Origin of the sequence: Methylovulum miyakonense HT12 (assembly GCF_000384075.1) — a bacterium.
GTDB classification, from domain to species: domain Bacteria; phylum Pseudomonadota; class Gammaproteobacteria; order Methylococcales; family Methylomonadaceae; genus Methylovulum; species Methylovulum miyakonense.
This window is the reverse complement of sequence record NZ_KB913025.1, coordinates 2,827,044-2,942,386: the sequence shown is the minus strand read 5'-3', so window position 1 is coordinate 2,942,386 and position 115,343 is coordinate 2,827,044. Positions and strand designations below refer to the sequence as shown.

Sequence of the window (115,343 nt, the reverse complement as noted above, 5' to 3'; positions counted from 1 at the left end):
GCTGTATTATGTTCCTCAGTAAATTGCTTAAGCAACACCCGGAATACCGGACAGTCATAGCCGATTGCATCACTTTCTTGCGCAAGGAACAGGAACCCGATGGTTCATGGTTCGGACGTTGGGGAACCAATTACATTTATGGCACCTGGTCTGTACTGGCCGGTTTTGAAAGCGCCGGTGTGCCCCTTGATGACCCCAGCATCGGTAGGGCTGTTGTGTGGTTAAAATCAAAACAACACCCTGACGGCAGTTGGGGTGAGGACAACGATAGCTATCACGCCCCCCAAACTTGTAATAACAGCGCTAAAGGCACGGCCTTCCACACCGCCCTGGCTTTACTGGCGTTGCTGTCGGCAGGTGAAATTAGCAGTGCGGAGGTTGAGGCCGGGGTGCAATATCTGCTAAAAAAACAACAGGGCAATGGCTTTTGGGATGACGGCATTTTTAACGCCCCCGGTTTCCCTAAAGTTTTCTATCTGAAATATCACGGATATGATAAATTTTTCCCGCTTTGGGCCTTAGGACGCTACCGTAACGAATCCTTCCGTGACGTGTGAATAAGCCAGCATGTTTGTGTCCTGGCTTGCCTTGGCGCCACACAAACCATAGCCGCACGGCTGCTTCACAGCCCATTGCCTCACCTACCACCTAAAACTTTAAAGAGAGATGAAATGCCCCATATCCAAATATATGACCCCGCCCTATGTTGCAGCACTGGCGTTTGCGGCGTAGAAGTTGACCAGGAATTGGTCGGTTTTTCCGCTGACGCCGACTGGGCCAAACAAAACGGCGCATACCTCGAACGTTTCAATTTAGCCCAGCAACCGATGGCTTTTGCCGAAAATCCAGTCGTAAAAGCATTTTTGGAACGCTCTGGCGCGGAAGCGTTGCCGTTAGTCCTGGTTGACGGTGAAGTGGCGTTGGCCGGACGTTATCCAAGCCGTACTGAACTGACACGTTGGAGCGGCATAGCCTCAGCCGAAGAAAAACCACAGTCCGGCTGTTGCGGAGGCAATAACAGTTGCCGTTAAGGGGCGGCCTATCTAAGGAACCGCTGTTTTAATGTTCCGTTCGTGCTGGGCTTGCCAAAGCATCAATGGGAAATTCATAAAATCCCTTTAAAATCATCCTCATGACCCAACTGAAATTTCTCAGCCAAGCACCGCGTTTTCTGTTTTTTACCGGCAAAGGCGGCGTAGGCAAAACCTCGATTGCCTGTGCCACGGCGGTACATTTGGCGGAAGCCGGACAACAGGTGCTGCTGGTCAGCACTGATCCGGCTTCCAATGTCGGCCAAGTGTTTGGCATCAGTATTGGCAACCAAATCACCGCCATTCCACGCATAGCAGGCCTCGCCGCATTGGAGATTGACCCCCAAGCGGCGGCCCAAGCCTATCGCGACCGTATCGTCGGCCCGGTGCGCGGCGTATTGCCTGACGCTGTGGTGAAAGGCATAGAAGAACAACTGTCGGGGGCTTGCACCACCGAAATAGCCGCATTTGACGAGTTCACCGCGCTGCTCATAGACTCGGCAATGACTGCCGGCTACGGCCATATCGTTTTCGATACGGCACCAACCGGCCACACCATCCGCTTATTGCAATTGCCCGGTGCTTGGAGCGGATTTTTAGAAGAAGGCAAAGGCGATGCCTCCTGTCTTGGCCCGCTTGCCGGACTGGAAAAGCAGCGCGGCCAATATAAAGCGGCGGTGGCTGCCCTGGCGGATCCTAAGCGCAGCCGTTTAATTTTAGTCGCCCGTGCCCAGCTATCGACATTACGCGAAGTGGCCCGTACGCATGAAGAATTGGACGCGATTGGCTTGTCCCGGCAATATCTTGTAATCAATGGCATTTTGCCGCAAGCCGAAGCCGCACAAGATCCACTGGCCACGGCTATTTGCCAACGCGAACAACTGGCACTGGCGACTATGCCGGCCGTGCTCGAAGCACTGCCATGCGATCTCATTGAGCTTAAGCCATTTAATGTGCTTGGTTTGGAAGCCTTGCGGCAATTGCTGACGACAACAACAGCCACCCCCCACACTGAGGCCATCACGCCCGCCATCCAAACACCTAACCTATCAACATTGGTCGATGACATTGCCATAAACGGCCATGGCTTGGTGATGCTGATGGGCAAAGGCGGTGTCGGCAAAACTACCCTTGCAGCCGCCGTGGCGGTTGATTTGGCACAACGCGGCCTTCCGGTGCTGCTCACCACTTCCGATCCGGCCGCGCATTTGGGCGAAACACTGGTCGGCGTACTGGATAATCTAACGGTTAGCCGGATTGACCCGCACACCGAAACCGAGCGTTACCGGCAGCATGTGCTAGAAACCAAAGGCGCGAAATTGGATACCCAAGGCCGTGCGCTATTGGAAGAAGACCTGCGCTCACCCTGCACCGAAGAAATCGCCGTGTTTCAGGCTTTCTCTCGAATTATCCGTGAAGCGGGTAAGAAATTTGTGGTCATGGACACCGCGCCAACGGGGCACACCCTGCTACTGCTGGATGCCACGGGGGCTTATCACCGCGAAGTGGCCCGGCAGATGGCTAGCGGAATCCATTACTTGACACCCATGATGCAATTGCAAGATTCCAAACAAACGAAAGTGTTGCTGGTGACTTTGGCGGAAACCACGCCAGTGCTGGAAGCGGCAAACCTGCAAGCGGATTTGCGCCGTGCGGGGATTGAACCGTGGGCTTGGGTGATCAATAACAGCGTCGCTGCAGCAACCGTACATTCCCCTCTGTTGCGCCAACGTGCCGCAAATGAATTACGCGAGATTAATGCCGTTGCGCACCAACATGCCAAACGTTATGCGGTTGTGCCGTTGTTGCAGGATGAACCCGTGGGTGTCGGCAAACTGTTGGAAATGACGCGTCCACCGTTAAGAAAACCCTGAACAAGCACGATAGTTTTAACCGGCTTGGCTGCCCCACCCCATACAATGTGCTGCGTTTTGAACTTAACAACCACCTTCTAAAATAGGCGGGTTAGCGCGGGACACAGGGGACTAAAGCCCACCCGATTTGTGGCCCGCGCAGTCGAATTATTGCATTAAGCCTTTGATACTAAAGTTAACCGGCTAAAAAGCCGGTTTAAATATGGAAATAAATTTATTTCGCTGGTTCTGCGGGTGGGGTGACGATCACCGTGGTGCTGTCACCAGACTTTCCTGTATTACCCGTATTGCCTTGGCTACCAGTATCGCCCTGAGCGCCTTGGGCACCGTCGTTGCCGGTTGCGCCCTTTGCCCCGGCAGGGCCTGCGGGGCCGGCAGGGGCATTGACTACGGTGGGTTGGTCACAAGCGGCAAGGCCTAATGCTGCAAGCAGCGTTGTTATCATTATCAATCGGTTCATGGGAAATCCTATGGAAGTGGAAGGAGCGGTTTAGCAAACAAACCGGATCGGCTAGCAATCCCGTTTGAGCCTAGCCAGCTTAAACCTCCGCCACACTAACTTCAGTTCGTTAGCGTACTTAGAAGAAATTTTTCCCACATCAATATCACTCCAACCCACTATCCATCAATATCCCCCTGTGCAGCGCACTTATGTTCGCAAACGCACCGTCTAATCCCAAATAAAAGCGTTTAATAGCCACCAATGGTCCCCAAACCAATTCTTTTCTAACAAACCCTTATGGATTTCGATTTAGGAAGTGGTAAGCACTGCAATCGTGGACATCTCATTGCAACGCTCATATTCAACGTTCAACTCAATGGATAAAAAGTCATGAAAAAATTTAACTACCTTAGGACAAACCCAATGCTGCGTGGCATCGGCATTAGCGCAATGGCCGCCTTGTTTATCGCCGCTTGCGCAAGCGTCCCGCCGCCCGTAGAACAAATGGCCGTTTCCAAAGCCGCGGTCGGCAGCGCCACTAGCGCGGGCAGCAACGAATTTGCGCCGTTACCGCTTAAGTCGGCGATGGACAAAATGGATGCCGCCGAGCGGGCGATGTCCGAAAAAGAATATGTACTGGCCCGGCAACTGGCGGAACAAGCCCAGGTTGACGCCCAGCTCGCCGCCGCAACGTCGAGGTCCGCCAAGGCACAAAAGGCCGCCAGCGCGTTACAGGAAGACAATGTCATACTTCGTCAAGAAATTGACCGTAGCACCAAATAATATTAATTGGAGTTTATCATGCAAAAAAATCACTTTTTCCCTATGACCTTGATTGCTGTCGCGATCTTGTCAGGCTGTAGTTCCGTACCACAAAACTCTGCCCTCATAGAAGCCCACAGCCGATACAGCAATGCGCAAAGCAGCCCGGAAGTCACCAACCTGGCCGCCCTGGAATTGCAGGATGCGGGCGTTTCCCTACAAAAAGCCGACGCCGCCTTGAGCAAAGATGACAATGTTGAAACAGTCAACCAACTGGCTTATATCGCGACCCAACAAGTCGGTATCGCCCAGGAAGTTGCCAAACGCAAAACCGCCGAATTGGCGGTCACCAATGCCGAGGCCAAACGCAACGAAGTCCGCCTTGATGCGAGGACGGCTGAAACGGTGCGCGACCATGCCTTGATCGCTGAACAGCAACGCCAGCTTGATGAATTGAACGCCAAGAAAACTGACCGTGGCATGGTCATCACCTTAAGTGATGTCTTGTTCAATGTTGACAAAGCCCAGTTGAAATCCAGTGGTGTCCGCACCGTCCAAAAACTGGCCAATTTTCTGTCGCAATACCCGGAGTACAAAGTGTCGGTCGAAGGCCACACCGACAGCACGGGCAGTGACGAGCATAACCAAGGCCTGTCCGAGCGGCGCGCCGGTTCCGTACAATCGGCGTTAATCAACGATGGCATCGGCAGTGACCGCATCGCCGCAGAGGGTTATGGCGAGGGTTCCCCTATCGCCAGCAATGATGATGCCGGCAGCCGCCAATTGAACCGCCGTGTGGAAATTATCCTTTCCGATGCCAACGGTAAAATCGCCCCACGTTAAGCTCGCCTTGATGACGTAAGGAAGCGTTGTCTGAATCACCCGTTCGTGCTGGGCTTACCAAAGCACAGAACGGGATCGGGCTTAAAGCCCAACGCCGTTAAGTTAAGACATAAACCATGAAATCAATCTGTTACACTTATGTAGGTTGGGTTAGCGATAGCGTAACCCAACAGCGTAGCGGTGTGCCGTTCTGATAAGGTCGGGTTACGCTATCGCTACCGAAAGTAGGCGCATTAGGCGACCCGACCTACGAAGAAAAGATCACACAACATAAAAAATAACTATTTGATTTTTAAATTGATTTTCTTAACTTAACGGCATTGGCTTAAAGCCCCGTCACTACCATTTCAAAATACCCATCCGCTACGGCAAACGTTGCGCAACGGGTAAAAACCGCGTTCCGGCTTCCACCTATTATTTTTACATGGCCGACCACACCAATGAACAGACCCGAGGAAAGTGACGATCACCAACAAGACAACCCTGCCCTAAGCAACGTCATCGAACGCAACATCCGCACCATTATCCTAATCCGTCAAAAAGCCGCGCGTGAGCGTAGCCTCCAAAACCGCATCGCCGATGCGATCACCTCTTTTTCAGGCCGCATGGTCTTTGTCTATGCCCATGTCATCTGGTTTGGCGTCTGGATTTTTCTAAACGACGGTTACTTTGGTATCCGGCCTTTTGACCCGTTCCCCTACGGGCTCCTGACCATGGTCGTTTCACTGGAAGCAATTTTCCTCTCGACCTTTGTGCTCATCAGCCAGAACCGCCAGAGCGAAGAAGCCGAACGGCGTGCCGACCTTGATTTGCATATCGGTTTGCTGGCCGAACATGAATTGACGCGGGTATTGCAAATGCTCGAAGCCATCCAAGACAAATTGGGCATTGAAGACGATGAGGACAGTGAACTCGCCGACCTCGAAATGGAAACCAAACCTGAAGATGTGTTGGCTGAAATTGAGCGTCTGCATCAGCGGGCATTGGGTAAAAAGCGATCGGATTTGTAAGCCGATAAGCCGGGTGGTGGAGCCTGAATTCGGAATCATCAGGCAATTAGGCCCGCCACACAAACCTTATCCCAAACCCGGCTTACCAATGTGTGCTGCCGTACCGACCCCGTTTACTTTTGTCTGTATTGTTTATGATGAGTATTGGCACATTCCATACTCGGATCATGGCAATATGGCCGTGGTCGCACATTAGGAGATTCTCATGAACAAAGACCAAATAAAAGGCCACGCTGAAGAAGCTAAAGGCAAAATTAAGGAAGTCACTGGCAAGATCTTGGGTGACGATGGCATGGAAGTGGATGGCAATATCCAAAAAAATGTCGGCAAAGCCCAGGCTAAAGTTGGCGACATCAAGGGAAACCTTAAAAAAGCTTGCTGTTAGAAAAGCCCCGCTGGCTAGGCGAGTTATTTCAAACTAGCCTAGCCCCAACCGCCACGGAATACCCGCACACCTAAACACAGGCGATTAATAGAGTGCCGGCCGATTTGGGCTAGGCAACAAAATAGCTTTAGGTAGATGTTATGGTAACTGTGGTTAACTTCCCCGTCATTTGGCGGGCTCTTACGGAGTAGCAAACATGCTCGAAACTCTAGCGTTAGTGCTCATCATCCTTTGGGTGTTGGGTTTGGTGTCCGCTTACACACTGGGCGGTTTTATTCACATCCTCTTGGTCATTGCAATCATTGTGATCCTTGTGCGGGTCATCCAAGGCCGCCGGGTTTAGTAGCCCTCCACAACACCGCAAATAGTATTGCTTGGGGCGGCCAAGCAGGGCTTAGTATGGCCATGTGTTAGGGGATGGGTGGTAAGGTCTCTGGCCACTTGGGGATAGGTATCAAACTGGCTACCGATATTGGGCCTGGATCTGCTATTATCGGTTGCCTAGTTGTTATGGACACCCCGGCAACCTTTACCAGATTTGTTCTGTTTTATGTGCCGCATCATCAATTCTGAACGCCACCAATACTATGAAACACCCTGAATTCCCCCTAAGCGACGGGCTGATTTACCTTAACCATGCCGCCGTCGCCCCTTGGCCGAAACGGGCCAGCACAGCGGTGATCCAGTTTGCCGAACAAAACACCTATTACGGTTCGCGTTTTTATCCCGATTGGCTGGACAAAGAAGCGTATTTGCGCAGCCAATTGCAGGCTTTGTTAAATGCGCCCTCCTCCGATGACGTTGCCCTGGTCAAAAACACGTCGGAAGCGTTGTCTTTTGTCGCCTATGGTTTGCCGTGGCGACCCGGCGACAATATTGTTTCCAGCAATGAGGAATTCCCCTCCAACCGCTTGCCTTGGCAATCCTTAGCCAATCAGGGTGTGGAATTCCGTCAGGCTAATTTGCACAGTACCAATACGCCTGAGGACGCCTTGTTCGCACTGGTGGACAGCAACACGCGCTTATTGACTATCAGTTCCATACAATTCGCTTCGGGGCTGCGGATGGATTTGGAGCGGATCGGTGAATTTTGCAAACGGCGCGGCATTTTATTTTGCATTGACGCCATCCAGAGCCTGGGCGCGGTGCAGTTTGATGTGCAGGCTTGCCAAGCGGATTTTGTCATGGCGGACGGGCATAAATGGATGTTCGGCCCGGAAGGGCTGGGGGTTTTTTACACCGCACCCGACGCCAGGGACAAGCTCAAGCTGACCCAATACGGCTGGCACATGATGAAAGACACCCATAATTACGAAAACCAGCCCTGGGAAATCCACCCCACCGCCCGACGCTTTGAATGCGGCAGCCCCAATATGCTGGGCATCCATGCGTTTTCCGCCAGCCTGTCCTTGTTGCTGGAAATGGGCATGGCTACGGTCGAATCGCTGGTCATCGAAAGGTCGGACTATCTAAAAGACGCCATCGCTAACAAGGGGCAACTGGTCTTATTGTCGGGGCGGCAAAATCGGCTGAAATCCGGCATTGTCACCTTCAAACACCAATCCGCCGCCAACGACTTGTTATATCAACATTTACAGGGCAACGGGGTGGTTTGCGCGTTGCGTGGCGGCGGCATACGCTTTTCACCGCATTTTTATAACACTTTTGAGGAAATTGACCGGGCGTTTGAATGTATTTCCGGGTTAGACAAATAGGCGTCTTTCTAAATTGGAATAATGGGGCTGTAACGTTTGCCAAGTAATTCAACAAAAACCCCATGGCATAAAAAATTATTAATACAATGATTTTTATAAATTTTCTTACACCGTGGCAACAAGTAGCTTGTTTTTTGTCGTTGTACTAAATTGGCTGCTATTGGCCTTTCATATCTTGGGTTGTAACCAAATTTATGGAGGCAACGTTTGGCTTTTGTCGGGCGGTGCTTCCCTTCCGTTTTTGGGCTTCGGCATTTTTACTTTTCAGGTTGTGTCGGCGGCAAGCCGTCGGTTTGGTGGCGTACTCGGTTATGTGTTTTTAAGTTGCCTCAGTTCTGCCACGTTGGTAAATTCCAGCTACGCAAGTTTGGTGTTAGCCAAACCTTGCGGTAAACCGAGTAGTTTTTGTGGGTAGCTGTAATGCCGGGCCTTTCTTAGCGCCGTGCTGTGGATATTGCGTAGCGGGGCACAATGGCGGCTGTTGCCAAGCGCACACGGCAAGTGGAACGCCGTGTTCAAGCGGTTTTCGCGCTGGTGCCAGTTCGGCGTATGGGAGGCGCTCCACGATGGCTGCATCCATCTGCCTGACCTGCAAGCCGTTTTCATCGACTCCACCATCAACCCTGCCCACGCCTGCACGGCGGGGGCGACTGGCAGCAACGCGGAGGCCGGGACTCTGGGACGCTCCCGGGGCGGTTCCGACACCAAAGTCCACGCCATCACCGACGGGCTGCGCCTCCCGTTGGGCTTCATCCTGACGGGCGGCCAGAAAAGCGACGCCGGCCAGGCCCAGGCCCTGCTGGAATTCGCCCCGGAAGAAGCCGAAGCCCTGGGCGGCGGCAAGGGCTACGATCGTAACGCGCTGATCACCACCCTCAAAACCCGTGGCATGGCGGCGGTCATCCCGCCCAAAGCCAACCGCACCGAACCCCGCGAATGCGACTGGGGCGTTTATAAGGAACGTCATGCCATCGAGTGTTTCTTTTGCAAAATCAAGCACTACCGCCGCTCCTTCTCCCGTTTCGAAAAGCTCACACGCAACTATATGGGGTGCCTTTGTTTCGTCTCCGCCCTGATTTGGTTGCGCTAAGTTATGTCAACAGAGCCTAAATCTCTGGCGGTTTGTGCAATGGGTTTATCACTTTCATTGGCCAACTTGACGGCTGACTCTCTAAATTCGGCGGTATAGGTTTTGGCTTTTTCTTGGTTCATATTAAATTCACACTCTTTTCAGGACATTTCAAAGTGTGTCCGGTTTAGTGTAGCCACATCAGGCGCTTGGTGGAGACCGTCATCGGGCAATTGACGGAACGGCCCCCATATCGAAAAGGCCAAGACCCGCGACACTTGGCATTTGGCCAACCGCTTTATCCGTAAAGTGTTTACCCATACGATGGGGTGCTTTTTGGGAAAATTACTGGGCAACCCAACTTTGCTTTTTGAGGCTTTAGTTGAGATTTAAAAGTTAAGCATCGCATATCATCATCTAAATTTTTACGGAATTTTTACCCTGTTTGGAATTAGACTGTGCATTGCTGTTAAGGTAAAGCCGTTGGAATTAGCAGGCTTTGAAAACTCTATATAAAGGTGGTCTTATGGGTAGTGTATATCTTGTATTGACGGTGATTTTTTTTGCCGTCACCGTCGCGCTGGTTTATGCCTGTGAAAAGTTAAGGGGGCAATCATGAGCTGGCTGTATCTGTTAAGTGGTGTGCTGGCGCTGGTGATTTTCGTTTACCTGATCGCCGCGCTGTTTTATCCGGAGAAATTCTGATGACAAATAACAGCTTTTTTCAAATTGCCTTATATGTAATCACCCTGCTGGTTCTGGCGAAACCGCTAGGCTGGTATATGGCCAGGGTTTATGAAGACGAACCGGTATGGCTGAACCGTTGGCTGACCCCGTTTGAAGCGTTGATTTACCGTTTAAGCGGGGTGAATACAAAACAAGAGATGCGCTGGACGGATTACGCCATCGCCATGCTGGTTTTTAATTTATTGGGATTCTTCGCGGTATTTGGCTTGCAAAGCCTGCAAGCCTCCCTGCCCTTTAATCCGCAGAACCTGCCCAACGTCAGCCCTGACTCGGCTTTCAACACCGCCGCCAGTTTCGCCACCAACACCAATTGGCAAGGTTATGGCGGTGAAGTGACCATGAGTTACCTGACCCAGATGCTGGGGTTGACCGTTCAGAATTTCGTTTCCGCCGCGACGGGCATGGCGGTGCTGGTCGCATTGATCCGGGGCTTTATCCGCCGCAAAGCTGACATTATCGGTAATTTCTGGGTGGATATGACCCGCAGCACCTTGTATATCCTGATGCCGCTGTCCTTGGTGTTGGCCTTGGTGCTGGTCGGACAGGGAGTCGTGCAGACCTTCAAGCCTTATCAAACCGTACCAATGATGGAAACCGTCAGTTACGGGCAGCCTAAACTGGGTGCGGACGGCGTGGCCTTGCAAGATGCCAAGGGCAATCCCGTGATGGAAACGGTCGAAACCAAAGGGCAAACCATAGCGGTGGGGCCTGCCGCGTCACAAGTCGCTATCAAGCAACTGGGTACCAACGGCGGTGGTTTTTTTAACGTCAACTCGGCACATCCCCTAGAAAACCCTACCCCGTTGAGCAACTTCTTGGAAATGCTCTCGATACTGCTGATACCCGCCGCGCTGTGCTACACCTTTGGTGTGATGGTCGGCGACACGCGGCAAGGTTGGGCGATATTGGCGGCGATGACGCTAGTTTTGGTCGCGCTGATTTTTGTTGCGGTACCGGCGGAGCAAGGCGGCAACCCGGCGTTGGCGGCGTTGAATAATGTTGACCAGTCGGCAAACGCCACCCAATCCGGCGGCAATATGGAAGGCAAGGAGACCCGCTTCGGGATCACCAACTCTGCAATATGGTCGGTGGCGACCACAGCCGCGTCCAACGGTTCGGTCAATGCGATGCACGATTCCTTCACCCCTATCGGTGGCATGGTGCCGATGTGGCTGATGCAATTGGGAGAAGTGATATTCGGCGGCGTGGGTTCGGGGCTGTACGGCATGATCATGTTCGCCATCGTCGCGGTGTTTGTGTCAGGTCTGATGATAGGCCGCACACCGGAATATTTGGGCAAAAAAATCGAGGCCTATGAGATGAAAATGGCGGCTATCGTCATTTTGATCCCGCCGCTGGTGGTTTTGGGCGGCACCGCCATCGCCGTCATGGTGGATGTCGGCAAATCCTCGGTCTTTAACCCGGGTGCGCATGGTTTCAGCGAAGTGCTGTATGCGTTCTCGTCAGCGGGCAACAACAACGGCAGCGCGTTTGGCGGGCTATCGGCGAACACGCCGTTCTATAACGCCATGTTGGGTCTGGCCATGTTGTTGTCACGTTATTGGCTGGCGGTGCCGGTGTTGGCTATCGCGGGTTCTTTGGCGGCGAAGAAAATCGTCCCCGTAGGGCCAGGAACCTTACCGACACATACACCGCTATTTGTCGTGTTATTGATCGGCACGGTACTGATGGTCGGTGCATTGACCTTTGTACCTGCCTTGGCTTTGGGGCCGGTGGTCGAGCATTTGCAAATGCTCGGCGTTGCATCGGCTAAATAATGGTATTTATTCAGTCCCTCTCTTTGAAAAAGAGGGGTTAGGGAAGATTTTTTAAATAAATCCCCCTCAATCCCCTTTATGCCCTCTGGGTGCTTTTTCAAAGGGGGATGTGAACAATTACAAATAATGTAGGTTGGGTTAGCGTGAGCATAACCCAACATTTGCCGCTTCGATGTGTTGGGTTACGCTCACGCTAACCCAACCTACTATAATAGTTGTGAGAGATACCTCATGAGCAATCAATCAATTTCAACCTCTTTATTTGATCAGCAAATCCTTAGCGCAGCCTTAGCCGATTCCTTCCGTAAACTTGCCCCGCAGCAGCAATGGAAAAATCCGGTGATGTTTGTCGTTTATATCGGCAGTATGCTGACCACCTTGCTTTGGCTGCTGGCCCTTGACGGAAAAGGTGAAGAACCTGCCAATTTTATTTTGGCGATTACCTTATGGCTATGGGGCACAGTTTTGTTCGCCAACTTTGCCGAAGCGGTCGCCGAAGGGCGCAGCAAAGCGCAGGCCGCATTTTTGCGTAGCGCCAAACGCGATATTGCCGCGAAAAAACTCGATGAGCCACGTTATGGGGCCAATTATTCCAAAATCGCCGGTTCCAGTTTACGGCGTGGCGACGTGGTTTTAATCGAGGCTGGCGATTTTGTCCCGGGTGACGGCGAAGTCATCGAAGGGGTTGCGTCTGTGGACGAAAGTGCTATCACAGGCGAAAGCGCCCCGGTAATCCGCGAATCGGGCGGTGATTTCAGCTCGGTGACGGGAGGCACACGGGTGTTGTCAGATTGGTTGGTCGTGCGTATCACCGCCAACCCTGGCGAAGCTTTTCTGGACCGGATGATCGCCATGGTGGAAAGCGCCAAACGGCAAAAAACGCCTAACGAAATCGCCTTGACTATTTTGTTGGTCGCGTTGACGCTGGTGTTCCTGATGGCGACCGTGACCTTGCTGCCATTTTCCCTATATGCCGTGGCTACGTCAGGCGCAGGGCAACCGATCACCATCACCGTGCTGGTGGCCCTGTTGGTCTGCCTGATCCCGACCACTATCGGCGGTTTGTTGTCAGCGATCGGAGTGGCCGGAATCGGCCGCATGATGCAAAAAAATGTCATTGCGACATCCGGCCGGGCAGTGGAAGCGGCAGGTGACATTGACGTGTTGATGCTTGACAAAACCGGCACGATCACTTTGGGAAACCGCCAAGCCTCCGGATTTATAGCCGTCAGGGGCGTCGCCGAAAGGGAGCTTGCCGATGCCGCGCAACTGGCTTCACTCGCTGACGAAACACCCGAAGGGCGCAGTGTGGTGATTTTGGCAAAGCAAAAATACGGTTTCAGGGAACGTGACGTGCAATCTTTAGGCGCCACTTTCGTCCATTTCAGTGCGCAAACGCGGATGAGCGGGGTCAATATTGAAGGCAGGCAAATCCGCAAGGGTGCAGCCGACGCCATTCGTGGTTATGTTGAAGAACTGGGAGGGAAATTCCCGCCGGAACTTCAGAAAATGGTCGATGACGTGGCGCGGCGCGGCAGCACCCCGCTGGTGGTGGCTGAAGGCACCCGTGTTTTTGGTGTGATAGAGCTTAAGGATATTGTCAAAGGCGGCATCAAAGAACGCTTTGCCGAATTGCGCCAGATGGGCATCAAGACGATTATGATCACTGGCGACAACCGCCTGACCGCCGCCGCGATTGCCGCCGAAGCAGGCGTTGATGATTTTCTGGCCGAAGCGACGCCGGAAGCGAAATTGAGGTTAATCCGGCAATATCAAGCGGAGGGGCGTTTGGTCGCAATGACGGGTGATGGCACTAACGATGCCCCCGCCCTGGCGCAAGCCGATGTCGCGGTGGCGATGAACAGCGGTACGCAAGCCGCCAAGGAAGCGGGCAATATGGTGGATTTGGATTCCAACCCCACCAAGTTGATTGAGATCGTCGAGACGGGCAAGCAAATGCTGATGACACGAGGCGCCTTGACCACGTTCAGCATCGCCAATGATGTCGCCAAGTACTTTGCGATCATCCCAGCCGCGTTCGCCACCACGTATCCGGTGCTGAATGTCTTGAACGTGATGCACCTGGCGACACCCGCGAGCGCCATCTTATCCGCCGTGATTTTCAACGCGCTGATCATTATTGCGTTGATCCCGCTGGCGTTAAAAGGCATCAAATATAAGCCTGTCGGTGCCGCCACGCTACTGCAAAACAATTTGCTGGTTTACGGCGTAGGCGGATTGATAGTCCCATTTATCGGCATTAAGGCGATTGACTTGGTTCTGGTCACGCTGGGCCTTGTTTAAAACAGTTAAAGTAGGGTGGGCAAGCTGTTTTTGCCCACCTTTTGTCTGATAACCGGTGGGCAAAAAAGCGTCGCCTAAAGCGCCTACTGTTGGTGCCCACCCTACTTTTAGAGATTGAAAATGATTAAACATCTACAACCAGCAGTTATTTTGTTTGTGATTTTCACCGTGTTGACAGGTGTGGTTTATCCCGCCATCGTGACGGGTTTGGCGCAACTGTTGTTTCCCCATCAGGCCAATGGCAGCCTGATGACGGATAGCAACGGCAAAATCATAGGCTCCAACTTGATAGGACAACCGTTTAGCGATCCCGGCCATTTTTGGGGTCGGCCTTCCGCCACCGGCCCATTCCCCTATAATGCCGGGGCTTCCAGCGGCTCAAACTTGGGGCCGACCAATCCGGCTCTGGCGGATGCCGTAAAAGCCCGTATTGAAGCGCTGAAAGCCGCCGATCCTAATCATAAGGCTCCGGTTCCGGTTGACTTGGTTATGGCATCGGGTAGCGGGCTAGACCCTCACATCAGCCCGGCGGCGGCGGAATATCAAATCAACCGTGTGGCGAAAGCCCGCCATATTGCACCGGAAAAACTCCGTGCCCTGGTTGAGGCCAACACCGAAGCCCGCCAATGGGGGATGTTCGGGGAACCCCGGGTCAACGTCCTGGCCTTAAACCTGGCATTGGATGCCAACCATTAAGCCGGAGTGGCCGTTATGGAATTGAGAGTTGGCTTGTTGTTACTGGCGGCCTTCTTACCGGCCGCCCATGCTGATGCCAATATGACCGGGCTTTATACCTTGCCCGCCAGCAAGGTTTACATCGAGCCTTGCCAGCGGGAGGCGCTACTCTTACATCCTGGCATCATTGAGAAACAACGGGTATTACATCGGCACGGGGATTTTTGGGTGCGTTATGAAATACTGGCCAGGGATGGCTCGGAATCAGTCGTGCAGTGCGATTTGGCAAACGGGAGGATCATCCGTGAGCAGAAGCTAATCGACGGCAGCTTCTGATAGGTTTTCTACAGGCTAGCCCGGATAGGTCGGGTAGGATAGCCTGCTTTGTGGTTTGGGATTACGCCAACGTTTAATCTTAAGCATTTTCTGATGGGTTTTAATAAAAGGACAATAACTATGCGCTTATTAGCGGAATGTCATACTGCACTTCTTTGGGGGAATAGCCTTAAGGCCGACCTCTTCAAATCCAAAAAGTTGGGTTATTTGGTCTTGCTTGCGGTCATGGTCACCCTGGCGGCCGGACTGATGCTTTTTTTGGTCGATCCGAATATCCAATCGCCTATGGACGGGATATGGTCTGCCTGGGTGACGATGACCCATGTGGGTTTTGGTGATGTGGTTCCAGTCTCCTTTTTGGGGCGTTTGTTGGCGGCGGGGCTGATCTTGTTTGGCCTTGTGTTTTTTTCGCTGTTTACCGCCCTAGTTTCGGTAGTCCTGATTGGCAGAAATATGGACGCTTTAGGCTTAGGCGTGCGCCGGATCGAACAAGAGACGGGGGATATCCAAACTGGAGAAGAGCGGATTCTCGCAGAGCTGGCCCGGTTGCATGAGCGGATGGCGTTGTTGGAGCAGCAGCTGTCATCGGGCGCAGATCAAAGCCAATTCAAATAAGCCGGCACTATTTGACCCCAATGGAGAGCAAGCATGGAAAACTTAGCCCGGATTTATCGGCTAAAGCAAGACCCGCCTTCGGCACTTTCCTTCATATAAATGGAAAGTAGCCATGAACGATGAACGCCCTGATCCAGACGAATTGCTCGCCCGTGTCGAGCGCGACCAAGCGCGTGCCTGCCGGGGACGGCTGAAGGTTTTTTTTGGTGCGGCGGCGGGTGTCGGCAAGACCTACGCCATGTTGCTGGCGGCCAAGGAGAAACGGACGGAACATATTGATATTGTCGTCGGCTTGGTGGAAACCCATGGGCGCAAGGACACCGCGTCCTTGTTGGAAGGCTTGGAAGTGTTGCCGCCCAAAATAATTGACTACCGGGGCACGGCCTTGCATGAGTTCGACCTGGATGCCGCGCTTAAGCGTAAGCCCTCCATCATCGTGGTCGATGAACTGGCGCATACCAATGCCCATGGTTGCCGGCACCCCAAACGCTGGCAAGACATTGAAGAACTGCTTGAAGCCGGCATTGACGTGTATACCGCCCTCAATGTCCAGCATCTGGAAAGCCTTAACGATGATATAGGCCAGATTTCCGGCATACGGGTTTGGGAAACCGTGCCGGACACGGTGTTTGAAGAGGCCGACGAAGTCGAATTGGTGGATTTGCCCCCTGACGAACTGCTTAGCAGATTGAAAGACGGCAAAGTGTATTTGCCGCAACAGGCCCAGGAGGCGGCCAAACATTTTTTCCGTAAGGGCAATTTGATCGCCCTGCGCGAACTGGCGTTGCGGCAAACCGCCAGCCGTGTCGACGCACAGATGTTGGATTACCGTGAAGACCATCGCATCCGCGAAGTTTGGCAAGTCAGCGAGCGTATCCTGGTTTGCATCGGCCCTAATGCCCTGGCGGAGCGGCTAGTCCGTGCCGGCAAACGCTTTGCGACCAGCTTGCGTGCCGAATGGATAGTGGTCTATGTCGAAACGCCTGAGTTGCAACGTTTAGCCGCGGAACAACGTGACGGGGTGTTGCGCATCCTACGCCTTGCCGAACAATTGGGCGCCGAAACCGTGACTTTGAGTGCGCCAGAGATGAGCTCGGCCATCATCAAGTTTTCCAATGAACGCAATGTGACCAAGATCGTCATGGGCAAGCCGACCCGTAGGGGGTTAAGGCGGGTGCTGCTAGGTTCGGTGGTGGATGTGCTGATTAGTGATGCGCACAACATCAACCTGTATCTGTTGGGTAGCCCACGGCCTGGGCAAGGCGATAACGGCAACAAGCCAGAGCACTCCCTGTACCGGAAAAGCCCCTTGCCAGGGCTTGGGAAACGCCCGGCCCAAACAAAAGGCACCAAAGGCTATATCTGGGCCGTGGTCGTCACGGTCGCCAGCACCGCCTTGGCCTATATGATGTTCGGGCGCTTTGAACTGGCCAACCTGGTCATGGTGTTTTTGCTGGGCGTGGTGTATATCGCCACCCGCTTTGGCCGTGGCCCGTCCATTTTTGCTTCCTTTCTGGGCGTGGCGATTTTTGATTTGTTGTTCGTCCCGCCTTATTTCAGCTTCACGGTGGGCGACAGCCAATATCTGGTGACCTTGTTAGCGATGTTGACCGTGGCGATGCTGATCAGCAGCCTGATGGCGAACGTGCGCTCCCAAGCCAAGGTGGCGGGGCATAGGGAACGGCGGGCGACGGTGCTGTATGCGATGAGCAAAGACCTGACCGCGAGCCAGAGCGAGGATGAAATCGTGCGCACGGCGGTGCATCATCTCTACGCCGAATTCGGCAGCCGCAACGTCATCCTTTTTCCTGATGGCAATGGGCGGGTTGTGTATCCGACCGGCCATGCCATACCTGAATCCCTACACGCCGCCGACCTGAGCGTCGCGCAGTGGGTGATGGACCATAACGAAATCGCCGGCCAAGGCACCCATACTTTGCCCGGTGCCGAAGCCATTTATTTTCCCTTGAGCAATAAAGAAACCATGTTGGGGGTTTTGGTGTTGCTCCCGGTCAATCTGCGCCGGGTGTTCCTGCCCGAACAACAGAAATTGTTGGAAACTTTTCTGGGGCAGATCGCCCAAGCCATCATCCGGGTGCGCCTGACCGAGCAAGCCCGTAAAACCCAAGTGGAAATGGAAGCCGAACGCCTGCGCAATTCCCTGCTCAGCTCGATTTCCCATGACTTGCGCACCCCCTTGGCGACCATCGTCGGTTCCGCCAGCACTTTGGTCGAGGATGACAACGCCCTCAAGGCGGAAGATAAGCTGGAACTGAACCGTGCCATTTACGACGAGGCGCAACGCATGTCCAGCCTGGTCAATAATATCCTGGACATGGCGCGGTTGGATGCCGGGGCCGTGGAGCCGAACAAGCAATGGTATCCGCTGGACGAGATTATCGGTGTCGTGTTGACACGCTTACAAAAACGGCTCATGGGCCGTCAGGTAAGCGTCACCTTGCCGCCCGGCATCCCGATGGTGTTTGTCGATGCGGTGATGATCGAACAAGTGCTGGTCAACCTGCTGGAAAATGCCTTGCGTTACACGCCGGAGGGCAGCCCTTTGGAAATCATGGCGGTCGCTTCCGATGGCGCGGTGGCAATATCGGTGGCTGACCAAGGCCACGGGCTCCCTCCAGGCTACGAAAATAAGGTATTTGAAAAATTTTATCGGGTGCGTAACGAGGCGGCGCAAAGCGGGGTTGGATTAGGGCTGGCTATCTGCAAGGCCATTGTTGAGGTGCATGGCGGCAGTATCCAGGCACAAAACCGGCCTACCGGAGGCGCGGTGTTTTCGTTCAGCCTACCGCAGGATTATTCGCCGCCCGTGATGGGACGGGAAGAGCCGGGTTACTTGGTTGAATAGCCATGACCAATACGGATCCCGTCGTTGTTGTGATAGAAGATGACCCTGCGATACGCCTCTTCTTGCGTACCGGCCTTAGCGCCCATCGCTTCAAGGTGTTTGAAGCGGAACGGGGACAGCAGGGCATTATCGAGGCGGGCGTGCGCAAACCGGACCTCATCATCCTTGATTTGGGCCTGCCGGATATGGACGGGGTTGAGGTCATCAAAAGCATCCGCGCATGGTCGGCGATGCCGATCATCATTTTATCCGCACGCAGCGCCGAGCAACATAAAATCGACGCGCTGGATGCGGGTGCCGACGATTACCTGACCAAGCCTTTTGGTTTGGGTGAATTGCTGGCGAGGATACGGGTCGCCCTACGCCATTCTGCTAGCGGCCCGGCACAGGATGAGGGGGGAATGTTTGTCACCGGGGCATTGAAAGTCGATTTGCTGAAGCGCCAAGTTTTTGTCGGCGATAATGAAGTCCATCTCACGCCCATCCAGTACCGCTTATTATCATTGCTGATTAAAAATGCCGGTAAAGTTTTGACCCATCAATATATCCTCAAGGAAGTCTGGGGGCCGTCTTATAAAGACAATTCGCATTATTTGCGGATTTACATGAGCCAGCTCAGGCAGAAACTAGAATCCGACCCGACCCAACCCCAGTATTTACTGACCGAATCAGGTGTGGGTTACCGGCTTAAAGCCTAACGCCGGCTGTTTTTTAAAACCTGGCCTCAATTCCGTCGTCCGAACTATTTTTACAAAATTTTTATGCATTTACCGTAAGGCTTTACACAAATTTTACGTGTAATTGAATAAGATAGCCTTGTCTTAACTACCAGGTGAAAAACATTTTATGACGACCCAAACCTATTTTGGTCTTGAAAATAATGAAAACGCATGGCTGCTCGTGCAACGTAGCGATGGGAAAACCGTATTTTTACGGCAGTTCAAAAATACGCTGGAAGGTATCAATGAGCTTGCGAAGTTTATAAAAAGCCGTTGTGGGAAACCGAAAATTTATGTTAAATCGACGGGGTATGCTGCGCTCGGACTTTTGAAAACGCTCTGCGGAATTCCCGATGTTGAAGTGATGTTTGTTTCACCGGCGGGTTTTCAACAATACCAAACCTGCTTGCCGAAAAATAAGGCCAGCCGTGCTGAAGCGGCTTTTTGTGAAGCAGAAGTCCTGGCCGATTATGCGGAACGTATGATTTAACCGGCAGCCAAGTAGGGTGGGCAATTTTTTCTGCCCACCTTTTCCAAGCATAAGAGCGGTGGGCAGAAAAGCGTTGCCTTGAGCGGGATGTGGTTTTGTAACCCCGTTCCCGCTAGGATCAGCGTCCGCCGCGTTGGCGAAACAACAATAACGAAACTAACCCGATGGCGGGCAGGCCCAGCAAAGCGGTATAAACAAAAAACGCCGGATAGCCATAGTGGTCAACGATGACCCCGGAAAACCCCGCCAGCAATTGCGCGGGCAGGATCATCAACGAGGTGAACAGGGCATATTGGGTGGCGGTGTAAGCGGTGCTGGTCATGCTGGACAGGTAGGCGATGAACACCGAACCCGCCAAGCCGCCGCTTAAATTGTCGGCACTGATGACAGCCGCCAACAACATCAGATCCGGCTGGTTGACCGCCAGCACGGCGAACAGGATGTTGGTTGAGGCGATCATGACCGAACCCAGCAGCAAGGGGCGCATGATGCCGTAGTTTGCCGTCAGCAAGCCGCCTAATGCCGCGCCTGCAATGGTCATAAAAAAACCGAAGATTTTGCTGACATCAGCGATTTCGGTTTTTTTGAACCCCAGATCCAAATAGAACGGGTTCGCCATCACACCCATTGTGATATCGCTCATTTTATAGAGTGCGATCAACAACAAAATCAACAGGCCGGTCTTACCGTTGCGCTGAAAAAACTCAATAAACGGGCTGAATACAGCCTCGGAGACAGTGCTTAGACCCCGTTGCCAAAGGTTTTGGCCTGGGGTTGGCGGCTTGAAAATGGGCGTGACTGGCGGATGCTCCGGCTCACTGATGGCCAACGTGGTGACAAAGCCAACCAACATCGTACAGGCCATGACGATATAAGCGACGGGCCAGCTAAAAAAATCGGCAAGGTAAAACGCCCCCGCCCCGGCAAGCAATAAGGCGATGCGGTAGCCCAACACATAGGTTGCCGCCATCGCCCCTTGGTAATCAGTGACTGCGGATTCGATGCGGTAAGCGTCAATGGCAATGTCTTGGCTGGCTGAACACAGGGCGACCCAAACAGCGAGCAAGGCGCACAGCTCCAGGTGTTGGTGGATGTCGGTGCGCGACATGGCGAACAAGCCGGCGGCGATACCCAATTGCGCCAACAGCATCCAACTACGGCGTTTGCCGAAGGTGCGGGTGAGCCAAGGGAGCGGCAGCCGGTCGACGACCGGAGCCAAGAAAACTTTAAAGGAATAAGTGACACCGACCCAGCTAAAAAAGCCGATAGTGGTGTTGGTGATTCCCTCGTCACGCAACCAGGCGGACAGCGTGGAAAACACCAGCAAATAAGGCAAACCTGCGGAAAACCCAAGAAAAGCCATGCGCACGACACAGGGCTGCGCATAAATTGAAAAGGCCTTATGCCAGTTTTTGATTGCCGTCATAAGGCCTTCCTCTGAAAAATGCACCGCACAAACAGCGCGGTGCGGGTTAAGCGATCAACCATTAATCAGATAATGGGTGAAAATGCTGGCTGCATAACCTGCGGCAATCGCAGGGGTCCATTTCAAATGGCTGAAGAAGGTGTATTTATGGTCGGACTGGCCCATCAGCGCCACACCCGCAGCAGAACCGACTGACAGCAACGAACCACCGACACCAGCGGTCAAAGTGACCAATAACCATTGGTACAAGTCCATATCCACGCCCATGTTCAATACCGCAAACATGACAGGGATGTTATCAACAATCGCCGAAATCAAACCGACCATGATGTTGGCGGTCGTTGGCCCCAAACCTTGGTACATGGCGCCTGACAACAATTCCAGATAACCAATGTAGCCCAAACCACCCACCGCAAACACGACACCAAAGAAGAACAACAGGGTGTCCCATTCGGCATTTTTGACTTTGTTGAAAATATCAAAACCATGTTCGCCTTCTGGGGCATGGTTCTTTTTCAAGTAAAAACCGTACAACATCAGGGCGGACAAACCAACCATCATGCCCATGAAAGGCGGCAAATGCAGGGCTTGTTTGAAACTGACCGCCGTGGCGATGGTGAACAGGAACATCACGCAGATTTGGATCGCACCGGGTTTCAGCACCACGATGGCTTCATTGGTTTCTTTGGGCTGCTCGTTGGGTACGGCAAAATACATCACCGCCGCAGGGACAGCGTAGTTGACAACGGATGGGATGAACAATTTGAAGAAATCAAAAAATTCTGCGTATTCCGCTTGCCAGACCATTAAAGTGGTGATGTCACCGAACGGACAAAATGCTCCGCCCGCGTTGGCGGCAATCACCAAGTTGACGAAACCGATGCTGACGAATTTTGGGTTATCCGAACCCACCGCCAATACCACAGCACCCACTAACAACGCGGCGGTCAAGTTGTCTGCAACGGAAGACAGGAAAAAGGTGATAACACCAGTAATCAGGAACAATTGACGGTAGCCAAATTGTTTTCTCACCAACCATGAACGCAAGGCTTCAAAAACATTACGCTCGGCCATGCTGTTGATGTAAGTCATGGCCACCAACAAAAACAGCATCAGCTCGGCATATTCTTTCAAGTCATGCTCAAACGCCGCATGCATTTCTTCAGCCGGAACACCTTTTTGCTGCGCCAATATCGCCGCGTGGGCCCAAATGATGCCAGCCGCCAAAATGACCGGTTTGGATTTACGCATATGCGTAAACTCTTCCGTCATCACAAAGCCGTAGGCAATAATAAAAATCAATACCGTATAAATACCGCGTTGGGTACCGGTCATGTCGAGGTTAGCAAACCCCTCCGTTTCCGCCCACGCCAACTGCGGCACTAGCATAGCCACTAGCATTACCATTAAAAAACGCAACACAATACCCCCTCTCTTTTAGTAGTTTAAATGGAACAAATACACAAAATTTAACAGTTAATGGTATCACCATCCAATAAATTTTGTCATTTTATGACGCAGAGTATATGATGACAGACCATGATTTTTCGCCTGAAAGGTACTTCAAACACGCACCATGTATCAATATAACGAAATAGACCAAACCCTTGTCAATGAACGGGTCGCCCAGTTTAGACGGCAAACCGAAAAGTTTTTAAAAGGCGAACTCACCGATGACCAGTTCCGCGCTTTACGCTTAAGAAACGGGCTTTATGTCCAAACCCACGCGCCGATGTTGCGCGTCGCCATCCCTTATGGCCTGCTCAGTTCCGCCCAAGTGCGCAAACTGGCGCATATCGCCCGCACTTACGACAAAAATTATTGCCACTTCACTACCCGCCAAAACGTCCAGTACAACTGGCCTAAATTGGAACAAGTGCCAGATATTTTAGCCGAACTCGCCACCGTCCAGATGCACGCCATCCAAACCAGCGGCAACTGTATGCGTAACACCACATCCGACCATCTGGCCGGTGTCTGTGTCGATGAACTTGAAGACCCACGGCCCTACTGCGAAATTATCCGCCAATGGACAACCTTGCACCCCGAATTCGATTATCTGCCGCGCAAATTTAAGATAGCCGTCAGCGGCGCGGCGCATGACCGTGCCGCCACCCAATTCCATGATATTGGCGTGCATCTGGTCAAAAATGATATGGGTGACATTGGCTTTAGGATACTCGTTGGTGGCGGTTTAGGGCGCACGCCTATTATTGGCTCGGTCATCCGTCCGTTTATTGAAAAAAAACATCTGCTCTCCTATCTCGAAGCCATCCTGCGCATTTACAACCTATTTGGCCGCCGGGACAACAAATACAAAGCGCGGATCAAAATCCTCGTCAAAGAAACTGGCTTGGAAAAATTCACCGAAATGGTTGAAGCGGAATGGCAACAGATCAAAGACGGCATGGAACTGAGCGATGAACGTATTGAAGCCATCAAAGGCCATTTCACCTTGCCGGATTATGCAGCCGATGCCGCTGACGACGCCAACTTCGGGCAACATTTACAAGACAACCCCGCTTTCGCGACATGGTATAAACAAAATACCGCCGCCCATAAAATGCCTGGCTACCGTGCCGTATTCCTGTCCTTAAAAGCCCCTGACGCGCCCCCCGGAGACACCACCGACACACAACTGGACACCGTCGCCGATTTGGCAGACCAATTCAGTTTTGGTGAAGTGCGGGTCACCCACCGCCAAAACCTGGTTTTCGCCGATGTCAAACAAGCCGGCTTGTTTGCTTTATGGCAGCAATTGGTGGCGCTCAACTTGGCGACACCCAATATCGGCACGGCCACCGATATGATTTGCTGCCCTGGCTTGGATTTCTGTTCCTTGGCCAATGCCAGCTCCATCGGCATCGCCAAAGAAATCAACGAAGCGCTGGATGATATGGACTATTTGCACGACATTGGCGATGTCAAAATCAATATGTCCGGTTGCATGAACGGCTGTGCGCACCAAAGCGTCGGCCACATTGGCATTTTGGGGGTCGATAAAAAAGGCACTGAATGGTACCAACTCACCTTGGGCGGTTCATCCGAAAATGAAGCCGCGATTGGCGAGCGTTTAGGGCCGGCGGTCGCCAAAAACGAAGTCACCCAAGCCGTGGCTACAATATTGGCTGTCTACGTCAAGCAACGCCTAGAAGATGAAAGCTTTCTGGACATGGTAAAACGGGTAGGAATCACCCCCTTCAAGGAACAAGTGTATGCAACTCATTAAAGACAAGAAAATTATTGACGACAATTGGCAATCGCTGGCGGATGACGCCGAACTGGCAGCCGGTGACATCAGCGTGTCCTTAAGCCGTTGGCAACAAGACAAACCAAGGTTACTAGCCCACAACGGCAAGCTCGGCATCCGCATCACCCCTGCCGATGCCGTCGCCGACTTTGCCGACGACCTGGACAAAATCGCTTTAGTGGAATTGGATTTCCCTGACTTTGCCGATGGGCGCTTGTTTTCCCACGCGTGGCTACTGCGCAGCCGTTACGGCTACCAAGGCGAAATACGCGCCACCGGCCACTACATGCCTGACCAAGTGTTTTACTTATCGCGTGTCGGGGTGAATGCTTTTAAACCCGCTAAAGATGAACAGTTGCCTGTTGAACTGGGTTATCTGAATGATTTTACGGTCAATTATCAAGTATCCGTCAATTAACCGGAAATCTTTCAACCGGTAAACTAAAAACCCGCAAGCCATCCCGCTTAGCGGGTTTTTTTGAACCTTTCCGATGCTTTGGCTAACGCACAACGCCAGTTAGCCATCAAAAATCCAAGGATTTGCTGTACCGGATTGCCCATTTTTCAAACGACATAAACCTTCAGGCAAAATCGGCAGCCTGAAGGCATGGCCCGCCTAAGGCGATGGCGTCCGTTATTGCTGGCATTGCGATTATTGGTGATCAACGTTGCATAATACCTAAGGGTTACGTATTATCGCAGGATAAAATACAGCGTTTTTAAGTGGGCCATAACTATTGGGACAACCCTGAATGGGGTTATCGCCAACAACCATTAGTAAAATGGATGCCGGCTGGCTTGAAATTTAGGTAATCATGAAGAGACAAGAAACTTTGGCATTCCAGTGTGGGCTGGTATCTCCAGCCTAATTAAATCTGAATCAATACCGTCTAAAATTGGCCATGATGCAAGCGATCCCCCCAAATTTGCTTACATTACGACCGATTTATGCAGCGGCCAGAATAATGATTTTTCCAATAACCATGAAACTAACCGCAACCCTGGAAATGACCGGCAGATTTTACGGGCCAATACCATAAATCCTGCCTTTTGCATGCGCATCGCCAGCTTCGGTAACCGACCTGCCCCTAATTTTTAATCTAACGCCATTAACATAATGTGTCATTACTTTCACCACTGTCACCATAACCTTTTTGCCTCCTTAATTTTTACTTTCCTGCTTTTCGGTTGTTCCCAGCCTACGGTGCAAAAAATTGGTGGTGAGGCGCAGGGCACAACCTACCATGTCAGTTTTTGGTCCCCACAAGCGACAGATGCACAAGCGATCAAACAATCAGTCGATGATGAATTTAACCGAATCGACCAATTGTTGTCGAATTACCGCCCCGATTCTGCAATTGAACAGCTTAATTCGACTGTTAGCAGTGAACCACAGGTAGTTAATGAAGAAATCATTGCTTTGATTGAGCAAGCCCGGGCCGTCAGCATCGCCAGTTCCGGGTGTTATGACTTGACAATCAAGCCTTTATTTGATTTATGGGGCTTTAAGGCCAATAAATTTTCATTGCCGAATCCGGACACTTTACAAGCAACGTTAAAAGAAGTGGGGTTTGACAAAATCGAAGTGCTTGACAATAACCATTTGCGCAAGCGCAACCCGGAGCTGAAAATTGATTTGTCGTCCATTGCGCAAGGTTACAGTGTGGCACGTATCTCCGCTTTGCTGGAGCGGTTAGGGATTGACAATTACTTGGTCGAAATTGGCGGCGAATTGCAGACGCGTGGACATAAACCTGACGGTGAGGCTTGGCGTATCGCCTTGGAAAAACCCTTGCCCGATGAACGCACCATGCAGAAAATCATCACGATCCAACAAAACGAGCCGATTGCAATCATGACATCCGGGACTTACCGCCACTATTTCGATGTTAACGGGAAACGCTATAGCCATATCTTGGACGCCAGAACCGGTGCCCCGATAGAACACAATACCGTCTCAGTGACGGTGCTGCATCCCGACCCCACGCAAGCTGACGCATGGTCGACGGCCCTGCTATGCTTGGGCCGGGTGGCAGGCATCAAGGCCGCCAATGAGGCGGGCATAGCGGCATTGTTTATCGAACATCAAGACAAAGCCTTCAATGAATATAGCAGCGCCAATTTGGAAGCCTTACACACAGTGGTGATCAAATAACCAATTCTAGTTACCGGCCACTACAAACCTATACCCACTCATATTGGCATCACTTTTGTCATTAAAAAGCCATGTCTAAATTGTTACGATATAACCATTTAATTTTTAGCCATATCACTTATGTCGAGACTAAATATTCTTGTTGTTGAAGATGAAGATGCCATCCGGGGCATGTTGCTGATGGTGCTTGAACAGGCCGGATTTAAATCTATCGCAGCCGTTGATGCGGAAGACGCACAAAAGGTTTTAGATGACCTTTCACCTGATTTAATCCTCTTGGACTGGATGTTGCCTGGTATTAGCGGAGTGGAATGGGCTAGGCGCTTAAAAAAGGAACCTGTCTACCGGGATCTGCCTATTATTTTGCTAACCGCCCGTGGTGAAGAGGAAGATAAGGTCAGGGGGCTAGAAATAGGCGCGGACGATTACATTACCAAACCATTTTCTCCCAAAGAATTAGTCGCCCGGATCCGTGCGGTATTACGGCGTAGCGGCAAAATACAAGGGCTAGCCCAAATCGCCCTTGGCGATTTAGTTCTTGATACCGAGCAGCATAGGCTAAGTATTGGCGACAAACAATTGGAAGTGAGCCCCACTGAATTCCGTTTGATGCAATTTTTTATGACCCACCCGGATAAAGTGTATAGCCGGACCCAATTGCTCGACCAAGTGTGGGGACGTAGCGTTTATATTGAAGAGCGGACGATAGATGTGCATATCCGCCGCTTAAGGAAAATTCTAGGGGAACATGGGCGTGAAGACCTCGTACAAACGGTACGCGGCTTCGGATATCGGTTTTCACTAATGGAGTAAGCTTTGTGGGTGTTTGGCATAAAGAATTCATTTCCGCCTCACTGCTGCTGATAGCGGCCTTCATAATCGGTACAATAACAGGCCTGATTTTCCCTGCCCTATTTATGGCAACCCTATTTTTGTTGGCCTGCCAATTCCTACAAATCCGTCGCTTTGAACTTTGGATAAGCGCTGGTGGCAAAGGGCTGTACCCTAAAACAACAGGGATTTGGGAAGAAATTTATTACCATATTTATCGTATCAAAAAGAGCGACAAACGGCGTAAGAAGAAATTACGGAAAATGATCGAGCAGTTCCGTCAATCGACCGAAGCCTTACCTGACGCGGCGGTGGTCTTGCGGGGCAATGACGAGATCGAATGGGCAAACAAGGCGGCACGGCAAGTTTTAGGCCTGCAACAAGCTGATAAAGGCCAGCGTATCGTAAATCTAGTCCGCTTCCCTGACTTTATCCGTTATCTCAAATCAGGCAATTATAGCGAACCTGTGATCCTGCCATCCCCTCTAAATAACCGTGTCACCCTTGAAGTTCGGGTCATTTCCTATGGTTCAGGATTACGCTTACTGTTAGCGCAAGATGTCACCCAGTTGAAAAAAATGCAAACTATGCGCAAGGATTTTGTGGCTAATGTTTCGCATGAATTGAGGACACCACTAACCGTACTTAAAGGTTATCTGGAAACATTGCAAGATATGGACGACGATACTTCACCGTTACTTACCAATTCTTTTAAAGAAATGCTGGGGCAAACTGAGCGCATGCAGCATCTCGTTGATGATTTGCTATTATTGACACGCCTTGAAACCCAACAGAAAAAAACGCAATGTATTGATGTACCTGCTTTATTAAGCCAGATTTGTAAAGAAGGTGATACGATGGAAAACGCTTCGAGACGTATTGAGCTAACCTTGGAAACGGCGGCATTTCTCTACGGTGAAGAACAGGACTTGCGTAGCGCATTTACTAACCTGTTAGGCAATGCGCTAAAATATTCGCCTGATGATTCCGTCGTAAAAGTACGTTGGTATCAGGGGAAAGATGAAACCATTTTAGAGGTGGAGGATTTTGGCGAAGGCATATCGGCCTCAGATATTCCCCGAGTTACAGAACGGTTTTATCGGGTTGAAAACAAACGCCGGAATAAAGTCCCAGGAACAGGTTTAGGCTTAGCTATTGTTAAACATGTGCTGATGCGGCATGAGGCCACGTTGAAGATAACCAGTGAACTTGGCAAAGGCAGTTGCTTTAGTTGCCATTTCCCTAACAAACGGACTTGCCGCACTTAAACGAGTGCTTGGTTACAAAAATAACCATCACTATTTTCAGACATCACATTGATTAGATTGCTTTTATGTATGACAAGGATTTATGCAATTAGACGCTAGCATAAAAGTCCGGGGCTATACAGATAAGGCATCCATTAAATCGATCATAAATTCCGTCTCTTCTTCCCCTACCTTGACCCAGCCAGAAAATCCAAGGCTTTTTAATACCTCCCTCCCTTTGTCAGTCATATCCATTCCGACCAATAAATCCTGTATTTCCTGCTTTCTAGGAGATAGCTTGGGGCCAATCATCAAACAGTGGTGGATCACGCTAATCTCACTTCTAACAAGAACCTTTAGCCTACTTTTTACCATATTGGATAAATTGTCATAAGCTTCGGCAAGAAAAATACCCACATCAGAATTACCTTGAAGCAACTGTTTTGCAACCAAAATATAGGAATCACAGCCTATTTTTACCGAATTCTGCGCATTCAAGTCCGCAGGTTCCAACATAATCATACCCATCAGCAGAACATCCGGGTCATCAGTAGAGGCGATCTTTGTCCCTGGGCCAAAGTCTGCAACATCAAGTATCTGGCTATCGGCATTGACAACGATAATTGCCTCATCAGAAACACCAAACGGCTTAACTAATGGGGAAAAACCTTTGTTACGGACTAACATGGCCGCATCAAAAGGATTGGCATAAATCAAATCCACCGCGTCATTTTCAATTGCAACCCTTTGCGTTTGAAAATTATTGTACATTTCCAAGTGAATGCCTTGGCCAGTCTGTTTTTGTAGCCAAGTATTGAATATATACCACCCAGAAATATGATCGGGGGAAAAATCCGGGCTGACTGTAAATTGAAAAGTCATATTTATTGGTTATTTCAAGGAAGCATAAAGCTTTGTACATTCTTCGACTTTGGTGCGTGATGGCTTACGCCGCACCGAGGTATAACTGACAATTTTACCTTGTCTGATATTAGGGATAACGGTCGCTTTAACCCAATAATAGGCTCCGTCCTTGCGTAAATTTTTAACAATTCCTTGCCAATGCTCGCCTCTATTAACAGTATCCCACAAATCTTTAAAAGCTACGGATGGCATGTCGGGATGCCTCAAAATCGAATGTGGTGAACCAATCAATTCATCCTCGCTATAACCGGACATCTCCACAAAAGCCTTATTGACGTGCGTGATAAAGCCATTTTTGTCAGTTGTTGACACAATAAGTTTGCCATCAGGATAAGGGATTTCTATCTCGGTGTAGAAAACCAATCTACGTAATCCGCCATAGAGGTCAAGTACAGCTTCCTTATAGTCACCGACAATATCTTCCGGTTTAAAATCTAACATTTTCAAAAATCTTACAGGAAGTCAGCAATACTGGCGGCCGCACGTTTGACATCAAGAAATATCAAACCTAATTTAGCATTAGGTTTCGCCAAAACGGTCAATACAGATTCTGAGCCTGCATAGGTCATTAATACATAACCATTGGCACCTTTTATCAAAACTTGTTCCAATGTCCCTCTGGCCAATTCTTGGGCAGTTCTGTCCCCCAAAGAAAGCATAGCGGCACTCATAGCCCCTACCCTATCCTCATCCATTGAAGCTGGTAAAACAGAGGCTATCATCAAACCATCGGTGGATATGATTCCCGATGCTTCAATATCAGCCGATGTACCGTTAAGTTCTGTCAATACAGAAGTCAACATATTTGCACGCATATTCAATTTCCTCTTTTTCTTTTCAAAAATGTAATGTTAACGTTCAAATTAACTCTCCTTTGTTGCATAACGTATGCTTAATGCCCAAACCAAAGAAACAAATTCGGCTTGATTAAAATGAGGTATCCCATAAATAGCAATGACAAATCGGTTATTAGAGATAAACAGTGGCCAAAAACCCACCTCACTGTTTCCAAAAACATCAACTATAGACCACGCCTGGCTCATTAAGCCCATATTATTGACCAATAACCCGGCGCGCCTATCATGGACAGTCGCAATTTCTGCGCTTAATGCCGATAATTCTTCAGCCACCTCATGGGGGAACCCATGGGTTGCGAGATAAAAGCCTTGTCTTTCTGCAAGCAAAATCTTACCGTTTTCAGAAATTTTACTTAATAATCCGGGCAAAATATCTTCCAATGCTCCAGATGGATATTCCAATGGTTCATTTAACCCTTGGACCCAACGTAGTTTTTGACAATGGTGCAAAAGCTCCAAGCATTTTTCTTCATCATTTTGATTCATCAAATGCTGCAAATTTTCAATACTAAGGGCATGAGTTTTAGGCTGTAAAAGCAATTTCCTTAAAAACTGCCGAGGCTTATCAGTTTCCAACGATGAGACAGCATAATACGCACCAGCTGGGGTGGGATATAAATAGAGCCCCTCGGTTAAAGAATAGTCACTAATCATAACTATCCCTCTAACCCAGGATCTAATGTATATAATAAAGCTTGAATTAACAAAGAGACATCACTTTTTACCCTAGCATCCACAGCAAAAACAGGGGGTTTTAATCCTAAAGCGTTTAGTTGGATATGGTAATCATCGATAGTTGGTTTCGCGCTTAAATCCATTTGAGTAACACCGATTGCCACAGTTGTTTCTGAAATAAACTTGTCAAAGGTGTCGAGGAAGAATTTCATGTCGAGAAAGGGGTCAGCCCGGGTATTGTCTAATAACAGGACTAAACCAATGCCGCCTGTAACAAGTATATCCCACATAAAATCAAAACGCTCTTGCCCAGGCGTACCGTAAAGGTGGAGCTTCTCGCCACCCGGCAAATTCATAATACCATAATCCATGGCAACAGTTGTCGATGCTTTCCGTGTTTTAGCCATATCGCTCGCCGATGCATCAGTTTTTATCGGTGGCACATCACTGATTGAATTAATAGCTGTAGTTTTGCCGGCACCTACTGGCCCGGTAAAAATAATTTTATACTGACTCATATTGATATATAGATTCCGCTATGCTTTCTTGCCAAGCAGTGTACTGAGAATCCGACTCAGCAAACCTTGGTTTTTGTTAGGTTTGATTTCAGGTGACTGTACTAATTCGTCAACTTCTCTTCTCACTTGGCCTGCTATACCTAAAGAACAAGCCGCACTAATGAACACAAACACATACTGTGGCTTAATGTTAAGAACTTCTGCAATATTTGGTAAAGTTCTAGGCCCTTGAATCAATAAGGCCGCAATACGTAACGCATGGGGCGTAACCAATAAACGGGTAAAATTTGGCCAACTTTTCAGATAAACGGGTTTTTTAATATCAATGGTAGCTGGATAGCGGCCCTTTGATGCCCAACAAGCCACTTTCCACAGGAAAGCATCCATACTATGAAACCTTTCCAACGACATGTCCTCCTTTGCTGAAATTTCTTGGCTTAGCGGAGTGACTGACATCTTTGAACCTAATGTATTTTTAATGGCCAATCCAGAAAACGCCCTTACTTGGCTCTCATCGACATCAAGCCACACCTCATTATTTCCAGGAAAAATAACCAAAGGATTCCAGCCTGAATTTAGCTGCCTGTTTTGACCCTTTTCTCGGCTGACTTTAAAAGCTGATTCAACGTAGCCTTGAAAATAATCATTAGGGTTATAGTGGGCTTTGGCAAATTGCTTAGGGTCGTTTACATCAATACCCGTAACATTACCAATAAAAGCGCCAAAACCTTTTTCGTTTAGCTGCATCGCAGCTTGGTGTTTGGAGGTTTTTCTCTGTTCGTCAGAATCTATGACATATTTTTTAAGGACAGGCTGCTCATCTTCAACAAGCTCCTCAGCGTTATTTGCTGGAGCTTGATATGGATCATTGCCTTCAAGCAAGCCAACTGAACCCATTGCCGGTGACTTTGTACCTTGTTCAAGCAAGGCTCGCCCTTTAGCAAGGGCAGAAAGCATATCATCGGTTTTTACAGGTTTTTTGACACAGAGAACATTTTCAAATGGATGCTCATCATTAAGGGATAAAATAATTACGGGTCTAGCTGATCCTTTTTCGGCATTCTCACGCAATAACTTCTGTCCATCAACCGAATCCGCATCAATAATATCAAGCTCTGCGTTATTGTTACCGACTACAAATGCGACGCCTTTACAAGGCCCCTGCAAATACATTGCCATCATTTTATAACTGCGTTCATTCATCCCATGTAACGCAACTTTTAATGGATTTTTGTTTTTATCCATTGCTATTTCGACCTTTAAATAAATGATTCAATTGATTCCATTCATCAATTATTTCGGAACCCGATTGTTTTAATTCATCAAACATTTTATAAAATCCATCTGGGTCACGAGTAGATTGATAGAGTGCTAACAGCTCATGATGCAATTCAAATCTTGTAGGTTGTTTTAATATTGCTTTCTCAAGCACACGCTTGGCTTCTTCCAATTGGCTATATTCGATGTGGTCCCGGGCTATTTCTAAAGGATCATAATCAAGCACGTCCGGTTTATCCATATAGTTGATCATAATATTTTTGCTTAAAATCCCTTTAGTAAAAATCGAATACTGATTACCGGCAATTAAATTCGCATTGGCATGTTCGTCTTTTAAAAAATCTTTGATAGCCTTAAATTGTTCAGCATTCAAACGGGATTTTGCACCCACCAAGACCCGCCAGCTGATAGCCTGCCCCCTTCTGTTTAATATTACCAAAAAATCAACAATAGCAGCAAAAAGCTGTTCATTTAAATCTTTATGGAAACAAAAATATATCCGTTGCAAATGGGAAATCAACATTTTAGGTTTTCTGGCAATACGGAAAACCAATTTTTCCAAAAAATCAGCATAATTTAACAACTCTGGCGACCAGAGCATATTCGCTTCTTCCAAACAGAAAAAATTAACCCCTTGCAAGGGCTTATTTTTATTCTCGTCCTTACAAAAAATGAAGTCAGTATTAACGGTCATATTTAATTGCATCATCGAATATGGTTAGAGAATAGTTCTAAATTATCATTTTACAAGCTTGTTGACCAATAAAATCGCTTGTTAAATTGGCGCATTTAAGCCATTAGCAAAATAATCAAAGGCCATCCGGCAATTAATTATAAAATATGCGCTCTTAACAAGCTTTTGATAACGGAACAATTTATGAATGAAAACACCATAAACCTTATAGAACAATACTATGCCGCATTTAACAACAACGACATGGAAACTTTTCTAAATTTGCTCACCGACGACGTAATCCATGACATCAATCAAGGGAAGCGCGAAATTGGCAAGGAAGCGTTCGCCCAATTTATGGCTTGCATGAACCACAACTACAAAGAGCAATTGGTCGATATGGTCATCATGTCCACAACTGACGGCAGCCGCGCAGCCGCTGAATTTATTGTGCTTGGCGAATACCTGCAAACAGACGAAGGATTGCCTATAGCACAAGGGCAAAAATACCGCTTACCAGCTGGTGCCTTTTTTGAAATCCGCGATAACAAAGTCGCCAGGATAACCAATTATTATAACCTGCAAGACTGGATCGCCCAGGTTAATGCTTAATTAAGAGCAGCTGCCGTCAAAATGACTGACGGTAGCGCCATAAGCTCATCGCCCAACAATTTCGCTTTCGCCCCTACTAACCGCAAAAGGCAAAGCCAGGACAACCAAACAAAGCAGCCATTGCACTAACTGGATATTGCCCATAGTAAAACTAAGCGAAGTGGCTAGCCTTTTGCCAAATTCGGGATAAGCAAGAATAAGGTCGCGGCTTTGAAAAAAAGCAAGCGCCTCGCCAATGACCAACATAAACCCCGTGCCAATTAACGCGCAGGCCAACCATTTATGGCGTCCAGGATACTTCTTGAAATTCGTAGGCAGCCATTCAAAGGCCATGGCTTCGCTTAGGCTTTTATGTGCTAAAAAATAGCGTACCAGTATCAAGCCCAAAATCCCAATAACTGGGACACTTGCAGTCAGTATGGGGAAGCTAATATAACGGCCATTAACAGCCAGGCTAAAGGTTTTGAATATCGCAAACCCATAAAACAATAAATATAGCTGATATAAGTATCCTGCATATTTCTGGTTAATCTCCAGTTTTGCCGAGCAAGCATAGCCATTTTGGACAATCAAGCCGGCCAGAATGGCATTTAGCCCGACGACCAATAAAGTGAACATGCGCTGCCAAAGTGTATAGCTGGTGTACCACAGAAGTTCGGCTTGATTAACCCATAGCAAGGCAAGTATTTGCAAAAATACCAATAAACCCGCCATTGGCAAGAAAGGCAAGGCCTGCAAAGGTTTCCGGAACACCGCAACCACAAAAACAAAAATAGCTGCGGCAATCGCCCAGGCTTTGTACCACAGGGGATTTTCGTACACCTTACCCGTTAACGGAAACACTTCTTGCCTATCGACTGAAAATAGCCCCCAATTGGCACCAACCACCCCTTCCAGTTCGCTTTTCCACGATTGATTAATCGCCTCAACGATGTTGTAATCAAATCCGTTCGCATTGGCCACGGCAATTAATCCACGAATAAATTTCGCTTCATTAACCACGCTAGGCACAGCCAGTCCACGTTGACGGCCTTCGCTAGGCCAACCTGACTCGCCGATCAGAATAGGCTTATTAGGCGCGATTGCTTGGGCTTCTTGTTGGACGTGCTTATAAATGCGTTCTATATGCGCCGGAGCCGCATCGACAGGAATGGGTTCATCTTCCCAATAAGGCAAGATATGGATGGTTATGAAATCCACCTCATTAATGAGTTCCGGGTATTTCATATACATTGACCATACATCGGCGTACGAAACGGGCTGTTTGACCGCTTGCTTGACCGCCCTAATATATTGGATCAGTTCTTCCGGTTCCAGATCTCCCCGCAGCAACACTTCGTTACCAACGATCACCCGCTTGACGACATCCGGATTAGCATTAGCGGAACGGATCAGCTCATCGATTTCCAGTTTATTGCCTTTTTTTATACCGCCCAACCACGCGCCTTGTATCATGGTTAAGCCATATTTACGCGCCAATTGGGGAATTTCGGGCATTGTGCCTTCGCCACTGGCATAAGTGCGTATGGAGTGCGTTTTTTCACTCATAAGGCGCAAATCTGTATCAAGTTGCGCAACCGTAGGAAAAATTTCATCCATAGGCCCTTGCCCTTCCCAAAAAGGCGCAAAAGAAAGGCTATTCAGCTTACCTTGAGGCACATCTGGCCCAACATCTTGAGGCTGGTTAATTGACCAGCCCAATAAAATGGTCAGCAGGGCGATAAATATAACTGTCGGGGCTATTTTCATATAAAACGATAAAACGATAAAACGAGGTCGAAAGGGCGATGCGGAATATATTTCATGGCCTTGTAAACCAAAAAAACCGTCGCGTCCCCCTCTAAAGAAATACGCGACGGTTTAATCAATTTACCGTGTGAGGCAGCTAGCCTGATGGTTCAGCCCATTTAGACCCAATCCTAAATGACTAAAGGAAAAATGTCTTTCCAATAAATAGCCTATTACCATCATAGCCGTGCCAAATCCGATTAATTTTTGCTTTTGTCAACGATTTGGTTGGCTTTAATCCACGGCATCATGCTACGCAATTGTGCACCAACCACTTCAATCGGATGCTCGGCATTCAGACGGCGTTTGGCGGTCATTTCCGGATAATTGGTTGCGCCTTCCATGATGAATTGTTTGGCGTATTCACCATTTCTGATGTTTTTCAGCGCTTCACGCATCGCCCAACGGCTTTCTTCATTGATGACTTTAGGGCCGGTCACATATTCGCCGTATTCGGCGTTGTTGGAGATCGAGTAATTCATGTTGGCAATGCCACCTTCATACATCAGATCGACAATCAATTTCAGTTCATGCAAGCACTCGAAATACGCCATTTCTGGGGCGTAACCGGCTTCCACCAAGGTTTCGAAACCGGCTTTAATCAATTCAACCGCACCGCCACACAGTACCGCTTGTTCACCGAACAAATCCGTTTCTGCCTCATCACGGAAAGTCGTTTCAATAATGCCCGAACGTCCACCGCCAATGGCTGAAGCGTAAGACAAACAAATGGCTTTGGCAGTACCGGAAGCATCTTGTTGCACCGCAATCAAATCGGGCACGCCGCCGCCACGGACAAATTCTGAGCGTACAGTGTGCCCAGGGGCTTTAGGTGCGATCATGATGACATCCAAATCGGCGCGTGGCACGACTTGGTTGTAGAGGATTGAAAAACCATGTGCAAAAGCCAAGGCCGCACCTTGTTTAATGTTAGGCAGAATTTCGTTTTTGTATAATTGCGCTTGGAATTCATCAGGTGTCAAGATCATGACAATATCAGCAGCAGCCACTGCTTCCGCAACATCCATGACCACCAAACCACACGCTTGCGCTTTAGCCACGGAGGGTGAACCCGCACGCAAACCTACAATCACTTCAACACCTGATTCTTTCAGGTTGAGTGCGTGGGCATGCCCTTGTGAACCGTAACCGATGATGGCCACTTTTTTGGCTTTGATGATAGATAAGTCGGCATCTTTGTCGTAATAAACTTGCATGTTTTTTCCTGTCTTTATGGTTTTCAGTTTATAAAAAATTTATTCTAGTTAAAGGCTCAAACCTTTCTCGCCCCTGGAAATACCCGTTGGGCCCGAACGGACAACTTCAAGGATGGTTTCTTGGGCTATTGCCGCAACAAAAGCATCCAACTTTTCAGAAGGCCCGGTCACTTCAATCACATAAGTGCTTGCCGTCACATCAAGGACCTTACCCCGGAAAATTTCCGCAAGGCTGCGTATCTCATTACGGGTATGGTCAGTGGTTTTGACCTTGACCATCATCAGCTCGCGCTCGATATGGGTATTTTCTGCAAAATCAATTAGTTTGACGACATCAATTAGCTTGTTAAGCTGCTTGATGATTTGTTCAACCACCTGTTCGCTCCCGCTCGTGACCAAAGTCATCCTCGATAAACTAGGGTCTTCGGTGATCGCCACATTCAAGGACTCAATATTGTAACCGCGGGCCGAAAAGAGGCCGGCAACCCGTGATAATGCACCGGATTCGTTTTCAATCAAAATCGAAATAATATGCCTCATTATGCTAACTCCCTGTCAGTTGAAGTCCCTGTAGCAACCCTTAATTTCATGTCATGATGGCCTTTGCCCGCTTCAATCATCGGATAAACGTTTTCAGTCCGGTCGGTGATAATGTCCAGGAACACGGTACGGTCTTTCAAGGCAAAGGCTTCTTCCAATGCGGCACGTACATCTTCCGGCCTCTCAACGCGCATCCCGACATGCCCGTACGCTTCCGCCAGCTTGACAAATTCCGGGATGGTGTCCATATAGGAATGGGAATAACGGCTTTCATAAGAAAACTCTTGCCATTGCCTGACCATACCCATGTAACGGTTGTTTAAATTAATGATTTTAATGGGGGTTTTATATTGCAGGGCGGTGGACAATTCCTGTATGCACATTTGTATGCTGGCCTCGCCTGTGACACAGGCCACATCCGCATCAGGGAACGCCAACTTGACACCGATGGCGGCGGGCAAACCAAAGCCCATCGTCCCCAAACCACCTGAGTTGATCCAGCGGCGCGGCTTGTCAAATTTGTAATATTGCGCCGCCCACATTTGATGTTGGCCCACATCTGAAGTCACATAAGCATCGCCTTTAGTGACGGCATATAACTGTTCAATAACAAATTGCGGTTTGATCAACGGGCTTTCACGGTCAAACTCCAAACACTCAACCGCCCGCCATTGGCCAATCTGCTGCCACCATGCTTCTAAGGCCTTTTTCTGGGGCTTGGCCTTATGGTCTTTGATCAGCGTGATCATTTGCTCAAGGACATTTTTGACTTCGCCGACAATGGCCACATCCACCTTGACTGTCTTAGAGATTGACGCAGGGTCAATATCTATATGGATGATTTTGGCATACGGGCAGAACATGTCCAACTTGCCGGTGACGCGGTCATCAAAACGCGCGCCAACGGCAATGATCAAATCACTCTCGTGCATCGCCATGTTGGCTTCATACGTGCCATGCATCCCTAACATGCCGATAAATTGCTTGTCAGTCGCCGGATACGCACCCAAGCCCATCAAGGTGTTGGTTATTGGATAGCCGAGCAATTGGCTGAATTCGGTCAATTCTTTGCTGGCCTCACCTAACACCACGCCACCGCCCGAATAAATCACGGGCTTGTGGGCGGCCATCAACAAATCCACCGCTTTTTTGACCTGTTCCTTATCGCCATTGACCGCCGGATTATAAGAACGGATGGTGACTTTTTTAGGGTATTTATAAGGTACTTTGATATTAGGGTCAGTAATGTCTTTAGGGATATCCACAACTACCGGGCCTGGGCGGCCTGTAGTGGCGACATAAAATGCTTTTTTAACCGTTTCCGCCAACTTGGTGACATCCTTGACCAAAAAATTATGTTTTACGCACGGGCGGGTAATCCCCACCATATCCACTTCCTGGAACGCATCACTGCCAATCACAGGTGATGGCACTTGTCCGGAAATGATGACCATAGGAATGGAATCCATGTATGCCGTGGCTATCCCGGTCACCGCATTGGTTGCCCCTGGCCCTGACGTGACCAAAACCACACCCGGTTTACCGGTGGCACGCGCATAACCATCGGCCGCATGGGTCGCGCCTTGTTCATGACGGACAAGGATATGTTTGACGGCATCTTGTTGGAAAATGGCATCATATAGATGCAACACCGCCCCACCCGGATAACCAAAAATATATTCAACGCCTTCGTCTTTAAGGCTTTGAACCAGAATTTGTGCACCACTTAGCTCCACGCTCACCTCAATAAACATGTTTTGTCGATTTCAATCGAGTTATATTTATTTTAAAAATCAATCCAACGACGTGGATTTCTTTCAAAAAAACAGTTTAATCATCTATTATTTAATGCTGTCATTTTCCTACAACATAATCTTAGGTATTCTACTAGGTTCTTAGTAAAATTGTAATTATCATCTAATGCAGTGTGAACATCCCCAAAATTCACCAAAAACTAGAGATTTCAAAGTAACTTAAGAGGTTCCCGTAGCTACCATGACCCATAAATTCACTTTACAAGCACTTGTTGTCATTTTATTGACTGCTTGTTCCAGCGCCCCCGTCCAACAGGCTAGCCAAACACCGCAAACTATCAAAATCAAGCCTATCCCTGAACCACGCGCGCAAGCCATTGAAGATTACAATAATTTCAATACCCCTAGGGGAAATTTCGATGGCTATTCAGCCCCATCTTTAACAGGCACTTACGCCAGTTATTATTCCGTACAAAACTTTATCCGGCACATGGTCAGTAAACATGGCTTTTCGGAAAACTATCTAAATGGCTTGTTTTCCCAAGCCCGCCGTCTCGACTCGGTGATACGCCTTGAAACCCCTCCCCCTTCCACCGGGCCGACAAAACCACATTTAGGGAGTTGGACCCGTTACCGCAACAAATTCCTGACCGAAGCGCATATCAGCAACGGGGTGGAATTTTGGCGTGACCATGCGGATGCTGTTGATAGGGCTAGCGCAAAATTTGGTGTCGACCCTGAATATATTGTCGCCATCATCGGCGTGGAGACTTATTTTGGCAAAAATATTGGTAAAACCTGTATTTTTGATGCTTTGACAACCTTAGCTTTTGATACCCATAGGCGGGAGAAATTTTTTACCACAGAACTGGAAAATTTCTTGCTGATGACCCGTGAAGAAGGTTATGAACCCCGCCAACCCGTCGGCTCATGGGCAGGTGCAATGGGTTTGGGACAGTTTATGCCCAGCAGTTTCCGGAAACTGGCGGTTGACTTTGATAACAATGGCCGCCGTGATATTTGGCATCCCGAAGACGCCATTGGCAGTGTCGCGCATTATTTTTCCCGCAGTGGCTGGAAATATAACCAAACGGTGACCAATCAGACCAGCCCGTCTAACGACCCTGCGGTAATCGAACTCAGCACTTATGAAGGCAGCCAATATTGGCGGGTTTACGGTAATTTCAAAGTCATTAAACGCTATAACAACAGCAACAAATACGCCATGGCCGTGCATCAATTGGCACAGGCCATCAAGCAACGTTACTTTTGATGCCCTACCTCGAAACCAAATCCTCTGGGGCCAAACCCAGGGAAAGTATTTTATCGAGCGCGTACTTATTCAAAGCATCAATAATTTCATGGTTTGCATTGGTATCATTCTTTAATTCCTGCAATTGCTGGAAATAGCCTTTCAGCGTTAGTCCATTGCCTTCATCTCCCAGCAAACGGCTGAGACAAAAAACTTTCCATTTTTGCGACTCTTCCAGGCTTAATGTTTCTGGATAATTTCGCGCCCGATACCGGAACAACATCTCAGGCAAACGCGTATCGTTAAACTTAAATGAGGTGGTTGCCAAAATTTCCGGTGACAAGCGTGTAATTTTAGCCATTTGCCGTTTATCTGCATCGGAAAAGAACCCGCCGCTATAAATTGCCAAATCAGGGTCTGGCATTTCCCCAGCATAACTTTTATCAGCAAACACCTCCGCTAATGTTACAGGCAATTCCGGCACCGCTTTAATCGCGGCAATATTTGCATAACATACGTCCAAATCAAGCTGCAGGCGTTCGGCATCCTCTGGCCTTATCACCGAAATGGGGGCCAATACCGGACATTTGTTGATATGCACTGTTTTTAACGGTATCCGGCTAATCCCTTCCGGCAAATCATCATTGGCGGTAAAAATCCGTTGGCGTATCGCGTCCGCCGACAAGGCCAGCATGGGGGCAGGATCAATTGACAAATCATAGACGATGATGCCGTTAGCATTACTGGGGTGCGGGCAAATAGGCAGGACAATGGCGAGACAGTGCCTAATGGCCGGATATTTACCGGACACATGCACGACAGGACAGAAACTGCCCAATTTGAGCAATTTCAATGCTTCATTCTTGACTCTATGCCCCCAAAGAAATTGATACAAGCGGGGTTGTTTGCCCCTAATCAGTTTGGCAATGGCAATCGTTGCATAAACGTCGGCAAGTGCATCATGGGCGTTATCATGGGCGATGCCATTCGCCACGGTCAATTGGTCTAGCCGGAAACTCGGTTTGCCTTGCCCATCAATAGGCCATTCGATCCCTTCAGGACGTAAGGCCCTAACCGCCCTTACCACATCAATCATATCCCAACGGGAATTACCATTTTGCCATTCCCGTGCATAAGCATCATAAAAATTGCGGTACAGGCAGTTCCGGGTCACCTCATCATCAAAACGGATGCTGTTATAACCTAAGGAACAGGTATTTGGCTGTGCCAATTGGGCATGGATCAAACGGACAAATTCAGCTTCACAAACTCCTTTTTGTTCGGCTATTTGGGGGGTGATACCAGTAATCAAACAAGCATCAGGATGGGGAAGGCTATCCGCCACAGGCCGGCAATAAACAACAAATGGCTTACCGATAATATTTAATTCAGCATCGGTACGTAAACCTGCGAATTGGGCGGCCCGGTCACGCTGCGGGTCGATACCGAAAGTTTCATAATCATGCCAATAAAGGCTAACCAAACTCAAGCACGTCCTTCTGCTTCCAGTTTTTTGCGTTTGTCGCATTTCTCGACGCAGACACAATTGCTGTTGACCCCGCCACAGGATCCTTTAATGGCTTTTCTGCCAAATATCACGCCGATTGCCATCAAGCCGACCACAACCAACATAAAAAAAAATGTGACTAAAAAATAAGTCATTGTCTTATCCTCAAAAAATTTAAATGTTCTGGCTGCGTCCTTCAACGACCACGATTTAAGGTTTTAATTTCCCTTAACCTGCCATTCTCAAAACGGAGATACTGCCGTAAACGTCTACGGCCAAAATCATACACCCATTCTTCAACCAACACATCGACTTCAATGTATTGCTGCTGCCCATAACCTATTGAGGTGCCTGGAGAATGTAGCCCATTTCTGGCGTTTGCATAATTGCTCGCCCCCCTCCTTTCAATATGGCTATCAATTGATTCTGGCTCGCCGCACTTATCAAGCACATCATTTTTATTGTCGCCAAGGTCGACCAATTCATGCCCGCAACGCAAGGCTAGAATGGGGGGCGAAAACAATAAACAGGCCAGTAAAGGGAGTAATTTGGTGATGCTCATAGATAATCCTGATCCAATAATTACGGGTAGACGCCGAAGCCTTACTGAATTTAATCTATGACAATGAACAGGTACTGAATCCGTCATAAAGAAAAATCCCCTTCTGAAAATTGATTCCAGAAGAGGATATTTTGGCTTAGCCGCCGAAGTCGTCCAACATGATGTTTTCAGGTTCCACACCTAAATCCAACAGCATTTTGATAACCGAGCTGTTCATGATCGGAGGGCCGCACATGTAAAACTCACAATCTTCCGGAGCCGGATGGTTTTTCAGGTGGTTTTCATACACGACGTTATGGATAAATCCCGTGTAACCATCCCAGTTGTCTTCAGGCAATGGGTCGGATAATGCGACATGCCATGTAAAGTTTTCATTTTCCCGCGCCAACATATCGAAATCTTCCACATAGAACATTTCACGCTTGCTACGTGCGCCATACCAGAAGGTGATCTTTCGTTTCGACCCCAACCTACGTAATTGGTCGAAAATATGCGAGCGCATAGGCGCCATACCTGCACCACCACCGATAAACACCATTTCAGTATCAGTTTCTTTGGCAAAGAATTCACCATAAGGGCCTGAAACGATACATTTGTCGCCTGGTTTCAAACTAAAAATGTACGAAGACATGATACCTGGCGGTACATTTTCTGGTGCGCGTGGTGGCGGGGTCGCGATACGGACGTTCAGCATGATTTCTTTTTCCACAGGATAAGAAGCCATAGAATAAGCACGCAAGGCAGGTTCTTTAACTGTAGAGACGTAACGCCATAAATTGAATTTGTCCCAATCGTCGCGGAAACGCTCTTCTATGTCAAAGTTGCTGTATTTGACCACATGCGGCGGGCATTCTATTTGAATATAACCACCCGCTCGATAGTTAATCGCTTCGCCTTCTGGCAAATCCAAAACCAATTCTTTAATGAATGTCGCAACGTTATGGTTGGATTTGACGGTACATTCCCATTTTTTCACACCAAACACATCGTCTTCAACTTCAATGGACATGTTGTTCCTAACCGTCACTTGGCAAGACAGGCGTTCGCCTTCTGCCGCTTCACGTTTAGTGATATGGGACGTTTCGGTCGGCAAAATATCGCCGCCACCAGAATGGACTTTAACCCGGCATTGCGCACAAGTGCCGCCGCCGCCACAAGCTGACGAAACAAACAGGCCATTGTCAGCCAATGCCCCTAATAACTTAGACCCTACAGGCACATAGATTTTCTTTTCATCATTGATCAGAATTTCCACATCGCCTGCGGCAACCAATTTGCTTTTGGCACCGATAATGAGAAATACCAATGCAATCACGAAACCCGTGAAAATAATAATGCCTAAAATAATTTCCAACATTACGACACCTTCCTATAGTTGGATTCCAGAGAAAGCCATGAAGCCAAGCGACATCAGACCCGCAGTAATAAAGGTGATACCCAAGCCTTGCAAACCTGCTGGAATATCACTGTATTTGAGTTTTTCGCGAACGCCCGCCATGACGGTAATGGCTAACGCCCAACCTAGGCCACTTCCAATTCCGTAAGTGACACTTTCGCCGAAGTTGTAATCACGCTCAATCATGAACAAACTACCCCCTAAGATGGCGCAGTTCACAGTGATCAAAGGTAAAAAGATACCCAAGGCGGAGTACAAAGCCGGAAAGAACTTATCTAAAATCATTTCCAGAATTTGCACCAAGGCCGCAATCATGCCAATGCAGCTTAATAAAGCCAAAAAGCTCAAGTCCACGCCCTTAATGCCTATCCAAGACAAAGCATCCTCTTTCAGCAGGGTGTGGTAAACCAAATTATTGGCAGGGACTGTAATGGCTTGGACCACCATAACAGCGACCCCTAAACCCATCGCCGTGGAGATTTTTTTCGACACCGCAATAAATGTGCACATGCCCAAAAAGAAGGACAGTGCCAAATTTTCAATAAATACGGCTTTTACAAATAGACTGATATAGGCTTCCATTAGTGATGCCCTCCTTCACCGTGGGCAATCGCCATAATTTTATATTCCACCTTTTCAGATTGTTCCGGTTTCCATTGACGGACAGCCCAGATGATCAACCCGATGATGAAAAATGCGCTAGGTGGCAATAACATCAGGCCGTTAGGGTCATACCAGCCACCATCTTTGGTCAATTGAAAAACTTCATTGCCCAACAATTTACCGGAACCAAAGAGTTCACGGAAAAAAGAGACGATGACCAAAATAAGGCTGTAGCCTAAACCGTTACCGATACCATCCATGAAACTCTCCAAGGGAGGGTTTTTCATGGCATAGCCTTCGGCACGGCCCATGACGATACAGTTGGTGATAATCAAACCAACGAATACCGACAATTGCTTGCTGACATCATAAGCAAAGGCTTTCAAAATTTGATCAACCACAATTACCAATGACGCAATAATCGTCATTTGCACGATAATGCGGATGCTACTAGGGATATGGTTCCTAATCGCGCTGATCGCCGCACTGGAAAATGCTGTCACCAGCGTTAACGCCAACGCCATAATCAATGAAGTTGACATTTGCGAAGTGACCGCTAACGCCGAACATATCCCCAAAACCTGTAGGGTGATCGGGTTATTGTTGACTAACGGCTCAACCAATACTTTTTTTGTTTCATCATTCAGTACTGCACTCATGAGACACCTCTTTTAACCGTTGTTCTAACTTTACTCAAATAAGGTGCAAAACCTTCTTTGCTCATCCAATATCTGATCAGATTTGAAACACCCGTACTGGTCAAAGTTGCACCGGCAAGGCCATCAACCTGATATTGTGAACCGGGCTTGCTGTTGTCAACCACACCCTTGATCAGGGTCAATGCAGGCTCACCCACATCGGCTTCAGTTATCAAGCCTTTTTCAAGAGAAGGCTGGTCGGTTTCGGCATAGACTTTTTTGCCTTTCCACAACGCACGCCAGTTAGGGTTGACCACTTCGCCACCCAGCCCCGGAGTTTCCGCTTGGTCATAAAAGTTGATGCTTTGTACAGTCTGGCCGTCGGGATCTAAAGATAGGAAACCGTACAGGGTAGACCACAAGCCATAACCATTAATAGGCAAAATAATAGATTTGATGCCGCCCTTTTCTTTGACTAAAAACACTTTTGCATATTTGGCCTTAATCCGGATATGGGCTATATCTTTATCTTTTGGAATCGCCACGCTTTGCGCAGGATCTTTAGCCGCCTTACGTTGGTCATATTCGGCAGCATTGATGCTATCGATGTATTCACCACTTTCCAAATCAACAATTTTGGGCTCAATCTTCTCGGCAAAGGCCGCATCAATATCACTACCTGGTTCAAGCAGGCCTGCCACATCAAGAATGTTCTTCTTCATGTCCAGTTCTTTATTATTGATTTGCAAAGGTTTCAAGGCGACCGCGGCAAAGGCGACAAAAACCGCACAGACCAAACATAATGACAAGGCAATGGCGATAGTTTTTTCCAAACTGTCATTGCCTAAGGCCAATATCTTATCGCGGTAAACTTTAAATTTTTCGTAATTCTGGTTCAATGTTTCGTTATTAAGCATGGCGTTTCATCCTTCTTCTGATATTGGCCTGGATGACGAAGTAATCAATCGTAGGCGCGAACATGTTAGAGAACAGAATTGCCAGCATAATACCTTCTGGAAACGCAGGGTTCACTACTCTGATTAATACGGTCATACCGCCGACCAGGGCACCAAATATCCAGCGCCCCGTGTTGGTCATCGCGGCACTAACTGGGTCTGTCGCCATATACACCATACCGAAGGCAAAACCACCGACGGTCAAATGCCAGTACCAAGGGAAAGCAAACATCGGGTTGGTGTCGCTGCCAATGACATTAAACAACAATGAAGTTGCCACCATGCCCAAGAATACGCCCGCCATAATGCGGTAAGAAGCGACACGGGTATATAAAAGGAATGCCGCTCCGATCAGGATTGCAATGGTGGAGGTTTCACCCAAACAACCCGGTTCGAAACCGAACAAGGTTTGCACCCAACTATAATGGGCATTGTAAACCGCTTCCAAACCGCCGTTAGCAGCCAACCCTAATGGGGTAGCGGCAGTATAACCGTCGACAGCCACCCAGACGGAGTCGCCGGAAATGGAAGCCGGATAGGCAAAATACAAAAAGGCCCGGCCGGTCAATGCAGGATTCAGGAAGTTTTTGCCTGTACCGCCAAACACTTCCTTACCGATAACGATACCGAAAGAAATGCCCAAAGCAACTTGCCATAATGGCATGTCTGGCGGCATGATCAGCGTGTACAACATTGAAGACACCAAAAAGCCTTCGTTGACTTCATGCCCGCGCACGGTGGCGAACAACACTTCCCAAACGCCGCCAACCGCTAAGGTGACGAAATAAATCGGGAAGAAATACAAAGCCCCGTGTACGATGCAAGACAGGGGGTTGGCAGGATTGTAGCCAAACACCATCATCGGCAAACTGCGCCAATTGTCTATTTTCTCCAAACCCATCGCTTCCATTGCCACATTGGCCTGATAACCCGTGTTATAGATGGCCATCAAGACACAGAACAATGTTGCTATCACCACAAAAGTCATTGTCCGCTTCAGGTCATTACCATCCCGGACATGCGTAGTGCCGCGTGTTACAGAAGCGGGGGTGTAGATGAAAGTATCCACCATCTCATAAAGACCGTAGTACTTTGCTAATTTACCGCCTTTTGTAAAATGCGGCTCTATGCTATCTAAAAAATCTCTAGCCGACATTATCCTTCCTTCTCAATTTTAGTTAAGTTCGCTCTCAGCACAGGGGCAAAATCATGTTTGCCTGGGTCTACGAAGGTGAATAACGCAACATCTTCTTCGATGAGCTCCAAACAACCCAGTAATTGAGCCTGATCTGAATCACCCACAAGCAACGATTTCAATAATGGTGTAGGCAAAATATCCAAAGGCATGACCGCTTCATAAACACCAACCGGAACGACCGCACGGTTGCTGCCATTCTTATCTGTCGTCAATGGAAATTTACGGTTATCTTTACGGTCAACGCTGGAAGTGTAAACGTTAAGGGCGGAATACTTGTCCTTGCCTGGAACGATCCAGCCAAATAACTCACGGGCACGCCCTTCTTGCAACGCCGAAATTTGGTTGCTGTAAAAGCCCAAATAAGCCGCCCAATCGCTAGCTTGATGCCCATACAGCACAGAACCAGAAACAACCCGGCTTTCTACCGACTCATCCAATTCGGACGCAACCAAATCATCTGTATTGGCCCCCACGCGGGTACGTACCAAACGTGGATTTTTAACGGTAGGGCCCGCCAATGACACAACCCGCTCGACATTCAATTTACCTGTAGTGAATAAGGCACCAATTGCCATAACGGCCTGGTAATCCAAATGCCAGACAAATTTATCAATATTGACGGGATCAATTAAATGGATGTGCGTGCTAGGTAATCCAGCAGGATGCGAGCCCGAAAAATCAGCCATGGTGATTGAGGCATTACCTGTAGGCACATCACTGCCCGTAGCCTTACAAACGTAAGTTTTGCCATCGGTCAATTTGGAAATGACCGTCAGGCCATTTACAAAATCAGCAGGGCGTTCTTTAATGATAACGGCAGGGTCAGCGCCCAACGGACTGGTGTCGATTGCCGTAACAAAAATGGAACTGGGCTTGCTGTCAACCGCAGGCGTTTTTCCATAGGGACGCGTCCGGAACGCCACCCATAAACCAGAAAGGATGAGATTTTCTTTAATTTGCCCGACACTTAAAGCATTTAATTCCGCTTCATGGTATTTTGCAAAAGTTTCCTCTTCCTTACCTTTCAATTCGATAATGACGGATTGCAAAACCCGTTTTTCACCACGATTGATCGCTTTAACAATACCCGCGCCTGGAGCGGTAAAATTGACCCCAGGATTTTTTTTGTCACTAAAAAGTATTTGGCCTAGTTTAACCTTATCCCCTTCACTAACCATCATTGTAGGTTTCATGCCTACAAAATCCATACCCAAAACAGCGACTGATTTGACAGGGTTACCCTGCTCAATCACTTGTTTTGGCTCCCCCGTAATCGGTATATCCAAACCTTTTTTAATAGTAAATTGCATAGTTGAAGCCTACTCTCCCAACAAGTTGCGGCGAAACCATCCCCTCATTTTAAAAACCGATAAAACAAGAAGCGCATTAAGATGTGTAACACTTTTCATTACATCACAAAAATCTTGCTTTCTCAACTCTACAAAGGCAACTTCCAGCGTCGAGGGGGGGATGTGAGCAACGTATTTACTATAAAAAAGAGTTATTAATTCAACACACTACAGGAGAAACATCAAAAAAATAGAAAATAGGGAACTTAACCTGGAGGCCAAGTCATTTGGCGGCCACCCAATAAATGCAGATGCAGATGGTAGACCTCCTGCCCGCCTTTTTTATTACAATTGATATTGACGCGATAACCATCTTCAGCCAGCCCTTCTTGCCTGGCTATGGTAGTGGCGGCCAACATTAACTGCCCTGCCATTTCATGGCCACCCAAGTCATTTAAGGTCGCCACATGCCGCTTAGGGATAACCAAAACATGCACGGGGGCTTGCGGGTTTATATCCCTAAACGCCAGGACATTTTCATCCTCAAACACAACCTCAGGCTTGATAACACCCGCAACCATCTTGCAAAAAAGACAATCTGACATAATAGATACCTTTCGTATTTAAAAAACTTTACGGTCATTAAACGCATGGGACAAAGTCCCGCTATCAATAAATTCCAGCTCACCGCCCATCGGTACGCCATGCGCAATCCGGCTGGCTTTTACTTGATGTTTACGGGCCAGTTCACCTATAAAAAACGCCGTGGCCTCGCCTTCAACCGTCGAATTGGTGGCCAAGATAAGCTCCCTGATGCCCCCCGCTGACAACTGCCGCCGCAGCAAATCCAAGCCCAACTCATCCGGGCCTATGCCATCCAACGGCGACAACCGCCCGTGCAGGACAAAATACAGGCCTTTAAAGACGCCGGTTTGTTCGACCACCCAAACATCCGCAGGATTTTCGACGATACAAACCAACCCCGTATCACGTCCGGCATCGGCACAAACATTGCACAGATCATCTTCAGTAAACGTACGGCACTGGCGGCAATAATTGATATTATCTATGGCAAGCAACAACAGCTCAGCCAATCGCCTGGCACCCTGACGGTCACGTTGGAGAACATAAAACACCATACGTTGCGCCGTTTTCGCACCCACACCCGGCAAACAACAAAAGCTTTGGATTAATTGCCCTAACAGGCCTTTTTTGGACATCTTAAAAAGGCATTTGAAAACCGGGCGGTAAGGGCATGCCCGCAGTCAATGCCGACATTTTATCCTTTTTCATCTTGGCGACCTTGTTGACCGCGTCGTTAATGGCGGCGGCCACCAAATCTTCGAGCATATCCTTGTCTTCGCCAACCAATGACTCATCAATCGTCACTTTTAAGGCTTCGCGCTTGCCGCTCATGATGATGGAGACCAAGCCACCGCCTGATTCGCCTTGCACTTGCATTGAAGCAATTTCTTCCTGCGCTTTTTTAAAATCTTCCTGCATTTTTTGCGCTTGCTGCATCAAATTTCCTAACGGGTTTTTCATTTTCTCTCCTAAATATCTCTAAACAGGCTCAATGGAGCCGGATAAAACCCTGGCGTCAAAGTGTTCTTTTAAAGCCTGGACATTTTCGTCTGAATTAATGGCATCAACCGCCGCCTGCTGCCGGTCTTCGCGTTCCTTGTGCAATTGTTTGGCGGGAGTGTCTACGGTGATCTTCTCGGCGTTGATAATTAGCTTAACGGGCTTGCCACAATAAACATGCAACGCTTTTTGCAGCTTTTCTTCCGCCACCGCACCACGCAACTGCAAATGCCCAGGATCCAGCCTCAAGGTACAGGCTTTATCGTCTAGGCTTTCCAGGACACAATTGTTGGCAAGCTCACGGGTCATGCCCCCCAACCTCATGGTGGCAATCATATCCATCCACTGGCTTGCAGGCCGCCCCAGTGGCGCTTCCTTTATTGAAGGTTCAATCCCAATGGCCTTACCCAGCGGTAGGCTAGCTGGCGGGTAATGTTTTTGCGCCATAGGTGTGGCCACACCTGGAATTGGGGCGGGGGCAGATATGGCTACCGGCTGGACAGCCGGGCCACTTATTGTTGCCGGGTTGAACGCCAACATCCGTAAGATGACCATCTCAAAGCCGCTGCGCTGGTCGGGCGCCAGATCCAAATCACGCTGACCTAGCAGGCCAATTTGATAATACAGCTGCACATCTTCGGGCTTAAGCGCAGCCGCCAATTCGGCGACCCTATCCCCGTCAAAATCTTGCCCGACCGATCCGGGCAAATATTGGGCTAAGGCAACCCGATGCAGAATTTGTAGGATTTGCGCCAACACATCACTGAAATCGCTAGTCAAATCCGCCATTTCATTGATTGTGGCAAAGATAGCGGCGGCATTTTGGTTAGCCAAGGCCAATAAAATTTCGGCAACTGGCTGCCGGGCAATCGTGCCCAACATGGCATGCACATCATCCAGCGTGACGCTGCCTGCACCAAAAACGATGGCCTGATCCAGCAAGCTTAAACCATCCCGCATACTGCCATCGGCGGCACGGGCAAGCAATTTTAAGGCGGCAACCTCAAAAGCGATGTTTTCCTGCTCCAAAATGACACGCATTTGCGCAAGGATTTGCTCAGGCAACAAGCGTTTTAGATTGAATTGCAGGCAACGGGACAGGACGGTGACGGGGATTTTTTGCGGGTCGGTGGTCGCCAATAGGAATTTGACATGGGGCGGCGGCTCTTCCAAGGTCTTTAACAAGGCGTTGAAACTGTGCCCGGACAACATGTGCACCTCGTCAATCAGATAGACTTTGTAGCGGCCTTGATTGGGTGCGTATTGGGCATTGTCGAGCAAATCACGGGTGTCTTCGACTTTGGTGCGGGAGGCGGCATCGACTTCAATCAGATCCAAAAAACGGCCTTCGTCAACTGCCCGGCAAATAGGGCAAACACCGCAAGGATTAAAGTCTTGGAGATTTTCGCAATTGATGGCTTTAGCCAGAATCCGTGCTAGCGTGGTTTTTCCGACACCGCGGGTTCCGGTAAACAAATAGGCATGATGCAAACGATTATGGGCAAGGGCGTTGGTTAACGACTTGACCACATGTTCTTGTCCGACAACTTCTGTGAAATTAGAGGGACGCCACTTTCGGGCGAGAACCTGGTAATTCATTGCAGGCTCGATTGATAGTGCTTGATGGGGCGGCGATCGTACCAGCCACATCCCGGCACACGAATCTGCTGTTACCGTTGCTCCCTTCCGGACCTGGCGGGGTTCACAGCGTATCGTTGCGGGAGGACCGGCACGATCACCATAATGATTAGCTTTAGCAGCTAAAGGCCGCCTATTATGTACGGATAGTGGCGACAACACAAGCGATATTGATATATTTCTTCTTAACCAGCCAATTTGCGGTGGCACGATTAATCGCATCCACTGCTTGGCACCGATGTAACTGGTGTATCATATCCAGACAAAAATGCCGTAAGGCATCACCTTTATTTATGAAACACAGCACCCGGCCTTATACACCCACTGTCAAATGATGACTAAAAAACACCTTGCCTTATCGGCCCTATTGGTCGCCGTATTGGCCACCACGGCAGTACAATTCTTCCCTAAAACCATCCAACCGGCCGGGATCACCCCGCCCTCCACCGTTTACAATCGTTCGGAAGAAACCAGCAGCGTCGAAAAACCCTGTTCCAACGAACATCCGGAATGGCGCGAAGCCCAAATGATTGAAGGCGTGGACATCGCCCCCGCCCCCGCTTGCGAACCTGACAACCCTTACGAAGTGGCAACTTCGGTCAAAGGTACCAATAATGTCTCCATGATGACTTTGATGCAGACCGATTTGGCACAAGATGCCCTAGTTATGGGTGAGGATGTCGATAACGATGGTGACCCCGATGAAATCCACATCAAACTGGAAGTCGTGGAACTCAACGGCTCCAGCCCTGATGGCGAATTCCTCATCAACACCTACCCGATTGCGCCCGGCATCCAACCTGGCTTATGGGTGTATGCGCCTAAATCACGCGGTATGGCCTTGAAAAATTTCAATTCCGTAGTCGCCATCCCCATGCTACGCGCGCCCTCCCCCACTATCCGCGTCGAGCAAGGTGACAAAGTTTTTATTACTCTGGAAAACACCCACTATCTGCCGCACACCATCCATTTGCACGGGGTTGACCACGCCTTCCACAATTCCAAAGGCGAAGATAATGATGGCACAGAAGAACACGCCGTGTTCCCGGGCAAAAGCCACACTTACGAAATCCAACCCCGCCATGCAGGGACGATGCTCTATCACTGCCACGTCCAAACCGCCCAACACTTTATGATGGGTTTACATGGCATGTTTGTCGTTGAAGAAAACCATCCGAATAACTGGGTGCAAACTTTCAACGTCGGCGCAGGCCAAGTCCGCCATCCTTCTGTCGGTGTGAAAAATACCTACAGCCAAGAATATGATCTGATCTACCAATCCATCGACAAAAAACTGTCGCAAATCATCCAGAACGCCAACGATCCACGTTTGGTCGCGCAACGCATGAGCCGCGATTACAACATGACCGAATCGTTTGAAAATTATTTCTTGCTTAACGGGCATTCTTTCCCTTATACATTGCGCGACGGCATAATTGCCGTCAATGACAATGAAAACATCAAACTACGCATCGCCAATGTGCAACGCTCGCCCGTCGCCATCCATTTTCACGGCCATAAAGCCACTATCACCGCTTATGATGGCGTCGACCAAGCGGAAGTGGCCCGCATCACCCGTGACGTGTTCGACATTGCCCCCGCGCAACGGATAGATTTGCAGCTGTCCACACAAAACAACGGCGTCAATAGCTACGGCCCCGGTTTATGGATGTTCCATGACCATGTCGCGACTGGCACGACTAGCGACGGCATGGAACCGGGCGGCAATATGGCAATTTTGGCCTATAAACCGATGCTGGACGAAAACGGAATGCCGACCATGCACGATGACTTGTTGAACGAAGTGTTCAGCAAAGATTATTACGCCAAAAAGCAGGCCTTATGGGCGCAAGGCGATTTTAAGCACTTGCTGGGTGACGCGGGCCTGATTGTCCCGCCGTATTGGCAAATTATTTTATTTGGGCTGGCGGCTGGTTTATTGATCGGCTTGGCCTTAGTTTTTACCCTGAAACGTAAGCAGGCTTAAGGACATGCAGAAGAATACAAGACCAAACTACACCATGAAATTAATCCTGATTTTTAGCTTGTTGTTAGCCACCCATTTGGCAAACGCCGAAGGCCATCACCACACGGGCATGGTGATGGATGAAAAAGGCATGATTATGAACGACAACCCCGACAAATTGCCGCGTGACTGCACCAAGCTCTCGGAAACCGTCGACATCACCATCCATGCCGGACAACAATACGCCACCAAATTCAACGGCAAAATGTTCGCTTTTGACAAGCAAGAGTGGAATGTCAAACCTTGCGCCAAAATCAACATCACCTTCATCAACGACGACCAAATCCGCCACCAATTGATGATCCACGGCTTGCCAGGGTATTTGTATCCTGACGGCATGTTCCATCTGGAATTGAACGGTGCGGGAAAATTGCAAGCCTCGCTGATACTGCCCAGCCAGAAAAAAACCTATCTGGTGCATTGCGAGCTGCCGCAGCACATGGAAAAAGGCATGAAAGCGCAACTGAAAGTCGATGGCGGCGACGGCGATTTGCCCAGCATCCCAGGCATCAGCGCGGCGGTGAATGCCGATGATTATCCGGTCGATTGGACACACACCAATCTCGCGCTCCTTTTGCTGTGCGTGTTGGCGGGTTCTGCCCTGCCTTTGTTGATCTTAAAACTGACAGGGGCGCGCCACTAACGAAAGCGAAACGAAGCCGCCGAACCTTGATAAAAAAACGAACCCCAAAACCGCCAATGGGCGGCACATCCCACTTGACTGGCCTGTCAGTACCGGCAACACGGCCAAGGCCAAACAACCACCGGCCAAAAACGATTGATTTTGCCCGTTTTAGGGCCAGCACCAAACCCGCGAGGCTGGGCGTCACCCATACCCAAACGGAGGCAACAGGCCCACCGCGTCGGCACGGAACGAGAAGCAACTTGGCCTAAAAATCCCAACAACCGCAGAGAGAGGGGCTTAAGGTTAAAACGTAAGCCCGAAGCAAACCCAAAAACTGCCCGCAACCACCGAACTTGACGAAGGCAAACCGGAACCTGAAACCATTACTAACGTGCGCTTCATTCCTCGCATCCTATCGGCCTTAAGGCCGGGCCATGCGGTGCCTGCCGAAACCATAGGCCGCGATCCCCACCGCCCACAGGGCGATGCTGCTAGGTTCCGGCACACTGGCCGGCCCGCCGGGGATATCTATGGCACTGACTAGCATCTGGTAAGGGCCGCCGCTATTGGGGTACACGCCGAGCTTATTGGAATAACGCTCGTCGGCCACGCCCGTCCCGCTAATGTCGGTCGACCACGACCAGTTCGCCGAGGAACCGCCGGAAGCGACGACTTTGATCCAATAGCGGGTGTCGGCCGCCAAATCGATGACCCCAAAACCTGACAGATCGATCAGCTTCAGTGTGCTGCCCAACAGGCTGTCGCTGATTGTCCCCAAGTTGGCCAAGAACGAACCCGATTTGAAGGAACTATCGCTGAAGAGTGAAACCGTCAGGCTCCCCGTCGAGCCAAGGTTATCACGGGACAGCGCCAGCTTCACATCGCTCAGTCGTTCTGCCTTGGGACTAAAGAAGGAGTCTGCGATGGGGCCTACGCCATGGACAGGATTGATAGAATCGACACCGGAGGATTTGGCCAAGGTAGAGTTGTCGTACAGGTGGGTGTCAGTCCTGGTGGTGACCTGCATCTGGTAAGGGCCGCCGCTGTTGGGATACTCGCCCAGTTTATTGGCATAACGCTCGCCCACCACGCCCGTCGTTCCGCTGAGGTTTGAGGACCACGACCAGCTTGCCGAGGAATTGGCGGAACCTGTGACCTGAATCCAGTAACGACTGCCGATGGTCAGGTTGACCGGAGCGAAATTAGAGAAATCATACGTACTGAGCGTGCTGCCCAAGGTGCTGTCATTGAACGTCCCCAAGGTGGCCACGGTCGAGCCGGGCGTGAAGGCGTTATCGCTGAGAAGCGAAACCGTAAAGCTTCCCGTCGAGCCGAGGTTGGCACGGGACATATCCAACTTAATATCGGTCAGCCAATCCCCGGCACTGTCGGTAAAGGAATCGGCCGCGGGGCCTATGCCGATATTGGAGTTAATGGAGTCCACGCCATTGGAGCGGGAAAGATCGAGATTATCGTAGGCGATTGCCGTCGCCGCTTGTGCCATTGTCGATGCGATGCAAGCAAAACCGAGCACGAAGGTGCCGATAGCCACGCGGATGGTGCTGGTAGCTGGAGATTGGTTGATGGACATAGCGGCTCCAGAAATTATTAAGGTTGCAAAAACAAAAAGCCGGGTAGGGTGGGCGCGGATCTATCGCGCCCACCGATTGCTCCGGGTTCCGGTGGGCAAGCAAAAATACGCTTGCCCACTCCACCCTACCCTGCTTATCTTGTGGAGCCTAAGGTTATGGGGCACACGGCCATCTTGTTCGCTAATCAAAAACCAACACCCACAAAAAATCCCGTCAACCCATCGTTTACGATGAGTTTGACGGGCTTTTTGTTTGAATCTGGTTTGGAATTCCGGCTTAACGCCAGAAATACGGCGGATTTATTTGCCGTATTTTTTGCGGAATTTATCAACGCGGCCAGCGGTGTCAACCACACGCTGTTTGCCTGTGTAAAAAGGATGGCAAGATGAGCACACCTCAATTTGCAGGTCTTTCGCAATGACCGAGCCAGTGACAAATGTATTACCGCAACCGCAAGTTACCGTAATTTGTTTATAGTTAGGATGAATATCTGGTTTCATATCGCTTCACATTACCCACAAACGGGCTAGTCCTGAAAAAACCACCTATAATACGGTTTAACGCTAAAAACCACAAGCTACAAATGACCTTATGCGCATAATCACCTTAAATACCAACGGCATCCGTTCGGCGGAACGCAAGGGCTTTTTCACTTGGATGCAACAACAAAACGCCGATGTGGTGTGTATCCAGGAAACGAAAGCGCAACGGCACCAATTGCCCACCGATATTTTTCATCCTGAGGACTACCATTGTTTTTACCACGATGCCGAAAAAAAAGGTTACAGCGGCGTGGCCTTGTTCTGTAAGCACCCACCGGATGAAGTCAACCACGGCATAGGCTGGCCTGATTTTGATTCGGAAGGACGTTTTATTGAAGCGCGTTTCGGAAATTTGAGCGTGATTTCCTTATATTTACCCTCCGGCTCATCGGGAGAAGAGCGGCAAGCCGTTAAATTCGATGTCATGGCGCGACTAAAACCTTATTTGGACACTCTCGCCGCGAGCGGGCGCGACACCATCATCTGCGGCGACTGGAATATCGCCCATAAAGAAATCGACTTGAAAAACTGGCGTGGCAACCTGAAAAACTCCGGCTTCTTACCAGAAGAACGTGCCTGGTTCGACGCGTTGGTGACAGGCGGACACTGGTACGACGCTTTCCGGCAGGTCAATCAAGAAGCGGACCAGTACACCTGGTGGTCAAACCGAGGCCAGGCCTGGGCTAAAAATGTCGGTTGGCGCATTGATTATCAAATCATCAGCGCGTCTTTGAAGGAGAAAACCCAATCTGTCAGTATTTATAAAGACGAACGCTTTTCCGACCATGCGCCGCTGATTATGGACTATGATTATCCCCTGTGAGCGCATCTCGCCCATTTTTTAATGCCACAACATCCAGCCATTAAACTTGCCCGTTAACTTTTCTGTATAATCAACCGCTTTTAACCGTTGTCATCCCAATGCAGAGACCTTTCAAGATCATCGGCATCATCGGCAAGCCCAGCGACCCGCGCATTACCGCGACATTGGACTTGCTTTATGGCTATCTGAAAGCCGCACACTACACGGTGATTATTGAGCAAGACAGCGCCGGATTTATCAAAGGCCCTGCCGTGGAGGCGTGCCCGATTGGGACGATTGGGCAACATTGCGATTTGGTGATTGCCGTTGGCGGTGACGGCACTTTTTTATCGGCGGTACGGGCGGTTGTCGCTTATGACATCCCCATCATCGGAATTAACCTCGGAAGGTTGGGCTTTTTGGTGGACATCTCGCCAAACGAGTTGCCGGAAAAGCTGCACCACATCCTGCAAGGCCATTACACTGAAGAAAAGCGTTACCTGTTACGGACCAAGATTATCCGGGAAGGACAAATTATCCATGAGGAAACGGCGGTCAATGAAGTGGTCATCCATCGCTGGATCACACCCAGCATGATTGAGATCATCACTAAAATTGACGGGGTGTTTTTAAACTCCCAGCGTTCCGATGGCCTGATCATCTCCACGCCCACGGGCTCAACCGCCTATTCGCTGTCGGCGGGCGGGCCGATTTTATCACCCTCCCTGAACGCGCTAGTGCTAGTCCCGCTCAACCCGCATACCTTATCGAACCGCCCTATCGTTATCGCCGACAGTTCAGAAATCGAAATCAGTTTCTGCCAAACCAAACAAATCAATGCCTTGGTCACTTGCGACCACATCGAAATCCCAAAAGTGCTGATCAGTGACAAGATTTTAATAAAACAGGAACCTAAACCGATTAGAATCTTACACCCGGAAGGCCATGACTTCTTCTATATCCTCAGGAACAAATTAAACTGGAGCAGTGGCTACCACACATCCCCGCCATGTTAGTGAACCTTACGATTATCGACCTTGCGGTCGTGAAAATGCTCGACCTGGATCTGGACAAAGGCATGTCGGTATTGACCGGCGAAACCGGAGCCGGCAAATCCATTTTATTGACCGCCTTGGGATTGGCTTTGGGCGATAGGGCCGATTCCGGTTATGTGCGCCCCGATTGCAAACGCGCGGAAATTAATCTGGAGTTTGACTTAAGCGACGCGCCGCTGGCGCAACAATGGTTGCAGGACAATGACCTTGATGACGGGCAGCAATGCCTGGTCCGGCGGGTCATCAGCAGCGACGGGCGTTCGAAAGCCTATATCAACAACCGTCCGGCGACCTTGCAATCCTTGCAGGAACTCAGCGAAAAGCTGGTTGAAATCCACGGCCAACACGCCCATCTGACCTTGCTCAATAATGACGAGCAACGCCGCTTGCTGGATGTTTACGCAAAAAACCAGCCCTTGCTGGACGAGCTGAACGGCTGTTTCCGGCACTGGCAACACACCCATAAGGAACTGAACGCCTTACAAAAAGCGGCTTCAGAGCAGACCGAACGTGAAGCCTTACTGCGGTATCAAATTGACGAATTGCAACAGTTGGAGCTGGCGAATTTCAATTACGCCGCCCTCACCGAAGAACACGACAAACTGGCGAACTTAGGCGAAATTCTGGCGTCGGGCCAGAGTTTGGTCGATACCCTGTATGAAAATGACCAAGCCTCCGTGCTCACCCTGTTGGGGCATAGTTTGTCAGAACTGGCGCACATCGCCCGTTACGCGCCGGAACTCAATGAAATCTCAGCGATGTTAACGGAAGCGAAAATCCAAACCGAAGAAGCCGCATTGCAATTGCGGCGGTTTTTGGAAGCGCAAGAAGCCGACCCACTCCGCCTTAACGCCGTGGAAAACCAGCTCGGCATCATCCATCAACTCAGCCGCAAGCACCATGTCGCACCAGAAGAATTGCCTGTGCAGCTAGCCAAATTGGAACATGAACTCGACAATTTGACGCATAGCAGCGAACGCATCGAAGCATTAAAATTGCAGACCGGGCAATTGTCAGGGCAATACCATCAGCTCGCCAAGCAATTGTCCGGGCGGAGGCAGGAGCGTGGCGCCGAACTGCAACAGCGGATTTCCGACGTCATCAAAGAATTGGGGATGCCTAACGGCGAATTTGTGGTCGCTGTCAACCCGCAAGCAGGTGACCTGCCTAAGCTAAACGGCACGGACAAAATTGAGTTTCTGGTCGCCGCCAATCCCGGCTTGCCACCGAAACCGCTGGCGAAAGTCGCTTCCGGCGGCGAATTGTCGCGCATCAGCCTTGCCATCCAGGTCACCACCGCCAATGACAAAACCACACCGACGATGATTTTTGACGAGGTCGATTCCGGCATCGGCGGCGGCATCGCGGAAATAGTCGGGCAAAAACTGCGCCGCTTGAGCCATAACCGCCAAGTCTTATGCGTCACGCATTTGCCACAAGTCGCCGCGCAAGCGCACCACCATCTTTTTGTCTCGAAAAACAACCAAACCGACATCACCTCCTCAAGCGTCCGTTCACTGGACGATGGGGAACGCGTCACTGAAATAGCCAGAATGTTGGGCGGCGTCAATATCACCGCCAACACGCTGGCGCATGCCCAAGAAATGTTGGCGACAGGTCTGTCCCAAGCCGCACCCGACGGATGACGGGCCATCCGCAGAGCGCGGCGAGCAAACCAACGCCCCGTTACCGGGGGCTTGTTTTAAAACAAACAGGCGCCCGATCCCCAGAAAACCGGGGGAATTTTAAACCAACCCAGGAGTATCAATGACACGCTTTCCAGCCGAATGGGAAACACAATCCGCCGTCTTAATTGCTTGGCCCCACCAAACGGGCGATTTTAGCAACCGCTTGGCCACAGTCGAGCAATCTTATGCCTTTATCGCCAACACCATCAGCCAATACCAAATGCTGGTCATTGTCTGCAAGGATACCGTCCACGAACAGCATATCCAAGGCCTGCTAGGTGGCACCGGCAACATCCGTTTCATCCACGCCCAAACCAACGACATTTGGGTGCGTGACACGGCGTTTTTGACTGTGGAACAGGACGGGCTCCCTACCCTGCTTAACTTCACGTTTAATGGTTGGGGCGAAAAATATCCGCACGATTTCGACAATGCGCTGAACCACACCCTGTTAAACCATGCGTTATTCCAAGCCACGCCACACCAAGACATAGCCTTTATCCTGGAAGGCGGCAGCGTCGAAAGCGACGGGCGCGGCACGGTCATGACCACCAAGCAATGCCTATTAAACCCTAACCGCAACCGTGGCTTAAGCCAACAAGACATCGAAAGCCAACTGCGCCAACATTTCGGTGCGGAACGGGTGTTATGGATAGACCAACCTAATTTGTCAGGCGATGACACCGACGCGCATATTGACACGTTGGCAAGGTTTTGCACGGCCGACACCATCGCCTACACCAGCTGCGACAATGAAAATGACCCGCATTACGCCAGCCTGAAAAACATGGAAGCGCAATTGCAAGCCTTGCGCACAACATCGGATGCGCCTTACCAGCTCATCCCATTGCCCATGCCGCAACCGGTTTTTGATGAAGAAGGCCAGCAATTGCCCGCCAATTATGCAAATTTCTTGATCATCAATAGTGCGGTCATGGTTCCGGTTTACGACGACCCCAATGACGCTGTCGCCCTGCAACGGCTGGCCGGATGCTTCCCAAACCACACCCTCATCGCCACGCCTTGCCGGCCCTTGGTGCACCAATATGGCAGCCTGCATTGCATGACCATGCAATTTCCGGAACGGGCACTGCACGGGGTTTAACCCAAACGCTTCAGTTTTCCAACGTTCGCCCAGGCTTTTCTAATTTATCAAAATAAGTCCCGAAAAATTGGGCGGACGCCATTCTCGACCACATTCATTGTATGTTGCCAAAGAATTCACTATGATTGCCCCTCTGTAAACTCCCCTCTTTTAATAACAACAGCCTTACAACAAACCATCAGGAGATAAAATGAAACTAATAACTGCAATCATTAAACCATTCAAAATGGACGATGTGCGCGAAGCTTTGTCTGAAATTGGTGTGGCTGGGGTGACAGCAACCGAGGTCAAAGGCTTCGGGCGGCAAAAAGGCCATACCGAATTGTATCGGGGGGCGGAATATGTCGTCGATTTTCTGCCCAAGGTCAAATTGGAGATTGCCGTGGCGGACAATGTGCTGGAAAAGGCCATTGACGCGATTGTCAAAGCCGCCAATACCGGCAAAATCGGCGATGGTAAAATTTTTGTGACCAGCCTGGAACAGGTCATCCGCATCAGGACTGGCGAAACTGGCGAGGATGCCATCTAATATCACACAAGGATGTCTAATGTTCCCAAATAATAATTATAAAAGCCTGCTCACAGGCTTGTGCTTACTGCCCGGGCTGGCCTGTGCCGATGGCATCAACCAGGCCAATACCGCTTGGGTGCTAACGTCCACGGCGTTAGTTTTGTTCATGACGATCCCAGGCCTGTCACTGTTTTACGCAGGCCTGGTGCGCAGTAAAAATGTCTTGTCAGTTTTAATGCAATGCTTTGCCATCACATGCTTAGTGTCCATTTTGTGGCTGGCGGGCGTCTACAGTTTTATTTTCAGTGATGGCGGCAGCTTCCAAAAGGTTATCGGTGGCGCGTCCAAGATATTTGTCTCCGGCATGGACACCTCCTCGCTCACTGGCGACATCCCCGAAACGGTTTATTTTATGTTCCAAATGACCTTCGCCATCATCACGCCCGCGTTGATTGTCGGCGCGTTTGCCGAACGGATGAAATTCTCGGCGATGTTATGGTTTAGCGCTTTATGGCTGGTTGTGGTTTATCTGCCGGTGTGCCACTGGATATGGGGTGGTGGCTGGCTGGCGGACCTGGGGGCGATGGATTTTGCGGGCGGCATCGTCATTCACGTCAACGCCGGCATCGCCGCCTTGGTTTCCGCTTTGGTGTTGGGTAACCGTAAAGGTTTTCCAACCACCGCCATGCCGCCGCACAATATGACCATGGTGGTCACAGGCGCGGGTATGCTATGGGTCGGTTGGTATGGTTTTAACGCTGGCAGTGCGCTGACGGCGGATGGCCATGCAGGCATGACAATGCTGGTCACGCATATCGGTGCGTCCGCGGGGGCATTGACCTGGATGGCCATCGAATGGAAACGGTTTGGTAAACCTAGCGTATTGGGCATCGTCACGGGCATGGTCGCAGGATTGGGCACAATCACCCCGGCATCGGGCTTTATCGGCCCTTTTGGTGCCTTGGTCATTGGGGTCACTGCCGGTTTTGTCTGTTTTTATGCGACCCAATATGTCAAGCGCTCCTTAAAAATAGACGATTCATTGGACGTGTTCCCTGTCCACGGGATTGGCGGAATCACCGGATCACTATTAACAGGCGTATTTGCCGCCAGTAATTTCGGTGGCTTAGGCCTTAAAGATGGCGTGTCCATTTTGCAGCAAGTGGGCGTACAAGCGCTGGCTATAGTCGTCACCATTATCTGGAGCGCATTGTTCAGCTACCTGATTTTGAAAATGCTCGATGCCTGGCTAGGGCTGCGCGTCAGTGCCGATGAAGAAGTGCAAGGATTGGACACCGTCCTTCACGAAGAAACAGGATACCTTGATTTATAACCGGCTTCCTGGACGCATTTATCTAAAAGGCGGCGCTTTAAACCGTTGAGTGCCGCCTTTTTTGTTTATAATCAAGCAGAATAAATGCTGAAAAAACTTTCCTCCTATGGATAGCCGACATTCCGCCCTTTTCATCCTAAAAACCCTGGCAATTATTGCCAGCATCATTACGCTGACGGCAGTTATCGCTGTCTACAGCCTACCTCCGCTATTAACCCAGCAATTGCCCCGCCTTATTGAACAAAAAACCGGCAGGCAGTCTTCCATATCCGCCATCAACATCCGTTTATCGCCGTTCTCTATCGGCTTACATGATTTTGTCATCCGTGAGAAAAATGGGCGGCCATTTATTGCTTTTGAGGAATTGTCAGTCCAACTTGACCTAAAGCGGTCTTTCCAGCAAAACGCCTTAACCATCAACGAAATATCGCTAAAAAAACCGGAGATTTACCTGGCCCGGCAAAAAGAGGGTGTGTTCAATTTCCAAGATTTATCACAACCGGACAGTGAACCTAAAAAGGATACTGGCACGGTGTTCCCAGTGGATATTGACAAGCTTTCCGTAACCGAAGGCAAGTTGGTATGGGAAGATGCCCAATCCACGCCCCCCTGGATAGAAACCGTGACCCCCATGCAGTTTGTCGCGGAAGGGATCAGCACCCGGATCAGCAAACCTGCAAACCTCAGTTTGACCTTCTCCCTGCAATCGGGCGGCCATGCCGTCTGGCATAGCCAACTGGGTTTAAGCCCCTTTAGCAGCCAAGGCCGCCTCGAATTTGACCACCTTAACTTGGCCAAGATTATCGACCGGTTCGCACCTAAAAGCGGCCTTAGTATCAACGGGGATAATGCACTGGCGGTAGACTATGATGCCAAATATGCGGAAGACAAACTGACATTAGGCGTCTCTAAAGCCACCCTTGATTTGCGCGATATTAGCTACACGCAACCAGGGAAATATATCAAGGCGGCTGACTTTAAACATGAAACCGCATTGGCTTTTGTTTATTCCGGACAGGGTTGGCAACTGGACGCCAAAACCGCCAAAACCCAAAGCAACGATCTCCAGGCTGAAGACAAGCTACTCGGCAAGCTTGCCCAACTTAATGCCGATGCCAGTTATCAACTGAGCGGTAGTAACGGCCACTTAAATTTAACTATTAATGATGGCTCTTTAAGCATTAAAGGCTTGGGCATAAGTGACCAAACGAAAAGCCTTGCTTCCTTCCCTATGACAGAAGTGCGGGGATTCCAAGCCAACCTGGACAAACACACCTTTAAGGCCAATGCCCTGGCCATCAAGGATGCGGACATCAATGCTTGGTTAAATGCAGACAGGACCATAAATTACCAGGCCTTGATAGCGGCGGATAACGCGCCGTCACCCACAACAGCCTCGCCTTCGCCTAAGGTGGGCTGGCAGATTGATATTGGCAACATAGCTTTAGACAATTGCGCCATCAACTTTGAAGACCGGACCCTGCCCAAACCCACCACATTGGCGCTACACCCAATCCATTTAAAATTGGACGGATACAGCAATAGCCCCGCCACCCGGTTACCCTTCGAATTAAGCGCAGGGGTGAACAAAAACGGCCTGGTCGCCTTAAAAGGTGAGGTTTTATTGGCCCCCTTCAGCACTAAGATCGCCACCACCGTCAAAAATATCGATCTGGAAAAATTCCAACCCTATTATGACCAATTCATCCGTTTGGACATTATCGACGGCATGTTGAATGCCGACGGTAATTTATTTCTTAAACAATCCGCCGCCAACCCCGTCGATATCCAATTCAATGGCAACGGCAGCATTGACGATTTGCTGATCCGTGACCAACGCGTGCATAAAGACCTCCTAAAATGGGGGAAGTTATCACTGAACAACATGGTGGTCGATGTGCCAAGCCAACGTTACACCGCAGGTGAATTGGTCATCAACAAACCTTATGCAAGGGTCACCATAAGAAAAGATAAGACGGTCAATTTCTCGGACCTATTGGCCACCCAAGAGAATCCTGACAAAACCGTTACCATACAGAAAAAAACCGATGGCAACCGCCCTTATTTCAAACTGGGCAAAGTCCAAATTATTGATGGCTCATCGGACTTTACCGACCTCTCCTTATTCCTGCCTTTTTCCGCGCACATCAAGGGTCTCGATGGCGGGGCAAGCGGCGTCTCTTCAGACAAAAACAGCCAAATCCAAGTCGCTTTAAAAGGGAATGCCTATGATCTGGCTCCAGTGGACATAAATGGCCAAATCAGCCCCTATCTCGGCGAATATGATACAAAAATCAACTTCAACGGCTTGCCGATGCCCCTGGTATCGTCTTATATGGTGCAATTCGCTGGCTATAAAGTCGAAAAGGGCAAAATGACATTAAACCTTCACTACCAAATCGCTGATAAAAAGCTGACGGCCTCCAATCATTTCTTAATAGACCAGTTCGAGCTCGGTGAGCGGATTGATCATCCTGGCACCGTTTCCTTACCCATTAAATTCGCGGTCGCCTTGCTTAAAGATGACCGTGGGAAAATAAAAATCGATGTGCCCGTTTCCGGCAATCTTGACAGCCCCCAATTTAATATCAGGGCCGTCATCACAGATGCCTTGACCAATACCTTTAGCAAAATCATCAGCTCACCTTTCAGCGCCTTGGCGTCACTTACACGCCACGAGGAAAGCAATTTGAGCACAATCCATTTTAAAGCCGGCAACGCGACATTGGACAAGGTTGAACAGGCCAAACTCAATGAAATCGCCATAGCCTTACGCGCCCGCCCGCAATTGATGCTGGACATAAAAGGCTCGGCTATTGAAGGGCAGGACTGGCCGGCTATCAGCGATGACGCCCTCTACGACCAACTTAAAATTCGCCGCGCCGACGAGATAAACAAGGAAAATTCCCGGAAAATACGGCCTGAATATGTCGAGATTTCCAACGACGATTACCACCGCCTAACCGCAGATATGTTCATAGAAAAATTCCCCTTGCTGGCTGAAAAGTCACTGCTGGGCATCCCCCAATTGAAAAACCCCAAAGCGGGACAACAATTTTATGAGGTCGCCAAACAAAAGCTACAGGGCATCATCAATCCAGAACAGGAACGTTTAAAGGAACTGGCAAATGACCGGGCCCGGGCTATCGCCAAACACCTCGTACAGCAAGCGGGCATCGCCCAAGAACGTATTTATATATTAGATTCGGTAGTCGACACTAATAAAGACACAAAAGAAATCGCCAGCCTATTGTCTTTGAAAGTAAATTAGTGATAAATATCACACTCAGATGACTTAAGTGCCCGCCACGTCTGTTTAATTGTGGTTTTTCCGCTAGAATTAGCGTCAAGGCGCGGCCCTATGCAATTCAGCCGGCCAAATTTATCAATCCCCAAGTTTTTATTTGATATGCTATTTTTTTCAAGACCACGCCATGTAAAATAGGGTTCTGTCTGATCTCCGAATTAACTGTTTGTCACCAGTTTTTCTTAATCTCCAAAACCAATTGCATAATTTTTATGCATCTCAAAAAAAGACTACTATACTTTTCCGAGCTAACTCGTTTTATGGTTGCGTTAAATATTAATACAGATGAAAGTTATCATCTATGGATCACATCATGGTCACGTTTTTTAAGGATATGTTATGAGATGGTTTAATCATAAACAGAACACTGTTCTGAGTATTGATATAAGTACCGCGGCGGTAAAATTGCTGGAATTAAGCCGTTTAGGTGTCCGTTACCGGGTAGAAAGCTATGCGGTCGCGGCTCTGCCAAAAGATGCGGTCATTGATAAAAACGTCGCCAACGTCAACATGATCGCGGACACCATTAAAATCGCCTTAAAACAGTCCGGCACCAAATTAAAACAAGCGACCGTCGCTGTGGCCGGCTCGTCGGTGATGACCAAAATCATCACTATGGACGCATCTTTAAGCGAAGACGAAATGGAAGAGCAGATTATGATTGAAGCCGACCAATATGTGCCTTACTCGCTTGACGAAGTGAACTTTGATTTTGAAGTGCAAGGGTTCAACGAAAGCAACCCGGAAATGGTTGATGTCCTGCTTGCCGCATCCAGACGTGAGAATGTCGAAAACCGCGTCGAAGCCCTCGCCAAGGCGGGCTTGAAAACGAAAATCGTCGATGTTGAGGCCTTTGCAATGGAAAATGCCTTTTCTTTGCTTGCCGAACAATTTGCCGATTCCATTGAGGGCCAAACCGTGGCCATTGTGGATATAGGCGCAACCATTACAACCTTAAACGTCCTCCATAATAGCCGTAATATTTACACGCGTGAACAGGGCTTCGGCGGCAAACAGTTAACTGAAGAAATCCAGCGCCGCTATGGGCTTTCCTACGAAGAGGCCGGTTTGGCAAAACGGCACGGTGGTTTGCCTGACAACTACTCGACCGATGTATTGGATCCTTTCAAAAGGGCGATGGTCCAACAAATCCAACGCTCCCTACAATTTTTTGTCTCTTCAAGCGCGAACAGGAGCATAGACAGGATCATTCTGGCCGGAGGCTGCGCCTCAATTCAAGGTGTTGACCAACTGATTGAAAAAAACTTAGGCATCCCGGTTTACATCGCAAACCCTTTTGTAAACATGAAGCTATCCAACAAAGTAAAGCCTCAAACCTTGAGTAATGATGCGCCCTCAATGATGATTGCCTGTGGTTTGGCATTAAGGAGTTTTGACTAATGGCGAAAATTAACCTCTTGCCTTGGCGGGAAGAGCTACGTAAGAAGAAAAAACAAGATTTTTTAAACTCTTTGGCGTTAGGCGCCCTCGTTGCCATCATGGTCCTCGGAATCATCCATACCTACATTGAAGGTTTAACGTCATATCAAGAACAAAGGAACAGGCTGTTACAAAACGAAATTGCCTTGCTTGACAAAAAAATCGTCGACATTAACACCATTGAAGAAAAGAAAAGCAAGCTCCTTGCCAAAATAGACCTTCTGCAAAAACTTCAAGAAAGCCGCCCTGAAATTGTGCATTTATTTGATGAAATCCCTAGGATCACGCCAGATGGTGTTTTCCTAAATAAGTTCACCCAGCTCGGCACAGACTTGACATTTGAAGGCAAATCCCAATCCAATGCGCGCGTCTCCGCGATGATGAGGAATATTGAAGCCTCAGAATGGTTGAATTCCCCTACCCTTAATATTATCAAGTCGCCCGATAAAGCCAACCTTGAATTATTGAGCGATTTTACCTTGCATGCAAAACAGGGCAAAAAAGCCACCGAAGCGGAGAAAAAACTTAAGGATAACAAAACCAAAATCCCAGCGGCAAGTACGAGAGGCCAATCATGAATCTGTCAGATATTAACTGGGATTTTAATGCCGCAGGACAGTGGCCTTGGTCAGTCAAAGCCGGGGCAATTTTTCTTGTCAGCGCAACTGTTTTGGGCGCGGGCATTTATTTCCATACCGTTGATCAACTTAAGGCCCTGGATGCGGTTGAGCATAAAGAACAAGAATTGAAATCCAGTTTTGAAACCAAGCAAAGGAAAGCCGTCAACCTCGAAGATTATCAGGATCAGTTGAAGCAAATTGAAGCGGAACTTTATGAAATGATCCGGCAAATGCCAACGAAAGAAGAAGTGGCCAGTTTACTGACTGACATTTCCCAAACGGCACTGGCTAGCGGGCTGGAAATCAGATTGTTCAAACCCAGCCCGGCAATCCACAAAGATTTTTACGCTGAATTGCCAATAAGCATTGAAGTTATTGGCAAATACCAAGAACTTGGTTTATTTGTTAGCGGCTTGGCCTCTTTGCCCAGAATTGTCACTTTGCATGATGTCAGCATCGTTCCCCGGGACAAAGAAAAATCCCCTAAAGATGCCAAAGCTCCTAAAACAGGCGAAATGCAGATGAAAGCCACAGTAAAAACATATAATGAAAGCACTGAAGCATCCGCCCCACCGTCAAAAACCGTGGCCGGCAAAAAAAGAGGTACTAAGTGATGAAGGATGATCAATTACATTTGAGATGCCACAAACAGGCAAAGTTACACCTCAGTTATGTTTTTATTTTTTTATTGTTACCTGGTTGCGGCGATACTGATTTTGCAGATTTAAAAAAATACATCATTGAAGTTAAAGCAAGGCCTAAAGGGGCTATTGAAAAGCTCCCCGAAATTAAAATGGTCGATCCCTACGTATTCCCCGTAGACACATTACGTGACCCTTTTAAGCCACTGGAAGAACCGGAAACTTTTCAAGGTGAAGGGCCTAATACAGGTAACGGGCTAAAGCCTGATTTCACCCGCCGCAAGGAAGAATTGGAAGCATTTCCACTAGATGGCTTAAAAATGGCAGGAACCGTCGTAATGAAATCAAAATTATGGGGATTGGTGAAAGCCAGTGACAAAACAATACATCGCGTTCAAGTTGGAAATTATATGGGCAAAAATTTTGGAAAAATCATACGCATAAGTACGGAAAAAATTGAATTATTGGAAATAGTACCTGATAAACCAGGGACATGGCGCGAGCAACAAACTTACTTAGCGTTGACACAGTGATTTTGGGGACAAAGAATGAAAAATAAACAAGCTAACATGAAGTTGAAAATGGAGCGAACCATAAATGCTCTGATGAGCGTGGGTTTACTGCTATGTATATTTCAAATTGCCCCAGTTAAAGCCAGTGACTTGACTCTCTCTGGCATTGATGTTGCCACACTGGCAGGTGACAAATTACAGATTCGGCTAGACATGAGCCAAGCCGTAGCTGCACCAAAAGTATTTGACACCAAAAATCCTGCCCGTATCGCCTTGGATTTTCCAGGTGCAAAAAATGGCTTAGGTAAAAAAATATTTCCTGTAAATCGCGGTGTGGCCACCAGCATCTATATTGCAGAAGCTGCAGACCGGGTTCGTGTTGTACTCAATTTAATCGAATCAGCGCCTTACGAAACCAAAGTGGTGGGGGATAAGGTATTTATCACTTTGAATGCCAACCGTTCCCAACTAGCTAATACCTACAGGCCACCCAACCCTAAAATACCTTCCGCCAGCCACCCACAAATCACGAAATCATCAGCTAACTCGGCCATTACCAGCCTGATGCCACAACAAACTATCAGCGGTTTCGATTTCAAACGCGGCGAAAAAGGTGAAGGGCGCATATTAATATCCTTGGCCAATCCAAACACTATAGTCAACTCTAAGGAAGAAGCCGGTAAAGTCATTGTCAGTTTTGTCAACACACAACTGAATGGAAACTTAGCTAAACGCTTGGATGTTTCCGAATTTGCGACCCCCGTCAAATTTATTGACACCGTCTCACGAAACCAAGAAACGACTATGACGGTTGTCATGCAAAATAGCCTTTATGATTATTCGCTTGTCCAATCGGACGGATTATTGACCGTTGAGTTTCGCCCCTTAAGCAATGAAGAAAAAGAAGTCTTGGAAAAATCACGCGTCAAATACGCTGGCGAAAGGCTGTCATTAAACTTCCAGGACATTGAAGTACGTAGCGTTATTGCCATCCTAGCGGAATTTACCGGGCAAAATGTGGTTGCAGGCGATGATGTCACGGGCACCATCACCTTAAAACTGGATGATGTGCCTTGGGATGAAGCCCTAGATTTTGTGATGATGACAAAGGAGTTGGGAAAGTATGAAACAGGGAACGTGACGCTGATATCCCCGCTCGATAAAATCAAAGATTACAAGAAAAAACAACAGGAAACAGAAGCCGTTGTTGAACAATTGGATCCTTTAGTCACTGAATATATACAAATCAATTACGCCAAAGCGGAAGGTTTTAGGAATTTATTATACGGGGTCGACACTGGCCAGTTTGGTAATTGCTCCGTCAGGCAAGCCCGCTTCAATGCATCAGGTAGCGGCGGCGGCAGCTCATCGCAAAGTGGCCAGAATTCCGGCCAATCGCAACAAAACTTCAATCCTAACCAAATGCAACGTTCTTCTGGCCAGGGTCAAGGTAATAATTCTTCAGCAGCTGATGAAAAATATAAATTATTGTCCGACCGTGGCTCTGCTGTTGTAGATGCCAGAACCAATATCCTGATTGTGCGGGAAACGGCAAAACGATTGGAAGAAGTCAAAAAATTGATCCGAAAACTGGATGTGACCGTCCGCCAGGTCATGATTGAATCCAGGATCGTGATTGCCACCAACACTTTTGCAAGGGAGTTAGGTGTCAAGTTTGGCACGGCAGGCACAGCTTCTACTGGCAACAGAAGCTTCTTTGGTGTGGGTGGGGCCGGAACGAATGGTAACCTCGCTACTGGAACGACCACCATAAAAGATGGCGTAGCCACCAGCAGTGGCACAGCAGCCAATATCAGCACCAATGATATGCTTGTTGACCTGGGAACTTCTTCCACGCCTTATGGCGCGTTAGGCATGACCTTGGTGCGTGGTGCTGACTATGTCCTTAACCTTGAATTGTCGGCCTTACAAGATGAAAACCGGGGCGAACTCATTTCCAACCCCAGGGTGATGACCTCTGACCGTTGCCAAGCCAATATCAAGCAAGGTGTACAAATCCCCTATCAGACAGTCAGCGCCAACACCGGGCCTAACATCCAATTTGTCGATGCCGTCTTACAACTTGATGTGACCCCACAAATAACACCCAACGGCAGCATCATCATGGATCTATTTATCACTAAAGATGCGGTTGGTGCAGTGACCAGTGGCGTGCCTAGTATTGACACACGCAACATCAGGACTATGGTACGGGTAAACGATGGCGAAACGGTCGTTTTGGGGGGTATTTTTGAAGGGACCAATACCAATGTCCTCAATAAAGTGCCTTTCTTTGCCGATTTACCAGGCATCGGTTTTTTGTTCAAACGCACAGAAAATACCGACGAGAAAAAGGAGCTGCTAATTTTCGTCACGCCTAAAGTGATAAAAGATGAGATAACTTCTAATTGATATCTTCTCGTCACTGCTAAAAGGGGGCATAATGCCCCCCTTTTTTATTATCTAACGTGGGGACAAATCTCTGATAGTCTTTATTTGCAAATATTCCACAAATCATTCCCAAATTTTGGGCAATCAGACCAGCAAGGTATTTTGATGACAAAATCAGAAAATATTTATTTAGTTGGCCTTATGGGTGCGGGAAAGACAACAATAGGCCGACAATTAGCCAAAGCGTTGGCGGTGCCTTTTTATGATAGCGATAAGGCAATTGAAGAACGGACTGGCGTCGACATCCCTACCATCTTTGAATTTGAAGGTGAAGAAGGGTTTCGTGACCGCGAGCAAAAAATGCTTCAGGAATTGACGCAAATGCAAGGTATTGTGCTAGCGACAGGCGGGGGGGTGATTCTTCGTGAAGCCAACCGTAACCTACTAATCAAAAATGGTTTTATAGTTTACTTACAATGTTCGATAGAGCGGATTTTGGAACGTACCCGCCGCGACACCCAACGTCCGTTGCTAAAAACCGAAAACCCTAGAGAACGCATAGAAACTTTGTTTGCCCAACGCGAACCGCTCTATTTGGCTTGTGCCGACTTTAAAGTTGACACGGGCATCATGCAAAGTAAAGAGGTTGTCGAACATATCCTGGCCGCCTATCGTGACATAAACCATTAAAAGCAATGAAAAAACTATTTGTTGAATTGGGTGACCGCAGCTATCCAATTTATATTGGCTCCGGCTTGTTACAAAAGCCAGAGCTATTTAAAAAACACATTAAATCCAAACAAGTTTTAGTGGTGACCAACACCACCATCGCCCCGCTCTATCTGGATACTGTCTTAAAAAATTTGTCAGGCTATACTGTCGAACACGTTATTTTACCGGATGGTGAGCAATACAAAAACCTAGAATCTTTACTGCCTATTTTTGATAAATTACTGGCTTGTAAGTTTAGCCGCAACGCCACCCTAATCGCCCTAGGTGGCGGTGTCGTTGGTGATATGGGCGGATTCGCCGCTGCCTGTTACCAACGCGGCATCCCCTTTTTACAAATACCCACGACCTTATTGGCCCAAGTTGATTCTTCTGTTGGTGGTAAAACGGGGGTTAACCACCCGTTAGGCAAGAACATGATCGGTGCATTTTATCAACCGCAATGTGTCATTGCCGATGCCGATGTCTTAGACACATTAGCTGACCGTGAACTCTCGGCAGGTCTAGCTGAAGTGATCAAATACGGATTGATTAGGGACTATCCATTTTTTGAGTGGCTGGAAAACAATATTAGCCTGTTGCTCGCTAGAGACAAAAATGCGCTCGCCTATGCCATTGAACAATCCTGCCTAAACAAAGCCACAATTGTTGCAGAGGATGAAACCGAAACTGGTGTCCGTGCCACTTTAAATTTAGGCCATACGTTTGGCCATGCGATTGAAACAGGTTCGGGGTACGGCAGCTATCTGCACGGTGAAGCGGTCGCTATCGGGACTTGCCAAGCCGCCGACCTGTCCAGAAGAAAGGGTTGGTTAACGGATGACGATGTTGGGCGTATAACTGGTCTTTTCATAAAAGCAAACCTGCCCGTAACACCGCCGGCACAGCTAGATCCCGACAAATTTTTAGAGTTGATGTCCGTCGACAAAAAAAACGTCGACGGAAAAATCCGCCTAATTTTATTAAACCAAATTGGTAAGGCCACCCTTCCTGATTATGTCGATCAAGACTTGTTAGTGCTTACTTTAAAAAGCTATGGTAGAGAGTGATATCTTTAACGAGCTACTAAAGCCATCAAAGAGTGATATAAATTACCCGGACCACCATTCTTTGATAACCGAGGGACGCGCCGAAAAGCTTGAATTATTAATCCACCTAATCACGCACGATAGCCCGTCAATTGTTGTTTGTGGCCCCAAGGGCATTGGGAAGAGCACTTTATTGAATGCCTTGCAGGGGCAGCAATTCCCATCATTGAAATATTTTTTTGTCACTGGCTCCCCTGAACTTGACATCGAAGCCTTACGCCAAGTGCTCCCTAAGCAAACTACACCTGCCTTCCATAAAATTGTCCTGATCATTGATATCGCTGGTGTTTTAGCGCCTGGACTCATCACCCAAATCATCCAATACGTAACGGGTGAAGCTAAATTATGTGTTATTTTTGCATTGACGCTTGATGAGTTATATATCAAAAATAGCACTGACCCCCTTATTGATGAATGCCATATTATTGAAATCCCCCCTTTGACTGAAAAGCAATGCGGGGAATATCTCCAATATTTGGCAACTAAGCCAAGTGCCTATCTTTCAGCTAATGAACTTTACGATGATGCCGTCCTAGCCATTTACCGAAAAACCCACGGTATTCCCGGAAACATTATCGCGGCCTTGCCTGAATTGATCCCCATAAAAAAACATGACCGGACGCTCGTCATACTTATTGCCGCAGTGATTATTTTGGTAGGATTAACACTAGGCATTCAATGGTTAACCCAAACAAAACCGTTCTTAAGCTGGCATTTTACCGAACAGACTCAGACCACTCCTTAAATCTGCTAATGACTCCCCTAAAAAACGATATTTTTATTAAAGCCCTGTTAAAACAGCCGATAAGCCGCACGCCCGTATGGATGATGCGCCAAGCGGGAAGATACTTACCCGAATACCGGCAAGTGCGTGAGCAGGCTGGCAGTTTCATGAACCTTTGCACCAACCCTGAGTTGGCCTGTGAAGTGACATTGCAACCCCTGCGCCGCTTTGCGTTTGACGCAGCCATTTTGTTCTCTGACATTTTGACCATACCTGACGCGATGGGCCTGGGCTTGCACTTCACCGAAGGCGAAGGCCCTAAATTTAGCAACCCTGTCAGCACAGTTGCTGACGTCCACAAACTCCCTATCCCAGACCCCACCGCCGAATTGCGCTATGTCATTGATGCTGTGGCATTGATCAGAAAAAATCTGCAAGGCGACGTACCGCTGATCGGTTTTTCCGGCAGCCCATGGACATTGGCGACTTACATGGTCGAAGGCGGCGGCAGCAAGAGTTTCCAAAAAGTCAAAAGCCTGATGTACGAACAGCCATCAGTCATGCATCTGATGCTCGACAAACTCGCGCAATCCGTCGCCGCTTACCTGAACGCCCAAATTGCGGCAGGCGCGCAAGCCATCATGCTATTCGACACCTGGGGGGGCATGTTAAGCAGCGAGGATTACTTAGAATTTTCCCTGCGCTATGCCAAGCAAGTCCGGGCACTGCTCAAAACTGAGGTGGATGGGCAAACTATCCCCACCATCTTGTTCACCAAAGGTGGTGGCTTATGGCTGGAAGCGATGAGCGATGCCGGTTACGATGCTTTAGGCCTGGACTGGCAGACTGACATCCAACAAGCGCGTATCAGGGTCGGTGATAAAGTTGCCCTGCAAGGGAATATGGATCCGGTCGCCTTATACGCCAAACCGGAAATTGTCCAGGAAAAAGTCAAAACCGTCTTGGCAAAATACGGCGCAGGGTCCGGACATGTCTTTAACCTAGGCCATGGCATTTTGCCGGATATTAACCCTGACCATGTCAAGGCGATGGTGGATGCCGTGCATAATTTCAGCCCGGCTTATCACCAATAGTTTTATAACGGAGTGTGGGGAATACCCACACTCCGTTATACACCTTCAGATAACGAAAAAATCAGCCCTATGACGGGCAACCCTTTACCGATCATCCCAATCTGCACTGAGGCGATTGCGGCATTACCATCAGCATCATAGAACAAGCCACCCGTGGCGGTGTTGTAAAGGATATGGTCATCGCTATCAAGCACGTTCCCATTACCCTATCTCCTTAAACACCGTGGCGGCTAACACGCCTGGTGTGGTCGCCGCTGGATAACAACGTGTCCACGACACGGGCATGGGTCAGGCAAAAAGCAGGGTGGCAAAACATCCAAGCTTAGGATCCATCGCTAGCCAGCGTCAAGACAACCGCTTTGGCGGGGATAAAAGGCTACGCGCAGGCAAGCAAATCCAAGGCCGGAAACGTCACCTTCTGGCCGATACGCCAGACCTGATTCTGGCCGTTGTGGTGACGGCGGCATCCGCAAGAGCGGGACGGTGCAAAACTGATGATAAATGGATGTTTTTCACAAAAGCGCTAGCTTGGCGGCAAGGTTTATCTTTACTCAACCCCATTTTTTTGGCATAAGGGAATCACGTTAAGGTCAATTTCAACAGGCGGGCTATGTTTATTTTTATCGGGTTTAGTCTTGCGTTGTGTTTTTTACTTCAGGCGGCCAGCCCTTGGTTGGATTGGCTGGTGTCGCCGTGGGTGTTGTATGGGGGCTTGACGGTAGCGGTGCTCAGCCTGGTCGCCGATATGGTTAATCGGGGTTTGACGGGGGTCTGGCATGATCTGTTTTCCAGCAGCGTTTTGCTGGTGTGGTATGCATATTGGCAACCGCTGTTTAAGGATGACACGCCGGTATTCTTTGCCTACTCCCTGTATTTTGTGTTTATGACGGCGTTTGTCGAGCTCTTTTTTATCGGGAAAAAAGATAATATTGATAAGGAAGTGTTACACCAGTTACGGATGGTTGCCAAAAACATTCGGGTCAAGTCATGGATGATCATGCTGTTGGTGTTATATAGCTTGGATTTGTTGGAGCATTACCTGCTGTATCCGGTGGCCATGACCTTGTTGACGTTGCGGTTTGCATTGTCCTCCTATTTGGAACCGGAACCCCCTAAGAAACCATTAAAAACCTAAATCTGCTTTTGCTATGGCAGTTTACCTGGCGGTTATTTTTATCTTGCAGGGAAGTTGAGGGGGCGGGAAACAACCGTCCTTTCGCCAATGACAAAAGGACGGTTATTTGGTATTAGCGGGCGCGATGGTAGTTGGTATTGCCAGCCCGACTAAGCCGAATAAGTTTGTTGGATTTGCTGATTTTAGCGATCCGGTGGTGATTGGCTTTGCTGCTGATTTTAGCAGTGCGGATGGCCTTTTTGTGGCTGGCCAGCAAATGGCGGGCTGGGTTGTGGCGGCTACGGGTATGCGCGATACGGCTATGGGAAAGTGTTTTACTTCGGTGCCTCACGGGTGGCGTGTATTGCGCGTAGGTGTTGCGCGGGGCATCATGGCCGCAACCAAGCTGGTAAGGGGGCGTGCTAGGGAATTTGGCTGGAATCGCGGTGATGTGCTTGTTGGGGTAATCGTTTAGCGTGTTGCCAAACCCCGCATCCATCATGGATGTCATCAGTTGATAACGTTCCGAACTGGTCATGCCGCCCATGATGACACCGATCAGGCGCTTGCCGTTTTGTTGGGCTGAAGAAATCAGGTTATAACCGGAACCACAGGTAAACCCGGTTTTCATGCCTTCGGCGCCTGGATAATTCGCGGTAAACTTATTAATGCCGCGCAATTCATGACCACGGAAATAAAAACTGTGTGAAGCAAAATACGGATAATAATTAGGGAAATCGCGGAAAGTCTTATAGGCCAATAATCCCAGATCCCGTGGCGTAGTGACTTGCCAATGATGCGGCAAGCCAGTGGCATTCATAAAATGGGTGTCAAACATCCCCAAGGCATGGGCTTTTGCGGTCATCCGGACGGCGAAGTTTTCTTCATTCCCGCCCAGATGCTCCGCCAACACCACGGCGGCATCATTGGCCGAACGGGTGATCAACGCCAATATCGCTTCTTCGACACTGATGCCTTCCCCGGCCCTTAAGCCCAGTTTGCTGTTCGGCTGGCGGGCGGCGTAAGGCGAAGTGGTCATCATGTCAGTTAATCTGACCTCCCCTTGCCTCAAGGCGGTAAAGGTCATGTACAAGGTCATCACTTTGGTCAATGAGGCAGGGAACCAGGCATGGTTGGCTTCCTGTTCATGGATGATCTGACCACTATCCGCGTCGATCAAAATGGCGGCATGGCGGCTGTAACTGACTTCTGATACCAGCGATATGCAGAGTGACATTAGAATAAGCAGGGTTAGTTTTACATTCGTCATGTTGGAAAATTTTTCAAGTAGTCGGACATCCAATCAGCATCGCCGTTTATTGTTGGTTCTTGCTTGTGCGGCAAAAACTGGCCCATAGCGGCGGCGAAAAAGGAATGCCAGGGAATATGCGGGTGGGTGATGGCCAAGTTTAGGACAGTACGGCGTGTGGTAATTTTGCACAATCCTGACATTCTATCAAACGACACCCCAATGATAAAACGCTAATATTTTGTTTAAGAGTAATTTTTGGCATCCTAACATCCCGGCAGTGCTTAAAAACCTGCCGGGCGGCTTGTTAAACGGCAATGCCCATCAATGTTTGGCGAACGCCTTACTACAAGTGAATGGTGGTTCACCTTGACAAATTCCCCAATATTTTCCGGAATGGCCTTCCTTGCCAGGCTTCCAATCCTCTGAAAAAGCTTCGAACACTACCCCGGAACGCTGTGCTTGCGCCAATTTTTTAAATGTCGATTGTACGACCAGCGCTTGGTTTTCAGGACTGGCCATACCGCAACGCTGCCCGGTTTTGTCATTAATTGACGTGTCTTTATCAGGGCCGTTTGGCCAACCGAATTCGGTGATCATAATATCCTTATCAGGGTTCACCGCATGGACTTCATTCAGCCTGGCAAGATGGAAATCTGCCGCCTGTGCTGCGGTGGTGCAAGGATGCAGGCTAGAAAAACGGTTCTCCCACCAAGGGAAAACATTAATGCCTATCCAATCAACTTGGTCAGAAAAAATAGTTTTTTCACATTTTAAGGAGCGGTTACACCATTCCCACCACGTGTCAATAGTCGTCACGGGTTGTGAAACTTTAGCCTCATGCATGGCATTGATGCAGCGGCTGACTTCGCTATCAAACTCATAACCATGCCGCGTCCTCACTTCCGAACCGCAGCTCAGCTTGATGATCGTATCAGGGAAAGTCCGCGCGAGAAATATGCCCGTGGAAATGGACTGGGTATTGACTTTGCTATCATTGTCTATCCACAAAATCGCAATGACTTTAAGGTTCCGGGCCTTGGCGGCGGTGAAGGTATAGTCCAAGCCATTAAGGACACCGTAAGTCATAATGCAACGGAACGGTGTATCCTTGACTATCTTGTCCAATAAGGTGTCTATCAATTCTTTCGACGGGTTTGCCCCCCAATCCGGGTTGATGGCACCGACGTAAGGGCTAAAGGCCACACACTGCATAGGTGCCCCGTGTTGTTTTTCTGTGAAGGCATCATCAGGCTTGCCAAGCGTATTAGCCGCGATAGCATTGGCGGACGTCACTAGCAACAATGATAAAAACAACAAACATACTTTGATCATGGTAACTCTCTGCGGGCGGGCAAAAGGAAAGCAATATGATAGGGGATTTTTACCATTGGCGTTTATTTCTTGGGCTTGAGAGGAACAGGCTAGCAAGCGGTCCATATGGGTTTGCATTTTTCCATTTGCCATGCAAGCTGAATGGTAGCGGCATCACCGCATCATGCCCAACACGCCAAGCCAGCTTGTTTTAAATAAAAAATACAATAGGCCATTGATTTTTATTTTACTATTTCAAATGTACAGTTACCTAAGAACAGAGGATATCGCTATGGCAAACCACCCGAATGTCACCAAAACCATCACCTTGATATGCCAAAACCCATTTGGGATCCTGATCGCCCTAGGCCTGGCACTGGCGCTTATTAAGCTTTTCGGTTTATATGCCAGCGTTGATGTTGATGATGGCCGTTGGCAGCAATTTAAGGCCGAACATGAATGCGTCATACAAACGGGCGAACAAGGTAGCCAACGCTTAAGCTGGAAGTGTAATGACGGGAAAATCTACTACAGTTGGCGGCAGCAGCGTTAGCAGGGTGATTTTCCTAAAAGTTGCCTTAACTAAACTTTATGCCCTGTATATCCTCCGGCGGTATCGCCTTTGGGTAAAGGCTTACAGTGAGGTACAATGTCCAAAGCCGTGTTGGGTCAAGTCGGACTGGCTTAGCTATCCTTGCTGGCTTGCGTATCATGCTTCATCTATCAATCCCTAAAAAACGAGGACATCTCATGAAAAAAAGTTTGTTTCTGGCAATGGCGATGCTGTTTTCCGGCAGTGTGTTAGCGGCCACCGACCATTATCTATTACGCGATGGCAACCATATCCACCACATGAAAATCATCAAGATGAATGATGAAATCACGGTCAGTGCGGATGTTGATTTTGAACCGAACGCCAACGAAGAAGGCAAGTATCCTTGTTCAGCGGATGTGTCCGGCGTTGCCAAGCAAGTGGCCGATAACGAACTGGTCATGAAGAAACATTCAGAAAGCGAAGCCAGTTATTGCGAGTTGAAAATCCATTTGACCCCGACTGGCGCAACCGTTGAGCAATCTAAAGACTGCGATAATTTTGCCGCCGGGATTTGCCACTTTTCCAGTGACGGCAAGGAAATGGTCAAATTTAAATAATGGCTATGGGCAGTGGCTAGCTTCGCTCCTGCCCGTATTTCCTGCGGACAAGAAACTAAAGGGCCTTAAGCTCAATGGTTGCCGCTTCTCAAATTCCCTGCATGTAACCCGCATTCCTTCTTAGTCTCCGCTTCCCACCACCAGCGCCCGGCGCGTTCGTGCTGGTTAGGCAACACGCTCTTGGTGCAGGGTTCGCAGCCAATGCTGATATAACCTTTCTCATGCAGCTCATTAAACGGCACTTGATACGCTTCGATATAATCCCACACTTGCGCAGAACTCCAATTTAGCAAAGGGTTGAATTTCACTAACGGATGCCCGTCAGTCGCAAACGCAGTGTCCAGTTGCACTTCGGGGATATGTTGGCGCGTGTCCGCGCTTTGGTCTTTGCGCTGCCCTGTGATCCAAGCGTCCACGCCCGCCAATTTGCGCGACAAGGGCTCAACCTTGCGGATGGCGCAACATTCATGATGGCCATCTTCATAAAAACTGAACAAGCCTTTGCGTTTGACGAATTCGTCCAATAAATCGCGGTTTGGCGTCAATATCTCAATGTCGATCTGGTAATGCTTGCGGACCTTTTCCAAGAAACGGTAGGTTTCAGGATGCAGGCGTCCGGTATCCAAACAAAATACGGTGATGTCTTTCCTGATGTTCAAGGCCATGTCTATCAACACCACATCTTCAGCACCGCTGAAAGAAATGGCGATATTGTCAAATAAAGCCAGGGCTTGTTTCAGGATGATGCGCGGGCTTTTTTGATGTAACTGGCTTTTTAATGCGTCAATTTCAGCGGCGTTCATGCGGTTTCATTACAGGTTTGGGTAAAATAGCGGTGCAAAAATTCCGCGAAAGGCAGTTGCGGCTGGCTTTCGATGAACTGTTGTCTGGCATGGGATTGGGCCGCCATGTCAATAAAGGCTTGGGTATTGGCTTCATCTAATGGTTGGCCATTAATATATTGCGCATGTTCAGCCGATTTGGCAATGGCGAAACCTGCAAACGCTTGCGAGCGTCCGCGCATCGCCGCCAACAACCGTGCCGAGGCGGTCAGGTCGGGGTTATCCACCTTAGCCTGTTGGGTGTTCAGCGCAGCCGTATAAGGTTGTTGCGGATGGCCGGCATCCAGCACCCCACACACCGGCCTCATCGCGTCCAGTATCTCGTCCGCCCACTCTTGCAAACCGATGCCGCCGCCATTTCTTGCCAATTCCAAGCCTGGTTTACGGCCTGAGTGGGCGACCAGCAATTGGTTGGCGTTATTGGTACGATGGTCTTGGCTGGTCATCAACGGGCTATCGGTCAACAAACAGGTCAGCAATAGGGCTTCGCTAAAACGTGCGGTATCTTCTTCTATGCCCATTGGATCGAACACGTCCAAATCCAAGGAGCGCATTTCCACATAACGCACACCGCGACGCCTTAACGCCACGGTTGGTTTTTCACAGGATTGCGCAATTTGTTTGGGGCGCATTGTGCTATAAAACTCGTTTTCGATTTGCAGGATATGCGTGTTCAATTGCCGATATTCACCATCCACCACCGTACCGATCTTTTCATATTCAGGATAAGGGGTGTTGATCGCCCGGCTCAAACTCTCCACATAGCCAGACAAGGAGTTGTAATCAATATCCAAATTCGCCTGGTTTTTGCTTTTGTAACCAATATCGCTCATCCGCAAAGAAGTCGCATAAGGATGGTATAGCGTGTGCGCATCAAATTGTTCAAACTGCGCCATCAATTCGGGGCGGCTTTTGAAAAAACTTTTGCAAATCGCCGGTGACGCACCGAACAGGTACAGGATCAACCAGCCCACCCGCTGAAAATTGCGGATCAGCCCAAAATAAGAGACGGCAATAAAATCCGCCAAACTCAACGGGCTGTTTTCTTGGCTGTGCAACACGGGCCACAAGGCTTCGGGGACGGAATAATTGAAATGGATCCCGGCAATCGCCTGCATTGTGCGCCCATAACGGTGCCACAAACCATGGCGGTAAATGTGCTTCATCTTGCCGACATTGGACGAACCGTATTCGGCAATGGGGATGCTCTCATCACCACTGATGCCACAAGGCATGCTCGCGCCCAGCAAGATTTCCTGGCCCAAATGTGCGTACACAAATTGGTGGATATGTTGCAAATAACCTAAGGTGTCCCGAATATCCGCAAATGGCGGCGTGATCAGCTCAATCAAGGCTTCGGAATAATCGGTGGTGATATGCGGGTGGGTCAAGGCCGAACCCAGTGCATAAGGATGTGGCGTGTGGGCGATAACCCCGTCCCGGGAGATGCGCAAGCTTTCTTTCTCTATGCCCTTAAAGCCGCCGCAAAGCAAGGTTTCCGAACCGTTTGCTTGCAGCTGGCCTAAGCGTGCAGAAAGCGTGTTAGTAAAATGAGTCATAGCGTGGGTATGTGCCCCAATAGTCTAATAAAGTGCCGCCATTATAAAGGGTATTGTTGGGTTGGCGGAATATTATCGTGGGGATGCTGGCGATTGGCCCGTTGATTTGGTGACGGGTGAATAGGGGGAATGGGGTAAAGTATAGGGGGTAAAACCACTTTTAAAGCAGCTGGCAACATCCATGGAACCTCCCTGATAAAGCCCGTAGGCTAAAGGCCAGGATTCCAAACCCTTCACCGGATTTGTTCCCTAGGCACCACCTATCCATCCCTAAACGCCATGACCGACACCAACATAAGCAATCACGACATTTACGACGACACCCTAAAGCAACTGCTCATTGATGTGACTGATTTACGCGAAAAAATCACTGCCCACGCAAGCAGCCGCCTGGACAAATACCAAGCTTACTACCGCGCTGGCGTGTTCAATAAAAGCGCGGTGAACCTTGCGCATTATCTGGCCTTAAGGCAATTCGACCTGCGCCATTTGCAAGATAGGCTTGCGCAAGCCGGGTTGTCGTCATTGGGGCGCTCGGAAGCCTCGGTGTTATCGACATTGGACGCGGTGACCGACGTGCTCAAGCGGGCAACCGATAAGAGCTATTCCCTGGATGACAAAAACCCGAGCGAGTCAGGGTTTAACCGCGGTTTGCAATTGCTTGAGCAGCACAGCATCGAATTGTTCGGGCCATTCCACGAACACAGCAAAGTCCATGTGATGGTGACGCTAGCCACGGAAACCGCCTGGAATTACGAGTTGATCCTGGCGTTGCTGGATAAAGGCATGACCTGCGCGAGGATTAATTGCGCCCATGACGACGCGCCAGTCTGGCGCAATATGATCCGCAATATCCGCCGTGCGGAAACCGAAACCGGTAAAATCTGCCGCATCCTGATGGATCTGGCCGGGCATAAGATCCGCACCGGAACGGTTGCTTTAGGGCCGCCCATCCATCACATTAAAGTCAAAAAAGATGTGCGTGGCGCCGTCATTGCCAAAGCCCGGCTGCTGTTGACGGCAAACCACGAGGATCGGCATGGCCATGGGGAGGGAGGCGGGCCGCTGTTCCGCGTCCCCATCCCTGAGGCGCTGCACAGCCAACTGGACTCTGGTTGCCGCCTGGAATTTGTCGATGCGCGGGGTAAAGCGCGGCATTTGCTGGTCGAGCAAGCCGAATCCGATAAGGCATGGCTGGCGAGTTGTGACCAAAGCAGTTACTTGGAATCCGGTTGCGAAGTGGCCTTAGTGCCCACTGGCCCGGCGGATGAGGGCGACACCAATGAGAGGTTTAATCTGGGCACGTTTGCCGGTATGCCACTGGAAATACGCTTGTTCAAAAACGATTTGTTATTGCTGACCGAAAATGATGTTATCGGCCAACCTGCCAAATACGATGAAAACGGAGCCCTGACACAGCCTGCACAAATCGGCTGCACCTTGTCGTCATTCAGCGCCAAATTAAAGATAGGCCAGCCAGTGTGGATTGATGACGGCAAGCTAGGCACGGTGGTGGAAGCCATCACCGGACAAGGCACCTTGTTGCGTGTCAACCAAGTGCGCAGCAGCGGCGTTTGTATCCAAAGCGACAAAGGCATCAACTTTCCTGACACCCAGTTGGGTTTGCCGCCCTTAAGCGAAAAGGATTTGCAGGATTTAGATTTTGCCTGCACCCACGCCGACCTGATAGGCTTTTCCTTTGTCGAAACGCTAGCCGACATGGATTATTTAATGGCCGGACTGGCCAAACGCAACGCCACCGAATTGCCGATCATTGCCAAAATCGAAACCAACCTTGCCCTGAAAAACCTCCCGGATATTATTCTCGGCACCATTGGCCGGCATAGCTTGGGCATCATGATCGCACGCGGGGATTTGGCGGTGGAACTGGGTAGCGCCAGGCTCGCCGAAATCCAGGAAGAATTGCTGTGGCTTTGCGAGGCGGCGCATGTGCCAGTGATTTGGGCCACCCAAGTGCTGGAATCCATCGCCAAGAAAGGCGTGCGTTCCAGGCCGGAGTTTACCGACGCGGCGATGGCGGTGCGGGCGGAATGCGTGATGCTGAACAAAGGCCCGTACATACTGGATGCCATTGAAGCCTTAGTGAATGTGATGGTCAGGATGCAGGAACACCAGCGGAAAAAGTTTTCCAGGTTACGGGCGTTGCATTGGTAAATGGCGGTTGTTAGATGTGCCAGTTCAGGCTTGGCCTGAGTTGAACAGCACCTGAAAGCCTAGATTGGCATTCCAGCCACGTAAAATAATCAACTGGCCGGACTCGACCCACAAGAGCATTCAAAGAATTCCAATCAATGTCGGCTGCGATTCAATGAGCGACCATTCAACGTGAAGCTAAGGGGCGGACGCGATTAGCGGCCGTCCGGCTTGGGCGCAGGGTTAGAACCTGACGCATTGTGGTACTCATTTAGTGAAAGTGAGGGCGGCATTGACCTTACCTTCTAATGCGGCGGCTACTGCTTCGCTCCACTGCTCTTTGATGGCAGGGTCAGCAGGTGGGCCATCTGGTAGTTATGCTGCCTAGCAATCCGCCGATTTCACCAGATGATGTGAGCCGATATTCTGCTTCAAGAAACGGAAACATTGCGAGATAGGCTTGTTGCCCTGAAAGTTTCGCCATGGGTACTCGTAAGTTCTAACGCTTAGCCCAGCGGTAGCTAAAATCCGCTGGAGCATTGAGTTAGGCAAACTCGGTATTCATAAGAATTTTTGTAGTTGCTCACGGCTTAATTCACAATCACGAAGAATTTTGCTTATTAAGCCCGGCCCAACGCTTTCGCCCGCGTGGACGGGCACAACCGTTGAGCGACCATCTGGATGTTGTACAAAATGATGGCTTCCCCTAACTCGAACTACCGAAAAACCAGCTTTTTTCAAGGCAAGCAATAAATCTTTGCCGGTTAAGCTTGGAAAAGATGTCATGCCGCAACTGAAATTCGCTGAATGCCAACAAAATCCAATGGCTCGAACATCTCGTCCTGAACTTCCAAACAAAGCTCAATAGCTTCTCTAATACGCTCCATAAGTACATCTAATGACTTAGCTTGTGTATGACAACCTTTCAGGGCTGGAACAGAAGCTACAAAATATCCCTCGGAATCTTTCTCAATAACTACATCGAATTGTTTCATCATGCTATTTAAATCCCATCTATGCTCAGGCTTGATAACTAACTTTAACACGCTACAAATAAATAACTTTATTCTGCTCAATTTTAATGAGCTTACGTTTTTTCAATTCAGAAATAATTTTGTCTACATCTGAGTCAGCAATTCCACCTTGGAACTGAAACATGGCTTTGATTGAATTCGTTAGGGATTGTTTTTTGACAGGTTTTAACTTCAATAGTCTTTCAACAACGTATTCTATAGTGCCGATTTCATTCAAAGTCTCTTCTTTTGCTTTCTCAACGTTTTTTGGTTCAGAACGATTTTGAGGATTTGCATTTTCTTCCTCTTTTCTGGCGGTCTGAATGAGTAACTGTGCGAGACGCAATTTATCCCTATAACTTAGCTGTTCACAAGCTATAGCTATTACATCATAGGTCATCCGGTTAGCTTCCCTTAAGTAATTTCTGGCAGTTCATTTTTATTGCCTAACGTAGAACTAACCGGGCGCGGCACGGGAAGCTGAATAAACAAAACCGCATTATAACCGCGCTCCGGTTGAGTGCCATGCTGGGCATGATTATCTATTTCAAATGCTTAATAACAAACGCCATTCCTTTGAACTGATGCCCTAAAGAATATTGCAAATCGCTTTCAATTTGAGCCTCTTCTTGCCGAGAGCCTCTATCAAAAATTGACCCTCTTGGAGAACCCATTATTCTGAATTCTATTCCCCTGTTATTTTTCAACACACGATAAAATAGGCGAATTTTGTCATTCTCGTAAAGACCTTCGTTATCCAATGGGTTGCATTTTTTACAGATTAAATTATAAGGGTTAGTAACGTTCTCAATGGCACTGATTGCCTTAGCAATATCAATGCGTTCGCTAGAGGATTCTTTTCTTATTTCGAATATATCAGGCTGAGGTAACGTCGAGGTTCCTGTAATTCCTAAGACAGTCAGTACAATGGCTGGGATTTTAATTAGCTCAGGTTTATTTAAATTTAATGTAAATCTTTCACGTTTCTCGTAAACAAAGTGTGCAACAGGGATCATTACAAAAGCCACCAAGTCACTGTAGTCAACCGTTCGAATAAGCTCTATCGGGCTATAAGAATTAATGAATTCGATTAAGCCTTGAGAATATGGACTTTTCCAGTATAAAAACAACCCAACTACAAGCACAGCAGTTTCCAACACCTTCTTTGGAAATACATCTCTCAACACCAAAACGATAAGAAATATTCCGGAAAAGTCAGATATTTTTCCTGTAACAATACCTGGGAAAGAATACTTAAGTACATGATCATTCAATATAAGAAGAAATGCGGAAAGCAACAAAGGCCATGTTGTATAAATGCCATTCTTCATAAAATTCCCATAGCCCGCCCAAAAATGCCTAACTAGTAATTAGATAGTTTCCGTATACATACTGCAAAACTTGCATTACCTCAATAACTATCTAAACGGCAAAGAATTTCCTCATCTGCATATCATCCAAACTATGTCTATAGATGTTTTGGAGGTTTTCATGTTAACGGTTCCCGCATCAGTTCCTAATTTTATACCCGGTTTTAAACACCCACCACACAAAGGCCAGGCAAATGATGAGAAACCCAAACGTCATGCCAATACTGATGGCGACATTCACATCGGCAATACCATAAAAGCTCCAGCGAAAGCCGCTGATCAGATACACCACCGGATTGAACAAGGTGATCTTCTGCCACAAGGGAGGCAACATATTGACCGAATAGAACGCGCCTCCCAGGAATGTGAGCGGGGTGACAACCAACATCGGCACCACCTGTAGTTTCTGAAAACTGTCCGCCCACAGGCCGATGATGAAGCCGAACAAACTGAAGGTCACCGCGGTCAGCAACAGAAAAGCAACCATCCACAAGGGATGGGCGATCTCATAAGGCACGAACAGGCGAGCCGTGCCCAGAATCAGCAGGCCCAACACCACCGACTTGGTCGCCGCCGCCCCCACATAACCGAGCAGCACTTCTGCCCACGAAACCGGCGCCGATAGCAACTCGTAAATGGTGCCCGCCCATTTGGGCATGTAAATCCCGAAAGAAGCGTTGGAAATGCTCTCGTTCAGTAAATTCAGCATCACCAACCCTGGGATAATGAAGGCGCCGTAACTGACGCTGTCAATGTCGCCCATACGCGAACCGATGGCTTTGCCGAAGACGATGAAGTACAGCGAGGTGGTCAGCACCGGTGCGGCGATGCTTTCCCATAGAGTGCGAAAGGTGCGCGCCATTTCAAAGTGGTAAATGGCGCGAATACCATAGATGTTCATTCCCGTGCCCCCATAGGCTTATGTACCAGGCTGACGAAGATGTCTTCCAACGAACTTTCGGTGGATTGTAAATCCTTGAAATCGATGCCATGTTCCCCCAGCGCGCGCAACAGTTCGGCAATGCCGGATTCTTCTTTCTGGGTATCGAAGCTGTAAATCAGGGCTTGCCCGTCGTCGGAGAGCGTTAACGGCCAAGCGTTTAAACCGGCCGGGATGCTGGCCATAGGCTTCCGCAACACTAAGGCGAGCTGCTTTTTGCCAAGTTTGCGCATCAGCCGTTCCTTGTCTTCAACTACGATCAGCTCACCTTTGTTGATGACGCCAATCCGGTCAGCCATATCTTCGGCTTCCTCGATGTAATGGGTGGTCAGAATGATAGTGGTGCCTTGTGCACGAAGCCCGTGCACCATCCGCCACATATCGTGCCGTAACTCCACATCCACACCGGCGCTCGGCTCATCAAGGAACAATATCGTTGGTTCATGCGCCAGTGCCTTGGCGATCAGCACCCGGCGTTTCATACCACCGGATAGCGCCATGATTTTTTGGTCACGTTTGTCCCACAGCGATAGATCGCGCAGCACTTTTTCCAGGTAGGCTGCGTTGGGCGCCTTACCGAACAAGCCCCGGCTGAATTTGATCGTGGCCCAGACCGACTCGAACGCGTCCGTATGCAGTTCCTGCGGCACCAAGCCGATGCTTGCCCGCGCCGCGCGGTAATCCCGCACGGTATCGTGGCCGTCGGCGGTAATGGTGCCAGACGTGGCGTTGACAATACCGCAGATGATGCTGATCAGCGTTGTCTTGCCCGCACCATTGGGGCCCAACAAGGCGAATATCTCACCACGCTTGATGTCCAAGTCGATGTTCTTCAGCGCTTGGAAACCGCCGGGATACGTCTTGTTAACGCCGCGCACGAAGATGATGGGGTCAGGATTATCGGAATTCATAGTCTAGGTGGGGCATTTTTTATGGATGAATGTAAATTCCAGCGCCTGTCTAATAGCCGGGGCATAGGTAAAGGAATTTGTCCGGCATTGTTGTCCTTCAGCGGACGGCACCGATATTATTGGCCGTCATCATATCGGCCAACGAATACTAACATAGCTGTTATGCGCCACGGGCAAGTCCCCCTGAAATTGCTGCCGGCCTCCCCGCGCCCAAGAAGCGTATCGACGACGCCCAGATCCCGTCTTCGAAACCTGATGAAACGGTTAATATCGCCGTCTGGAACATCCGCGAATTTGGGCGCGTCCCACGTACCAAAGCCGCACCCCATTTTGGCCTAACCCTAACCCGCTTCCGCCACCAAACTGGGGTAATCGGTATAGCCCGTCTCAGGCTCCCGCAGCCCATAGCCGTAGAACGTATCGGGATGGTAAGGGTTGAGCGGCACGTTCAGTTGCAGGCGGCGGGGCAAATCCGGATTGGATATGAAGTCCTTGCCAAAAGCCACCGCGTCCGCTTCCCCTGCCGCAACCACCTGTTGGGCCGTTTCCCGGTTAAAACCCTCATTGGCGATCAAAACGCCGCCAAAACGTTTTTTCAATGCGGGGCTGATGCGGTTTTCCCCTAGGGATTCGCGGGTAAAAATAAAGGCAATACCGCGTTGGCCTAATTGCTCTGCCACGTAACCAAAGGTACCCAAGGGATCGGAATCGCCCATGGAATGGGAATCGCCTCTAGGTGCAAGATGGACCCCAACGCGATCCGCGCCCCAGACTGAAATCGCGGCATCGGTGGCTTCCAGCAGCAAACGGGCACGGTTTTCTATCGGGCCACCATAACGGTCATTGCGTTGGTTGGTGCTGTCCTGCAAAAACTGGTCGAGCAGATAACCGTTGGCGCCATGGAGCTCGACGCCGTCAAAACCCGCCAGTTTGGCGTTTTCCGCGCCTTTGCGGTAGGCATCGACAATGCCGGAAATTTCAGCCATATCCAAAGCTCTCGGCGTCACGTATGCCCGCAGAGGCCGCAACAGGCTGACATGGCCCTGTGGCGCAATGGCGCTTGGGGCGACAGGCAGTTCGCCGTTGAGATAATCCGGATGGGAAACCCGGCCGACATGCCATAGCTGTAAAAAAATCCGTCCACCGGCGGCGTGTACGGCTTGGGTTATCTTAGCCCAGCCCCCGACCTGGGCCTCCGACCAAATCCCCGGCGTATCCGGATAACCGACGCCCTGCGCGGAAACGCTGGTCGCTTCGCTTAAAATCAGTCCCGCACCCGCCCTTTGCGCGTAATATTCAGCCATCAGCGCATTAGGCACCCTTCCGGTGCTGGCACGGCAGCGTGTCAGCGGTGCCATTACAATCCGGTTAGGGAGCTTAATCGCCCCAACAGTGATGGGCTCAAATAGATTAGTCATTTTATCCTCTTGTAATGGTTCGCTTTAGCCTGCAAGGCGACTGCCCGGCATAAGGCCCTGTAGATAGTTAAAGCCAGACCGGTGCCAACAGTCAAGGGTAAGTTTTAGGCCGTTCCGATTTAATCCTTGATTTGCCCAGCTCCTCGCTGAGCAACTGACGCAAACAAGTGCCGGCATGCCCCCAATCCAAGTCTTCCCGTTCACAATGTTGGCGGGCCGCCCTCGCCATGATTGAATACAAGGCCCCATCATCGTTTAATCGGGCCAGAGACCTGGCGGCATCGGTAACCGACGGTTCGACCATAACCAGCGGGGAGTATTCGGTACGCAGGGGGCGGGTGGCAATACGTAGCGCCGCATCCCCCCATAATTCGCGCAAGGCATCCTGGTCGGGCAGGACTTGGGGCGCTCCGGTCGCCGCATGCTCGAAGCTGACCAAGCCAAAACCTTCGCCCACGGCGGTGTTGATGCCGACCGCGCAAGCATTGTAAAGCCAGTTCAATTCGGCATCATCCAAGGGGCCGGCCTGCTTAGGATACCAAAGTATCCGTTCGGCGATACCCAGCGCATTTGCCTGCTCGCGTAGCGGGTTGACAAATTGGGGGTGTGCGAAAGCCTGATGCAGGCATAAATAGATATTCGCCGGGCGGCCTTGCACAAAGCGCGCAAAGCTTTCCAGGGTCAGGTCGATACGTTTGCGTGGATCCGGCCGTGCGGCGTTGAGGACGACGAAACTGGGCTCGGAGAGGTGGAAAAACTGCTGCGCCAAGCGCATGCGCTGTAGGCACAAATTTTCATCGCCCAACCCAAGCAGCGGGTGGAAGCGATGTAAATCCACACCGTGCCCCAGGCAATCCACTCGGGTATTGATAGCCATTGCCCGCAAGGCTTCTGTTAAATCAAGCGCGGCACTGCGTGTATAAGTTACCAAACGGCTGAAGCCAAGCAATTCAGCGACCTGTTGTGGATCTTGAATATGCCCGTCCAACGGCAAATAACCGACCATCGGAACATGATCAAGGATGCCCGCGAGTTCGCGCGAATAGTGCACTAAATACCACAAGTCATTGAGCGCAAACACCAAGTCCGGTTGTAGTTCGCCCCAACGTAATCGCGCACCATAAGCCCCCACCATATCGCCGCCATGCAGGTCGGTAGGCTCCAGCCGCACCCCTTCGGCCCAATTAAAAGCCTCCCCCTGATAACCTACGCCCATCCAGGTGACCCGATAATCCTGGGCCAAATGTGGCATCAGCGCTTCCAGGACGCGGGTGAAACCGGTGCCCGGACGATACCAACCGAATAGCAATAGATGCGGGCGTTCCGACGACTGTATCATGGCCTAAGCTGAATGGGGCAATCCGCTGGCATATAGAACTTTAGGCATGGGTTCCGCCAGCCTGGTGTTGGCCTGGCGGAACCTGGTGTGGACGATTAAAGCCAGTTAAGCATCGTTCAAACTGACTGGAGTATAGAAAGTGGTGCCGTTAATATCATTGGGCAACAACTGGACAGTCAGGATGGGGGCAAGATCTATACCTGCCGTAATTTGGCTGCCTTCGAATCCTGGCATGTCCTGATTCCCAAGCGTACCGACCAGGGCGTAGCCAAAAGTGCCCAGGGAACCGCAGTTGAATTGTGTCGCCACCTGGTTGACCCTGCGCAGTTCACGTCCGCCGCCATTGAGGTCGAGAAAGGTAAAAAACTCCCCCTGGGGCTGGTTGTTCAAGCCAACGCCAATGGTGCCCAACACCAGGATGTAATCACTGGAATTGTAATCACCCAAGTTTGGGGCTACGTTTGGCGCTTCTTGGAATTGGTTAAACACCACATTCAAGGTGCGGCGGTCAAGAACCAGGATCCAGTAGCCCGGATTTTTAGGTTGTTGGGTTAGGACATTATTGCCAATGCCGATTTGCCCCCATAAATATTGGTTGCTGGTGGAACTGATGACAGTAAGAGGGACGGGCAATGCACTCATAGCGGATCTCCATGGGTCTAATTGAATATAAAGTTAGAATGTTAATGTAGATTCAACCAGAATCAAAGTATTTTTAAGTGCGGCAAAATCAGCGATAGTGGCGGGCAACCGCCAACACATCCTCCCCTGCAAACCAGGCCCAACGGCATTTTTCACCTTGTCAAACGGGGTGCAGTGAAACCATGCCCGAAGCGGGCGGGCTGGCGCCTGTTCCGTAGGGACTGCCGCAGCATGTTGCGCAAGGCATTCGGAAAAAGGTCAGGCATGGCCATGGCCAGCAAAATGGGCCAGCAATTGGGGAAGCGACAGCATATCGTCAAATGGCGTGACAAATCCATTTTGGCGCAGTGAAGCCCCGCCATTGGGTACATATTGGAAGGCTTTCATACCCGCCGCAGTCGCCGCCCTAACCCCGACTTCACTATCTTCCACAACCGCACATTGGCTAGGCATGAAGCCTTTCGCCTTCGCGGCATATTGGAATATGCCTGGCTCTGGCTTCCATGAGCCGATTTCATAAGAACTGAAGAGGGCATCGCCAAAATAAGGTGCTAGGCCACTCACTTGTAGCGCCTGACGGATTTTTGCAAGCGGCCCGCTTGAGGCAATGCACTTGGGGAAATTCATGGCTTCAAGCATTTCAAAAACGCCGGGCATGGGTTTTAATTCATGGGCAAAGAGTTCCTCAACACGCTGGCGGTACCGCCGTTCAAACGCATCGGGCAAGCCCTGGCAAAGACGGGCCTCAAGATCAGCCAAAATGTGGGCCAGCTTTTTGCCGCGATACCGTTGGGTTAATGTCCCCAACGTATCATTTAGCTGCGGGAGCAGATCGAGGAACGCCTGGTTGCAAAGCCCCTCGCTGTCCACGAGCGTACCGTCCAGATCAAAAATCACACAAATACCTGCCATTTGCCGGGATGCCTAGCGAAGGGCTTTGGATAGCAAGGCGCTGGTAGGGGCCATGACCCTATCCTCCCAGACGGCACATGACTTGGTGCCAGCCAGCCTCGGCGCTGGCTCCGGCCTGTTCGAACACGGCTTGCAGTTGCTCCATCTGCGTTCCCGTGAGCAGCGCCTCCAATTGTGCCCCGCTTGGGGTGAGTGACAGTTGCCTCACCCGTTTATCATGCCCGGCCGTGCCCATTGCCACCAGTTGCAATTCCAATAACTGCCGCAGGGGGGCGTTCAATGCCTGTTTGCTGACGCTGAGCATGCCCAGCAGCGCATTCACTGAAATCCGTGGGTTGCGGCCGACGAAATAGAGGATGCGGTGATGGACCCGCCCCAAGCCGCGTTGGGCTAGGATGCGGTCCGGCTGCGCGGTAAAGGCGCGGTAGCCGAAATAAAACTGTTCGATAGCCAGGCGTAACGCGGCTTCACGCGGCATAAGCACAGCTCCGTCGGCAGCCGTGGCATTATCATCGGGCATTTCTGTAGGGGATATTGGGTCAACCATATTGACATTATAAGCCTGTTGCCATTATCATGGCTATAGGTCAACCTTATTGACATTTATAAATAGCCCGCCATGAATGATTTATCGCCGCAGCACAAACCCCATTTTTCTGCCCGCACCCGTAACCTGCATCCGTCGCCGATCCGTGAAATCCTGTCCGTCATCAACCGGCCGGGCATGATCTCCTTTGCCGGAGGGCTACCGGCGGTGGACAGTTTCCCCCAATTCAGCCTGGACGCCATGCCGCAGCATATCCTGCAATATGGCGCCAGCGAAGGCGAAGGGGGGCTGCGCCAACGGGTTGCCGAAGACCTGCAAGGGCTGGGCCTGCAATGCACAGCCGGGCAAGTGCTGATCCTGTCCGGTTCCCAACAAGGCATTGATTTGGTCGCCAAACTGTTCATAGACCCCGGTACACCCGTGGCGGTGGAGTCACCGACCTATCTGGCGGCATTGCAGGTGTTCCGCTATTTCGGCGCCCGTTTCGTTGCCTACGATGCAGGATCGCCGGATATGGGCGAGTTGCTACGCGAAAAGCCAGCTTTTGCCTATGCCATCCCTACGTTCCAAAACCCCAGCGGCCAGTGCCTGGATGCGGCCGGACGCGCCGCACTGGCCGCCGCCTGCGATGCCGCACGCATCCCTTTATTTGAGGATGACCCCTACCGTGATTTGGCCTATGACCCTTGCGAACGGACCCCAGTGTGCGCCTTACTCAAGCAGGCACCGTGGATTTACCAGGGATCGTTCTCGAAAAGCCTGGCACCCGGGTTGCGCCTAGGTTACCTAGCCGCCTCACCGGATCTGCTGCCTTACCTGACACGCCTCAAACAGGCGGCCGACCTGCACAGCAACCGGGTCAGCCAGTGGTTGGTGCTACAGCAACTGAATGATCCGGCACGTAGCCAACAACTGGACAAATTGGCCGGGGCTTATCGCCAGCGCCGCGACGCTTTCGAAGCCGCCTTACGCCGTCATTTTAGCGGCCTCGCCAGCTGGCAGACGCCCCCCGGAGGGTTGTTCTTCTGGCTCACCCTCAACCGCCGCATCGACACCCGCCAACTGCTGCCCAAAGCCATTGAAGCGGGCGTCGCTTTCATGCCCGGCGAACCCTTCCTGCCCATGGAGGTGGAAAATTGCGGCCAGCTACGCCTCAATTTCAGCCACGCCGACGAAACGCAGGCCGAATTAGGCCTAGGGAAACTGGCGGAATTAGTGCGCTGTTCCGCTTGAATGGCGCCCCTATTTCTCTGCTGGCGCCAAACAGACTAGCTTGCAGTCCGGTTGCAAGGCGACTAGCAGCGTGGTTTGCAAAAAGCATTGCACGCCCCGTAACGGGTGATTGAACCGGCGCTCACCCCCCTTCGCGGTTGAGTACGGCTTGTCCGCGCCAATGCTGGGCGAACAACGGGCTATTGGCCAATAAACCGTCAACCAGCGCTTGCATCGCCGCATCTTGCGGACGGCGGCTGTAATCGGCACGGAATTCGGCAACCAATCGGCGGGCGCGTTCTGGCCAATCGGCTATCAACCGCTTCGCATCAGGACAGAGGAAGACGAATTGAAGCAAATTGCGTTCTTGGGCCCCTTCATCCAGCCAGCCGGTGAACAGATTGGCGGCATCAGCATTCCAGGCCCTGGCGGTCCAGGTGCGGTCTAGGAGATAGGCCGGCCCCCTAAACAAGGATGGCAAATTTAAAAGGCCGGGAAGCAAGTCAGGCGGTGGTTCAGAGCCAGCCGGATCCCGTTTCCCCGCCAAATCGAACAGCGAAGCACGCCCGGCCGGTGCCAGCCTGAGCGCTTCGGCAAGACGCGCCAATGCGGCGGCGGAAGCGGCAACCTCGCGCCCTTGCTCAAGCCAAGTGATCCAAGTGACGCTAACCGCAGCGGCTGCCGCCAATTCTTCGCGCCGCAAACCGGGAGTCCGGCGCCGGCCGACAGCCTGGGCAGGCGGCGGCAAACTCTCACGGTGGGCACGGATGAAGGCAGCCAGGAGGCGGCGGGGGCTTGTTTCGGTCATAGTGTCTTTTATACCCGTATAAATCGCCATCTTGTACCAGTTAAAAAAGGGGGGAACAATACCCCTGCCATCCATTTATTTTAGGGGATCATGATGAAGACATACCGTTGGGACGCTAAGGACTATGAGAGGAACTCGGAAGCCCAACAGAAATGGGCAAGGGAAATCATCGCCCGTCTAAATTTGACAGGAACCGAAAACATCCTTGACCTAGGTTGTGGTGACGGCAAAGTTACGGTGGAATTGGCCCGGTTAGTGGCCGCTGGCTCGGTGGTCGGCGTTGATAACTCCAGGCAGATGATAAGCTTAGCGCAAGCAAGCTATCCACAAAACCAGTGCCCTAATGTTTCGTTCCAAGTCATGGATGCCAGCGCCCTATCCTTTGAAGGCCGTTTTGACCTGGTTTTCTCAAATGCGGTGCTCCATTGGGTCAATGACCATCAACCCGTTATTGAAGGCTTATATAAAAGCCTCAGGGAGGGAGGAAAAATGCTCTTACGCATGGGCGGGAAAAGCGATGCGGCGGGGATACTCTCGGTCATTGACGAGGTTAAAGCCGCCGAGAAATGGGCGCCGTACTTTACCGGATTCGAATTCCCTTTTACTTTTATGGGGCCCGATGAATATAAGGCGCTATTGGGGAAATCTGGATTTTTCATCAACCGTGTCGGGCTCATCCCTAAAGATATGGCCCATAACGGCAAAGCGGGGCTGGAAGGATGGATACGCACCACATGGCTGCCCTATACGCAGCGGATCCCAACCGAAAAAAGGGGGATGTTCATCGAAGAGGTTTCTGTAAAATATCTGGATAAATTCCCGCTAGACTTAGAGGGCAAAGCCCATGTGGCTATGGTAATGCTTGAAGTTGAAGCAGAAAAAACCACACGGCCAAGCCGTTGAAAAGGCAATATGCCTATTAGGCCACTACAAGCATCGGACAATGCCGCTTACACCACACTCTGGATCAACGCGCTCACTGAACACGAAAAACATTTCCGCGTCGCCTTGGAAGATGATGCACATCCGCAAATCCCCACCCAGTTTTCTGCCGAAAGCTTCACCTTGGGCGCATTCGCTGGCGACAATTTGGTCGGCACCTTAAGCTTTGTCCGCGAAACCCGCTTCAAAACCAAACATAAGGCGCTGTTGATGCGGATGTATGTGCACCCTTCGGCGGCCGGCCAAGGCATTGGCAAGGCCCTAATCCAAGCAACCATCAGCTTGGCTAGAAACCTGATCGGTTTAAGGCAACTGTACCTTACTGTCTTAGCCTCCAATCAACGGGCCATACGGCTGTACACCTCATCCGGTTTTAGCCCGTTTGCGCAAGAACCTGAATCAGTCAATATTCAAGGCCAATACATTGATGAACTGCAAATGGTTTGCTTCCTAAGCAAGTGCCCACCATGACGGCCCGCTGTGGGCCAATAGTTGCCCAAACCCACCGTACCCCCGGCAACACACGGCCTTGGTTGGTTGCTGACAGGATGTTATTGTTTGTGCCTATCCCAAACACAATGGCATTGCCGAAACCCCTTTGACGTAATCCTGCCCCACTGCCTATGCCTACGCAACCCAAAGCCCTGCACTTCCTTGCCATATCCGGTAGCTTACGGGCCGCCTCCCTGAATAGCCTATTGTTACGGGCCATCGCAAACATCGCCCCTGCGGGCACGGACGTGGTTTTGTACCAAGGCTTGGGGCAATTGCCGCCCTTTAACCCGGACATCGAAGACCCTTTACCTGGGCCGGTGGCCCATCTTAAAAACCAAATCATCGCGGCGGACGCGGTCATCATAGCCAGCCCCGAATATGCCCATGGTGTCACGGGCGTGCTTAAAAACGCCTTGGATTGGATGGTCGGCAACGAGTCATTTGTAAACAAGCCGGTCGCCTTGCTCAACACCTCGGCACGGGCTGTCCATGCGTACGCGGCGTTGCGGGAGATTATCGGCATGATGTCCGCGCACATCATTGACGAAGCGTCACTGACTATCCCCCTGTTTGGGTCTGGCCTAACGGAAGGGCAGCTTGCCGGTAACCCGCAAACCTTACTGGACTTGAATACGGTATTGGCGGCACTGCGGAAAGCCATCGAAAGCCCATCCTCCCCGCTGTGACAAAAATCCTTATCCGCACCCCCATTGCCTGTAACCTTTTCCCCGCCCACCGGTATAAGTCCACAATCTAATACGGGAACCGTCATGTGGACATTCAAATCATCCTAAAACGCATCGGCAACGGCGACAAGCCAGCCTTCGCCCTTGTGGTGCAGCATTTCCAGCAGCCCCTGTTTGCTTATTTGGGGCGGATGGGGCTATCCCAAGGGGTGGCCGAAGAAATTGCCCAAGAGACTTTCTTACGTGCCTGGAAATGCCTCCATGCCTATGACCCCGCCCGCGCCGAATTTTCAACTTGGCTATTCACCATTGCCCGGAACATTGCCTTCCACGAGCTTGGCCGGGCTGCGGGCAAACGCGAAGTTTCCGGTAATGAATTTTTGCCGGATGTGGCCAGTGAAGGCGACCCAGCCGATGCGGCCAGGCAAACCCAGTTAAGGGAAAAGCTGCTTGACGCCTTGCGTGCTTTGCCAGTGGCGGACCGCAGCGCACTCGCGTTAGCGTATTTCCAGGAACTCGACCTAAAAGCCATTGCGCGCATCGAGGGTTGCAGCACCGGTGCCGTCAAAGTCCGTTTGCACCGGGCCAAACAACGGCTACGCCAACTATTGGAGGAATATCATGAATAACGATTGGGACAACTTGCTGCAATCAGGCCTGGTGTCGGTGCCTGACGGTTTCACTGGACGGGTCATGCGGGAAATTGACCGCTTGCCACTACCAACCCCCAGGCAAACCTGGAAAATCCGGCTGCAATGGCTCGCTATTTTGGGCACTGCCGCAATGGGCATGGCCGAGCTTTTTTCATTCATTTTTGGCATCTGGGCTGCCACCACCGCCTACTAAAATAAGGAGACCCTCCATGCACACCCTTAACCACCCCCGTAAGCCGTTATCCGCGTTAGCCATGTCTTTTGTGCTGCCGGGTTTCGGGCAGCTCTACAACGGCGAACCCAATAAAGCCATCTGGCTGTTTGTCGCCTTCGCCATGCTCAGCATCCCGGGCGTGGCATTTGTCGCCCTCTATCTGGCCGGATATTGGATGTTGCCCGCCTTATTGCTGAGCTTGGTGCTGACCTTGTCCATCTGGCTTTATGGCATCATGGATGCGTGGCGCACCGCCCGCCGCAAACAAGGCTACGTGAAACCGGGTTGGCAAATCAGCGGCGGCTATGCCTTAATTTTTTTGCTGTGTTCATTGGCGCAACTGTCCCTGATCGGCTACGTCAGGGAACATCTCGTCCAGTCCTTCTCCATCCCATCCAGCAGCATGGAGCCTAGTATCCTGCCCGGCGACATTTTATTCGCCGACATGCGCTATAACTGCCCTGGTTGCAAAAGCGCGGTCAAACGTGGCGACATCGCCATTTTCGTATACCCCAATGACCGCACCCTTAACTATATCAAGCGGGTTATCGCCCTGCCTGGAGATTCGGTCCGCATCCAAGGCCATGCCATTTGGGTTAACGGCAAGCCCTTAACGGTGCAGGAAATCCAAAACGGGCCGGCCATCCAAGTCACCGAAGCCATCGAAGGCCGGCAATGGCAAGTGCAATGGACGCAACCTGACCAGCAGGCGACCGGGATGGAAATGGTTGTGCCACCAGGCCACGCCTTTGTTTTGGGTGACAACCGCAACATAAGCAAGGATTCCCGTCTCTTCGGCACCGTGCCGTTGGCGGATATCATAGGCAAAGCAAGGCAAATATGGTTTTCGAAGCAGCCACAGGCCGGTATACGCTGGGGCAGGTTAGGCGGCGTGCCCGATTAGACCTAACCTTGCCGGCTTTTGTAGCGGGCCTGCAAGCGGATGCATAACGGCGCCCCGGCCTGGAGACGGGGCCAATGCCGTCAAGTTAATAAATCAACCTGGGTATCCCCTTGACTGGAGTAAACACTATATGTTGTGGTGAGTTGGTTTTCGTCCACGGACATTTTTCTTGATAGTTTCGTAAGTCACGGCATCGGTCAACACTGCTTGTTGGAGTAATCGATAAAAAAGTTTTCCGCGGTGCCGTGAAGTTCGTCGATTGAATCGAAATGTATATTCATCGAGATAATACTCAAGATGCTCATGAGCAACCGCCCCCTGCAAAGTACCACCTAGCCATCGTTTCATCAGGCTGGCAACCAGATTACAAGCAGGCAACAGATTGTCCCCAACCTCAGCATCAGTTCGAACCACTTCGTGAATGTACCCACGATTGCCAATTTGGTTATAGCCAGCCCATCCATCCGTTCGAATCACGCTCCCTGGTTCAACCGTATCCTGAATGGCTTTTTCTAAAGATTCTGCCGAAGCATCTTCTATTCGTTTCAGTCGTATGCGCCCCAATTTTTTTCCGTCAAGTTGCACAACCATAAGAATCAATACCTTACCACTGGCGCCACGTCCGCGTTTTCCGTCGTGTTTTACACCACCCACAAAGGTTTCGTCGATCTCAACGTTCCCAGATAAACGATCACGGCCTTGCCTAACCATGGCGCGACGCAATTTGTGAAGCCATGTCCACGCAGTTTCATAGCTACCAATACCAAGCATACGTTGCAGTCCTTTGGCGCTCGCACCATATTTCTGCCCTGTGACCCACCAGATTACCCGAAACCAAACCATCAACGGCTTCTTTGTCCGTTCAAAAATTGTTCCTGCCGTCACTGATGCTTTGTAATCGCACGATCTACACCAATGAAGCCCGTGATCAATTAACCAAGCTTTTCGATGACCGCAACGCGGACAAACAAAACCATCAGGCCATCTCAACTCACACAAATAATGCCAGCACGCTTCTTCGGTGGAGAAGCGTTCCTCAAATTCAGCCAACGTCTTCGGGTAGTCGTCCATGGATGACAACACTACCGATAGTAGTCACTCCAGTCAAGGGGATACCCAGGTAAATCAATATACTATCTGATGTTACGCAGACATTTTCTGCGACTTAAAAATAAATAATGATGAGTCGCTAGCGCGACAATTTTTTAATCGGGTTCTCGCACCCGAAAGCGAGATACTTTCTTTTGTGCCGCCAAAAGAAAGTATCCAAAGAAAAGGCGGCCCGATTGCCGCTTCCTCCTTGCGCTCCTCGGTTTTGTCGGGGGCCAGCAGAGAGGGCTTCCTGCCCTCCTGCTGACGCGCGGCATCCTTGCCGCGCCCCTTCGGGCTGTTCCCGACAAAACCTACGGTGCTCGGCGCGGCAAACGGGAGCGAAAACACGTTACTACGTAACGTCAGATACTATAAAGCAAGGTTGGGGCACTTAATGCGCCTACTGTTGGCGCCCTACCTCCTGCTGAAAAACTATCCAAAGATAAATTTAGGTTTGGATAGGGAACGTGCCTAACGGGGATACCGTGCAGCATCCCAGGACATCTAAACCGCACCATCCGAAGTCTGACGACGATGAAGCCAACCTGCGTCCCCGCTTGATATTCCATAACCTGCCCTTTTAAACTAATCTAAGCCAGTGCCCAGTCACTGATTTCTTGTCGGGTCAACCTAGGTTGTCCGCCTTGTTTATGGCCTGTGCCAACATCCGCAGCGATCAGGCAGGCAACCGCCCGCCCCTACGAAAATAATACTGACAATTCAACAGTGACTGGGCACTAGGGGCCACCACCCAAAAACCAATGGACATCCCTTGACGGCAAAACCAGAGGCAAAATAGAAAAAATATGACATTATTGCCGCCCACAATGTTATAAATTCATGGGCAAGATATGCTTGCCTGCAACAGGCCGGGGAATGGGGGGCGAATTGGGCATAAGGGTAACCTTTGCCGTTATTTTGCTGACATAACCAATCCATCAGGGGGAATTGAGATGAATATAATGACAGCCAGTGAGCTTTCCGGCGCCAAGATGGACATGGGGCTTCCGACCCCGCTCTATGCCGCGGACGGGCACCGCATTTTCTGGCTGGGGAACACCGACGAGACCGCCTTCCGCTGCAACACTTATCTGATCGTGGACCGGCATGAGGCCATTGTGGTTGACCCCGGCAGCAAGCAGTATTTTTCCCAGGTCAAGCAACGGGTCGCGCAAATCATGCCGCCGGAACAAGTCAGCGGCATGGTGCTCTGCCACCAAGACCCTGACGTGGCCGCTTCCATGACCGACTGGCTAGCCGTCAACCCGTCCATGCAGGTGTTCACCACCCCGCGCACCCAAGTGTTGCTGCCCCATTATGGCCGCTCGGACTACCGGTATTACGATGTGACCGAAGAACCGGTTTATGCCCTCCCTTCCGGAGCCAGCCTAACTTTCGTCGAAGCCCCCTTCCTGCATTTTCCAGGCGCCTTCGTGACTTACGACTCCCTGGCGCGTTACCTGTTTTCCGGGGACATCTGGGCGGCGCTGGATATGGACTGGGAACTGACGGTGGGTTCGTTCGAAGAGCACATCGAGAAAATGAACCTGTTCCACCTGGACTATATGGCGTCCAACCTCGCCGCCCGCGGCTTCGTCAGGCGCATCGAAAAGTTGGCCATTGACGCCATCCTGCCCCAGCACGGCTCCATCATTGGGCCGCAGCATGTCACGGCCGCCCTCGATTACCTGCGCACCCTGCGCTGTGGCACCGACATCATCTATGCGGACATGGACTAAATATGCCAGCTGACATCCCACTGGAATTGCAGCAAAAAATGGCGGCGCTTGAACGCAAGAACAAGCTGCTGGAGGAAGGGCTGCACCAAGCGGAACGGCTGCGGCAGATGTTTGACCGGACGGCGCAAGAACTCAAAGCCACCAAGTTGTTGCTGATGCGGCAGGACGAAGCGCTTAAGCAAGATATTGCCGAGCGCAAGCAAATCGAATCCGCGTTGCGGGAATCGCACCAGCACATGTATTCATTGCTCAATTCGATGGCCGAAGGCGCTTATGGCGTTGATACCGACGGCTATTGCAAATTTGTGAACCGGTCTTTCTTAAGGCTTTTGGGCTACGGAAGCGAAGATGAAATCATCGGCAAGCATATCCATGAACTTATCCACCATTCCTATCCCGACGGCAGCCCCTACCCTACCGGGGCATGCCGGATGTATGCCGCTTTCCGCAATGAGGAAACCCATGTCGCCGATGAAGTGTTTTGGCGTAAGGATGGCACCGCCATTCCGGTGGAATACTGGTCGCAACCCATCATTATCGACGGTGTGCTGACTGGCGCCATCGCCACTTTCATTGACATTAGCGAACGCAAAAAAGCCGAAGCAGCCGCCCAACTGTCCGCCCAGTACGCCCGCAGCCTGATCGAAGCCAGTCTGGACCCCTTGGTGACGATCAGCGCGGAAGGCAAGATCACCGATGTCAACACCGCCACGGAACGGGTCATAGGCAGGCAACGGGGTGATTTGATCGGCAGCGATTTCACGGCTTATTTCACCGATCCCGACCAAGCGCGCACGGTCTATCAGCTAGTGTTCCGCCAAGGTTTCGTGACCGATTACCCGTTGGCCATCCGGCACGCCTCTGGCAAAATCACCGATGTCCTCTATAACGCCAGCGTGTACCGTGACATCAAAGGCCAGGTGGTGCTGGGTGTGTTCGCCGCGGCGCGGGACATTACCGAACGTAAGCGGATCGAAGCCCTGCTTGCCGATAGCGAATCCCGCTTGCGCACCATCATCGAGAACGAACCTGAATGTATCAAGATCGTTGATGCCAATGGGCGGCTGGTGCAGATGAACCCTGCGGGGCTAGCGATGATTGAGGCAGACAACGAAGAGCAGGTTGTCGGGCGTTCAGTAGCCGATGTCATCGCCCCCGAATATCGCGCCGCCTATGCCGAATTGCACCAACGCGTGCTGGCTGGCGAGTCCATGCAAATGGAATATGAAGTCATAGGGCTCAAGGGCGGCCGCCGCTGGCTGGATACTCATGCCGTACCCATGAAAGAGGCCAATGGCAACATCGTGCACCTCGCCGTCACCCGCGACATCAGCAAACGCAAGGAAGCCGAACATCAGCTCCGCATCGCTGCCACGGTCTTTGAAGCCCAGGAGGGCATGATGGTCACTGATGCCAACAGTAACATCCTGACCGTAAACAAAGCCTTCACCAGCATGACCGGTTACTCAGTGGAAGAAGCGGTCGGCCAAAACCCGCGCCTGCTGCATTCGGGCCGCCAGACCCCGGACTTTTATGCCAGCATGTGGGGAAGCATCGTCAATACCGGCTCATGGGAGGGGGAAATCTGGAACCGGCGTAAAAATGGCGAAATCTATCCGGAACACCTCACCATCACCGCCGTAAAAGACCCCGACGGGACCGTGACCCATTACGTTGGCACCCATACCGACATCACGCTTAGAAAAGCGGCGTCGGAGGAAATCGAACGCCTAGCTTTTTACGACCCGCTCACCTGCTTGCCCAACCGGCGGCTGCTGCAGGACCGATTAAAACAGGCGCTCGCCGCTAGCCAGCGCAGCGGCCAGTTAGGTGCGCTGTTGTTCATCGACCTGGACAACTTCAAAACCCTTAACGACACCTTAGGCCATGACATGGGGGATTTGCTGTTGCAGCAGGTCGCCGAACGGTTGCGGGGCGGTGTCCGCGAAAATGACACGGTCGCCCGTCTGGGAGGGGATGAGTTCGTGGTGATGCTGAAAGATTTGGGTGGCCAGCCCATTGAAGCGGCGGAACTGGCCGAAACCACTGGCCGCAAAATCCAGGCCATCCTCAATCGGCCTTATAAGCTCGGCACGCACGATTATGTCAGCACGCCCAGTATTGGCGCTGCCTTGTTCAACGGCCACGAACGGACGGTGGACGAACTGCTGAAAAATGCCGACATCGCGATGTACCAAGCCAAAACCTCGGGCCGTAATGCCCTGCGTTTCTTCGACCCGCAGATGCAGGGCGCCATTGCCGCCCGGTTTGCGTTGGAAGATGATCTCCGTAAGGCCCTGGCGGGCCGGCAATTTGAGCTGCATTACCAACTCCAGGTCGACAGTAACCACCGCGCATCGGGCGCCGAGGCCTTGATCCGTTGGCGGCATCCTGAGCGGGGCCTGATGCTTCCGGCGGAATTCATCCCGTTGGCGGAAGAAACCGGTTTGATCCTGCCCATTGGGCAATGGATGCTGGAGGCGGTGTGCGCGCAGCTCAAGGCATGGCAACAGGCACCTCTGGCCTGCGGCCTGGCGCTTTCCTTCAATGTCAATGCCAAACACTTTTTCCAGACCCATTTCGTGGCGCAAGTGCTGGCGGCCATCCGGCACCATGGCGTCGACCCGGCCTTGCTCAGGCTGGAGCTGACCGAAGGGATATTGGTAAAAAATATCGAAGACGCCATCGCCACCCTGAAGGCATTACGGGAATCCGGTGTCCAATTCGCGTTGGACGACTTTGGCACGGGCTATTCTTCCCTGCAACACATCAAAAAGTTGCCGGTGAACCAGCTCAATATTGACCAGTCGTTCATACGGGACATCGCCGACAATCACGGCGACCAGGCCATTGTGCGCATCATCATCGCGATGGCGGAAAGCCTGGGACTGGATGTCATTGCCGAAGGGGTGGAATCGGAAGGGCAACGCCAATTCCTTCTGGACATTGGCGTTGCCCGCTACCAAGGCCCCCTGTTCGGCCAGCCGGTACCCATTGCCCAGTTTGAGGCCTCGCTGAAGCAAGCTTGTGCCCGGGCAACGCCAATGGGCAACTAACATCCGGGCAAACAAGCCAGGCGTCCCGTCCCCCTTCGCCTGGCAAGCATCATCCAGAAACACACGTATTTTTCAGGGCTGGCGCACGCCCTAATGAGGTGGAATCCCCCTTAAGCCGTCTAAGAAGGGCACCGGAAAATGCCGTGGCCTTCGCCTTCCGGCTGGGCATGGGATGGGATGGATAAGGCCACTTAACTGGGAAATCAATATGTTCGGCTATTTATGGCGTGCCTCTTGGCAAACGATTATTTGGGTATTAGTGATAGGCATCACCAGCGGGCTGAGTAGCGCCGCCCTGATCGCAACCATTAATAAGGCATTGTCGGAACGTGCCGGTGACAACTCCCTGTTATGGCAGTTTTCAGGTTTGTGTGCCGTGGTGTTACTGGCAGAAACACTCTCCTTTTACTGGACAAACCGCCTAAGCGAAGCGAGCATTTATAAGCTCCGGATCAAAATAAGCCAATTGATACTCAGCTCCCCCTACCCTAATTTGCAAAAACTCGGCAAAGCCAAGTTATTGGCCAACTTGACCACCGATATTGCCACCATTTCACAAGCGTTCATGTTGCTTCCGGAGATTTGCGTGCATGGGGCTGTCGTTACGGGTTGCATGGCCTATTTGGCATGGTTGTCTTGGCAAATGGCTTGGGTTTTGACGGGCATCATCCTCTTTGCCGTCATCACTTACCGGATTTTTACCCGATCCCCCCAACAGGCTTTAGTAAGGGCGAGGGAAGCATACGATAACTTGAACCAAGGCTTCCGCCATCTGACCGAAGGCATCAAGGAACTGAAACTGCATTCCGACCGCAGCAAGGATTTTATGGAACGGGGTCTGGCGGCCAGCGCGGAAACCAACCGCAGCTTGGCGCTTTCCGCCAACGTCGGGTTTATGCTCGCCAACAAATACACCTTCCTGATTTACTACCTGGCGATTGGCCTGATCCTGTTTGCCTGGCCTTGGCACCAGGCCAATCCAGAAACGGCCAGCGGTTATGTGCTGGTGCTGCTGTTTATGACAGGCCACTTGGCCGGCTTGACCCACAATATCCCTGTTTTCGCCACCGCGCGGATTGCGCTGGACAAAATAACCCAACTGGGGGAAATCCTGGAGGCAGGGCTTGTCCAGACCCATGACACCGCGTTGGCAAAAAACGGGGCCGCCTTCCATTCCTTGACGCTACGCGGGGTCACGCACCGCTTCCACCGGGAAAAAGAAAACCGCAGCTTCACCTTAGGCCCCATCAATCTGGACTTTAAGGCTGGCGAACTGGTGTTTTTAATTGGCGGCAATGGTAGCGGCAAAACCACCCTGGCGATGTTGTTGATGGGGCTTTACCACCCTGAACAGGGCGAAATTTCCCTGAATGGCATAAGCATCAGCGATGCCAACCGGGAGGCGTATTTGCAGAATTTTGCCGTGGTGTTCGCCGATTTTTATCTGTTCGACGAATTGTTCGGCTTCGACTCGGATAAAATCACCTATAAGCTGATTGATTACCTGGAGCGTTTGCACCTTCACCATAAATTGACGCTCAACCAGGGACGGTTTTCCACCCTCGAACTCTCGCAAGGCCAATGCAAACGCCTGGCTTTGCTGGTCGCCTATCTGGAAGACCGCCCGTTTTATATTTTCGATGAATGGGCGGCGGATCAAGACCCTGAATTTAAGGAATTGTTTTACACCGAATTGTTGCCGGAACTCAAAGCCAAAGGCAAAACAGTGTTGGCCATCACCCACGATGACCGTTATTTCCATTTGGCGGACCGTTGCATCAAATTGGAAGAAGGCCAAATCAAATCCATCGAATACCCTCCTGTCGCCCCCCAAGCCCAGCCCATCGCCGAGATCGGGGTGTGCTGATGCGGCTGTTGCGATGGCTGGCCTTTTATCCCCCGTTGTTTGCGTTGGCCTTGGCCCTTACCGGCATAGGTGGCGGGTGGTGGGTGTTGCGGCAATCCCTGCCTACGTTGGCGGGTGAAATAAGCATCAGCCCCTTATCGGCACCGGTCACCATCACCTCGGACCGCCATGCCATTCCCGTCATCCATGCTGAAAACCGGCTCGACGCCATCCGTGCCTTAGGTTTTGTCACCGCCCGCGACCGCCTGTTCCAGATGGATTTGCTACGCCGTAAAAGTGCCGGACGGCTTTCAGAAATTTTTGGTGCGCTGACCGTTAACGTTGACACGGCCGCCAGGATTTATGGTTACACCCTGATCGCCAAAACCGCACTCAGCAAACTCCCGGCCGGACACCAACACTATTTGTCCGCTTATGCCGAAGGCGTGAACAGTTTTATCAAACAAGCCCAAGCCCTGCCCTTTGAGTTTACCGTGCTGGGTTACCGGCCTGAAGCTTGGCAGGCATCGGACAGCTTGTTAGTGATGTTGGGAATGTCTGAAATGCTGACCGCCTGGGCCGATGGTGAAGAACGGATGTTAAGCGTGATGGAAAAGGCCTTGCCCGCAGAGGTCATGGCTTTTCTGACACCGGACACAGACCGTTATACGGACAGTTTGTATGGCGCCCATCCTTCCTGGCGCCCCGCCCAGGACATCCCTAAGGCCGCCCTTGCCAACATACTGGCGCAAACGGCGGCATCGCCACAACAACCACAGGCTAAGATGACCAGCCACCGCGAATTTGTGGCGGGTTCCAATGCTTGGGCCGTCAGCGGCAAAAAAACCCAAGACGGCCGGGCGATTCTGGCGAACGATATGCACTTAAACCTTTCCGTACCCAATATTTGGTATCGGGCGGAACTCATTTACGGCAACGTCCATAACGTGGGGGTGGTTCTGCCAGGAACGCCCGTGTTTGTGGCGGGCAGCAACGCCCATATCGCCTGGGGCAACACCAATTTGACAGGCGATTTTTTGGATTTGGTCAGTCTGGAAATTAACCCAAATAACCCTGGACAATATAAAACCAACGGCCACTGGCAAAACTTCACTCATCGCCAAGAGACCATTGCAGTCAAAAATGCCCCCAGCACGCAATTGGACGTAAAAACCACCCGTTGGGGGCCGGTCGCCGCCGAAACCTTATTGGGCAAGCCTGTCGCCATCCATTGGACGGCACTGGATCCGGAAACGGCCAACACAGGCTGGCTGGACTTGGAGCAGACCGGATCATTGGCAAGCGCTTTGGATGTGGTCAACCATATCGGCGGCCCGCAGCTCAATGTCCTGTTGGCGGATGACCAAGGCCACATCGCTTGGACCATCACCGGCAAGATACCCAACCGTACCGGTATGGACGGCTCGGTGAGCCGCTCGTGGGCGGACGGCAAAGCGGGTTGGGACGGCTATGTCGACGAACACCAACTGCCGCGGGAAATTGATCCCGCAGAGGGCTTTTTGGTATCGGCAAATGACCGCCGGTTGGGGAAAAATTTCCCGCATATTATCGGGCATCAGTTTGTGCCTGGTTTCCGCGCCTACCGTATCACCCAGCAGCTTAAACACCTGCAGGAAACCCATGAATGGTCGCTGTTCAACTTGCAACTCGATACTGACATGGGGGTTCACGGCTTTTACCAACAACTGGCGTTGCAGGCCTTAAACCCGGCAACTATCGCTAAACAACCGGAGTTGCAAGAAATACGCGATTATTTATTGGCCTGGAATGGCCGGGCGGATGCGGACAGCCTGGGCTTTGCTTTGTTGCAAGAATTCAGGGACCAGTTAGCCGACACGGTGTTCGCCCCATTCCTAGCCGCTTGCAAAACTGCCGATAAAAATTTTTCCTATGCCTGGCTCTATGCCGACACGCCGCTGCAAGCACTGCTGGCAGCCAAAATACCGCAATTGCTGCCGGACACCGCGCACTTTAGAAGTTGGGATGAGTTCATCTTGGCGCAATTGAAATTTAGCGCACAACACCTGAAGGCAATCCGGCCCGGCACCAAACTGGCCGATTTGACCTGGGGCAAATTCAACAAAAGCCACTTCATGCACCCGATTTTTGGTTCCATCCCGTTGCTCGGGGATTTACTGAATATGCCGGAAACCGAATTGTCCGGCTGCGGCGGCTGTGTGCGGGCAACCGGCCCCAGTTTTGGTGCCAGCGAGCGGATGGTGGTTTCCCCGGCGCATCTTGACGAGGGCATTTTACACATGCCAGGCGGCCAATCCGCACACCCTTTGTCGCCGAATTACCGTGACCAACAAGCTTATTGGGTGCAAGGCCGGGCGATGCCTTTGTTGGCAGGGGCGACGCAACAGACCTTGGTGCTGAGACCCGCCTTAAAAACCAGGTCCGAAAATTAAACGGCACGACATGAGGTCTGACCGATAATTGACAATCCGTTTACACGGCCCCGGATGCCCTCACCCATGAAATTTAGGAATCCTTAAAACCTTTTCAATCATCTGCACCGTATGGCTCACGGCGTATTCTGGATGGAAGCCTTTATGCTGGTTTGCAAATTGCTCGGCGGCGAGGCGAAAACTCTCATCGCCCAAGAGTTGCCCTAAAGATTGGCGGAAACTTTCTTCACTTCTGTCCATACCCATGCTAAGTCCCGCGCCAAGCCCGTCAACACGGCTGCCCAACAAGCGAGTAGCCCGTAAGGAGCGAAGCGGATTACGGGATTTTCCAACTCCGCCCATACCGTATTTAATCGAGTGGATTCGGTACGGGTGTTTGAAATGGGGAATTGTGCGGTTTCGAGACCCCGTATTTCGCTATCGCTGCATACGGGCTGCCTCGCTTTAATGACGGGGCCGATAGCGGGGATCAGAACTGTCGCCGCCCGCTACCCAAATCGCCCAGAAAATGGCCGCCCCACCGGAGTTTTTATGTGGGGAATTACGTGCAAGCCTAAAATGTCTGGATATTTTCCCTTTTAATATCAATCAAGTAAAAGTCGTTTGGCGGAAGGTGTGAAGTATCCCGCTTCAAACTAGGTAATAGTTAATATTTCCGGCGGTAACATTCACCTATACTTCCGGACAATTTTGTTTTCCGGCCAGGGCTTTTGCTGGTAGCAGGCAAGGCGTTGGGCGGCAACAACGCCACTCACTCCCGCCTTCAAAGCTCGGACAGCGTATCGGATTTTCCTGTCGGACGGGGCATTCGCCCCAGCAAAGCCCGTAGGTGAGGTACCAACTCCAACGCATTGGGCGGGCATCAATCCTTGGGGTTCCTAATGTCACCCCAACGAGCTACATGGCTGATTTCGGAAAGTTATTTTTAGCGAGTAGCCCGTAAGGAGCAAAGCGGATTACGGGATTTTTCAACTCCGCCCATGCCGTATTTAATCAAGTTCATTCGGTATGGGTGTTTGAAATTGGGAATTGTGCGGTTTCGAGACCCCGTATTTCGCTATCGCTGCATACGGGCTACCTCGCTGAAATGAATCAAAAAAGATCAAGTAAGCTGGAGCCGTTCATTGGGAGGCCGTCCCGACATGGCAGATTTTGGAAAGTTATTTTTAGCCAAATCCTTTAGGAGTAATTCTGATGCAAGGTGCACCTTTAAAAGTAAAAAGGCCAGTTATTTTAATGAAACATGACAGTTTTTTGGGGTATTTCAAAGTGTCTTGCATCAAAGCAATCTTTTTACTGTTTATAACTATCCTGTTAATGCCGACCCGAACAATAGCAACAGAATATGAACCAGCTATTCGTTTACTTTATAGCGGACAAACAAAAGGCTACGTTTCAACTCCAAGCGAGGGCTGTCCAGGTTACTACATTAACTACCCACCTCCAGGCTTCCCAATATTGGTAGGGTATTTTCCAAAAAATTTTGATGCTTCTAATCAGGTTTATCGTGGGAATCTTAGAACTTGGAATTGTATAAATGGCAGTAACGATATTCATACTGACTTTGGAGCCGTCGTTGAACGTCCTTTTTGCTTTCGATCGGTGTTTCCTAGTATCAGTGCCATTTTCATATTTGCTGGTAATCCACAGCTCCCTCCAAATAGCCCCACTGACTACTATTGTCCTCTCCAACCCACTACCGCACCTCAGCCGACCAAAACCCCGCCGCCTGAACTTTGCTCTGGTAGCCCATTTAAAGGCAACCCCATTAACACCAGTCTCGGCGACAAAGTCCAGATAGAGAAGGATTACGAAGACAGCAATAGCTTGCGGTTTGAACGGACTTATCACAGCCATGCCGGGGTAGCCAACACCAGCAATAATCTTGGCGCACAATGGCGGCATTACTATGACCGCTCCATTACTTCGTCAACTTGGGAAATCACTCCGCCTGTGGATGGACAAACTGCGATGGTTGCCAAGTATGACGGCAGGCGACTGGTTTTCAAATACAGCCAAGCCACCGACAAGTGGACACCCGACCCCGACATCACCGACAGGCTAGAATACCTCAAGGATTCCAACAACGTGTTCAGTGGCTGGAAGCTGACCGACCGCAACGACAACGCTGAAACCTACAGGACTGACGGAAAACTTCAGGCTCTGAAAAACCGTAGCGGCAGTGTCAACCTAGTCTTGGACTACAGCACCAAAGACACGCCCTTGTCCTCCCTCTATACCGCCGCCGCGCAAGCTCCGGCACCGCTCGTTGCCGTCAGTGGCAAGCTCCTTAGCGTCACCGACCAAATCACCCACCATACGCTGACTTTTCTGTACGACGAAAAACTACGCATGGCGCAAATGACCGTCCCTGGCGGAAGCGTTTATCAATACCAATACGACTTAGATAAGGACGGTAACACCTTGGAGGCTTATGGCAACCTCACCACCGTGGTTTACCCTGAAAGTACCCCTACAAATCCTGTCATACGCACTTACGAATACAACAACCCCAGTTACGTCCCTGCCGCTTTTTCTAATCCTGTCGTCGGCATCCATAATGCCCTGACCGGCATCATCGACGAAAACGGCCAACGTTACGCCACTTGGAGCTACGACACCCAAGGCCTCGCCGTTTCTTCGCAACACGGCGATGTCAGCAAAAACATCGACCGGGTTGACATTGCCTACACCAGCGGCACATCAAGCACCATCTCGGAAGGCTTGCGTGACACCTCAGGCAACTTGCTCAACCCAGGGCAACCGATGAATTTCCAGATCATCCAAGGTGTTGCCAAGGTCACGTCACAAAGCCAACCCGCCGCCACGCCCAATCCTAGCAGCTGCCCCACTTCCGCCAGCAACTTGCGCTACGATACCAACGGCAACATCATCCAGCGCACCGACTTCAACGGCAATGTCACCTGCTACGCCTACGACACCGCCCGCAACCTGGAAACCGTGCGCATCGAAGGCATCGCGAAAGGCAGCCCGCTGTTGGCGGGCGGCCAATGCCCAACCGACGTGCAAGGCTCAGCCCCCACCGCCAACACCGCCGAACGCAAAATCACCACCCAATGGCATCCCCGCTTCCGTGTCCCCGAAAAAAAGGCCGAACCCGAACGCCTGACCACCTGGGCGTGGGGCGACAGCACCAACGCCAACGCCCCCCAATGCGGCAAAAACGGCGCGGTCGCCGACGGCGTGCTGTGCAGCAAGACCGTCCAGTCCACCAACGATGGCACAGGAGCGTTAGGCCTTGCCGCCAGCCCGGCCAGCACCCGCAAATGGCTATACACCTACAACGCCTTCGGGCAAACCCTGTCGGTTGACGGCCCACGCAACAATGTCAGCGACGCGTCGGACAAGAGCCAATACGGGTATTACACCGACACGGAGACCAACGTCAACAACCGCCGGATGCTGAAAACCACCACCAACGCCTTAGGGCAAGTGACCACCTACGACAGCTACGACGCCCACGGCCGCCCGACCCAAATCACCGCCGCCAACGGTGTCGTCACCCAACTGGCCTACACCCCGCGCGGGCAATTGCAGACCGTCACCACGGCGGGACGCAGCACCCAATTGGCCTACTACCCCAACACCTTGCTGAACACCGTCACCAGCCCCGCCACGGGCACCACCACCTACACCTATGACGATGCGCATAGGCTCAACACCATCCAAAACGCCGCCGGAGAAAAGCTCAAGTACGTGTTGGATAACCTCGGCAACCGCACCAAAGAACGCACGGTCACCGGCAGCGGCGCATCCGAAATCACCTACACCAGCGTCAACCGCCGCTTCGACAACCTGGGCCGGTTGTGGAAACTGCTCAACGCCGCCAACCAACTGGTCAGCGAATACAACTACGACCCTAACGGCAACCTGACCGCCACCACCGACTACCCCGACGGCACCGCCGCCAACAAGCAACAGACCCTCAACGGCTACGACGCGTTGGATCGCATGGATTTGTTGACCAACGTTATAGATAGCGTAACGAGTTACTTGACCACCTACGGCTACGACGGCCTAGGGCAACTCACCCAAGTCAAAGACCCGCGCGCCAACAGCACCGCCAGCCCGCGCCCCAATGGCACGGGCTTCACCACTAACGGCCTCGGCAACCAAAGCCAGGAAAACAGCCAAGACCGCGGCGTCACCAACAACACGGGCTTCGACCCTGCCGGCAACCTCAAGACCCGCATTGACGCCCGCAACACCACGACCCAATACACTTACGACGCCTTGGACAGGTTGCTGACGGACAGCACCTACCTCGCCGATGCCAACGGTGCCGCCCAGGCCACCACCGTGGACAGCACCATCAGCTACCGCTATGACCTGAACACCGCCGACCTGACCGCCAACCCGCCTGCCAAAAACGCCGTCGGGCAACTCAGCCACGTCGACGACCCCAGCGGCAGCACCGACTGGCAATACGACGGCGAAGGCCGCCTACAAACCAAGACCCACAGCATCAGCACCGCCCAGGCCAGCCGCAACCTGAGCGTCAGCTATACCTATGATGCCATCAGCGGGCGCGTGGCGACGATGACCTACCCCTCCGGCTTCACCGTCGGTTACAGTTATGACCCTGCCGGACGCCCCAGCCAGCTCGCCTACGCCCAAAGCCCAACCGGTACTTTCACCACCCTGCTCGACGCCTTCGCCTACCAGCCCTGGGGCGGGGTCAAAAGCTACACCCTCAGCACCGTCACCGGCACGCCCGCCGTCAGCCGCCATTATGACAGCGACGGGCGCATCGACGGCTACACCCTCAACACCGGCACCAAAAAGCTCGCCTATGACCGTATCGGCAACGTCACCCAACTGGGCGACGGGGGATTCACCGACACCACCGTCAGCAACGCCAACAACTATGTCTATGACGGACTGGGCCGCCTGACTGACTTCACCCCGTTCAC

Annotated in this window: 108 protein-coding genes, 1 other RNA gene and 2 pseudogenes (1 of these 111 only partly in view); 61 read left to right on the top strand and 50 right to left on the bottom strand. The window is 50.4% G+C overall.

Annotation, left to right across the window (positions count from 1 at the left end; genetic code table 11):
* The 3 genes from shc to arsA form a co-directional block, all read left to right on the top strand.
* Window positions 1-557, top strand: partial view of a squalene--hopene cyclase gene (gene shc / locus METMI_RS0114665; RefSeq protein WP_019867050.1) — the final stretch only. 1,408 nt of this gene lie to the left of the window's left edge; only the last 557 of its 1,965 coding nucleotides appear in the window; its start codon lies off the left edge, out of view; it ends in the stop codon at window positions 555-557.
* 114 nt (window positions 558-671) lie between these two features.
* Complete coding sequence (gene arsD, locus METMI_RS0114660; protein ID WP_019867049.1) at window positions 672-1,031, top strand: arsenite efflux transporter metallochaperone ArsD; 360 nt, start codon at window positions 672-674, stop codon at window positions 1,029-1,031.
* Window positions 1,032-1,132: 101 nt separating this feature from the next.
* Window positions 1,133-2,905, top strand: a complete 1,773-nt coding sequence (gene arsA / locus METMI_RS0114655; protein ID WP_019867048.1) for an arsenical pump-driving ATPase — start codon at window positions 1,133-1,135, stop codon at window positions 2,903-2,905.
* A 214-nt stretch (window positions 2,906-3,119) separates the two neighbouring features.
* Here arsA and METMI_RS0114650 read toward each other — a convergent pair whose 3' ends face one another.
* The gene (locus tag METMI_RS0114650) at window positions 3,120-3,365 is read right to left on the bottom strand and encodes a hypothetical protein (RefSeq protein WP_019867047.1); all 246 of its coding nucleotides are present in this window, start codon (window positions 3,363-3,365) and stop codon (window positions 3,120-3,122) included.
* Window positions 3,366-3,737: 372 nt separating this feature from the next.
* Here METMI_RS0114650 and METMI_RS0114645 point away from each other — a divergent pair, with 372 nt between their 5' ends.
* From METMI_RS0114645 to METMI_RS24200, 7 genes and pseudogenes are all read left to right on the top strand, one after another.
* Window positions 3,738-4,130: a DUF4398 domain-containing protein gene (locus tag METMI_RS0114645; RefSeq protein WP_029151722.1), complete on the top strand. Its 393-nt coding sequence runs from the start codon at window positions 3,738-3,740 to the stop codon at window positions 4,128-4,130.
* Between the two features lie 18 nt (window positions 4,131-4,148).
* On the top strand, window positions 4,149-4,952 hold the full coding sequence (locus METMI_RS0114640) for an OmpA family protein (RefSeq protein WP_019867045.1): 804 nt from the start codon (window positions 4,149-4,151) through the stop codon (window positions 4,950-4,952).
* Window positions 4,953-5,392: 440 nt separating this feature from the next.
* A complete protein-coding gene (locus METMI_RS0114635; protein ID WP_019867044.1) occupies window positions 5,393-5,962 on the top strand; it encodes a DUF1003 domain-containing protein in 570 nt (189 codons plus the stop codon).
* Window positions 5,963-6,167: 205 nt separating this feature from the next.
* Complete coding sequence (locus METMI_RS0114630) at window positions 6,168-6,347, top strand: CsbD family protein (RefSeq protein ID WP_019867043.1); 180 nt, start codon at window positions 6,168-6,170, stop codon at window positions 6,345-6,347.
* Window positions 6,348-6,543: 196 nt separating this feature from the next.
* On the top strand, window positions 6,544-6,690 hold the full coding sequence (locus tag METMI_RS27040; RefSeq protein WP_019867042.1) for a lmo0937 family membrane protein: 147 nt from the start codon (window positions 6,544-6,546) through the stop codon (window positions 6,688-6,690).
* 244 nt (window positions 6,691-6,934) lie between these two features.
* Window positions 6,935-8,062, top strand: a complete 1,128-nt coding sequence (locus METMI_RS0114620) for an aminotransferase class V-fold PLP-dependent enzyme (protein ID WP_019867041.1) — start codon at window positions 6,935-6,937, stop codon at window positions 8,060-8,062.
* Window positions 8,063-8,498: 436 nt separating this feature from the next.
* A pseudogene (locus tag METMI_RS24200) lies at window positions 8,499-9,152 on the top strand (IS5 family transposase); the annotation flags it as partial.
* Here METMI_RS24200 and METMI_RS28160 read toward each other — a convergent pair.
* A complete protein-coding gene (locus tag METMI_RS28160; RefSeq protein ID WP_019867038.1) occupies window positions 9,149-9,274 on the bottom strand; it encodes a transposase in 126 nt (41 codons plus the stop codon). The pseudogene METMI_RS24200 and the gene METMI_RS28160 sit on opposite strands and share 4 nt — an antisense overlap.
* A 60-nt stretch (window positions 9,275-9,334) precedes the next feature.
* On the opposite strand from METMI_RS28160, the pseudogene METMI_RS28410 reads away from it, so the two are divergent.
* The 10 genes and pseudogenes from METMI_RS28410 to METMI_RS0114560 form a co-directional block, all read left to right on the top strand.
* Window positions 9,335-9,524 (top strand): annotated as a pseudogene (locus METMI_RS28410) (IS982 family transposase); the annotation flags it as partial.
* Window positions 9,525-9,746: 222 nt separating this feature from the next.
* On the top strand, window positions 9,747-9,836 hold the full coding sequence (gene kdpF / locus METMI_RS24190) for a K(+)-transporting ATPase subunit F (protein ID WP_019867037.1): 90 nt from the start codon (window positions 9,747-9,749) through the stop codon (window positions 9,834-9,836).
* Window positions 9,836-11,656: a potassium-transporting ATPase subunit KdpA gene (kdpA, locus tag METMI_RS0114595; protein ID WP_019867036.1), complete on the top strand. Its 1,821-nt coding sequence runs from the start codon at window positions 9,836-9,838 to the stop codon at window positions 11,654-11,656. Before kdpF ends, kdpA begins: the two co-directional genes overlap by 1 nt.
* A 231-nt stretch (window positions 11,657-11,887) precedes the next feature.
* The gene (gene kdpB / locus METMI_RS0114590) at window positions 11,888-13,960 is read left to right on the top strand and encodes a potassium-transporting ATPase subunit KdpB (RefSeq protein ID WP_019867035.1); all 2,073 of its coding nucleotides are present in this window, start codon (window positions 11,888-11,890) and stop codon (window positions 13,958-13,960) included.
* Between the two features lie 120 nt (window positions 13,961-14,080).
* On the top strand, window positions 14,081-14,656 hold the full coding sequence (gene kdpC / locus METMI_RS0114585; RefSeq protein WP_019867034.1) for a potassium-transporting ATPase subunit KdpC: 576 nt from the start codon (window positions 14,081-14,083) through the stop codon (window positions 14,654-14,656).
* A 15-nt stretch (window positions 14,657-14,671) separates the two neighbouring features.
* Entirely contained in the window at window positions 14,672-14,971 is a 300-nt protein-coding gene (locus METMI_RS0114580; RefSeq protein ID WP_019867033.1) for a hypothetical protein, read from the top strand.
* 120 nt (window positions 14,972-15,091) lie between these two features.
* Complete coding sequence (locus tag METMI_RS0114575; protein ID WP_019867032.1) at window positions 15,092-15,586, top strand: potassium channel family protein; 495 nt, start codon at window positions 15,092-15,094, stop codon at window positions 15,584-15,586.
* Window positions 15,587-15,698: 112 nt separating this feature from the next.
* On the top strand, window positions 15,699-18,452 hold the full coding sequence (locus METMI_RS0114570; protein WP_019867031.1) for a sensor histidine kinase: 2,754 nt from the start codon (window positions 15,699-15,701) through the stop codon (window positions 18,450-18,452).
* 2 nt (window positions 18,453-18,454) lie between these two features.
* A complete protein-coding gene (locus METMI_RS0114565) occupies window positions 18,455-19,150 on the top strand; it encodes a response regulator (RefSeq protein ID WP_019867030.1) in 696 nt (231 codons plus the stop codon).
* Between the two features lie 148 nt (window positions 19,151-19,298).
* Window positions 19,299-19,661, top strand: coding sequence for a hypothetical protein (locus METMI_RS0114560; RefSeq protein ID WP_019867029.1), 363 nt, complete (start codon window positions 19,299-19,301; stop codon window positions 19,659-19,661).
* Between the two features lie 118 nt (window positions 19,662-19,779).
* On the opposite strand, the gene METMI_RS0114555 is transcribed toward METMI_RS0114560, so the two are convergent.
* Window positions 19,780-21,087, bottom strand: coding sequence for an AmpG family muropeptide MFS transporter (locus METMI_RS0114555; RefSeq protein WP_019867028.1), 1,308 nt, complete (start codon window positions 21,085-21,087; stop codon window positions 19,780-19,782).
* A 54-nt stretch (window positions 21,088-21,141) separates the two neighbouring features.
* Window positions 21,142-22,488, bottom strand: a complete 1,347-nt coding sequence (nhaD, locus tag METMI_RS0114550) for a sodium:proton antiporter NhaD (RefSeq protein WP_408630395.1) — start codon at window positions 22,486-22,488, stop codon at window positions 21,142-21,144.
* 175 nt (window positions 22,489-22,663) lie between these two features.
* On the opposite strand from nhaD, the gene METMI_RS0114545 reads away from it, so the two are divergent.
* The 5 genes from METMI_RS0114545 (at window position 22,664) to phoR (ending at window position 28,591) form a co-directional block, all read left to right on the top strand.
* Window positions 22,664-24,316 (top strand): nitrite/sulfite reductase, encoded by a 1,653-nt coding sequence (locus METMI_RS0114545; RefSeq protein WP_019867026.1) that lies wholly within the window; start codon window positions 22,664-22,666, stop codon window positions 24,314-24,316.
* Window positions 24,303-24,755, top strand: coding sequence for a DUF934 domain-containing protein (locus METMI_RS0114540; protein ID WP_019867025.1), 453 nt, complete (start codon window positions 24,303-24,305; stop codon window positions 24,753-24,755). Before METMI_RS0114545 ends, METMI_RS0114540 begins: the two co-directional genes overlap by 14 nt.
* Before the next feature lie 786 nt (window positions 24,756-25,541).
* Entirely contained in the window at window positions 25,542-26,492 is a 951-nt protein-coding gene (locus tag METMI_RS24185; protein WP_019867022.1) for an FAD:protein FMN transferase, read from the top strand.
* A 120-nt stretch (window positions 26,493-26,612) separates the two neighbouring features.
* A complete protein-coding gene (phoB, locus tag METMI_RS0114520; RefSeq protein WP_019867021.1) occupies window positions 26,613-27,305 on the top strand; it encodes a phosphate regulon transcriptional regulator PhoB in 693 nt (230 codons plus the stop codon).
* A 5-nt stretch (window positions 27,306-27,310) separates the two neighbouring features.
* The gene (gene phoR, locus METMI_RS0114515) at window positions 27,311-28,591 is read left to right on the top strand and encodes a phosphate regulon sensor histidine kinase PhoR (protein WP_019867020.1); all 1,281 of its coding nucleotides are present in this window, start codon (window positions 27,311-27,313) and stop codon (window positions 28,589-28,591) included.
* A gap of 114 nt (window positions 28,592-28,705) precedes the next feature.
* On the opposite strand, the gene METMI_RS0114510 is transcribed toward phoR, so the two are convergent.
* From METMI_RS0114510 to METMI_RS0114480, 7 genes are read right to left on the bottom strand one after another with little or no spacing between them, the layout of a single operon-like run.
* The gene (locus METMI_RS0114510) at window positions 28,706-29,452 is read right to left on the bottom strand and encodes a phosphate/phosphite/phosphonate ABC transporter substrate-binding protein (RefSeq protein ID WP_019867019.1); all 747 of its coding nucleotides are present in this window, start codon (window positions 29,450-29,452) and stop codon (window positions 28,706-28,708) included.
* A 9-nt stretch (window positions 29,453-29,461) separates the two neighbouring features.
* Complete coding sequence (locus METMI_RS0114505) at window positions 29,462-29,935, bottom strand: PAS domain-containing protein (protein ID WP_019867018.1); 474 nt, start codon at window positions 29,933-29,935, stop codon at window positions 29,462-29,464.
* A gap of 11 nt (window positions 29,936-29,946) precedes the next feature.
* On the bottom strand, window positions 29,947-30,309 hold the full coding sequence (locus tag METMI_RS0114500) for a roadblock/LC7 domain-containing protein (RefSeq protein ID WP_019867017.1): 363 nt from the start codon (window positions 30,307-30,309) through the stop codon (window positions 29,947-29,949).
* A 48-nt stretch (window positions 30,310-30,357) separates the two neighbouring features.
* Window positions 30,358-31,005 carry a hypothetical protein gene (locus METMI_RS0114495; protein ID WP_019867016.1) on the bottom strand — a complete coding sequence of 216 codons (648 nt, stop codon included), beginning with the start codon at window positions 31,003-31,005 and terminating at the stop codon, window positions 30,358-30,360.
* Between the two features lie 2 nt (window positions 31,006-31,007).
* Window positions 31,008-31,544 (bottom strand): GTP-binding protein, encoded by a 537-nt coding sequence (locus METMI_RS0114490; RefSeq protein WP_019867015.1) that lies wholly within the window; start codon window positions 31,542-31,544, stop codon window positions 31,008-31,010.
* Between the two features lie 18 nt (window positions 31,545-31,562).
* Window positions 31,563-32,789 (bottom strand): hypothetical protein, encoded by a 1,227-nt coding sequence (locus METMI_RS0114485; protein ID WP_019867014.1) that lies wholly within the window; start codon window positions 32,787-32,789, stop codon window positions 31,563-31,565.
* On the bottom strand, window positions 32,782-33,516 hold the full coding sequence (locus METMI_RS0114480) for a type IV pilus assembly protein FimV (RefSeq protein WP_019867013.1): 735 nt from the start codon (window positions 33,514-33,516) through the stop codon (window positions 32,782-32,784). Before METMI_RS0114480 ends, METMI_RS0114485 begins: the two co-directional genes overlap by 8 nt.
* 183 nt (window positions 33,517-33,699) lie before the next feature.
* On the opposite strand from METMI_RS0114480, the gene METMI_RS0114475 reads away from it, so the two are divergent.
* The gene (locus tag METMI_RS0114475; RefSeq protein ID WP_019867012.1) at window positions 33,700-34,107 is read left to right on the top strand and encodes a ketosteroid isomerase-related protein; all 408 of its coding nucleotides are present in this window, start codon (window positions 33,700-33,702) and stop codon (window positions 34,105-34,107) included.
* Between the two features lie 45 nt (window positions 34,108-34,152).
* Here METMI_RS0114475 and METMI_RS0114470 read toward each other — a convergent pair whose 3' ends face one another.
* The 4 genes from METMI_RS0114470 to METMI_RS0114455 all read right to left on the bottom strand — a co-directional run bounded on the left by METMI_RS0114470 (window position 34,153) and on the right by METMI_RS0114455 (window position 39,388).
* Window positions 34,153-35,706, bottom strand: coding sequence for a glycoside hydrolase family 17 protein (locus tag METMI_RS0114470; RefSeq protein WP_232215232.1), 1,554 nt, complete (start codon window positions 35,704-35,706; stop codon window positions 34,153-34,155).
* A gap of 389 nt (window positions 35,707-36,095) precedes the next feature.
* Window positions 36,096-37,112 (bottom strand): ketol-acid reductoisomerase, encoded by a 1,017-nt coding sequence (ilvC, locus tag METMI_RS0114465; protein ID WP_019867010.1) that lies wholly within the window; start codon window positions 37,110-37,112, stop codon window positions 36,096-36,098.
* A 48-nt stretch (window positions 37,113-37,160) separates the two neighbouring features.
* Window positions 37,161-37,652 carry an acetolactate synthase small subunit gene (ilvN, locus tag METMI_RS0114460; RefSeq protein WP_019867009.1) on the bottom strand — a complete coding sequence of 164 codons (492 nt, stop codon included), beginning with the start codon at window positions 37,650-37,652 and terminating at the stop codon, window positions 37,161-37,163.
* Complete coding sequence (locus METMI_RS0114455) at window positions 37,652-39,388, bottom strand: acetolactate synthase 3 large subunit (protein ID WP_029151720.1); 1,737 nt, start codon at window positions 39,386-39,388, stop codon at window positions 37,652-37,654. Before METMI_RS0114455 ends, ilvN begins: the two co-directional genes overlap by 1 nt.
* 259 nt (window positions 39,389-39,647) lie before the next feature.
* On the opposite strand from METMI_RS0114455, the gene METMI_RS0114450 reads away from it, so the two are divergent.
* A complete protein-coding gene (locus tag METMI_RS0114450; RefSeq protein WP_019867007.1) occupies window positions 39,648-40,679 on the top strand; it encodes a lytic murein transglycosylase in 1,032 nt (343 codons plus the stop codon).
* A gap of 4 nt (window positions 40,680-40,683) precedes the next feature.
* Here METMI_RS0114450 and sbcB read toward each other — a convergent pair whose 3' ends face one another.
* From sbcB to ffs, 14 genes are all read right to left on the bottom strand, one after another.
* Complete coding sequence (gene sbcB, locus METMI_RS0114445; protein WP_019867006.1) at window positions 40,684-42,147, bottom strand: exodeoxyribonuclease I; 1,464 nt, start codon at window positions 42,145-42,147, stop codon at window positions 40,684-40,686.
* Window positions 42,144-42,320: a (Na+)-NQR maturation NqrM gene (nqrM, locus tag METMI_RS26310; protein ID WP_019867005.1), complete on the bottom strand. Its 177-nt coding sequence runs from the start codon at window positions 42,318-42,320 to the stop codon at window positions 42,144-42,146. Before nqrM ends, sbcB begins: the two co-directional genes overlap by 4 nt.
* 41 nt (window positions 42,321-42,361) lie before the next feature.
* Window positions 42,362-42,727: a DUF2845 domain-containing protein gene (locus tag METMI_RS0114435; RefSeq protein WP_019867004.1), complete on the bottom strand. Its 366-nt coding sequence runs from the start codon at window positions 42,725-42,727 to the stop codon at window positions 42,362-42,364.
* 136 nt (window positions 42,728-42,863) lie between these two features.
* Window positions 42,864-44,084: an NADH:ubiquinone reductase (Na(+)-transporting) subunit F gene (nqrF, locus tag METMI_RS0114430; RefSeq protein WP_019867003.1), complete on the bottom strand. Its 1,221-nt coding sequence runs from the start codon at window positions 44,082-44,084 to the stop codon at window positions 42,864-42,866.
* A gap of 12 nt (window positions 44,085-44,096) precedes the next feature.
* On the bottom strand, window positions 44,097-44,705 hold the full coding sequence (gene nqrE / locus METMI_RS0114425) for an NADH:ubiquinone reductase (Na(+)-transporting) subunit E (protein ID WP_019867002.1): 609 nt from the start codon (window positions 44,703-44,705) through the stop codon (window positions 44,097-44,099).
* Window positions 44,705-45,385, bottom strand: coding sequence for an NADH:ubiquinone reductase (Na(+)-transporting) subunit D (locus tag METMI_RS0114420; RefSeq protein WP_019867001.1), 681 nt, complete (start codon window positions 45,383-45,385; stop codon window positions 44,705-44,707). The genes nqrE and METMI_RS0114420 overlap by 1 nt, the downstream gene beginning before the upstream one ends.
* Complete coding sequence (locus METMI_RS0114415; protein ID WP_019867000.1) at window positions 45,382-46,281, bottom strand: Na(+)-translocating NADH-quinone reductase subunit C; 900 nt, start codon at window positions 46,279-46,281, stop codon at window positions 45,382-45,384. Before METMI_RS0114415 ends, METMI_RS0114420 begins: the two co-directional genes overlap by 4 nt.
* A complete protein-coding gene (locus tag METMI_RS0114410) occupies window positions 46,274-47,476 on the bottom strand; it encodes an NADH:ubiquinone reductase (Na(+)-transporting) subunit B (protein WP_019866999.1) in 1,203 nt (400 codons plus the stop codon). Before METMI_RS0114410 ends, METMI_RS0114415 begins: the two co-directional genes overlap by 8 nt.
* Window positions 47,476-48,828: a Na(+)-translocating NADH-quinone reductase subunit A gene (locus METMI_RS0114405; RefSeq protein ID WP_019866998.1), complete on the bottom strand. Its 1,353-nt coding sequence runs from the start codon at window positions 48,826-48,828 to the stop codon at window positions 47,476-47,478. Before METMI_RS0114405 ends, METMI_RS0114410 begins: the two co-directional genes overlap by 1 nt.
* Window positions 48,829-49,073: 245 nt before the next feature.
* The gene (locus METMI_RS0114400) at window positions 49,074-49,412 is read right to left on the bottom strand and encodes a histidine triad nucleotide-binding protein (protein WP_029151717.1); all 339 of its coding nucleotides are present in this window, start codon (window positions 49,410-49,412) and stop codon (window positions 49,074-49,076) included.
* 18 nt (window positions 49,413-49,430) lie between these two features.
* On the bottom strand, window positions 49,431-50,027 hold the full coding sequence (gene recR, locus METMI_RS0114395) for a recombination mediator RecR (RefSeq protein ID WP_019866996.1): 597 nt from the start codon (window positions 50,025-50,027) through the stop codon (window positions 49,431-49,433).
* A gap of 1 nt (window position 50,028) precedes the next feature.
* Window positions 50,029-50,352, bottom strand: a complete 324-nt coding sequence (locus tag METMI_RS0114390) for a YbaB/EbfC family nucleoid-associated protein (protein WP_019866995.1) — start codon at window positions 50,350-50,352, stop codon at window positions 50,029-50,031.
* A gap of 18 nt (window positions 50,353-50,370) precedes the next feature.
* Window positions 50,371-51,990: a DNA polymerase III subunit gamma/tau gene (gene dnaX / locus METMI_RS0114385; RefSeq protein ID WP_029151716.1), complete on the bottom strand. Its 1,620-nt coding sequence runs from the start codon at window positions 51,988-51,990 to the stop codon at window positions 50,371-50,373.
* Between the two features lie 36 nt (window positions 51,991-52,026).
* Window positions 52,027-52,123: signal recognition particle sRNA small type (ffs, locus tag METMI_RS26305), an RNA gene on the bottom strand.
* Window positions 52,124-52,360: 237 nt separating this feature from the next.
* Here ffs and METMI_RS0114380 point away from each other — a divergent pair.
* Window positions 52,361-54,016, top strand: coding sequence for a multicopper oxidase domain-containing protein (locus tag METMI_RS0114380; protein WP_019866993.1), 1,656 nt, complete (start codon window positions 52,361-52,363; stop codon window positions 54,014-54,016).
* A gap of 34 nt (window positions 54,017-54,050) precedes the next feature.
* The gene (locus METMI_RS0114375) at window positions 54,051-54,698 is read left to right on the top strand and encodes a cupredoxin domain-containing protein (protein WP_019866992.1); all 648 of its coding nucleotides are present in this window, start codon (window positions 54,051-54,053) and stop codon (window positions 54,696-54,698) included.
* 403 nt (window positions 54,699-55,101) lie between these two features.
* On the opposite strand, the gene METMI_RS0114370 is transcribed toward METMI_RS0114375, so the two are convergent.
* Both METMI_RS0114370 and rpmE read right to left on the bottom strand, forming a co-directional pair.
* Window positions 55,102-56,271, bottom strand: coding sequence for a choice-of-anchor R domain-containing protein (locus METMI_RS0114370; protein ID WP_019866991.1), 1,170 nt, complete (start codon window positions 56,269-56,271; stop codon window positions 55,102-55,104).
* A 300-nt stretch (window positions 56,272-56,571) separates the two neighbouring features.
* Window positions 56,572-56,772, bottom strand: coding sequence for a 50S ribosomal protein L31 (gene rpmE / locus METMI_RS26300; RefSeq protein WP_083930330.1), 201 nt, complete (start codon window positions 56,770-56,772; stop codon window positions 56,572-56,574).
* Between the two features lie 91 nt (window positions 56,773-56,863).
* On the opposite strand from rpmE, the gene METMI_RS0114360 reads away from it, so the two are divergent.
* The 16 genes from METMI_RS0114360 to hemE all read left to right on the top strand — a co-directional run bounded on the left by METMI_RS0114360 (window position 56,864) and on the right by hemE (window position 75,854).
* Complete coding sequence (locus METMI_RS0114360) at window positions 56,864-57,637, top strand: exodeoxyribonuclease III (RefSeq protein ID WP_019866989.1); 774 nt, start codon at window positions 56,864-56,866, stop codon at window positions 57,635-57,637.
* Between the two features lie 98 nt (window positions 57,638-57,735).
* Entirely contained in the window at window positions 57,736-58,632 is an 897-nt protein-coding gene (locus METMI_RS0114355; protein WP_019866988.1) for an NAD(+) kinase, read from the top strand.
* A complete protein-coding gene (gene recN, locus METMI_RS0114350) occupies window positions 58,626-60,317 on the top strand; it encodes a DNA repair protein RecN (protein WP_019866987.1) in 1,692 nt (563 codons plus the stop codon). Before METMI_RS0114355 ends, recN begins: the two co-directional genes overlap by 7 nt.
* A 121-nt stretch (window positions 60,318-60,438) precedes the next feature.
* Entirely contained in the window at window positions 60,439-61,464 is a 1,026-nt protein-coding gene (locus METMI_RS0114345; protein WP_019866986.1) for an agmatine deiminase family protein, read from the top strand.
* Window positions 61,465-61,654: 190 nt separating this feature from the next.
* The gene (gene glnK / locus METMI_RS0114340) at window positions 61,655-61,993 is read left to right on the top strand and encodes a P-II family nitrogen regulator (protein ID WP_019866985.1); all 339 of its coding nucleotides are present in this window, start codon (window positions 61,655-61,657) and stop codon (window positions 61,991-61,993) included.
* Window positions 61,994-62,012: 19 nt separating this feature from the next.
* Window positions 62,013-63,308 (top strand): ammonium transporter, encoded by a 1,296-nt coding sequence (locus METMI_RS0114335; RefSeq protein ID WP_019866984.1) that lies wholly within the window; start codon window positions 62,013-62,015, stop codon window positions 63,306-63,308.
* 106 nt (window positions 63,309-63,414) lie between these two features.
* Complete coding sequence (locus METMI_RS0114330) at window positions 63,415-66,579, top strand: DUF748 domain-containing protein (RefSeq protein ID WP_019866983.1); 3,165 nt, start codon at window positions 63,415-63,417, stop codon at window positions 66,577-66,579.
* Between the two features lie 375 nt (window positions 66,580-66,954).
* On the top strand, window positions 66,955-68,016 hold the full coding sequence (locus METMI_RS0114325; protein ID WP_019866982.1) for a pilus assembly protein PilM: 1,062 nt from the start codon (window positions 66,955-66,957) through the stop codon (window positions 68,014-68,016).
* Entirely contained in the window at window positions 68,016-68,633 is a 618-nt protein-coding gene (locus METMI_RS24180; RefSeq protein WP_019866981.1) for a PilN domain-containing protein, read from the top strand. The genes METMI_RS0114325 and METMI_RS24180 overlap by 1 nt, the downstream gene beginning before the upstream one ends.
* Window positions 68,630-69,289, top strand: coding sequence for a type IV pilus inner membrane component PilO (locus METMI_RS0114315; protein ID WP_019866980.1), 660 nt, complete (start codon window positions 68,630-68,632; stop codon window positions 69,287-69,289). The genes METMI_RS24180 and METMI_RS0114315 overlap by 4 nt, the downstream gene beginning before the upstream one ends.
* Complete coding sequence (locus tag METMI_RS0114310) at window positions 69,289-69,849, top strand: pilus assembly protein PilP (RefSeq protein WP_019866979.1); 561 nt, start codon at window positions 69,289-69,291, stop codon at window positions 69,847-69,849. The genes METMI_RS0114315 and METMI_RS0114310 overlap by 1 nt, the downstream gene beginning before the upstream one ends.
* A gap of 129 nt (window positions 69,850-69,978) precedes the next feature.
* On the top strand, window positions 69,979-72,240 hold the full coding sequence (gene pilQ / locus METMI_RS0114305) for a type IV pilus secretin family protein (protein ID WP_232215231.1): 2,262 nt from the start codon (window positions 69,979-69,981) through the stop codon (window positions 72,238-72,240).
* Between the two features lie 144 nt (window positions 72,241-72,384).
* Window positions 72,385-72,909: a shikimate kinase AroK gene (gene aroK / locus METMI_RS0114300; RefSeq protein ID WP_029151714.1), complete on the top strand. Its 525-nt coding sequence runs from the start codon at window positions 72,385-72,387 to the stop codon at window positions 72,907-72,909.
* Window positions 72,910-72,914: 5 nt separating this feature from the next.
* A complete protein-coding gene (gene aroB / locus METMI_RS0114295) occupies window positions 72,915-73,997 on the top strand; it encodes a 3-dehydroquinate synthase (protein ID WP_019866976.1) in 1,083 nt (360 codons plus the stop codon).
* On the top strand, window positions 73,984-74,781 hold the full coding sequence (locus METMI_RS0114290; RefSeq protein WP_156829864.1) for a GTPase: 798 nt from the start codon (window positions 73,984-73,986) through the stop codon (window positions 74,779-74,781). The genes aroB and METMI_RS0114290 overlap by 14 nt, the downstream gene beginning before the upstream one ends.
* A gap of 8 nt (window positions 74,782-74,789) precedes the next feature.
* Entirely contained in the window at window positions 74,790-75,854 is a 1,065-nt protein-coding gene (gene hemE, locus METMI_RS0114285; RefSeq protein ID WP_029151713.1) for a uroporphyrinogen decarboxylase, read from the top strand.
* Between the two features lie 35 nt (window positions 75,855-75,889).
* Here the strand turns inward: hemE and METMI_RS27030 are convergent, their stop codons facing one another.
* Window positions 75,890-76,048, bottom strand: a complete 159-nt coding sequence (locus tag METMI_RS27030) for a hypothetical protein (RefSeq protein ID WP_019866973.1) — start codon at window positions 76,046-76,048, stop codon at window positions 75,890-75,892.
* A gap of 416 nt (window positions 76,049-76,464) precedes the next feature.
* Here METMI_RS27030 and METMI_RS0114270 point away from each other — a divergent pair, with 416 nt between their 5' ends.
* Window positions 76,465-76,989: a hypothetical protein gene (locus METMI_RS0114270; protein ID WP_019866972.1), complete on the top strand. Its 525-nt coding sequence runs from the start codon at window positions 76,465-76,467 to the stop codon at window positions 76,987-76,989.
* 112 nt (window positions 76,990-77,101) lie between these two features.
* Here METMI_RS0114270 and METMI_RS24175 read toward each other — a convergent pair whose 3' ends face one another.
* Both METMI_RS24175 and METMI_RS0114255 read right to left on the bottom strand, forming a co-directional pair.
* On the bottom strand, window positions 77,102-78,205 hold the full coding sequence (locus METMI_RS24175) for a D-alanyl-D-alanine carboxypeptidase family protein (protein WP_019866971.1): 1,104 nt from the start codon (window positions 78,203-78,205) through the stop codon (window positions 77,102-77,104).
* A 336-nt stretch (window positions 78,206-78,541) separates the two neighbouring features.
* Window positions 78,542-79,552, bottom strand: a complete 1,011-nt coding sequence (locus METMI_RS0114255) for a glycoside hydrolase family 17 protein (protein ID WP_040573114.1) — start codon at window positions 79,550-79,552, stop codon at window positions 78,542-78,544.
* Between the two features lie 271 nt (window positions 79,553-79,823).
* On the opposite strand from METMI_RS0114255, the gene METMI_RS0114250 reads away from it, so the two are divergent.
* Together METMI_RS0114250 and METMI_RS0114245 are read left to right on the top strand one after the other, a co-directional pair.
* Window positions 79,824-80,084 carry a hypothetical protein gene (locus METMI_RS0114250; protein ID WP_019866968.1) on the top strand — a complete coding sequence of 87 codons (261 nt, stop codon included), beginning with the start codon at window positions 79,824-79,826 and terminating at the stop codon, window positions 80,082-80,084.
* Between the two features lie 197 nt (window positions 80,085-80,281).
* Entirely contained in the window at window positions 80,282-80,683 is a 402-nt protein-coding gene (locus METMI_RS0114245) for a hypothetical protein (protein WP_019866967.1), read from the top strand.
* A 71-nt stretch (window positions 80,684-80,754) separates the two neighbouring features.
* Here METMI_RS0114245 and METMI_RS0114240 read toward each other — a convergent pair whose 3' ends face one another.
* Together METMI_RS0114240 and gshA are read right to left on the bottom strand one after the other, a co-directional pair.
* A complete protein-coding gene (locus METMI_RS0114240; RefSeq protein WP_019866966.1) occupies window positions 80,755-81,486 on the bottom strand; it encodes a phosphoadenylyl-sulfate reductase in 732 nt (243 codons plus the stop codon).
* Window positions 81,483-83,084 carry a glutamate--cysteine ligase gene (gene gshA, locus METMI_RS0114235; RefSeq protein ID WP_019866965.1) on the bottom strand — a complete coding sequence of 534 codons (1,602 nt, stop codon included), beginning with the start codon at window positions 83,082-83,084 and terminating at the stop codon, window positions 81,483-81,485. The genes METMI_RS0114240 and gshA overlap by 4 nt, the downstream gene beginning before the upstream one ends.
* 279 nt (window positions 83,085-83,363) lie before the next feature.
* On the opposite strand from gshA, the gene METMI_RS0114230 reads away from it, so the two are divergent.
* A complete protein-coding gene (locus tag METMI_RS0114230) occupies window positions 83,364-85,259 on the top strand; it encodes a pyruvate kinase (protein ID WP_019866964.1) in 1,896 nt (631 codons plus the stop codon).
* A gap of 540 nt (window positions 85,260-85,799) precedes the next feature.
* On the opposite strand, the gene METMI_RS28305 is transcribed toward METMI_RS0114230, so the two are convergent.
* The 11 genes from METMI_RS28305 to METMI_RS0114170 form a co-directional block, all read right to left on the bottom strand.
* Entirely contained in the window at window positions 85,800-86,024 is a 225-nt protein-coding gene (locus tag METMI_RS28305) for a type II toxin-antitoxin system HicA family toxin (RefSeq protein ID WP_083930327.1), read from the bottom strand.
* Complete coding sequence (locus METMI_RS0114220; protein ID WP_019866962.1) at window positions 86,021-86,236, bottom strand: type II toxin-antitoxin system HicB family antitoxin; 216 nt, start codon at window positions 86,234-86,236, stop codon at window positions 86,021-86,023. The genes METMI_RS28305 and METMI_RS0114220 overlap by 4 nt, the downstream gene beginning before the upstream one ends.
* Before the next feature lie 49 nt (window positions 86,237-86,285).
* Window positions 86,286-86,651 (bottom strand): hypothetical protein, encoded by a 366-nt coding sequence (locus METMI_RS0114215; RefSeq protein ID WP_019866961.1) that lies wholly within the window; start codon window positions 86,649-86,651, stop codon window positions 86,286-86,288.
* 142 nt (window positions 86,652-86,793) lie between these two features.
* Window positions 86,794-87,582: a hypothetical protein gene (locus METMI_RS25555; protein WP_019866960.1), complete on the bottom strand. Its 789-nt coding sequence runs from the start codon at window positions 87,580-87,582 to the stop codon at window positions 86,794-86,796.
* Window positions 87,583-87,760: 178 nt separating this feature from the next.
* Window positions 87,761-88,522, bottom strand: coding sequence for an ABC transporter permease (locus METMI_RS0114205; RefSeq protein ID WP_019866959.1), 762 nt, complete (start codon window positions 88,520-88,522; stop codon window positions 87,761-87,763).
* Window positions 88,519-89,472: an ABC transporter ATP-binding protein gene (locus METMI_RS0114200; RefSeq protein WP_019866958.1), complete on the bottom strand. Its 954-nt coding sequence runs from the start codon at window positions 89,470-89,472 to the stop codon at window positions 88,519-88,521. Before METMI_RS0114200 ends, METMI_RS0114205 begins: the two co-directional genes overlap by 4 nt.
* Window positions 89,473-89,813: 341 nt before the next feature.
* Window positions 89,814-90,890 (bottom strand): alkene reductase, encoded by a 1,077-nt coding sequence (locus tag METMI_RS0114190; protein WP_019866956.1) that lies wholly within the window; start codon window positions 90,888-90,890, stop codon window positions 89,814-89,816.
* A 91-nt stretch (window positions 90,891-90,981) separates the two neighbouring features.
* Complete coding sequence (locus METMI_RS25550; protein WP_019866955.1) at window positions 90,982-92,229, bottom strand: glycosyltransferase family 4 protein; 1,248 nt, start codon at window positions 92,227-92,229, stop codon at window positions 90,982-90,984.
* A 105-nt stretch (window positions 92,230-92,334) separates the two neighbouring features.
* Window positions 92,335-92,871: a hypothetical protein gene (locus METMI_RS0114180; RefSeq protein ID WP_019866954.1), complete on the bottom strand. Its 537-nt coding sequence runs from the start codon at window positions 92,869-92,871 to the stop codon at window positions 92,335-92,337.
* A gap of 258 nt (window positions 92,872-93,129) precedes the next feature.
* Window positions 93,130-93,783, bottom strand: coding sequence for an HAD-IA family hydrolase (locus METMI_RS0114175; RefSeq protein WP_019866953.1), 654 nt, complete (start codon window positions 93,781-93,783; stop codon window positions 93,130-93,132).
* A 58-nt stretch (window positions 93,784-93,841) separates the two neighbouring features.
* A complete protein-coding gene (locus METMI_RS0114170) occupies window positions 93,842-94,330 on the bottom strand; it encodes a MarR family winged helix-turn-helix transcriptional regulator (protein ID WP_019866952.1) in 489 nt (162 codons plus the stop codon).
* A 72-nt stretch (window positions 94,331-94,402) separates the two neighbouring features.
* Between METMI_RS0114170 and METMI_RS0114165 the strand changes: the two genes are divergently transcribed.
* The gene (locus tag METMI_RS0114165; RefSeq protein ID WP_019866951.1) at window positions 94,403-95,563 is read left to right on the top strand and encodes an aminotransferase-like domain-containing protein; all 1,161 of its coding nucleotides are present in this window, start codon (window positions 94,403-94,405) and stop codon (window positions 95,561-95,563) included.
* Between the two features lie 121 nt (window positions 95,564-95,684).
* Here METMI_RS0114165 and METMI_RS24160 read toward each other — a convergent pair whose 3' ends face one another.
* Window positions 95,685-96,350 carry an MmyB family transcriptional regulator gene (locus METMI_RS24160; protein WP_198007924.1) on the bottom strand — a complete coding sequence of 222 codons (666 nt, stop codon included), beginning with the start codon at window positions 96,348-96,350 and terminating at the stop codon, window positions 95,685-95,687.
* 90 nt (window positions 96,351-96,440) lie between these two features.
* Between METMI_RS24160 and METMI_RS0114155 the strand changes: the two genes are divergently transcribed.
* The 6 genes from METMI_RS0114155 (at window position 96,441) to lepB (ending at window position 100,244) form a co-directional block, all read left to right on the top strand.
* The gene (locus tag METMI_RS0114155; protein WP_232215230.1) at window positions 96,441-97,253 is read left to right on the top strand and encodes a class I SAM-dependent methyltransferase; all 813 of its coding nucleotides are present in this window, start codon (window positions 96,441-96,443) and stop codon (window positions 97,251-97,253) included.
* 9 nt (window positions 97,254-97,262) lie between these two features.
* The gene (locus tag METMI_RS0114150) at window positions 97,263-97,763 is read left to right on the top strand and encodes a GNAT family N-acetyltransferase (RefSeq protein ID WP_019866948.1); all 501 of its coding nucleotides are present in this window, start codon (window positions 97,263-97,265) and stop codon (window positions 97,761-97,763) included.
* Window positions 97,764-97,915: 152 nt separating this feature from the next.
* Complete coding sequence (locus METMI_RS0114145; RefSeq protein WP_019866947.1) at window positions 97,916-98,473, top strand: NADPH-dependent FMN reductase; 558 nt, start codon at window positions 97,916-97,918, stop codon at window positions 98,471-98,473.
* Between the two features lie 86 nt (window positions 98,474-98,559).
* On the top strand, window positions 98,560-99,102 hold the full coding sequence (locus tag METMI_RS0114140; protein ID WP_019866946.1) for an RNA polymerase sigma factor: 543 nt from the start codon (window positions 98,560-98,562) through the stop codon (window positions 99,100-99,102).
* Window positions 99,095-99,319, top strand: coding sequence for a hypothetical protein (locus tag METMI_RS0114135; RefSeq protein WP_019866945.1), 225 nt, complete (start codon window positions 99,095-99,097; stop codon window positions 99,317-99,319). The genes METMI_RS0114140 and METMI_RS0114135 overlap by 8 nt, the downstream gene beginning before the upstream one ends.
* Before the next feature lie 16 nt (window positions 99,320-99,335).
* Window positions 99,336-100,244 (top strand): signal peptidase I, encoded by a 909-nt coding sequence (lepB, locus tag METMI_RS0114130; protein ID WP_019866944.1) that lies wholly within the window; start codon window positions 99,336-99,338, stop codon window positions 100,242-100,244.
* A 126-nt stretch (window positions 100,245-100,370) separates the two neighbouring features.
* Here the strand turns inward: lepB and METMI_RS24155 are convergent, their stop codons facing one another.
* Entirely contained in the window at window positions 100,371-101,315 is a 945-nt protein-coding gene (locus METMI_RS24155; RefSeq protein ID WP_029151647.1) for an IS1595 family transposase, read from the bottom strand.
* Window positions 101,316-102,289: 974 nt separating this feature from the next.
* On the opposite strand from METMI_RS24155, the gene METMI_RS0114120 reads away from it, so the two are divergent.
* The 4 genes from METMI_RS0114120 (at window position 102,290) to METMI_RS0114105 (ending at window position 110,409) form a co-directional block, all read left to right on the top strand.
* Window positions 102,290-103,075 (top strand): oxygen-binding di-iron domain-containing protein, encoded by a 786-nt coding sequence (locus METMI_RS0114120; protein ID WP_019866943.1) that lies wholly within the window; start codon window positions 102,290-102,292, stop codon window positions 103,073-103,075.
* Between the two features lie 2 nt (window positions 103,076-103,077).
* Window positions 103,078-106,131, top strand: a complete 3,054-nt coding sequence (locus tag METMI_RS26290; RefSeq protein WP_019866942.1) for a sensor domain-containing protein — start codon at window positions 103,078-103,080, stop codon at window positions 106,129-106,131.
* Window positions 106,132-106,339: 208 nt separating this feature from the next.
* Window positions 106,340-107,998 carry a cyclic peptide export ABC transporter gene (locus METMI_RS0114110; RefSeq protein ID WP_019866941.1) on the top strand — a complete coding sequence of 553 codons (1,659 nt, stop codon included), beginning with the start codon at window positions 106,340-106,342 and terminating at the stop codon, window positions 107,996-107,998.
* On the top strand, window positions 107,998-110,409 hold the full coding sequence (locus tag METMI_RS0114105) for a penicillin acylase family protein (protein WP_019866940.1): 2,412 nt from the start codon (window positions 107,998-108,000) through the stop codon (window positions 110,407-110,409). Before METMI_RS0114110 ends, METMI_RS0114105 begins: the two co-directional genes overlap by 1 nt.
* Before the next feature lie 60 nt (window positions 110,410-110,469).
* On the opposite strand, the gene METMI_RS0114100 is transcribed toward METMI_RS0114105, so the two are convergent.
* On the bottom strand, window positions 110,470-110,649 hold the full coding sequence (locus METMI_RS0114100; protein WP_156829862.1) for a hypothetical protein: 180 nt from the start codon (window positions 110,647-110,649) through the stop codon (window positions 110,470-110,472).
* A gap of 1,362 nt (window positions 110,650-112,011) precedes the next feature.
* Here METMI_RS0114100 and METMI_RS24140 point away from each other — a divergent pair.
* The coding region (locus METMI_RS24140; protein ID WP_156829861.1) for a DUF6531 domain-containing protein at window positions 112,012-115,343 on the top strand (3,332 nt) is incomplete at its 3' end.

Coding starts and splice junctions, on each gene's coding strand:
- METMI_RS28160 (WP_019867038.1), bottom strand. CDS start 9,274: ATGAACCAAGAAAAAGCCAAAACCTATACCGCCGAATTTAGAGAGTCA.
- METMI_RS0114245 (WP_019866967.1), top strand. CDS start 80,282: ATGAAAAAAAGTTTGTTTCTGGCAATGGCGATGCTGTTTTCCGGCAGT.
- METMI_RS0114145 (WP_019866947.1), top strand. CDS start 97,916: ATGCCTACGCAACCCAAAGCCCTGCACTTCCTTGCCATATCCGGTAGC.
- METMI_RS0114105 (WP_019866940.1), top strand. CDS start 107,998: ATGCGGCTGTTGCGATGGCTGGCCTTTTATCCCCCGTTGTTTGCGTTG.
- METMI_RS0114540 (WP_019867025.1), top strand. CDS start 24,303: ATGCAACTCATTAAAGACAAGAAAATTATTGACGACAATTGGCAATCG.
- METMI_RS0114405 (WP_019866998.1), bottom strand. CDS start 48,828: ATGCAATTTACTATTAAAAAAGGTTTGGATATACCGATTACGGGGGAG.
- METMI_RS0114555 (WP_019867028.1), bottom strand. CDS start 21,087: ATGACGGCAATCAAAAACTGGCATAAGGCCTTTTCAATTTATGCGCAG.
- METMI_RS0114215 (WP_019866961.1), bottom strand. CDS start 86,651: ATGACCTATGATGTAATAGCTATAGCTTGTGAACAGCTAAGTTATAGG.
- hemE (WP_029151713.1), top strand. CDS start 74,790: ATGACTCCCCTAAAAAACGATATTTTTATTAAAGCCCTGTTAAAACAG.
- lepB (WP_019866944.1), top strand. CDS start 99,336: ATGCACACCCTTAACCACCCCCGTAAGCCGTTATCCGCGTTAGCCATG.
- METMI_RS0114155 (WP_232215230.1), top strand. CDS start 96,441: ATGATGAAGACATACCGTTGGGACGCTAAGGACTATGAGAGGAACTCG.
- METMI_RS0114505 (WP_019867018.1), bottom strand. CDS start 29,935: ATGTTAGATTTTAAACCGGAAGATATTGTCGGTGACTATAAGGAAGCT.
- METMI_RS0114620 (WP_019867041.1), top strand. CDS start 6,935: ATGAAACACCCTGAATTCCCCCTAAGCGACGGGCTGATTTACCTTAAC.
- METMI_RS0114495 (WP_019867016.1), bottom strand. CDS start 31,005: ATGATTAGTGACTATTCTTTAACCGAGGGGCTCTATTTATATCCCACC.
- METMI_RS0114315 (WP_019866980.1), top strand. CDS start 68,630: ATGAATCTGTCAGATATTAACTGGGATTTTAATGCCGCAGGACAGTGG.
- METMI_RS0114200 (WP_019866958.1), bottom strand. CDS start 89,472: ATGAATTCCGATAATCCTGACCCCATCATCTTCGTGCGCGGCGTTAAC.
- METMI_RS0114400 (WP_029151717.1), bottom strand. CDS start 49,412: ATGTCAGATTGTCTTTTTTGCAAGATGGTTGCGGGTGTTATCAAGCCT.
- METMI_RS0114355 (WP_019866988.1), top strand. CDS start 57,736: ATGCAGAGACCTTTCAAGATCATCGGCATCATCGGCAAGCCCAGCGAC.
- dnaX (WP_029151716.1), bottom strand. CDS start 51,990: ATGAATTACCAGGTTCTCGCCCGAAAGTGGCGTCCCTCTAATTTCACA.
- METMI_RS24155 (WP_029151647.1), bottom strand. CDS start 101,315: ATGGACGACTACCCGAAGACGTTGGCTGAATTTGAGGAACGCTTCTCC.
- METMI_RS0114565 (WP_019867030.1), top strand. CDS start 18,455: ATGACCAATACGGATCCCGTCGTTGTTGTGATAGAAGATGACCCTGCG.
- nhaD (WP_408630395.1), bottom strand. CDS start 22,488: ATGCTAGTGGCTATGCTAGTGCCGCAGTTGGCGTGGGCGGAAACGGAG.
- METMI_RS0114545 (WP_019867026.1), top strand. CDS start 22,664: ATGTATCAATATAACGAAATAGACCAAACCCTTGTCAATGAACGGGTC.
- METMI_RS0114640 (WP_019867045.1), top strand. CDS start 4,149: ATGCAAAAAAATCACTTTTTCCCTATGACCTTGATTGCTGTCGCGATC.
- METMI_RS0114490 (WP_019867015.1), bottom strand. CDS start 31,544: ATGAGTCAGTATAAAATTATTTTTACCGGGCCAGTAGGTGCCGGCAAA.
- nqrF (WP_019867003.1), bottom strand. CDS start 44,084: ATGTTGGAAATTATTTTAGGCATTATTATTTTCACGGGTTTCGTGATT.
- recR (WP_019866996.1), bottom strand. CDS start 50,027: ATGTCCAAAAAAGGCCTGTTAGGGCAATTAATCCAAAGCTTTTGTTGT.
- METMI_RS0114270 (WP_019866972.1), top strand. CDS start 76,465: ATGTTTATTTTTATCGGGTTTAGTCTTGCGTTGTGTTTTTTACTTCAG.
- ilvC (WP_019867010.1), bottom strand. CDS start 37,112: ATGCAAGTTTATTACGACAAAGATGCCGACTTATCTATCATCAAAGCC.
- METMI_RS0114230 (WP_019866964.1), top strand. CDS start 83,364: ATGACCGACACCAACATAAGCAATCACGACATTTACGACGACACCCTA.
- METMI_RS0114240 (WP_019866966.1), bottom strand. CDS start 81,486: ATGAACGCCGCTGAAATTGACGCATTAAAAAGCCAGTTACATCAAAAA.
- METMI_RS0114635 (WP_019867044.1), top strand. CDS start 5,393: ATGAACAGACCCGAGGAAAGTGACGATCACCAACAAGACAACCCTGCC.
- METMI_RS24180 (WP_019866981.1), top strand. CDS start 68,016: ATGGCGAAAATTAACCTCTTGCCTTGGCGGGAAGAGCTACGTAAGAAG.
- METMI_RS0114150 (WP_019866948.1), top strand. CDS start 97,263: ATGCCTATTAGGCCACTACAAGCATCGGACAATGCCGCTTACACCACA.
- METMI_RS0114100 (WP_156829862.1), bottom strand. CDS start 110,649: ATGGACAGAAGTGAAGAAAGTTTCCGCCAATCTTTAGGGCAACTCTTG.
- METMI_RS0114575 (WP_019867032.1), top strand. CDS start 15,092: ATGCGCTTATTAGCGGAATGTCATACTGCACTTCTTTGGGGGAATAGC.
- phoB (WP_019867021.1), top strand. CDS start 26,613: ATGTCGAGACTAAATATTCTTGTTGTTGAAGATGAAGATGCCATCCGG.
- METMI_RS0114345 (WP_019866986.1), top strand. CDS start 60,439: ATGACACGCTTTCCAGCCGAATGGGAAACACAATCCGCCGTCTTAATT.
- aroB (WP_019866976.1), top strand. CDS start 72,915: ATGAAAAAACTATTTGTTGAATTGGGTGACCGCAGCTATCCAATTTAT.
- gshA (WP_019866965.1), bottom strand. CDS start 83,084: ATGACTCATTTTACTAACACGCTTTCTGCACGCTTAGGCCAGCTGCAA.
- METMI_RS0114630 (WP_019867043.1), top strand. CDS start 6,168: ATGAACAAAGACCAAATAAAAGGCCACGCTGAAGAAGCTAAAGGCAAA.
- METMI_RS0114645 (WP_029151722.1), top strand. CDS start 3,738: ATGAAAAAATTTAACTACCTTAGGACAAACCCAATGCTGCGTGGCATC.
- METMI_RS0114175 (WP_019866953.1), bottom strand. CDS start 93,783: ATGGCAGGTATTTGTGTGATTTTTGATCTGGACGGTACGCTCGTGGAC.
- kdpC (WP_019867034.1), top strand. CDS start 14,081: ATGATTAAACATCTACAACCAGCAGTTATTTTGTTTGTGATTTTCACC.
- METMI_RS0114360 (WP_019866989.1), top strand. CDS start 56,864: ATGCGCATAATCACCTTAAATACCAACGGCATCCGTTCGGCGGAACGC.
- METMI_RS25550 (WP_019866955.1), bottom strand. CDS start 92,229: ATGATACAGTCGTCGGAACGCCCGCATCTATTGCTATTCGGTTGGTAT.
- METMI_RS0114205 (WP_019866959.1), bottom strand. CDS start 88,522: ATGAACATCTATGGTATTCGCGCCATTTACCACTTTGAAATGGCGCGC.
- METMI_RS0114310 (WP_019866979.1), top strand. CDS start 69,289: ATGAAGGATGATCAATTACATTTGAGATGCCACAAACAGGCAAAGTTA.
- METMI_RS0114435 (WP_019867004.1), bottom strand. CDS start 42,727: ATGAGCATCACCAAATTACTCCCTTTACTGGCCTGTTTATTGTTTTCG.
- kdpF (WP_019867037.1), top strand. CDS start 9,747: ATGAGCTGGCTGTATCTGTTAAGTGGTGTGCTGGCGCTGGTGATTTTC.
- METMI_RS0114485 (WP_019867014.1), bottom strand. CDS start 32,789: ATGGATAAAAACAAAAATCCATTAAAAGTTGCGTTACATGGGATGAAT.
- glnK (WP_019866985.1), top strand. CDS start 61,655: ATGAAACTAATAACTGCAATCATTAAACCATTCAAAATGGACGATGTG.
- METMI_RS0114335 (WP_019866984.1), top strand. CDS start 62,013: ATGTTCCCAAATAATAATTATAAAAGCCTGCTCACAGGCTTGTGCTTA.
- METMI_RS0114180 (WP_019866954.1), bottom strand. CDS start 92,871: ATGAGTGCATTGCCCGTCCCTCTTACTGTCATCAGTTCCACCAGCAAC.
- METMI_RS24175 (WP_019866971.1), bottom strand. CDS start 78,205: ATGTCACTCTGCATATCGCTGGTATCAGAAGTCAGTTACAGCCGCCAT.
- nqrE (WP_019867002.1), bottom strand. CDS start 44,705: ATGGAAGCCTATATCAGTCTATTTGTAAAAGCCGTATTTATTGAAAAT.
- kdpB (WP_019867035.1), top strand. CDS start 11,888: ATGAGCAATCAATCAATTTCAACCTCTTTATTTGATCAGCAAATCCTT.
- METMI_RS26290 (WP_019866942.1), top strand. CDS start 103,078: ATGCCAGCTGACATCCCACTGGAATTGCAGCAAAAAATGGCGGCGCTT.
- METMI_RS28305 (WP_083930327.1), bottom strand. CDS start 86,024: ATGACATCTTTTCCAAGCTTAACCGGCAAAGATTTATTGCTTGCCTTG.
- METMI_RS0114375 (WP_019866992.1), top strand. CDS start 54,051: ATGAAATTAATCCTGATTTTTAGCTTGTTGTTAGCCACCCATTTGGCA.
- METMI_RS0114480 (WP_019867013.1), bottom strand. CDS start 33,516: ATGACCGTTAATACTGACTTCATTTTTTGTAAGGACGAGAATAAAAAT.
- METMI_RS25555 (WP_019866960.1), bottom strand. CDS start 87,582: ATGAAGAATGGCATTTATACAACATGGCCTTTGTTGCTTTCCGCATTT.
- METMI_RS0114475 (WP_019867012.1), top strand. CDS start 33,700: ATGAATGAAAACACCATAAACCTTATAGAACAATACTATGCCGCATTT.
- METMI_RS24160 (WP_198007924.1), bottom strand. CDS start 96,350: ATGACCGAAACAAGCCCCCGCCGCCTCCTGGCTGCCTTCATCCGTGCC.
- METMI_RS0114165 (WP_019866951.1), top strand. CDS start 94,403: ATGAATGATTTATCGCCGCAGCACAAACCCCATTTTTCTGCCCGCACC.
- METMI_RS27040 (WP_019867042.1), top strand. CDS start 6,544: ATGCTCGAAACTCTAGCGTTAGTGCTCATCATCCTTTGGGTGTTGGGT.
- METMI_RS0114325 (WP_019866982.1), top strand. CDS start 66,955: ATGAGATGGTTTAATCATAAACAGAACACTGTTCTGAGTATTGATATA.
- rpmE (WP_083930330.1), bottom strand. CDS start 56,772: ATGAAACCAGATATTCATCCTAACTATAAACAAATTACGGTAACTTGC.
- METMI_RS0114120 (WP_019866943.1), top strand. CDS start 102,290: ATGAATATAATGACAGCCAGTGAGCTTTCCGGCGCCAAGATGGACATG.
- METMI_RS0114650 (WP_019867047.1), bottom strand. CDS start 3,365: ATGAACCGATTGATAATGATAACAACGCTGCTTGCAGCATTAGGCCTT.
- aroK (WP_029151714.1), top strand. CDS start 72,385: ATGACAAAATCAGAAAATATTTATTTAGTTGGCCTTATGGGTGCGGGA.
- METMI_RS0114190 (WP_019866956.1), bottom strand. CDS start 90,890: ATGACTAATCTATTTGAGCCCATCACTGTTGGGGCGATTAAGCTCCCT.
- METMI_RS0114135 (WP_019866945.1), top strand. CDS start 99,095: ATGAATAACGATTGGGACAACTTGCTGCAATCAGGCCTGGTGTCGGTG.
- ilvN (WP_019867009.1), bottom strand. CDS start 37,652: ATGAGGCATATTATTTCGATTTTGATTGAAAACGAATCCGGTGCATTA.
- METMI_RS0114470 (WP_232215232.1), bottom strand. CDS start 35,706: ATGGATGAAATTTTTCCTACGGTTGCGCAACTTGATACAGATTTGCGC.
- METMI_RS0114330 (WP_019866983.1), top strand. CDS start 63,415: ATGGATAGCCGACATTCCGCCCTTTTCATCCTAAAAACCCTGGCAATT.
- recN (WP_019866987.1), top strand. CDS start 58,626: ATGTTAGTGAACCTTACGATTATCGACCTTGCGGTCGTGAAAATGCTC.
- METMI_RS0114250 (WP_019866968.1), top strand. CDS start 79,824: ATGGCAAACCACCCGAATGTCACCAAAACCATCACCTTGATATGCCAA.
- METMI_RS0114255 (WP_040573114.1), bottom strand. CDS start 79,552: ATGATCAAAGTATGTTTGTTGTTTTTATCATTGTTGCTAGTGACGTCC.
- METMI_RS0114390 (WP_019866995.1), bottom strand. CDS start 50,352: ATGAAAAACCCGTTAGGAAATTTGATGCAGCAAGCGCAAAAAATGCAG.
- kdpA (WP_019867036.1), top strand. CDS start 9,836: ATGACAAATAACAGCTTTTTTCAAATTGCCTTATATGTAATCACCCTG.
- METMI_RS0114170 (WP_019866952.1), bottom strand. CDS start 94,330: ATGGTTGACCCAATATCCCCTACAGAAATGCCCGATGATAATGCCACG.
- METMI_RS0114420 (WP_019867001.1), bottom strand. CDS start 45,385: ATGAGTGCAGTACTGAATGATGAAACAAAAAAAGTATTGGTTGAGCCG.
- arsD (WP_019867049.1), top strand. CDS start 672: ATGCCCCATATCCAAATATATGACCCCGCCCTATGTTGCAGCACTGGC.
- METMI_RS0114450 (WP_019867007.1), top strand. CDS start 39,648: ATGACCCATAAATTCACTTTACAAGCACTTGTTGTCATTTTATTGACT.
- METMI_RS0114560 (WP_019867029.1), top strand. CDS start 19,299: ATGACGACCCAAACCTATTTTGGTCTTGAAAATAATGAAAACGCATGG.
- METMI_RS0114580 (WP_019867033.1), top strand. CDS start 14,672: ATGGAATTGAGAGTTGGCTTGTTGTTACTGGCGGCCTTCTTACCGGCC.
- METMI_RS0114110 (WP_019866941.1), top strand. CDS start 106,340: ATGTTCGGCTATTTATGGCGTGCCTCTTGGCAAACGATTATTTGGGTA.
- METMI_RS0114500 (WP_019867017.1), bottom strand. CDS start 30,309: ATGCGTGCAAATATGTTGACTTCTGTATTGACAGAACTTAACGGTACA.
- METMI_RS0114220 (WP_019866962.1), bottom strand. CDS start 86,236: ATGATGAAACAATTCGATGTAGTTATTGAGAAAGATTCCGAGGGATAT.
- METMI_RS0114380 (WP_019866993.1), top strand. CDS start 52,361: ATGATGACTAAAAAACACCTTGCCTTATCGGCCCTATTGGTCGCCGTA.
- METMI_RS0114290 (WP_156829864.1), top strand. CDS start 73,984: ATGGTAGAGAGTGATATCTTTAACGAGCTACTAAAGCCATCAAAGAGT.
- METMI_RS0114415 (WP_019867000.1), bottom strand. CDS start 46,281: ATGCTTAATAACGAAACATTGAACCAGAATTACGAAAAATTTAAAGTT.
- METMI_RS0114570 (WP_019867031.1), top strand. CDS start 15,699: ATGAACGATGAACGCCCTGATCCAGACGAATTGCTCGCCCGTGTCGAG.
- arsA (WP_019867048.1), top strand. CDS start 1,133: ATGACCCAACTGAAATTTCTCAGCCAAGCACCGCGTTTTCTGTTTTTT.
- nqrM (WP_019867005.1), bottom strand. CDS start 42,320: ATGACTTATTTTTTAGTCACATTTTTTTTTATGTTGGTTGTGGTCGGC.
- METMI_RS0114510 (WP_019867019.1), bottom strand. CDS start 29,452: ATGACTTTTCAATTTACAGTCAGCCCGGATTTTTCCCCCGATCATATT.
- METMI_RS0114410 (WP_019866999.1), bottom strand. CDS start 47,476: ATGTCGGCTAGAGATTTTTTAGATAGCATAGAGCCGCATTTTACAAAA.
- METMI_RS0114370 (WP_019866991.1), bottom strand. CDS start 56,271: ATGTCCATCAACCAATCTCCAGCTACCAGCACCATCCGCGTGGCTATC.